This is a genomic window from Bradyrhizobium sp. AZCC 1578, from assembly GCF_036924675.1.
Classification (GTDB): Bacteria; Pseudomonadota; Alphaproteobacteria; order Rhizobiales; family Xanthobacteraceae; genus Bradyrhizobium.
The window spans coordinates 2,152,025-2,267,367 of the sequence record NZ_JAZHRZ010000001.1; the positions used below are offsets into that span (position 1 = coordinate 2,152,025).

Sequence of the window (115,343 nt, forward strand, 5' to 3'; positions counted from 1 at the left end):
TAACCGGCTTGCGGCAACGCCCCTTGAGGGCGAACACGTCGATGTTGTCAGCCGGGATATCGATCCTTTCGGCCTTCGGGCCGAAGAATTTGGGCATGTCGAGGCCGGAGGTAAAGTCGCTGCCCTCGGCGCAGACCACGCCGGCCCAATAATCGTCATTGCGGTCCAGCAAGGTCATCGCATCGGAGATCTGCACCATCATCTGAGGAGTGAACGAATTTTTCTTCGCTGGGTTATCGATGATGATTTTCAGCACCCGCCCGTGAACCTCAGTGCGGATCCGACCCAGCGCGGGCTTCTGCTCGCTCATTTGCTTCCTCCACGCAGTGCTCGACACCTGAGGGGATAATGGCTCACCGCGGTGCGCTCGACCTGGTCACATGACAATTTGTGCTCGACGCCGGCTACAGCATTCTTGTGCCTGCCTTATTCAGGAATGAATTTCACGATGGAGATGCCGACGCTTGATCCGGACCCGCTCTTGATAAAGAACAGCTCTAGCAACTGAGACAGGTTAGGCATTGACTGCACAGCTATCGAGGCACCAGGCTGTGACCCACTCCGCGAGATAGGAAACACTAAGCCATTCCGCGACAAGGCCAGGCTCGTCGGAGTTCCCGATCTCGACGACGACCTCCGACTTTGTCATGAACTCGTTTGTGCCGGGGGCGGTCACTTGCATCAGCTTGAACCTCGCCCGTCCCTGGCTTTCCGAATGCACTGGCGTCGCGAAACGAATTTGCCACTTGATCTCGGGCAAGCCGGCGAAGGCCATCGCGTGGAAACATATGGAAATTCACCCGAAGGCTGCTTATCCTCGCGCGAGATTCTCCTGAATGAAGGCCATCATCCAGAATTCAGGTCTGGCGGCCGACATCCAGATCGTCAATTGCAATTTCCCGGAGCGACACAGGTGGGACACTCACAGGCGGAGAAGGCAAGAAGCCGGGAGCGGATCCTGGATGCGGCGGCCCTGCAGCTCAGGGAACTAGGATTGGCGGGCATCAGTATTAGCGAACTCATGAAGTCCGCGAGACTAACCCATGGTGGCTTCTACGGACATTTCGAGTCGCGTGATGATCTGATCGCCCAAGCGCTCGATCGGGCTCTCGCCGACGGCGACGCATCGGCAATCAACGCCGCGAGCGCCAAAGGGCCGCGTACGCTCAAGTCTTTCCTAAACGCCTACCTTAGCAAGACACATCGCGATGATCCGGCATCCGGATGCGCCGTTGCTGCTCTCGCCGGCGACGTCGCCCGCGCCGATTCGCGGACACGGGACATCATGACGGCGTATCTCGAAAAATCCTTCGACAGCATCGCTACGCTTATTGGGGACGAGGACGCGACCGAGTTCGCTACTTCGGTGATGTGCACGATCGTAGGCGCGATGACTCTTTCCCGCGTGATGAGGGAAGAGGAAGCATCGAAAAAGATTCTGCTGGCGGCGCGACGGTCGATCCTCGACTACGCCGAAATACGCCGTTCTTCCCGCCCGTAACCGGTGCTGGCCCATTTATCGGGTCCTTGCACAGGAGCGGATTGCGCTCAACGCAGCCGGAGTTCCGTGGCGTGGAGAATCGTGCACGCTCCTGATAAGGACAGCTTAATGCGGTCACGCAATGCGCTGCAAAGGCCTTCGAGGCCGTTGCTGCCCCAGAAACCATGCACGAGACGCTGCAAACTCTGTTTCGAGAAGCCGGCGGACCTGCCCTGTCAACTTGCGCAGATCGCTCTCGCGCCGGCGCAACAGCCAGAGATCCATTAACGATGATTCCTGAGGGAGAACACGCACCAATCCCTCTGCGAGAGCGAACGGCACCGCCAGGAATGCCAGCCCCAGTCCCGCCGTAGCGGCAGAAAGATGGTTTGCTATCGACACTTTCAATGAGGCACGGCAATCTCCCGCAGCCTTGAACTGCGTGAGAAGAAGCATTTGTCCGGAACGCTCGCCCTGAAGGCCGGCAAAGTCAGCCGAACTTCCGATAATTTCATGCTTGTCGAGGTCCGCAATGGATCGCGGCGCCGGATGCTCGGCCAGATATGCTTCGGATGCGAACAAGCCGAACGCTACCGTCGCTACCCGCCGACCTACTAGCTCGTTGTCGCCCGGATGCCCCATCCGGATGACAAAATCGAGGTCGCTTGCGGCAAGATTTTGCTTGAGAACAGTGGAGAATATCTCGAGGCTGATCTTGTCGTTGAGTGCGCGCAGCTTGTTCACGCGAGGCAACAACCAGTGCTTGGTCAGGCCTTCGGTAGCAGAGATCTTGATGGAAAAGGACCTGTCGCCGGCACGCGATGACAGATCGCGTTGAAACAACTCGAACGACCGTACGATAGCAGCCGCCGACAGACGGAGTTGTTCGCCTTCCTGTGTCAGCTTGACACCGGAGGACACTCGAAAGAAGAGCGGAGCTCCGATATGGCGTTCCAGCTCCTTCAACCGGCGACTGAGCGTCGGCTGGCTCATACCCAATTCGCGAGCGGCGCGATTGACACTGCCGAACCTCGCGACGGAAGAGAATAATCGGAAGAGATCCCAGTTTGCCTCCGCTACGCGTCCCCTCCGCGACGACTGCTGGTTCTGACGGCTTCCATGTTCGGTAGCCGCCTCGAGGTTCAGGCAAGCGTTGTCTGCGGAAGATTCCGTCAAAACCTCAGCCGTCATCGCCATTCCCTGGAACGCAGCGCACATCTGCTCCATGCCATATGGGCAATGTTGGTTACCGTAGTTGCCGGACCACGGCGCCATTCTGCATGACACGTGTCATCCAAAATAAGAATGCTGTTCATCATGCAAAACGTCAAGACCAATTTCATGAGTTCGGTGGGCTACATCGAGGATTTCGCTGAGCGAAGCGGCTGAACGGGCGCTCACTATCGCGTAGCCTGGCGGCGGGCGCTCTTAACGCCGTTACCGTGATCAGCGACAACGCTGGTGTCGACGGAGAAGCGCGCCTTCGAGAAATTCTTTCATCGCGAGGCGCAGCCGTCCGGCCGAGCACAACGGGAAAGGGTATCGGCCAACAAGATCGGCCCAGTCGCGGACCGAGCTACATGTCACATCATGCTGCCCGGCATGAAGCAGCGGACCCGCGGGTGACCGTCGATATAATACTTCCATACCATGGTCCGCCCGATCTTGTTCGGCTGAGTGACAACGGCGCCGTCAGGCACCATCACCCACTCATGGTCGATGCGCACACGATAGTGCCCGTGATGTGATTCCCAATCGACGTCGGCAACAACGGATCCATCCGCGTCCGAGCAGCATGGCCCGAATTCGCTGTGGAGGCTCTCGAATCATCCTTTCAGCGGTGAATTGGCGTAGCGTCCATCATCACGTGCCGGCGCAGATGTAGCCAGCATGATCAGGCCCAGCGACCACGCAGCGCGCTTCATGGCAAGAATTTCTTGTCTCCCGCCGTATACACATCGGCGTGGCGCAGCACAAAGTCGTAAACGCTGAGCGGCGGCGTGCCAGTGATCTTCTCCACATCCGACGTCAAGCGGTCATATCGATTCTGCTGTTTAAGAAGAGCCATTGTTGCGAGATGGGCAAGCGCATGCGGAGACAACCTGCCGCTATCCTCCAGCTGCTTGCGCCAAGGTTCCCAAGGCACGTTCACGTAAGTGATTGGACGTCCGAGAGCCTTGGAGAACTCTTCGGCAACCCCGTTCATATCCTGGGAACGCGGGCCAGTCAGTTCGTATATCTTGCCGATGTGCCGGGCCGGGTCTTCGATGATTGCGGCGATCACCCGCGCAACATCTTCACTCGCGATCGGCGAGGTCTTTCCATTCCCGAAAGGCAGTCGAATTTGTTGATGCTCGCGGATTGAATTCGCCGATAGCCTGAGGAAGAAGGTATCCAGGAATGAAGTCGGACGGACATGCACGACAGGCACTCCAGACCAACTCAGCGCCTGCTCCGCGAGCCAGTGCAGCTTCTGCTGTGGGCTGTCTGTGGTCGAATTGATTCCCATTTGCGAGACTGTCATTTGTGAGATGTTCACGAATGCACTCACGTTGTGATGTTTCGCGACGGCGGCGGCATTGACTGTCGCCTCGAGATACTGAGCCGACACAGTCATACCGAAGTAAATTCGCTCGCAACCCTCAATGGCGCGATGCATCGCATGCAGATCGAGAAGATCCCCGACGACAACCTCAACACCGCGTTCGGCTAGTTTGGCCGACCGAACATCCTCATTGCGCACTAGCGCCCTCACCTTGGATCCTCGTCCGATCAGTAGCTCGCACACGGCGTGACCAACTGTTCCTGCGGCACCAGTGATTAAGATCGGAGATTCCATCTTTTCCTCCTCGGACGCCCCGCGAGCTGTGCTTGGGCACGCTGGGACGAACCCAGCGCCACTGATCGAATATTGGGGCAGGCCACCTGCGGTCCGCCTACATTCGAGAAATCAAGACGGAAAACATCGACCGAAGGCCTGCAGGAGCCTCGGTGAACCGCGGAAGCGAAGCTTTCTGCGCAGCAGCAGCCAGGGCAACTTCACCTCTTTGCGCAGGAAGCTCAGCCAAGCGTCACTATCGGCTGTCATGGCGAAATCCGCCGCACCCTGACGACCGTTGGTGACCTTTATCGTCTTGTTCCTGATTTCAACGGTCACTTCCGCGGGTTCGCGGCCCACGAACGTGAAATGAAACGTCGCATTAAGGCCGGCAGAACGTCCTCGCTGAAAGACTAATGTAAGCGATCTCAGAAAGGCAAGAATCGAACGTATGTTCGAGAGTCCGTTGCGGACGCGCTTGATCGGCTTGTGCGGGAAGCGGCGGGGCACGTAGGCTTCGGCGTCCGATCCGGCGACGACATAGACTGTCTCAACCTTTTCGCTTAGGGGTTTGGCTACCTCCTCCATGTATTGCTTTCGGTCGGCGAGATAGGGACCGATCACATCTTCGCCTGCAGGACACACCGCCATACAGTAAGCGGCTTTGTAGTTCGCACCAAAGGAAAGGCTTTGCCACATTGAAGCCGTTTCTGCCGGCGTGAACCTGTCTCGATAGGCACGCGAATCCCGACTGTCGGCGATCCCATTCACCCAATCGGTGAAACCGCCTGCGAATTCGCGATAGTTGTGCGTGTAGCAGGCCGCGAAATCAAAATGCCCGTCCGGTGCGATCGCACCGGTGGGACAGGCGGAAACGCACAGCTTGCATTCCAGACAAGGGCTGTAGTCGAGTGGTCGCGAATAAGCACTGATCTCAGCGTCCAGCAAAACGGTCCCGAGAAGAACAAAGTTGCCGAACCTAGGATGGATGACGTTGCGATGAATGCCCATCCTACCAAGGCCGGCCGCTTCGGCAATCGGCTTGTGCGATACCAGCCATTGCTTGCCCGCGCCGAAGCGGTCCATTTCCATGGGAAAACCAACGGCAGCCGCATTGATCGCTCGAACGCCGATGGCCTCCAACCTACTGACGATCTCTCGAACGACGTCGTCGGTCTTGTGAACAACGTGGTGAAACTCGATGTTTGCGATGGACCGCATTGGAGTTCGGATGTTCTCGCGATTCATCCGGCACACAATGCTGATGATCGACTTCGTGCGGGGAAACACGCCGATGATATCTGCGCGGTGCGCGGCGATATCTTCGCGATCGACTTCGACGAAGCCTACGTCGTCCGCCCCAGCCTCCAAACACAATGACCGGAGCCGATCGGCGTCCAATGTGTGCGGCCGCGACGCTTTTGTCTCAGCTCGATGCGCTACAACGGTTGGATGACTCGCTAAATCGACCACACACCAGCTCCCTCATCAGCAGGTCCAAATCGGCTCCGATCTCGCTCAAATCAAAATGTCTGAACAAAACTTAGTCACTTGCAAAAAACTAGTCAAGTCTGGTAATAGACGAGGAACGACTCATAGGGAATGACCGCGCGTTGTCCGCGGGACCTCAACTCTGCCAATAGTGTTGGGAGCTCCTGAAGAGCAGACGGGCGCCATCGTCGTTTTCTCAATCGCTGGAGCATTCGCAATGCAATTGACCGTCAATGGCAAGCGGCACGACTTGGACATCGAACCGGAAATTCCGCTTCTTTGGGTGCTTCGGGATGAACTCGGCATTACGGGACCGAAGTATGGCTGCGGCGCCGGGCTTTGCGGTGCGTGCACCGTGCATGTCGACGGTGCGGCGGTTCGTTCCTGCTCGATCAGTGCTGGCGAGGTTCGCGGCAGCGTCACGACGATCGAGGGTCTCGGAACGCCGGCAAACCCACACGTGGTTCAGCAGGCTTGGATCGAGCACCAAGTTGCGCAGTGCGGCTATTGTCAGTCCGGCCAAATGATGACTGCAGCAGCCTTCCTGTCGAGAACCCCCGATCCGTCTGAGACCGATATTGCCGACGCTATGAGCGGAAATCTTTGCCGATGCGGAACTTATCCTCGCATCCACAGCGCCGTCAAAACTGCAGCCCAGATGATGAAAGGGAAATAGCGTGGCTCGGCTTGGAAAAATTGCACGACGCACGTTTCTGATCGGATCTGCTGCGATCGCCGGTGGCGTAGCGTTCGGCTATTACAACTTGCGCAAGGAACCTCTCAATCCGTTGCTCAAAGGCCTCCCGCCGGGCGAAGCCGCGATCACGCCCTACGTCCGCGTCGATGCGAAGGGCGTCACGCTTATTACTCCGCGGGCCGATAAAGGCCAAGGCTCCTATTCCATCCAAGCTCATCTCATTGCTGAAGAGCTCGATGTGGATCCGCATAAGGTTCGCATCGATCCTGGTCCGCCCAGTCCGGCATACTTCAACAGCCGGATCATGGACGATAGCCTGCCCTTTGCTACAATCGATGATGGCTTCTTGGCCCGGAGCGCGCGTGGTGGCGGCGAAGTGTTAAGCCGTCTGCTAGGTATGCAGATCACCGGTGGTTCCTCCACTGTACCCGATGGATATCATAAACTTCGCGTGGCGGGGGCGGTTGCGCGCGAGACTCTGAAGGAGGCGGCCGCCAGGAGATCGGGAGTGTCCAGATCGCAACTGAAAACCAAGGACGGCCAGGTCATCTTCCCCGATGGCAAGTCCGTTACCTACGCGGAACTAGCCGTCGAGGCAGCGCAGCTTGAGCCCATTACTGATGTCACGCTCCGATCGGAACAGGAGTGGCGTTACATCGGCAAGAGCATGCGCAGGATCGATATCGTTGCGAAGTCTACCGGTACACAGCAGTATGGGATTGATGTTCGTTTGGACCGGATGCTGTACGCAACCGTGCGTGCCAATCCCAGCATGGGAGGCACGATCAAACGATATGATGCTTCTGGCGCGGAAAAGATGAGGGGCGTGAAAAAGATCGTCCCGGTCAAAGACGGTGTAGGCGTCATCGCCGATAACACGTGGAGAGCCTTTCAGGCCGCGGCCGCGATCAAGATCGAATGGAACGATCCTCCCTATCCGGCCAACTCTGCTGGAATGTGGAAGGTATTGGAGAATTCGTTCTCCAAAGACCTGCAGGACAGCCGACTTCGCAACGACGGAGACGTCGAGAAGGCATTGGCCGGCGCATCCAAGTCGATTGAGGCGGAGTATCGAACGCCATATCTGGCTCACGCGCCCCTCGAGCCCATGAATGCGGTTGTGCTCTATACGAAGGAACGGCTCGACATCTGGACGGGAACGCAGATCCCGCTATTTCTCCAGATGCATGCTGCGAAGCTGGCCCAACTGCCGGAAGACAAGGTTCATGTGCACGCTCAGCCGATCGGCGGAAGCTTCGGCGCGCGACTCGACGACACCTATGCGTTGCAGGCCATCGAGCTTGCGATTGCGATGGAAGGCGTTCCGGTCAAAATGACTTGGAGCCGAGAAGAGAACATGGCGCACGACTATCCGCGCCCGATCCAGCTCTCGCGCGCAAGGGGAACGGTTCGCGATGGCAAGGTTGAGAGCATGAGTATCGATATCGCGGGCCAATCGATGGGAGCCTCCTGGTTTAACCGTCTGCAGGCGCCCGTTCCTCCCGGTCCCGACACTACGAGTGTCAATGGTGTTTGGGATCAACCTTTCGCAATACCGAACTACCGGGTGACAGGTTACCGCGCGAAAGAAATGGTGCCCGTCAGCCCCTGGCGATCGGTTGGAGCCTCGGCGAATGGGTTTCATCACGCTTCCTTCCTGGACGAATTGATCCATGCCGCCGGCGCTGATCCGATGTCGGAACTTATTCGTCTATGCAATCATAAGACCTCGAAGGCGGTCCTGGAGACCTTGCGAGATATTTCTGAATGGAAAGGGCCGCGAATAGACAGCAGGCGCGCTCGTGGGGTCGCCCTGACCTTATCATTTGGCGTACCGATGGCCCAAGTCGTTGAAGTGAGCGATACGGCTCAAGGCATCAGAATCGACAGGGTATACGCCGTTTGCGAGGTGGGGCGGGTTCTCGACCCGATCAATTTCGAGGCGCAAATCCAGGGAGGCATTATCTGGGGCTTGGGCCACGCGATGAATTGTGAGCTGACCTACGACAACTTCGCGCCGGTCCAGACCAATTATCACGAGTTCGAGGGAATGAGATTCCATCAGGCACCGGAAATCATCGTCAAGGGATTGCAGCTTGGCAGTGAGGTGCGGGGAATTGGCGAACCCCCCGTTCCGCCTGCGGCACCGGCGCTCGCGAACGCCATCTTTGCTCTCACAGGAAAGCGTGTGCGCGAACTGCCCTTAAGCAAGAGCGTCAACTTCGCGTGACAACATAGCCCGCGTGCGGCGTCCTCCTGGCCAGCTCCGGCTGCACAACATCTGATGTTGGCAACGCTTCATGGCCTGATACAGCTTCACGAGACACCGAAGGTAGTCGGCTTAATCCGGAACCACAGGCCTCAATGCGGCAGACCGTTAGTCAGACTTGCCGAGAGCCTTCAGGATGAAGCGGATCTGGTTGCGCAGGTCTGCTTCGGTATCTTCGCCGTGTCGAACGCAGTGCTCGATCAGAGTCGGATGGAAGAATGGCGTGAAGGCGGATTTGACAGCTCGCGCGGCTTCCGCGGCATCTTCGACCTCGAACTCGCCCGCTTCGATGCCCTCGCATATGATCGCCTCGAAGATCGCCACCATCCGTTCGACGTGCGCCTTGATGATCGTCCAGTTCTCTTGCATGGCGACGACAATCAGGTCGTGCATGTGCTTTTCCTCGACCAGCGTCATCTTGTTGTGGCGGTGAACGGCGGTCAGGAGCCGGTCGAGTTTTTCCATGGCCGGCACGTTCGTGCGTGCGATCGCAGAGGCGATGTCAGCAACCTCGTTCAAGACACGCCCGCAGATCGACTCGTTGATCGCATCCCTGGAGGGAAAGAAACGGTAGACATTCGCCGGACTCATGCCGAGTTCAGAGGCGATGTCGGCCATCGACGTCTTGTGGTAACCGATGCGGCGAAACTGCTCCTCCGCCACCTCCAGGATGCGCGCGCGCGCCTCATCGGGATCAGCTCCCGTTCGGACTGGACGATTCATGGATACAACAAAGCCCTACTCGGCAGCCATTGCTGTTTGCAATTCCGATTCCTCCGTCGAATCCCCATGGATCGCATCTGCGGTCGGCTTGATCCGAAACCACGCGGCATAAAGCGCAGGAAGGAACAGCAGGATCAGCACCGTGCCGACCGCGGTGCCGCCGATCAGCGTATAGGCCATCGATCCCCAGAAGACGGAATGCGTGAGAGGGATGAAGGCGAGCACGGCGGCAAGTGCGGTCAGGATCACCGGCCTCGTGCGTTGCACCGTGGCCTCGATGACGGCGTGATAGTCGTCAAGGCCGGCAGCACGGTTCTCCTTGATTTGTTCGGTCAGGATCAGCGTGTTGCGCATCAGGATGCCGGCCAGTCCTATCAGGCCCAGAATGGCATTGAATCCGAAGGGCTGGTTGAAGGCGAGCAACACGGGCACGACGCCGACGAGGCCAAGCGGTGCCGTCAGCATGACCATGGCCATCGTCGAGAAGGATCGCACCTGCAGCATGATGACGATCAGCATGGCGGCGATCATGGCGGGAAAGACCGTCGCCAACGCGTCATTGGCCTTGGTTGCCTCCTCGATCGATCCGCCCAATTCGATGCGATAGCCGGCCGGAAGCGATGCGATCAGCGGCTGAAGAGCCGTCTTGATCTCCTTGGAGACCTCTGGAGGCTGGGTCGCTTCATTGATATCAGAGCGAATCGTGACCACGGGTGTGCGATCGCGGCGCTTCATGATCGGCTCTTCCAGACGGATTTCCGAATGGCCGATCTGGTCGAGCGGAATCGGGCGGCCGTCCCGGCTCATCAGGGAGAAATCCGCCAGACGCGCCGGATCCAGTCGCTCGCCGCCGGCGCTGCGTGCCACGATGGGGACATTGCGGATGTCCTCGCGGACCTGCGTAACGGGGATGCCAGTGAGGAGGAACTGGAGTTGCCGGCCGACCTCCGCTGGCGAGAGGCCGATGAGGTTCAGTCGATCCTGATCCGGGATGAAACGGAGCACGGGCGTGCGATTGCCCCAATCGCGGTTGGCTTGCCGCACATCGGGAACGCCACGCATGATATCGAGAGCTTTTTCAGAGATAGCGTACAGTTGCGCCGGATCAGGCCCCATGACCCGAAACTCGACCGGGAACGGCGTGTAGGGTCCGAACACAAGCTGCGTGACGCGCACATTGGCCTCAGGTGCAAGCCCCTCTGACACCGCCTGTCGGAGCCGGTGCTTCAAAGCCTCGCGCGCCTCCGCGTCCGGTGTAAGCACGACGATCTTGGCGAAGGCCGGATCAGGCAGCTCCGGCGCCATCGCGAAGAAGAATCGGGGAGCGCCCTGACCGACATAGCTCGTGACGATCTTGGCCTCCGACTGGTGGTTCAGCCAGTGTTCGAGCTTCTCGACCGTAGCGGTCGTGGTCTCAATGCTGGTGCCTTCCGGCAGACGAACCTCCACCAGCACTTCGGGGCGGTCGGATGTCGGGAAGAACTGCTGCTTGACGGCGCCCATGCCGACGACGGACAGCGCGAAAGCGATCGCGACGATGCCGCTGGTTACGAACTTGTGACGCACGGCGAAGGTGATGAGCCCTCGCAGGCGCCGATAGTTCGGTGTGCCGTAAATCGCTTGGTGACCGCCTTCGACCGGCTTGATCGTGGGCAGCATCTTGACGCCAAGATAGGGCGTGAAGACCACCGCGACGACCCAAGAGACGATGAGGGCGAACCCCACGACCCAGAAGATGTTGCCGGCGTATTCGCCGGCCGTCGAGCGCGCGAAGCCCACCGGCAGGAACCCGGCGACCGTCACGAGTGTGCCCGACAACATCGGCGCCGCCGTGTGGCTCCACGCGTAGGCCGCCGCCTTGATGCGGTCCATGCCCTCTTCCATTTTCACCACCATCACCTCGATGGCGATGATGGCGTCGTCCACGAGAAGACCAAGCGCCAGGATGAGGGCGCCGAGCGTGATGCGGTCGAAGAACCGGCCGGTTTCCAGCATGATGAGGAACACGACGGCGAGCGTCAGAGGGACGGCAGCCGCCACGACGATGCCGACGCGCCAGCCGAGGCTGAGCAGGCTCACCAGCAGCACCACGCCGAGCGCCATCGCAAACTTCATCATGAACTCATCGACCGCCGAGGTGATGTTGACGGCCTGGTCGCTGACCTTGGCCAGGGTCATCCCGAGTGGCAGCGTCCGGGCGATAGCGGCGGACCTCTCCTCCAGCGCCTTGCCGAGCGCGAGTCCATCCCAGCCCTCTTGCATAACCGCCGCGAGCATGATCGTGGGCTCACCCTGGTGTCGAATGAGGTAGGTGGGAGGATCCTCGTAGCCGCGGCGCACTTCGGCGATATCGGAGAGCTTCAGCGTCCGCCCCGCCGCGACGATCGGCGTGTCGGCGATCGCCTGGACGCTGTCATAAGCGCCGTCGACCCGGATGAAGACCTGCGGCCCCTTGGTGTCGATCGAGCCTGCCGGTGTGACGGTGTTCTGCCGCTGCAAGGCGGCAACGATATCCTGTGCCGACACGCCAAGCGTTGCCAGTTTGGCATAGGAAAACTCGATGAAGATCTGTTCGGGACGTTCACCGAGGATGTTGATCTTCTTGACGCCGGGCACGTGCAGGAGGTCCTGGCGAATGGTCTCGGCTTGCCTGGCGAGTTCCCGCATCGGCATGCCCTTCGCCTTGAGCGCATAGAGGGCGAAGCTCACGTCCGAATATTCGTCGTTGACGAACGGGCCGAGCACGCCAGACGGCAGCTTGCGTGCTTCATCTCCCAGCTTCTTGCGGGCCTGATAGAACTCCTCCTGCACGCTGGATGGCGGTGTGCTGTCCTTCAGCGTAACCGTCATGTACGCATAACCTGGCCGTGTGGTCGTCTCCACCCGGTCATACCAGGTCAGCTCCTGAATCCGCTTCTCCAAGGGTTCGGCGACCTGGTCCTGCATCTCGCGCGCCGTCGCGCCTGGCCATACCGTCGTGACCGTCAGGGTCTTGATGGTGAAGGAGGGGTCCTCCGCCCGCCCGAGCATGACGAAGGCGTAGGCGCCTGCGGCCGCCAGCAGGACGATGAAGAACAGGGTGACGGCCCGTTCACGAACGGCGATCGCGGAAAGATTGAAATTCATCACTTGGCCACTCCTAATCCTAGACGTTCGTCCTGGCGCTCGCGCCGTCCTGCAACAGGTGGGCGTCGAGTGAACCGCGCTTACCTAAAAAGCGCGGGCCCTCTGACTGCTCTTCTGCTCACTTACAATTGGTTCGGCGACAGCTTCTTGGAGGCCCGCTGCCGCTTGGGCGGCAAGGCCACGGGCCGCTTCCTGTGAATCTTGAAATTCCTCGAGTGCATAGACTCTACCCCACCGCAGGGTGAACACGTGGAGACCGCGGTTGACGTACGACGCATCGCCGTTGAGCAGCGTTGCGGTGCCGTCCCACTCGACAAACACGGTGGTATGCCACGGCCAGCCTTTCACCCAGATGTTGTTGACCGTGATATGGAGAGTGGGCTGGACGCGGCCGAGGCGCTCAAACCAGCGGCGTAGGGCTTCTTTGTCGTGGCGCTCACCAGCAAGCGCGTGGGCGCCGGAAACGCGGTGATGGACATGCGGCGCGACCGCTTTCACCGCGTCATCCCAGCGATGGTTGTTGACGTGGTCGAAGGTCTTTCGGATTTCTTTTTTGACAATGTAGCTGTAAAGCATTTGCCCATCCTCCGACGGTGATCGCGAAAAGATTGAAGCGTTAGTTTCCGTTGTTTTCAGATGCAGTCCTGACGCGAGCGCCCTCCTGGAGAAGGTGAGCGCCGAGGGAAACAATCGGGTCACCAGAGCTCAATCCAGAGATCACGGCGGTTTCGCTGCTCACTCGAACAAGCTTGACTGGACGAAAGCGTACGGTTGAGGTGGCGCTATCCAGGACCCACACACCGGTCTTCCGGCCGTCATCGAGCACGGCTCCCAGCGGCACCTGAACATCCGGCTGACTCTCCTGGCTTGCCAGCCGAATAGTTACCGTCGCGCCAAGCGGTGCTGCCGCCGCCTCACCGTCGAGCACATAACGGGCCTCATAGGTACGGGTTTGAGCATCGGCGGAGTCCGACAACTGCCGCAGATGCGCCGCATAGCGTCGCCCATCGGCGCCATAGATGCTGGCCTCAGCCTCGGAGCCAATCGCTGGCCGGATCGTTTCGGGAAGTGCCACCACAGCTTCGCGGGGACCGGCCTTGGCGATCCGAACGACTGTCTGGCCGGCAGAGACGACCTGCCCGGGCTCGCCAAGCGTTTCGACCACCGTTCCGTCCGCATCCGCTACCAGAACCGAATAGGTCGCCTCGTTCTCGGCGACCCGCGCATCGGCTTCGGCGGTGGCGAGTTGCGCCTCGGCCGTGTCCAGTGCGGCCTTCGCTTGCTCGTAGCGCTGTCGGGAAGCCCATCCGTTGCTCACCAGTTTGGCGTATCGCTGTTCATCCGCTTCGGTCTGAACGACAGATGCACGCGCTGCGGCAACGGCGTTGCGCTTTGCCGTGACCGCAAGGCGAAGGTCGGTTTCGTCGATCCGCATCAGCGGCTCACCGGCTTTGACCTGCTGACCGGTATTCACCAGCCGTTCGACAATCTTGCCGGCGACGCGAAACCCGAGGTTGCTCTGCACCCTCGCCCCGATGATGCCCGTGAAACCGCGTTCGGATCCGTTCACACGCGCGGCCGTGACCAGCCTGACGATCGGGGGTTCCTGCCGGGGGTCGCTCACGGCGGCGGCTTCCTGGGTGCGAAGTGTGACGAACGCAGTCGCAGCTAACGCCGCGATCAGGACGCCCCCTAACACAATGATAGGTCTTCGCTTTTTCATATCCGCCTCCTCATCTAAATTAGATTTCATTCGAACTCTATAAGCTATTTAGATGTCGATCGCAATCTAAATTTGAGCTCTGACGGGAATGTGATCCCCAAAAACCGGCCTCTTGACCCTCAGCGACGCCGAATCCAGCCACGCCATTGATAGATTGCGTTCGAACTCTATCTGAGATATAGATTTCGAGTGAAATCCAAATGGAGGTCCACCATGCGTGTGAGTCGCATTCAAGCCGCGGAGAACCGCCAAACCGTGATTGATGTGGCAAGTCGCCTCTTCAGGGAGCGCGGCTTTGATGGCATCGGCCTAAAAGATCTGATGAAGGCGGCCGGGCTAACACAAGGCGCCTTCTACAAGCAGTTCGCGTCAAAAGGGGATTTGGCGGTAGAGGCGTCCAGGCGCGCATTGGAGGGCGCTTCCCGCCGATGGTCGGATGCGGCAACGAAAAATCCTGACGATCCGCTCGGCGCGGTGATCGCGTTCTACCTCAGTGGCGACCATCGCGAAGAAAAGATGGACGGCTGCCCGATCGTGGCACTCGGCGCGGATGCCGCCAGACAGGGATCCGACGTGAAGGCGACATTCGAAGCGGGAATAAAGGCACATCTCGAAGTGCTCGGCCGCTTCATTGCCGAGGCTGGCGGCGAGGCGTCCAGCGGCAAGGCCATGGCCATTCTCGCGACGATGGTCGGCGCGGTGACGCTATCGCGTGTCGTCAACGATCCGGATTTGGCTCGGGCGATTCTGGATGCAGCAGTCAAACAGGTCCGGGAAGCCGCCGCCGCTTGAAAGATCGCATCCCTCAAAGCACGGGAGAAATCGAAATGCTTAGCGTGACAAAAGGCAAACCAAGTTTGCTCGAAATATCGGATACGCTTAGCCTGCGTTTCCAAAAGATCGGCAGCGGGCCTCCATTACTCCTCATACATACGATCCGGACACAGCTCGAATATTTCCGCAGTCTGGCGCCCCTCCTCGCGACATCGCACACGGTGTACACCATTGACCTCCCAGGCCACGGACACTCTCCAATAGATCCAGGCGCGAGCTTCGACGAACCCTACTTCAGGCAGGCCGTCATTCGTTTCATCGAGGAGCTAAACCTCTCGGCCGTTACGATGGTTGGCGAGTCGATCGGCGGGACATTGGCCCTTACAGTGGCGGCGTCGCTTCCGCAGCGGGTGAAGCGGGTCTATGCGATCAACCCCTACGACTACGAGACCCGCTACGGGGACGGCATTCGACGCGGCAACTGGTTCGCGAACTTTATCATCGGAAGTTTGCAGATCCCGGTGCTCGGCGCGATGAATGCATCGCTCGAAAACAAGATGGTCCTCGGCAAGATCATGGGCGGCGGATATCACGACCCGCGCAAACTGCCGGCCGATTTGCTGGCCGAGTTCGATGAAGTAGCCCACCGCCCGGGATACAAGCGGATCGCACGCAAGGTGCTGGCCGGCTGGCGATCCTGGAGCAAGGCGCGCGATTACTATCGGCAGATCTCGGCGCCTGTGACGCTCATTTATGGCGATAGCGATTGGTCTCGGCCAAATGAACGCGAACGCACACGGTCCCTGATTCCTGCCTCGCAGATGGTGACGCTCAAAAATACCGGCCACTTCTCCGCTGTCGAGAATCCGTCGGAGCTGGCTCGCGTGATATTGGCAACAGAATGACCGCAATGATCACACACAGGAGTGTGCAACTATGTTCAAGCGCCTCTGGGAAAGCTTGAATTACTAGGCGGAGGCTCTGAGCATGGATGATCCGCGCGGCGACTACATGTACGGGCTGGCGGATCGTGTCGGAAAGCTTGAGCGCGAAGTTGAAGGTCTTCGGATCCAGTCCCGAATAACGCCGATTGGGACGCCGGATGACCGTGTCCATCAGTTGCAAAGTCATCTTCCACAGTAAACGCCGCTATTCCGCGAAGACGACTGTCACGAGTTGTTTATTTCTTCGTTACCGCCTGCAGAGCTTCAAAGTTCGTGCGGAGATCCTAGATTGAGATAGAATGATGCTTATCATATCATGACGGGGTTCGCTAACTGCGGATTCGTGCTCTTAGGTTATCTGGAGCAAATATGGGCGAAGTTATTCGATTTGTGCCAAAGTCTGAACGCGAGCGAGACCGTCTCATTCGAGAGGCGCGCGCGATTTATGACAGCATCTTCCCGCCAGCCGATCCGGTCAGCGAGAAGCGGAACAACGCACCGGTGAGTCATACGGTCAGCGGCTCCGATACCTATCGTAGCGACGGGTTTCTCCTGTCTTGATCAAGATCATCGCCGTACTTTGCAGTCTCTCCTCTCCGGCAAATTGCCACGAGCAGATTGTCACCCCCTCGGATTCCCGTTACTATAAATAATATAGTCACTTGCTTTTCGAGTACGGGAGGAACAAAAATGCGTAGGACTGGTGTACACAACTTTCCGGCAATTGACCGTGTCATCTACGGCAAAGCTGCGTCTGACGCTCTGAACGAAGAGGCAGAGCGACTGAACGCAAAGCGCGTCTTCCTTCTCGCCAGTCGAACCCTGAACACCAAGACCGATGAGATCGAGAAGATTCGGCGTACGCTCGGCGACAAACATGCGGCGACCTTTGACGGAATTGCACAGCACACGACGCGCAAGCAAGCTGCCGAGGTTGCCCTTCAAGCTAAAGACGCAAGAGCTGATCTGATCGTGGCTGTCGGTGGGGGTTCTGCGATCGATCTGGCAAAAATAGTCATCATGGCGATGGAACATGACATCCGCGATGAAGCGGGTTTCGATCCATTCCCCATGGGCCCGGGCGTAAACGTCTCTCCGTTCCGTTCGCCCGCAGTCCGCCAGATTGCAGTCCCATCGACGCTGAATGGCGGCGAATACAATGCAGCGGCGCTTGTGACCGATGAGCGTCACAAGTTGAAGCAGATATTCTTCCACCCCCAAATGTCGCCAGTGGCGATTATTCTCGACCCTGCCCTCACCCTTCATACGCCTTCGAGCCTTTGGATGGGATCGGGAACGCGCTCGATGGATCACGGTATCGAAGCGTTGTGCTCGCCCGCCGGCACCCCGTTAGCCGACGAGGTCGTCTTGGCGGGCATCCGCATCCTGCGTGAGGGAATGCTCCGGACCTTGCAGCAACCTGATGATCTGGAGGCGCGGCGACTATCCCAACATGGCTCATGGCTTGCGTCTTTCGGCCTCCAGGCACGCGTCCCGATGGGAGCAAGTCACGGCATTGGCCATGTGCTTGGAGGGACTTTCGACGTTCCTCACTACTATTGCACACCTGTTATCATGCCGAGCCTGCTTCGATACAATAAGCCATTCACCGAGGATGCGCAGAAGCGTTTAGCGGCGGCTCTTGGCGGGCCGGGCATGGAGGCGGCAGACGCCTTTGCTGAATTCACCAAGAGCCTTGGATTACCTGGCCGCCTTGCTGATGTCGGCATTGGCGAAGACAAGTTTGGCAAGATCAGCAAGATTGCAATCAATCATCGCTTCGTACAGGCCAATCCGCGGCCCTTCAAAAGCGAAGCAGACATCGTCGATTTTCTGCGAACGGCCGCCTAGCTGAAGCCGCTTGGCGATTCATATGACTGTGATGCGCGTGATCGGCAGAGGAAGCGGGAGCTAGGCTTGATGCAAGCCAGCTTTGCCGGAGAACGTTTGCATTTGTCTTCAAGCTACTCTTATCGTGACAAAGGATTGAAGATGACCGCTCTCCCTGATTTGTTTCCCGGATTTGCGTCGGTGCATGTTGAAACAAAATCCGGGCGTATCTTTGCGCGTGTTGCCGGTAAGGGGCCGCCGCTTCTCTTGTTGCACGGATATCCTCAAACCCACGTGATGTGGCATCATTTGGCGCCAGCACTCGCCGAACGCTTCTCGCTCGTCATCGCTGACCTTCCGGGATATGGCGCGTCAGACGTTCCCAAGACCGATGCAAGCAATACTCCTTACACGAAACGCGCAATGGCCCAAACGATGGTCGAACTGATGGAAAAGCTCGGCTACTCCCGCTTTTCCTTAGCCGGCCACGATCGGGGAGGACGCGTCGCCTATCGTTTGGCGCTCGATCATCAGGAACGACTCTCGCAACTCGTCGTCCTTGATATACTGCCTACTTACAATTATTGGACGAATCTAAGCCGCCTTTCGGCGCTACGCATCTATCATTGGACGTTTCTCGCTCAGCCTTATCCATTGCCGGAAACACTAATCTCGGCCGACCCAGACGGGTTTTTCAGTCCAGTGTTCGCGCAGAGTTTCGATCCTCGGGCCGTGAACCACTACCTAAGCGCGTTACATGATCCTGAGCGCGTGCATGGCCTATGCGAGGACTACCGCGCTGGTGCTTATGCGGACTTCGAGCACGACAAGAGTGACCTCGATGCGGGAAAAAAGATTGCAGCGCCGGTTCATGTGATCTGGGGGAGCCGGGGTATCGCCGCCGCGGGCGCCAAACCGCTGGATACTTGGAAGAACTGGGCCACGCAAGTTACGGGAGAAGAAGTCGAGGCGGGTCACTTCATGTGCGAGGAGGCTCCGGAGGCTACACAGAGAGCCATCCTGAGGTTCCTAACACCTCCTGCCGGCTAGATTTCAACCCACCGCCATCAGTGACGACGGCTCAAGGTCGGCGATGCGGGCAAAGCCATCGACGGCCATCAGCAAATCAGCTTCAGCGAGAATGCATCGCAACACGTGAACGATACCCTCAACGCCGTCTAGCGCGAGTCCATACGCATACGGCCGGCCGATGCCGACAGCCGTAGCGCCGAGTGCCAAGGCCTTGATAACGTCGGTCCCTGAACGTATCCCGGAGTCAAACAGTACGGGTGTTCTGCCGGAGGCTTTGACGATGCCAGGCAGCAGGTCCACCGCGGCAATGCCGCCGTTTGCCTGACGGCCACCATGATTTGAACAGTAGATGCCATCGACGCCTGCATCGATCGCGCGCCGCGCATCGTCAGGATGGCAAATGCCTTTGAGAACGAGCGGAAGCTTGGTCAGCGAGCGCAACCAGGGAAGATCGTCCCAGGTCAAAGGATTTCCGAAAATCTTCGCCCATTGCATGATCGCCGCTCGAAAATCTTCCTCGGGTGGCTTTTGCAGCCTGCTGCGAAACACCGGATCCGAGAAATAGTTGTAGAGAACATGCCCATGCAGCTGAGGAAAATTGGCCAGGTTAAGATCCCGTGGCCGCCATCCGGTAACCCATGTATCCAGAGTCACCACGATGGCCTTAAATCCCGCTGCCTCGGCCCGGCGGATCAGGCTCTCGGCTACTTCCCGATCGTTGGGAGTGTAGAGCTGGAAGAAGCCCGGCGTTTCGCCAAATTCGGCAGCCACCTGCTCGAGCGGATCGCTGCTGAAGGTCGACGCCATCATCGGGACGCCGATCTTTTGCGCAGCCTTTGCCGTCGCGATGTCGCCATGGAAATCCTGCGCGCATAATCCGATGACGCCGATAGGGCTCATGAAGAGCGGGGTGGGAAGCCGCATTCCGAAAAGGTCGATCGACAGATCCCGCTTGGCGGCGCCGACAAGCATGCGCGGGATCAAACCCCACCGCTCAAATGCAGACACGTTGATATTCTGCGTATGCTCGTTGCCGCAGCCGCCGGCCACGTAAGACACAAGACTCGGCGACATCGCAGCGTGCGCCCGCGCTTCCAATTCGCGGAAATCTACCGGAAGTTTCGGCAGTCGTCCGCTGAGGCCGCCAACATAGATTTCTGTCTGGTAGTCGCCGTAGTGGCCCAATGTGTCCTCCCGCAGTCCTATCCATCGTGATTGCTGGGCGGCGCGAGCACAGCCTATCGCCGTCCGGTCTTTGGCGCAGCGCCTGACGTTTTCGGCTCATTCACGCGCAGGCGGCCAGTGAAGAGGCCAACGCGCTCAACCGCCGGCCTCTAAGCGGCTGAAAGCCGGGTTTGATCCCCCTCGGGTCCGAGACCACCGCGAGAACGCACGAGCTTGATCCCGGCCTTCCAGCTCCGTTCCTACTTGCCGGCTTCTCTGGCGCGACGCGCCTCAAAAGACTTCACATGCGCATAGGCCGCGCTGAGAAGGACAGGAATTTGTCCTGCTTTCGCCCGACCCAATAGGTCGCCCAGAACATGATCGCCTTCTGTCTGCGATCCTTTCTCGATATCGCGCAGCATGGACGCCATCAGCGGCGAGCCTGGCATTGTGAAGATGGATCGCGTGCGTTCCAAAAAGGCCGGACGTGGCTCAAATCCTGCCCCGGCCGCGATCCCGCTGCACTCGTCGAGAAAATTCATCACAAGGCCGGATGCGCCAGCGGCGACGATATCCCCGATCGAGGCGCGCATCAAACAGGTCGAGCCCGCGGCGGTGGCGATGAATACCCATTTCTCCCACATGTCCTGCAGGATATTGTGGCTGGCCTCGGCAATAAAATTGGCACCTGACAATGCAGCGATGATCTCATCGCGGCGCTTCGAGCGCGCCTCGTTTTGCTCGCCAAACCCCAGCGTATGCAAATCGACGAGATGGAGAATCTCACCATTTGCAGACATCGTGGCCGAGATGGCGCATTGACCGCCAAACACCCTCTCCTCCCCGAAGCGGGCGTTCAGTACTTCGATATGACGCAGGCCATTCAAAAAGGGAATGATGACCGTATTGTCTCCCACCGCGGGGGCGAACGATTGAATGGCACCGTCGAGATCATAGGCCTTGCAGCTCAACAATATCAGATCATAGTGGCCTTTCAGCCGTTCGGATGTCACGGTCGGCGGTGATGGCAGATTGAGATTGCCGGCTGGGCTCCTGATGACAAGCCCATTCGTCCTGAGCGCTTCTGCACGGGCCGGCCGCACCAGGAACGTGACATCACGTCCTGCAGCCAGCAGCCGAGCGCCAAAATATCCGCCCAACGCTCCGGCGCCGATTACCAGTATCCGCAAGATTCATCTCCTTCTAGCCTCTCAATTGCGAGACGTCGGCTGCAGCCAACAAGCCGCCGCCGATCAAGCTTAGTCCCTGTAGCGCGATCCTTTTGCATCAAGTGCGCGACGATAAGCTTTGAACGAATCCTGCCCAAAGGAGGTTTTTTCGTCGAAGCCCTTTGCAACCTCGCTCTGCATCTGACGCGTCGTCCGACGCAGAACCTCTTCCGACAAGGGCCGCCAGCTCTTGCCGAACGTTGCAGCTGCGAGTTGCACTTCGCACGCGCGTTGCAGGATCGTCATGCGGAACAGTGCCTCCGCGGCAGTCCTCCCGCATGTCAGAAGACCATGATGTCTCAGGATCAGGTAGTTCTTGTTGCCGAGCGATTTTACGAGGCGCTCGCGCTCACCAAGGTCCGTCGAAATGCCCTCGAAGTCGTGATACGCGATTTGCTCATAAAGCATCGCGCCGTAGAAGCTGTGATGCGACAGCCCCTCGTCCGTGCAAGCAACAGCCACACCGGCCGTCGTGTGCGTGTGGGCGATGAAATGGGCGTCATCGCGCGCGGCATGAACCGAAGAATGGATCGTGAAGCCCGGCGCGTTGACGCGACCCGGAACGTCCACAACCTTGTTACCATCGAGGTCGATCTTGATGAGATTGGAGGCTGTGACTTCGTTGTACGCCAACCCAAACGAATTGATCAAAAAGTGCCGATGAGGACCCGGTACCCGCGCCGTGATATGATTGTAGATGTGCTCGCACCAGCCTAGATCAAAGAAGACATGGTACAGCGCGGCGAGATCCTCCCGGACCAGCCGTTCCTCGGCCGCCAGAACGTCGTGGCTGACATTTCCAGGTGAGGGTTGGATGTTCATGCGCTCCCCTCCGAAACACTTCATCGTTGGTCCGTATGTCAATTGAGCAGATCCGGCTGCTCCTTAACGATCTTCGAATAGAGGGTCTGGAATTGAAACCAGCCTGTCCTGGGTGCGCCGAGAATATTGAATGCCTGCTGCGCTGACTCTTCAGGGATAATCTTGAGAGATTGCCCCGTTCGCGCAGCAGCCGCCTCAGCGAGCAACTGCACTTGGCACGACCGCTCCATCGTGATGAACCACCACACTGCTTCATCAACGGTCTGGCCGACCGTCAGAAGTCCATGGTTCTGCAGAATTGCCGCCTTGTGAGGCCCCAACGCCCGGGCGATCTGCTGACCCTCGTCCAACTCGACTGCGACTCCGCCATAATCCTCGTACAGAGCGTGGTCGTTGTAAAAGGCGCAGGCGTCTTGCGTGATCGCCCCCAACTTTCGACCCAGTGTCGAGAAGGCCCGGCCGTACGTGGAGTGCGAATGCGCCGCGCCGACAGAATCGGGCCGGGCAGCATGAACGCTCGCATGAATCGCGAAAGCAGCCGCATTGACCGGATGATTGCCTTCGACAACCTCGCCTTTGTGGTTGACCCGAATAAGATCAGACGCCTTGATCAAGCCAAAGCTCATACCGAAGCCATTCACCCAGAATGTGTCGGTGAATTCCGGATCGCGTGCCGTGATGTGACCTGCCACGCCTTCATCGAACCCGAACTTGGCGAACAACCGGAAACCGGCTGCGAGGCGTTCTTTGCGATGCTGCCGCTCTTCGGCCAATGTTGAAAAGGCCGGCGGTTGAGGTAACCCGTGCGTCATCTTGGCCGCATGCGCCAGCTGATCGTGTTTGGAGGGGGCATTCATCGCATTCTCCCATTTTCTGTTGTATGTTTCGCGATGCGAAATTGGAGGCATACCACCTTCGCTGGCTTTTCCCGGATGCCAGCCTTACAGTTGGCGCCATTGATCCGTCCGAGCAGAAGGCTGACGGATGGACATCCAAAGCACAATTGAATTCGATTGCGGATTGTTGAAGCAGGCTCAAGCCAGAATATGTCCAGCCCGGCTCTTCCACCTCTCGCGAGTCTGCGCGCCTTCGAAGCGATCGCGAGGTTCGGCAGCGTCAAGCTTGCCTCCGAGAGCCTCAACCTGACGCCGTCAGCTATCAGTCATCAGCTTCGGGCGCTAGAGGCGCACTTCGGGGTGCAACTGGTTGAGCGCAACGGACGCAGCATCGCTCTGACCGAAAGCGGTGCGGTCTACGCCGCCGCCGTCTTGAATGCGTTCAACGAATTGTTTCGCGCGAGCGACATTCTGGGGGTCCGAAAGCGCGATCGTGTTGTACGCGTCAGCGTGACTCCAACGTTTGCAATGCTCGCTGCGTTGCCCCACTTGGAACGATTCCGCAAGGCGTCTTCCAACCTCGATCTCAGACTGGAAGCACGCAACACGACGGTCGACTTCGCAAAGGACGATATCGATGCCGCGGTACAGCTGGGAACGCCGCCCGTGCCGGGCCTGATATTCCATCGGCTTCTTCGCTCCCGCGTTGCTCCATGCGCCGCGCCGAACTTTCTTGAGAGATTTGGGCCCATCAGCACGGTCAAGGACCTCTCTAGGTTGCCCCTGATCGAGTACAGCACTGTGCCGAATAGCTGGCGGTCGTGGCTTCAGGTGAACGACCCTGATCTCTCGTCGGTCGAACCGGAGCTGCTCGGCGACAGCCTGCTTACAGGACTTCAAATGGCCCGGTCCGGCATGGGAGTTATTCTTGCGCCGTTTCCGTTGGTTTCGCCGATGATTACCAGCGGGGCTCTCAAGGCGCTTACCCACTGGCCGTCCTTCAAGCTTGACTCGCGAGACTTCTATTTTACCTATCGAAAAGTGCATGAAACATCGAGCAGGATCAAGGCTGTGCACCGGTGGCTGAAGGTCATAGCGAGGGACCTCGAGGCGGAGTCTGCAATGTTGGGAATTTGAGGCTCGGGGGGTGCCTCTACTTGGCTGCTTCAGATAATGTTTATTGGAGTCCCGGGTGTGTTGAGGAAAGATGATAGCTCAGGAGCGAAGTGGGCTCTCACGCCGGTATCTTCGGCTTGCCACTATTCGAAGCAAACTTCGCGCCGGATGGTTCGCCCCCGCTGAAGAATCTCGTCGGATCCGGCTGGACCGCGACAAGACGGTCCGCAAGATAGCTCTTGTGGCCAATCTGGGGGAGATCGACAAAAACCAATAACGTCACTTCATGTCAAAGCCCTCAAGGGGCTCGCGGATGTTGCGTCACTGGTAGTCGTAAAATCCCTGACCGCTCTTCACGCCAAGGCGGCCTTCGGCGATCATCTTCTTCAGCAAAATCCGCGGCCCTTCAGGCAGGCCGATCCGGTGCTGGGCATAGTTCTCTTCGATGCTCAGCACCACGTCCAGGCCCACCGCATCCATGAGGCGGAAGGGGCCGTGCCGTGAACCGGTGGCCTGGCTGTAGATGGCATCCACCACCTCCGCCGACGCGACACCTTCGGCTACCACGGCCAGTGTCTCGCGTTTGATGGCGGCCCAGACGCGGTTGAAGATGAAGCCCATGCTCTCGCGCTGCACCACGTAGGGCGTCAGGCCATAGCCGGGCAGCACGTCGACCAGCAGCTGGATCACAGCCGGGTCGGTCTGGCCGCACGACATCAACTCAATCGGCGTGATGCCCGGCGGCATTAGGAAGTGCGTGTTCAAGAGGCGCGCCGGGTTCTTCACGCTGTCGGCAAAAGCGCTCGAGGAATAGGATGAGGAGTTGCTGGCCAGGATGGCGTCGGGCTCAGAGCGCGCATCGACCTGCTTGAAGATGTTCTTCTTCAGTTCAAGATCTTCGGGGACTGACTCCACGACGAGCCACGCATTCTTGAGCGCGACTGTCATGTCGTCAACCCCCACGATGGTGCCGGCTTTGCTGCCCGGCAGCGTGGCCAGTACGGCAGGCAACTGCTCTTTTGCAAAGGCGACGCCCGCATCGCGCGTCGCGGCGCTGCGGGCATACAGGCGCACTTCGGCGCCGCGCGTCGCCAACATCAGAGCGATGCGGCGGCCCAGCGTGCCCGCCAAGGACGGCGATGGCGCGTGTGGCGATGTTATCGGGGAGCTTGAACGTCATAGCGATGCCTCGCGATTTTGGACGGGCGTTCCACGCGTAGCGAGACGTGCAAGACTCGATCTCGGGCTGCCTGTCGTGCGGACGCTTATCATAGCCATATCACGGTAGCGGCGATGGTGGCGATGACTCAGCGCGGCCACTCCGTCTCGACGATCAGGATCCCCGGAAGACAACTTTGCCTCGAAAATTCTTGGCTCCATATTCCACCACAGACTGAACCCCGGCTTTGAAATCTTCGCTGTCGAACAGGGGAGGCCCGATGTCCAGGAGCAGCTCGTCGGCTCCTCTAGTGCCGTAGTCCAGAAACCCTCGCAGCAAACGCTCATTCACCGCATACGCTTTTGTTGGACCGTCCGCAAACTTTTGCGCCCACGCCAACGCTTCGGTGTATAGCGATGCGCGCGGCACGACGCGATTGACGATATTCCACCGCTCGAAGACGGCAGCATCGTAGCGTTCGCCTGTCAGGCAAATCTCTCGGGCCCGCGCCGGTCCGCATCGCTCGGCGAGCAGGTAAATCCCACCCAAATAGGTTGCGGCTCCGATATCGCGCTCTACCTGAGCAAATTTGGCTTCTTCAGATGCGATTATTACATCGCAACGCAACGCCAGTTCGAGCGATGCCGCGAAGCAAAACCCTTGAACCGCGCACACGATCGGGATATCCAATTGCTCCAGTCGCAGCACAATCGGAATGGCCCTCGTCAGCATTTTTCGGCCACCCCTACTATTCACTCCCGAAAAGGTGGTCTTGACGTTCACTCCTGGCCCGAAGTGGTCCCCAGTCGCGTGTAGAAGTACTGCTCGAACGCCCGAGCTGTCCACTTCATCGATAGCCTTGCCGAGCTCCAGCAACAGGTCGTCATCGACGAGATTGATCGGAGGATTGTCCAGCGTTATGAGACCAACGTTGCGCAGTTTCTCGAATCTAACGGATGTCACGGTGAGAGCTCCCTCGCCCTAGCCAGGATGATTGGTCATTCAACGGTTGCTGGACGAAGCCGATGCGCTGGGCAGCAGGTGGTTCCTGTAACGCTCACGAAGCTCGGACTTCCTGATCTTTCCCGTCGCCGTGTGGGGGATTGAATCCATGACGACGTCATCGGGCATCCACCATTTCGCGATCTTGCCTTCAAGAAATGAAAGGATATCCGCCTTGGTCGCTTCCATGTTCGGATTGAGCTGAACGATGAGAAGCGGCCTTTCGCCCCATTTCGGGTGTGAAACCGCGATCGCCGCGGCCTCCTGTACGGAAGGATGAGCGATAGCGACATTTTCGACCTCGATGGATGAGATCCATTCGCCGCCCGACTTGATAACGTCCTTAGATCGATCCGTTATACGCATGTAGGCGTGCTCGTCGATCGTCGCGACGTCGCCGGTGTCGAAATAGCCATCCTTGTCCAGGATCTCGTCATTCAGCCCGTAGTAGGCCTTGGCAACGCTTGGACCACGCACCTTTAGCCTGCCATACGCCTTTCCGTCGTGGGGAAGCTTCTCGCCGGAGTCATCGGTGATCTTCATTTCAACGAGGAAAGGTGAAAAACCTTGGCTGGAAAGCTGGGCAATTTTCTCCGCGCCGGTCAAATCTGCGAACGGCGGCTTCAGGCTTCCAATCGAACCGACAGGTCCCATCTCTGTCATACCCCACCCCTGCCGTGCACAGATGCCCATCCGCTCAAAGGCTTCAATCATCGCAGGCGGTGGCGCCGCGCCACCGATGGTCAAGTCCCGAAGCGCTGGCAAACGCAAGTTGTTTGATTCCATATACTGTTGAAGCATGAGCCAGACGGTCGGCACACCGGCCGTAAACGTTACTTTTTCGTCCCAGAGCAACTCGTATACGGACGCGCCATCGAGCCTCGCGCCAGGGAAAACAATCTTGCTCCCTACCATCGGGGCGTGAAACGCGAGCCCCCAGCTGTTGGCATGAAAGAGCGGCACAACCGGTAGGACCGTGTCGTTGCAGCTAAGGCCCAGAACGTCTGCCTGCGCGGTCATCAGCGAATGGAGTACATTTGACCGATGCGAGTACAGGACACCCTTTGGACTCCCCGTCGTGCCTGACGTGTAGCATAGCCCGGCGGCGGTGTTTTCGTCGAAGAGTTTCCAGGCGAAGTCGCCGTCTACGCTATCGATCCAGTCTTCGTACGCGATCGCGCCGCGCAAGGAAGTGTCCGGCATGTGATCGCGATCCGTTAGTATGACGAAGCGCTCGATGAATTCGAGATGCGATGCGAGCTTCTCAAGAAATGGTACGAAGGTGATATCAGTGAAGAGAACTCTGTCACGTGCATGATTGATGATCCATGCGATTTGCTCTGGAAACAAGCGAGGGTTTATGGTGTGGCAGACGGCGCCGATACCCATGATTCCGTACCAGATTTCCAGGTGTCGCCAAGTGTTCCAGGCCAAGGTCGCGACCCGATCGCCAAGCACAATGCCGTCTCGATCCAATCGCTGGGCGACTTTCAGCGCGCGTCTTCGGATCTGGCCGTAGTTGGTTCGATGGATCGGCCCTTCGACAGACCGAGTCACCACCTCACGGTCTGGATGACAAGTCGCGGCATGATCAATGATCCGCTGACACAGCAACGGCCACTCTTGCATTAAGCCCAACACGGGATCCTCCGAAAGTTGCTGACGCGTCCATTTTTATCTTCCCGGACATAGTCGGCATGATTGGATGCAATCGCACCACAAGGCTGTCGTGCCGCAAAACAAAATATTGAAGAACGGCTATTCAGCGATGGATTCGCACAGCGACAGATCGCCATGCGCCCGATCTAATATCGATCATCGGACATGCCGCCTGGCTGCAGTTGCTGCGAGCGTACCCGCCCAGAAACCGACAGCATGCATTGACGGCAGAAGCCTGCTTCCGGCATGCGCCAAGAGCCCGCAAAAGACATGGAGGCTCATTTGCTTGCTTAAAGGAGATGGCGGACCCAGCTATCGCCAACTCGGTACCGCACTTATTCATGGTTGAATTGGCAAATCCGGCATCGCCGTCTTTTAGTCCTGTGTTGGGTGATTATCATCATCCAAGTAATGATAGTGAGGATTGCATAGCCATGCCGGACAGCCCCGCGTCGCCTGCCCTGGACCACATCCGCCAGCGAACGGCGCGCGTGCTTGAGGCGGGAAACGGTCCAATCGGTGGCCATATCCGCAAGCGGACGGTCCGTGCCAACGGGCTCGATTTCCCGATCCTTGAAGCGGGGAGCGGCCCTCTCGTGCTATGCTTGCACGGCTTTCCTGATCATGCGCAGAGCTGGGTTCACTTCCTGGATCGTCTCGCGCAGGAAGGATATTGGGCCGTCGCACCGGCGCTGCGAGGATATTGGGCCGGTGGCGCCGCGCCCGACGGATCCTACCGCGCCTTGGCGACCGGGCAGGACGTACTAGCGCTCATCGAAGCGCTGGGGGCCGAGCAGGCTGATCTCATCGGCCATGACTTCGGAGCACGTGCAGTCTACGCCGCGGCAAGCCTCGATGCGGCCCGCGTCCGCAAGCTTATCGGGTTGGCAGTCCCCTATGGAAAGGGTCTGACGACAGCATTCGTCGCCGATGGTGATCAACAGCGGCGAAGCTGGTATATGTTCTTCTTCCAGACCCGTCTGGCGGAGACGGCTGTTCAGCTCAACGACTTTGCATTCCTCGACCGGCTCTGGCGAGAATGGTCGCCGGGGTACGTGCTGCCGCCTGCGGACCGTTCCGCGCTCAACGAGACGTTTGGCCAACCCGGAGTCTTGACTCAGACCCTGGCCTATTACCGGCAGTTGTTCACGCCGCCGACTGACCCGGCAGCCCTGGCCCTTGAAGCGCGCGCGAGCGGTCCAATTGCTGTCCCGTCGCTCTATCTGCATGGGGAGGATGACGGCTGCATGTCCGCGCAGCTTAGCGAAAGCATGGAGGCGGCGTTCACGAAGGGATTCGAGCGCGTCGTGATGCCTGGCGTCGGTCATTTCCTGCATCTTGAACAACCCGATGCAGTGTTGAGCCACGTCTTGCGCTTCCTGAAATGCTGAGCGGTCTCTGAGAGCGAACGATCGCCCGCCCGTGCCTCGATGGCGCGAGCCGCCTTCGCTTCAACGAACACCCACCCAGTCGCCCAGCCGAAAAGGACACTTCGATGTCGAAACGGAATCCCATTTTGATCACTGGAGCCGGCGGCGAAGTCGGCTCCGTAAGCAAGACGATGATCAACACGCTGCTGGAGCAGCGATATCCGGTGCGTGCCTTCGTGAGGCGAGACGACGAGCGGGCGAAGGCGCTTCGGCAGATCGGAGCCGAAGTATTCGTCGGAGATCTACTCAACGTCGCCGATGTCGCCGCCGCCTTGAAGGGTTGCCGCCGGATCTACTTCAGCATGAGCTTGAACCCGTACTATACCGATGCAAGCATCCTGATGGCCGCCGCTGCGCGCGCGCAAGGGGACATTGAGGTCTTCGTGAACATTTCGGAATTCGAGCAGTCCTTCATGACTTTCGATAAAATGACCGGCGCGCGCGAGGCGCGACTCGGCTGGCTCGGAGGATTTGTCGCCGAATGGTCACCGCAACAGAGAGCCCATTGGGCATCGGAGCAGGCGCTAAAGTGGTCCGGCCTGCCGGTCGTCAATATACGGGCGACCATGTTCGTCGAGAATCCGATCCTTTCCTGGTTTCCGCTAAGACAGTTGCTTGGTGCGGGCGAACTCCACCTGCCTTTTGGCACGCAGAAGATCGCGCCAATCGCCGCTTATGATGTTGCGGAGGTCTGCACGAAGGTCCTGATCGCCCCCTCGGCGCATATATCGAGGTCGTATGAGCTCACCGGACCGGAGTTGAAGGACATGCATGGGTTTGCCGAGGATTACGGCGCTGCGCTCGGACGACGTATCTCGTATGTGCCCCAAGACCTGGATGCCTGGATCGAGACGTACATCAATAGTGCCATCGCGTCGCGCAGTCCGCATATTGCAGACCACTTGGGAACCATCACCCGCCTGGTCGCAGGCGGACGTTATGATGTTGTCAACGATGAGCTTAAAAGTTTACTTGGGCGTGCCCCCAAGGTCGTCCGATGGGCCCTCGAACAATCTCCGCGTATTCGCAAAGCGCTGGAGGCCGCATGATCATGCGACAGTTCAGGAAACGGCTTTGGCACCGGATTTTGCCCGCTGAACCGGCCGGCGGGCGATAGCGTCGGCTGCTTGTTGCAGGTGCCGGAAAGCCTCGTCGTGCCGGAGGCCGCGATTCAACCTGCCGCCGAGGTGCCGGATGCCCCATCGGCCCAGAGCCAGAACGATGACGCCGAGCTCACGGCCAGGGTCGGTAAGGGTATAGGCGGCTCGCGGGGGATGGTCGCTGTAGAATTCGCGACGTACAAGGCCGTGTGCCTCAAGTGTTTTTAGACGATCAGAAAGGACATTAGGCGCCATGCCAGGCAGACGCTCTTGAAGGTCCTGAAATCGCATGGTGCCTGGGAGAAGGTCACGGATAATCAGCAACGTCCAGCGCGCGCCCACAATGTCGAGCGTTCGCGCTACAGGACAAGACGCATCAAGACTGTTCTTTGCCATTCCAGGCCCACCCTACCTTGCCGCAACACCCGGCCCACTGCCTTGCGGATATATAGTCAATATAATTTGGATTGGAACTCCCCTCGCCCGGATCTTGGAATACCAAATTTCTGATGGCCGGACTGCACCGGGGTTCATTCTGATTTGGTACTTTGGCCGAGAACACCGGCGGGAAGGACAGCAGTCCCGCGGTCATCTGATTGGGTTGACGTTTGAGGCTATCGTGAGGGTGCCGACAGGGGCATCCCAACAGGAAATTGCTCCCTCCCCGCTATCGATTGCTCGTGTGATCGCAGCCGGTGTTCGCTTCGGCTTGTGTGCTTGCATATGCCGGTTAGGGTCTCAGCAGGCCTGTCTGCCTGGCGGCCGCGCGCTGGCTTGCCTGGGCTGGTGCCCAGACACTTGATGATGATGTTATCGCCGGACAGATCGTTGCCGCAGTCCGGATCGGCTTTGTGATTTTACAAATCAAACAGTTGCTGTGGCTTTTAGAGTTTCATTCCTCAGTTCTCGGCGCAGAATTTTTCCGACGTTGCTCTTCGGCAGCTCAGACCTAAACTCAACGTGCTTCGGCACCTTGTATGGAGTCAATTGTGTCTTGGCGAAAGCAATAATGTCCTGAGCTCCCAGATTCGGGTCGAGGCGAACTACGAATACCTTGACCGCTTCGATGGATTTCGGATCGGGGACGCCGATCGCGGCGCATTCCAGGACTCCCGGATGGCTGGCGATCACCTCTTCGACTTCGTTTGGATAGACGTTGAAGCCGGAGACAATGATCATGTCCTTCTTACGATCCACGATCTTGGTAAAGCCGTCCGGCAACATCACGCCTATATCACCTGTCCGGAAGAAACCGTCGCTTGTCATCACCCGGGCGGTTTCGTCAGGCCTGTTCCAGTAACCGGCCATCACCTGCGGCCCCTTGCCGCAAATCTCGCCGGCTTCGCCGAATGGCACTTCCCTGCCATCATCATCACGGATAGAAATATAAGTTGATGGGACAGGCAGTCCGATGGTCCCGGAGAACTCTGCAAGATTTGGCGGTGTCACCGTTAAAGTCGGAGCTGTCTCAGAGAGGCCGTAGCCTTCGGAAAGGACACATCCGGTCGCCGCGAGCCATTTGTCTGCAACGGTCTTTTGGGTCGCCATCCCGCCACCGATTGCAGTCTTCAATTCCGAAAAATCCACCTTCTTGAAGTCGGGATGGTGCAGAAGACCATTGAACAACGTGTTGACGGCCGGGAAACTATGGACCTTGTGCTTTCGAAGCTCCTTGATGAATCCTGGAATATCGCGCGGATTTACAATCAGAAGGTTGGTGCCGCCTACTCGCACGGAAAACAGGAAACAGGCCGTGAGCGCGAAGATGTGATAGAGTGGTAGCGCGCAGACTGTCAGGAAGGGTTCGACCAGTGGCGGCTTGCGCAACGCGGGATTGGTCCACGCAACAATTTGAAGCACGTTGGCCACCATATTACGGTGGAGCAACGTTGCACCTTTCGAGACACCCGTGGTGCCGCCGGTATACTGTAGAAACGCAACATCGTCCGGACCAATATTCGGCTTGTCCAGCTTCATCTTGCGGCCGGCTGACAACGCATCCTTGAATGAGATTGCGCCTGGCAGCGAATACGCAGGGACCATTTTCTTGACCTTGCGCACAATAAAATTGACGAAAACGCCCTTGAGACCAAGTAGATCTCCCATCGTGCCGACGATTATGTGCTTGATGCTGGTCCGCGGCAGCACCTTTTCCAGGGTCGTCGCAAAATTTTCTAAAATAACAATGGCCTCTGCGCCAGAATCGTTGAGCTGATGCTCGAGTTCCCGCGGAGTATAAAGAGGATTGACGTTCACAACCGTGTAACCTGCACGCAAGGCAGCAGCTACCGCGACAGGGTTTTGCAGAACGTTTGGCATCATGATCGCAACCCGGGCGCCCTTCGCGAGACCCCTGCTTTGCAGGTAAGCGCCGATACCGGCTGACATCTTGTCAAGCTGGTCGTAGGTGATCGCCTTGTCCATGCAGATCGCAGCTTTGCGATCCGCAAACGTCGTAAAGCTTTCTTCGAATAGTTCGATCAACGAAGAATACTGGTTGACATCGATATCGGCGGGAACTCCCTCCGGATACTGCTGTAGCCAAAAGCGCTTCACGATATTTCCCCCTGCAGAAAAGCCGCTCTTGCGGTCTCGTTCGATTGTTCCCTGCCAGGACGGCCCAATGCAGCCTGGACGGAGAGAACTCATGGCGAGCAGCACAACCAGGCTCGCAGATTGAGCGCCCCACACTTAGTGATGAAGCGTCAGCCCTGACCTCTCGGACCGCTCCCGCCCCGCCGCGGCTTGTTTGAAGTCACCGCGCTTTTCCGGCACCGCTCTGTTGCGTTCGCGAGCAATTCACGGCCAAGGCTGCTCGACGCCGGCATCGCTCTGGCCAGAACCAACGCCCCGAGCATACGACAAACCACATCGACCGCCTCATCACGCGCGTATGGCGTCTTGGGCAACAGATTTTCAACCGACAAGATCATTCGCTCAACGCCATCGGCGAAAACGCTTTTGATGGTATCGGGCTGTCGTGCGACCTCGCCTGCCAGTGCAGCCGCCGGACATGTCGAGCCGGGCGCGTTGCGGGCCTCCTCCGAAAGATACGACGTAACGAATTCGTCCAGGGTCGGCATTCGTTCCCGCACGTCATCCATCTGTCGGAATGCGTGATCGAGTGCCTCGCCCGCTAACGCGCCTTTCGATTCAAAGTGATTATAGAAGCCGCCATGCGTGAAGCCCGCGGCCCTCATCAGGTCGTTTACTGAAATGCCATCGAAACCAGCCTCGCGAAAAAGCCGCGAGGCCTTCGCGACAACCCTTTGCCGATTCTTCTGGGCCTGGTTCTCTGTAATCCGCACGATCAATTCTCCGAACCACCAATCAGCAACAATGATATACATCATCATTAAGGGTTGACAACAGCGTTAATAATGATGATTATCATCATTGATGACACGCAGAGAGACGCCGAATTAAGAGGAAAAATGCCGTTTTGGAAGATATATCATCCTGTTGGCGCCTTCACCGCTGATGACAAGCGCGCCTTGTCACAGCGGATTACCGAGCTTTATCGCGGGCTGCCGAAATTCTACGTCATCGTCGTTTTTCAAGAGGTCGCGCCCGAGTCCTTTTACATGGGCGGCGAGGAGGCGCACAATTTCGTTCGCATCTGGGTAGACCATATCGCGCGGTCATTCCCGCCTGACGCCAAGAAGCTAAAAGCCAAATGGATGGGCTGGGCGGAAAAGGCAATCGCGCCTTACATCAAGGATCGCGGCAGGGATTGGGAAATCCATATCGACGAGACGCCTTTTGATCTCTGGCAGATTCAAGGCATGCCCGCGCCACCGCCAAACTCCGAGCATGAGAAGCGCTGGCTCGAAGAAAACAAGCCTGTGCCGTATCCCATTCAAGAACCGGTCTAGATCCATGCCGATTGTTGGAGGCTTAGATTGAGATGAGCAACCCTCAACGTTTTGCAGTCGTCACCGGTGCGTCGTCCGGGATCGGCGCCGTTTATGCCGAACGAATGGCGGAACGCGGCTACGACTTGATTCTCGTCGCCCGTCGTCGAGACCGACTAGAGGACATTGCCAAGAGAATCAAAGTCAAGACCAACCGAGCGGTCGAGATTGTCACTGCCGACCTCGCTGACGCGAAGGACCTGTTGCGCATTGAGGCGCTGTTAACAAACCGTGAGGAAATCGACGTCCTGATCAACAATGCCGGCCTCGGCGCGCTTGGGTCGGCCTCGAAAGTAGCTGCGGACGCGCTGGAGAACCTGATCAAGATCAATGTCCTGGCGTTGACGCGACTGACTCAGGCCGTCCTACCGGGATTCCTGCGCCGCAATTCCGGAACGATCATCAACATCGCCTCCATGATCGCGGTCATGCCGACGCCTTCCGGCGCAGGTTATTCCGGCTCCAAGGCGTATGTTTTGAATTTCACGCGCTCGCTCCAGATGGAGCTTGCCAAGACTGGCATCATTGTTCAGGCGGTGCTTCCCGGCCCGGTTCGCACCGAGTTCTTTGAAGCATCCGGTCTCACTGCGGCTCCCTTCCCCAACGAACTATTCATGTCCCCGGAGCAATTGGTCGACACCGCCCTGCAGGCATTGGACCAAGGTGAGCTTATCTGCTTTCCCTCGTTGGAGAATGCATCGCTCTGGACGGGCTTTGAAGACGCTCGCATCGCATTGAGCCGTGCGCTCATGCAATCGGGTAGGCCCGCGGCGAGGTATTCAGGAGGCGCGCGGTAGCGAACGCGGTTATCGCAACCACCCAGAGTCGCGACCGGGCGGAACGACGCGATGTTCGTGGGTAACGCAAGAAGGTAACCTCATATGCGTCGGATCGTCGTTACGGGTTTGGGATTGGTATCACCGCTGGGTTGTGGCAGCGAGTTGGCATGGTCCCGCCTGCTCGCGGCCCGTTCAGGGCTCGCCGCCCTTCCCGAATGGGCGGCTGCCCTCCCCGCACGGGTCGCTGGAATCGTGCCGACCAAGGCCGACGATCCGGATGGAGGCTTCGATCCAGATCTGGTTGTTCCTGCCAAGGATCAGCGGAGGATGGACCGCTTCATCCTGTTCGCACTGGCCGCCACGGCCGAGGCCATTGCGCAAGCGGCATGGGCGCCTTCCGACGCACACGCGTTGGAGCGCACCGCGACGGTGATCGCATCGGGTATCGGAGGCTTTCCGGCGATCGTCGAGGCGGTTCGCACCACCGATCAGCGCGGCGTGAGGCGCCTCTCGCCCTTCACCGTGCCGTCCTTTCTCGCCAATCTCGCGGCCGGTCATATCTCCATCCGCTACGGCTTCAAGGGTCCCATCGCAACGCCGGTCACCGCTTGCGCCGCGAGCGTGCAGGCGATTGGTGACGCCGCACGCCTCATCCGAACCGGAGAAGCGGACGTTGCGATCTGCGGTGGCTCGGAAGCCTGCATCGATCTCGTGAGCCTCGGCGGCTTCGCCGCCGCCCGGGCCCTTTCGACCGGCTTTAACGAAACGCCAGCGCGAGCGTCCCGCCCCTTCGACCGCGACCGCGATGGCTTCGTCATGGGCGAAGGCGCCGGTATCCTTGTCATTGAAGAGTTGGAACACGCGCTCCGCCGGGGCGCCCAACCGATCGCCGAAATCGCCGGCTATGGCACAACTGCCGACGCCTACCACATCACGTCGGGACCCGAGGACGGCGACGGCGCGCGCCGCGCTATGGAAGGCGCCTTGCGGCAGGCCGGCCTCAAGCCCGGTGATATCCAGCATCTCAACGCCCATTCCACTTCGACGCCGGTTGGCGACGTTTCCGAACTGGAAGCGATCAAATCCGTGTTCGGCCGCGACGGAAAAATTGCCGTGAGCGCCACCAAATCGGCGACCGGTCATCTGCTCGGCGCAGCCGGGGGAGCGGAAGCGATCTTCACGATCCTCGCGTTACGCGACCAGGTCGCGCCGCCTACTCTTAATCTCGAGAATGGCGACGCGGCCGCTGATGGCGTCGACCTCGTGTCCCGTGAGGCCAGGCGCATGACGATGGAGCACGCGATTTCGAATGGATTCGGCTTCGGGGGCGTCAACGCCAGTGTCATCTTTCGACGTTGGCAATGATCAAGCCTGCCCAGATCGGCAAGTCATCGCCGACTTACCCTTAGCTTGGGACTGAACCAGAATCTTCCTAAAGGAATTCTTCGATCCGAAGCCCGGTTGATTGCATGCCGGCGGCACGTCACCCGGATTATTCATTGGACTCTCCGCATCAGCAGTCATGGTACCCAATTGGTACGATCTAGGCCGAAGAGCGAAGCGTCGAGACTGCAGCGTTTCACTGGTTTGTTACGTGGTTGGGATTTGTCGAGGACTGCGCCACATCCAAGCTTACGGGTAGCACTGCGGAGCTTGCGCGACCGTCCGTTCAGATAATCGGTTCAGGTACCGTAAATTGCAAGAAACTCGCGCGCCGCCTGCTCGGAGAAGAGCTTCACTTCGTCTTCGGCCGGAGGCTTGAGCACTCCCAAAAGAAGCCCCACCTGAAGATCGGACCACAAAAGCCCCACATAGGTCCGGACCATCCGCTTCGTCTCCGCGCGTTTCAGGAGACCGCGACTAACGGCGTGGTCGATCACTTTCGCAAGCGCTTCGCGGCTCGCACGGCGGCCATTTCTGTCGATAATGCGCGCGACCTCCGGGAGATCATCGCTTCTCGCGATCGCGAATCTGAACGCAGCGATAGCGTCGGCGCGAGTGACGTCCTTGAGAAGCCGAAATCCCAATTCCCGGAGTACGTCGAAGAGTTCTCGCGCTGTGCTGGGCGCGGGCAGTTCCGAGAGGCTGCCGCTGATCGCGCTTGCGCGTTCGGCGATGCAGGCGAGGAGGATCTCGTCCTTGCTCGAAAACAATGTGTAGAGCTCGCGTTTCGACACGTGGGCCTTGGTCGCGATTTCAAGGGTGCTCGCGCCTAAAAAGCCGTTTTCATTGAGCGACTGGAAAGCAGCCGACAGGATTCGATCGCGAATAGAACTCTGTGAGCCGCGAGTATTGTCCATGTCCCACATGTGATAAGGTACTGAAAGGTACCGCCCAGTCGGGCTAATTGCAACTACCTATAGTTCTGATTTAGAATTAATGATTGCTTCGCTTCTGACCTGAGGCGGTATAACACGACCGTTACCACTACTTTGTCAGCTCCCAACCCGCGAGTAAGCGACATGTCTCAGTCCAAGGGCGACGCCCAACCTTCCGTCCAGGACGTTGCACTCATTATCGGTGGCGGTCCGGGCATCAGCTCAAGTTGCGCGAGGCTGTTCGCGAAGAACGGTATGCGTGTTGCTGTGGCAGCCAGGAATCCCGGAAAAGCGGTTCTTGAGACACTTGAGGAAATGCATGGGGTGCGTCGATACGCCTGTGATGCCAGCGAACCGGCGGCCGTGGAGCGGTTGTTCAAGAATATCGTGCAGGACATTGGGACGCCGAGACTTGTCGTGCACAACATCGATGGACGGGTCCCCGGCATTTTCCGCAAGAGCGTTATCGAAGCGGACCCAGTCATGGCGCTAGAAACACTTCGAAACGCGGCGTTCAGCGCATTTCTGGTGGGTCAACAGGCAGCTCGACTCATGCTCGGAAACAAACTCGACGCCAACGGGGCGAAGGGAACGATCATCTTCACGAACGCCAGCGCAGCGCTCAAAGGCTTTCCATCAAGCAGCGCCTTTGCGATGGCATGCCATGCCAAGTCGGGACTCGCGCAGAGCATGGCAAGAGAACTGATGCCGCAGGGTATCCACGTCGCGAATGTACCGATCGACGCCGCGATCGGCTGGACTCAGGAGGACGGGACCCGCGCACACCGGCTGGCGGGGATGACTGTCGACGACAACATGGCCGACCCCGACCATATCGCCGAAACATATTTGCAACTGCATCGCCAGCATCGGTCGACGTGGGCGTTCGAAGTCGTGCTTCGGCCATGGGTCGAAAAGTGGTGACTAGCATGCGCCGGCGCGCCTGTATCGTTTCCCGGAATTGTCGGCCCGGTTTTTCGACTGGTTGTCCGATTTGTTCGCCGTAATACCCTATTCTACGATGAGCGCGTAATAGGCCTGCCCGAGTAGCCTCCGCGGTATATGGTGGGATGAAAGCCACGGAGATAAGCCAATATGGTCGATGTGATGCGCGAAGCCGCTCAGTTCGATTCTGGGCCGAGCTTCAGAACTCCATTTCCAAACGCGCCCCAAAAAATCTGGCGGGAAATAGAGCTGCTTGCATAACGAACTCAGCAGCTTAAGTGCTGGCTGGGGCGGGAGGGATCGAACCTCCGAATGGCGGAATCAAAATCAGGTTGATTAATTCAACGATTTCAAGGCGCATTCGGAAAAATACGGCCAAAACACGCTCTAGCAATTCAATGGCTTGTCGGCCATTTCCAAATGAAAACAGTTTCCATGCAGGATCAGTCCCGGCACGATTAAATAGAGCCGCTGATTAAGAGACACGCTGCTAGCGTTGATTTCTCAAGAAAATTTTTCCACCTAAGCCAAAATCCGATCATTACAGATCAATGGCTTATAGCGAAAAGTCCAACCGTCTGCAGACCTGCCGTCCGCGTGCAATTGATCACTGGGATTTAGCTCAAAGTTACGATTTGCCTCCTGCGTCCCGAACGCAGTGAACATCTTCTAAGTTGTTGATTTTTCTTGCTATGGCAGGTGCTTCCGTCCCGTTTTGTTCACGGTCGTTTCACCCAATTCTTTGCGATTTCGTTGCGGCGTTCTTACGGAGGACGATGGTCGCGAAGGGACCGGTTTGTCTCAGAAGCGCGTACCCTTTGGACGCACGACGTACTGGTGACGGTCACAGGTCCTTTTGGACGAGTTCGCGAAGCTCGTCGGGATCGTGTCCCATTGCGAGATCTAACCGTCGGCGGGTCATCGCGTCACCAGCAAGAGCCGGGCAGGTCAGTTGACGATAGCCGGAAGGCTGAGATCATCGCTCAACGGCGCGATGGGTTCCAACGTCATGTAGCTTCCCGAGGCCGCGGCTGCCGCGAGCACAGCTGCCGCATCGGCGAAGACGCCATCCCGAAATTCGAGCACGTCGCTGCCGACCATGAAATCGATAACGGTGTCCTGGCCGAGGTTGGCGCGGAAAACGAAGGTATCGTTGCCCGCTCCTCCTGCCATAGTATCGTTGCCTGCACCGCCAAAGATCGTATCGTCGCCGGACGTTCCCGAAATGCTATCGTTGCCTGACGTACCGCGTAACCATGCGGCGGATCCAATCTGAGCGCGGCGCCAGGTGGAGCCGTCGGCGAACGTAACCTGTTCGAAGCCGGCGCCGCCGGAGAATTTGATTATTGACCTGGACCCGCTCGCCGGTCGCGAGGATCGTGACGTAGAGGTTGTTATCCCAACGCATGAACTCGACGTCCGATGCATTGAGCCCAACCAGTTTGATGTTATCCGTTCCAGCATCCGCCCGCTTTCTGAAATCACATCGTTGCCGGAGCCGACGCCATAGATGTAGGTGTCGCTGCCGTTTCCCCCCTGCAAGGTGTCGTTGCCGCCATGACCGTTCACGAGGTCGGCGTCCGACGTTCCGGTCAGCATTTCCGCACCGTTTGTACCCAACACCGGATTCAATTGCGGCGGCTTTTATCGCGGCCTTGTCCAAGACGGTGCCGTCGGCAAAGGCGACGACTTCGATGCCGCTATCGCCGTCAAACTGATTCTCAACTTTCAACGTTTCGCCACTGGATGCGATCTTGATGTAGAGATCGTTGCCCGAGCGGCTAAACTCGACATCGGCGATGTTGAGGTTGACGAGCTTCACGACGTCGCCGCTGCCATCGGACGCCACACTACCTTCCGCAATGGTATCGTTTCCTGATCCCACCCCGAAAAGATACGTATCGGCGCCGCCATGTCCGATCAGGCGATCGCTGCCGGCACGTCCATCGATCGTGTCGTTGCCCGAGCTGCCATCTATTGTCTCTCCGGCGCTGGTGCCGATGAACCAAGCCGCCGCGAGTATCTGGGCTCGGTCCCAGTTCGTGTTATCGGCGAATCTGATCTGTTCGACGCCATAGCTGGTCGAATCGAAATGATCCTGGACTTTTAGAACCTCGCCGGTGGCGTTGATCGTGATATACAAGTGGTTGTCGAGACGGCTGAGCGCCACATCGGAGGGATTGAGACCGAGGAGACGGATCGCATCTACGTCTGATTCACCGCTGTCCTCGACAATCGTGTCGCTCCCGGAACCGGCGCCCCAGCGATAGGTATCCGAGCCACCACTACCACGCAGAATGTCGTCGCCCGCGCGGCCATCGATCACGTCGATGTCGCTCGTACCGTAGATCGTATCGGAGCCGCCCGTCCCGGAGTGCGTCAGATCGGCACCGTCATTGGCGATCGCGTTTGCTAGCAGCATCTGATCGGTCCAGATCGTTCCATCGTCGAACTGAACGGCAGATATCTTCCCGTCCGAGGTGAACTGCCCTCCGATGATGAGACCGCCATAGATGCCGTCGGTGCCGATCAGCAAAATGGCGTTAGTGGCGTTACGGACGACTGTCACCTCTGACGGTGCAACGCCTTAAAGGATCAGCTTATTTGCACCGCTCCCTTGATCATCGATGAGATCGTTGCCATCGCCGCGGGCAAAAAGATAGGTATGGTTTCCGGCGCCATCCTCGAGGTAGTCATCGCCGGCCCCGCCGGAAAGCGCATCGTCGCCAGCCCCGCCATAGATCGTGTCGTTACCCGCGCCTCCAGACAGCGTATTCGCTGCATAGTCGCCATGGAGGGTGTCGTTGCCGCTGGTCGGCACGGCGGCAAGCGCCAGCAACGTCGCGCGAGTCCAGACCGTGCCGTCGACAAACACGACCTGGTCCACACCTCCGGTTTTTGCGAGCAGCTGATTTTTCAGGATGCCGCGTCGGTACTTCCGGCAATGGAGAGCACCAGGTCGCTGCCGCCATTGGCTGCGGTCACGATGACATCACTGATGGCAATGCCGGAACCGAGCTGCAACGTGTTCACTTCGCCGCTGCTGCCGGTGTCGTTGTCGAGAATCGTGTCGCGGCCATCGCCGCGATTGAACAGATAGGTGTCGTTGCCGGCGCCTCCGATCGTCGTATCGTTGCCGGTACCACCCGACAGGATGTCATCGCCGGCACCGCCGTTGAGCGTATCGTCGCCGGCGCTACCGGACAGCGTATTCGCGGCGTAGTCGCCATGGAACGTGTCGCTGCCACTGGTCGGCGCGGTGGCCAGCGCGAGCAGCGCGGCGCGGTTCCACACGGTGCCGTCGGCGAACACTATCTGATCGACGCCGCCGGAGGCCGACAGCAACTGGCTGCGTAGCGTGATCTTGTCGGTGCTGCCGGTGAAGCTGATGACGAGATCGCTGCCATTGGCCTCAGCCACCGTCACCCCGCCTGGCACGATGCCGGCCCCGAGTTGCAGCGTGTTGAGTTCGCCGCTGGAGGCACCATTGTCGATGATGGTGTCCTGGCCATCGCCGGCATTGAACAGATAGGTATCGTTGCCGGTGCCACCCGACAGCGTGTCATTGCCGGCGCCGCCGTTCAGCGTATTGGCAGCATAATCGCCATAGAAGGTGTCATTGCCGCTGGTCGGCGCGGTCGCCAGCGTCAGCAGCGTGGCACGATTCCACACCGTACCGTCGGCGAATACCACCTGGTCGACACCGCCGGCCGCCGACAGCAACTGACTGCGCAGCGTGATCTTGTCGGTGTGGTGCCGGTGATGCTCAGCACCAGATCGCCGGAGCCCGACTGCTTCACGCTGACCTGGGCAGGCGCGATCGCCGATCCGAACTGCAAAGTGTTGATCTCGCCGCTACCGGCACCGTAGTCCAAGATGGTGTCCTGGCCGTCGCCGAGATTGAACACATAGGTGTCGCTGCCAAGCCCGCCTTGCAGCGTGTAGTTGCCGAGGCCACCGGTCAGTGTGTCTTCGCCGGCCTGGCCGTAGATCGAGTCGTTAGCCGACGTGCCGGTCAGCGTGTCGTTGCCTGATGTGCCGAAGATAGTAGCCATTGTGTTTCCCCAATAGTTCAGTCGAACGATAGATCAACTCGTCCCAACCGCGACGCACTGTGCGGGGTCGAAGCCTTGATTAGGGTTATCGAAAGGCGCGCGGGAGATGGAACCGTAACTCGCAACTCGATGAAAACTTCGTCAGCCTACGCCGGAAGATCACCGAAAGCTTCACGGATGACCTCCGTAACTTCATGATCTGACGGCATCCACTCGCTTGATATCTTTTCTACAAAAGCTCGCTCAGCGGTCGGCCAACGGTGTCTACTCAGTATTTGTGCGTTATCATTCAACACAATCCTTAAGAACTCGGGCCGAAATGCGTAAACGGCGCCAGAGCCAATACAACAGCTGTTTGAGTCAAACACTGCAATCTCGTTTCCGCGTGCTTTGGCAAAACTTACGTATTCATCTACCGTCATGTTGAGTACATTTTGGATAGTCTTTATGGGAAGGTAGCTAACCGATTTTCGTTCGTTCAGTTCTACATGTGTCCGAAGCATTTCTTTGATTAGGTTCTCAGCTTCACTCGTCACCGTGACTACTCCAATGGTTTGATTGGTCCGCGAATTATCTGACCGTTCTCAAGCAGAATCGGCGGTCCGCCGTTTCGCAATCGACCGTTACATGATGGACATAGTGGACCAAATAGACCGCCATGGGGAGCACCACAGTTGACATTCTGACACCAGAAAGTGGGCGATTTTCCTGCCGCAGCGACTTGATATGCTCCGCAGGTTAAGTTCGTTTTCCTAGAAAGGTTATTCTCAGATGAAGACGTCGCTAATCCTTGGTTATCCACCTTGAACGTCGGCGCCGACCTCGCATACGCATACAAGCTAGGCCCGTCGACGAACTCGGGCAGCTCGGATCCAATCTGGCCATTGTAGTCGCCCGCCGAGTTGAAGTGCAATCCAAGCCGCGATCCACCCGAGATGCCGCCGGAGGCGATCAGGAAGGTGCCGTCGAGATCGACCCGCTGTGTCGCCAGCACGTTCCGGATCGGGTCTCCTTGCGTGTAACGTCCGATCGTCGGATCGTAGTGCCGGTGCCAATTGTAGTGCAGTCCCGACTCCAGCAGGAAATACTGTCCCGGAAATCGCAGATTGTTCGATGCGGGTCCAAGGATCACGTCGACCGCGCCGAACGGCATGAAGAACGCATTCCAGACCACGGACTTTGCGCTGTCCGTCATCCGGATCGGGCGGTCGAGATGATCGGCGTGGACGTACCAGAGGTTCGGCGCGGCGGTGTCGAGATCGGCCGCCACCGCGAGCGGCATGTCGTCGAGCCAGACATATTCGCGGGTGACGACGCCGGCAGCGGTGGCCTCGGCGATCAGATGCCCGGCGAGATCGTAGATGTAGTGCATCGTGACCGGCGGAGAAGCGGTCTGCATCGTGCGGATCGCCATCCGCTCGAGCCCATCATAGCTGTAGTCGGCCGTCACCGTCGAACCGATGCTTAATTGGTCGAGCCGGCCGCGATTGTTGTAGCGGTAGGTGTAGGCCGTGCCGGACCGGTTGTCGGTGACGAGATTGCCGGCCGCGTCGTGGCTGAACGTGCGCACGCTGGTTCCGTTGCTAGTGACCTCGACCGGACGGTTCGACGCGGTCTCGTGGTTAGTCACCTGCTCCGTCACCGTGCCGCTGTTGTTGAGGAACTCCAGGGTCCGGTTGCCGACGGCATCATAGGCATAGCCGAGCACGCCCCAGGGCCCGCTGGCATTCTCGAGCCGGCCGCTTGGTGTGTAGAGATAGCTTTCACTGCGGTACGCATCGATATTGTCGACGATGTCGGTGATGTTGACGCCATCGCTGCGGCCATGTGCGCGATTCACCACATCGGTTCCCGATGACGTGTCGGTAACCAGCATCTGGGCGATCAAATAGTCCTGCGTGTAGGTCCTGATCTGAGTCAAGCCGTTGCCATAGCGCAACGACTGCAGCGGTCCCGACGGCATCCAGGTGACGCCGTCGGCCAAGGTCACGGTCCCGGCATTGGTCTGCGACGTCACGCCGGAGATGCGGCCGATCGCGTCTCTGGAATAGTTGACGATGCGACCCGAGGGATAGGTGATCCCTGTGATGTTGCCGTCGAGATCGTAGCCATAGCCGACGGTGTAGACCGCAGCACCCGTCGTCTTCTTTTCCTGGACCATCTGCCCGAGGCTATTGTAGATCCGTTCGACCGTTCCCGTGGCATCCTGGATCCGGGTGACCCGGCCCTTGCCCTTGTTGCCCCCGCCGGTGCCGTCCCACGTGTAGATGACATTTTCCGCAGGCGCCGCCGGGTATTGCTTAGTGAGCAGCCGCCCGGCATTGTCATAGCTCAGGTTGGTGACGACGCCGCGGGCGTCGGTGATCTGCACCGGATTGCCGAGGGTGTTGTAGCTATAGACCGTGATTCCGGAATCGGGGCTGGCGCGCTGGATCACATCGCCGAACCCGTTCCGGACATAGCCGGTGCTGAGGCTCCGCGGATCGGTGTAGTTCGTGATCTCGTCCCTGCCGTTGCGGGTCAGTGTGACCGTATTCGAATCCTCGTCCGTCGTGCTGATCAGCCGGTTCACGGAATCGAAAGTCCAGCCGAAGACGTTCGAGCGCGGGTCGGTCACCGAGACGCGGTTGCTGGTCTTGTCGTAGGCATGGGTCCAGGTCTGGCTGGAAGCACCGACGAATTTGAGCAGCCGTCCGAGCTCGTCGAACACGGCGGTTTGCGATAGCTGCAGCATCCCGCCGGAGTCCTTGATTCGGCGGGCCGTGGCGTTACCCAAATTGTCGCGATCATACTCAGCATAGGCGCCGCTGTTATCCTCGACCTTGGTGATGCGACGGGCGTCGTCGTAGGTGTACTGCAGATAGGCGCCATTGGGACGCGTGATCTTGGTGATGTCGCCAACCACGTTGTAGTCGATTGTCGTCACCGCCGACAGACCCGAGGGATCGACCGTCGTTGTTTTGAGCCGCCTTTCGGAATCATACGTCAGATTGGTCGTAACACCATTCGCATCAACAATCGTGGTGGGTAGACCGCGGCCGTCGACCGCAGAAATGGTCGTGGTCTGCCCGACCTCATTGGTCACAGATGCCAAATACCCTGACGTGTCATACGTGTACGTCACCGTGTCGCCGATGCCGCTGAGCGGCCCGTCGACCGTCAAGAGTGAGCCATAGGTATCGTAGGTGTAGGCCCAGGTCCTCGTCTGGCCATTGGTGGAGTAGGGAACGGTTTGGGACGTCGTGTCGGTCTGCGTCACTTGCGTGAGCTGACCAGAGGTCCACGTGTAATCGGTGGTGAGCTTCGGCTCAACGACTTGAGTTGGCACATTCAGCGTTGAGTGCCAGGTGATCGCGGTCGTGCGTGCACTCGCAGTCCCATAGCCGCCGATGATTTGCGTTGGGAGGCCTCGGCTATTACGAGTGTAATTGGTTACCCGTCCTTCGGCATCTGTCGACGACGCAATGAATTTCGTCGTGGTGGCGAGGGTATAGGTTCGGTCTGTGCTTGCCGGGCAGTTCGCGCTGGCCGCTCCGTCGATCCGCGCCAAACTGACATTGCCGCCGAACCAATTAAATTTATATGTGGTCTGCTTACCAAGGGCGTTCGTCACCGTTCGGGTCAGGGCCGAGCTAGCTATTGTCCCATAGGCAACAGCGACCTTATCGGCATCGTTTGGACCCTTACTGGTAATGGCGCGGCCCCGATTGTCGTACTCGACCGTCCAGCGCCGCGTATCGGATGAATCCTTGACGCCGGTGACGTGGTAGGGGAAATCTGCGTTCTCATGGAGATAGGTGGTCGAGTCCAGCAAGGTGTTGGACCCATCACGATGCTCGACCGAAACCAGGCGATCGTTGATATTGATGATGCTGTTGAGTGAATCGGCAACATATTGAAGCGTTGTTCCATCCGGCAACGTCGCGGATTTGATCCCGATCGGCTCGGGCGCACGGGATCCGCCTAAAGCCGCTGTATCCTGCATGTACCAGGTGAACGTTATGGATTTGCCATAACTGTCGGTAATCGAAATCAGTTCGTGATTGGTGCCGTAGGCAAGGCTCCATTGCAGCCCGTTGCGGAACGTGACGGCTGTCGGCAAAGCAATTACGTACTTGCCCGAGGCAGGATACAAGTACGTTTGGAACGTCCAGACGCGATCCTTGGAATCCCTTACGCGCCATTGCGTGGACGCCGCCAGCACATTGGCCCAGGTCGAGGGGTAGGCGCCGACAAATTCGAGTGTATAGTCCGTTTGGGTGGGGAGGCTATAACCGTGTTGTGAAGCGGTAAACGTACCGGAAGTGCTACCTGTAAATCTCAGTGAACTTCCTTCCGCGGTTTCGAGTTCGACATACGGGCTGCTGCTATCAAAGTGCAATTCGTGCTGAAAACTAAAGCGCCAACCCTGGCCGATCCCCCACGGCGCTCTTGCCGAAGCTGCGAAATTGTTGCCATAGCTCATGCTGTTGTAGACTCGTTCAAGCGACAGCGATCCGTCCGCCGTAGCAAAATCGACGACGCGAAAAAGCTTCGAGCCAGTCATCAGATCGATGGGACGAATTGTGCAGGGAACCTCGTTGCCGCCGTTGTTGGCGGCGGCCATCCCGCAGGATGACGGGCAGTCGGGGCTGCGATTCTCAGCGTTTTCGTCTTGCTTGACACACACTCCCGGGGGTATCGGCCTGTAGCCGTATTCGCATTGGAAATCTACGCCTGCGGGCAGGGGACCTCCCGGAGTTTTCCATGAACAGCCTTTTTGGTTCCAATACTTTCCATCATAATAACCATAAAAAGGCTGACTGGGATTATAGTAATCGTGTTGCACCTTGCATGCCGACATAGGGTCACCCGTGCACACGGTAACGCCAGCCCCTGCGGTTGTGCACCAACCTCTATAGCCAAGTCCAGCTGCGCTTGCTGGTGATGACGTTGCGGCGAGCAGCACGACGGCAAACAAGAATGTAATGGCCTGAATTGTATTTCGCGCCAACATACCGAACCTCACAAAGATTGGACTTTCTTGAAACATTTTCACAAAACTTGTCCGTCCCCAGGACCGACCGATACGAGACCATCTTGCTTCGACGCACGTCATATTCAGCCGCCCCTGATAAGATTCCGCGCATACGTCAGGCCTGGCCGGCCAGCATCGCTGATCAGATTGAGACTCCGCACAATTTCGATGATCAAGCTCGCCCACCCCAGAGTGCAGCTTGCGCGGCGGTGAAACCGCAACGCGCGCTGACGCTACGGTTGCAAACATCACCTCATCGCGAGCCGAACTGGTCAGGGAGCGTCATCGCTCCAGAATGACTGAAGGTTGGGTAGGCTTAAAAAAACGCCGCCAAAACCAACACTGCGGCGGACAGATGCAACCGCCAACCATCGTCGGCAACCATACCCATCGACATTCCCAGCCCCCAATATTAACGTGTGTAAGCAAATCAACACAACGTTAGGAGATATCAACTTCTGCGCGTCGTCAATCGCACCGACACCTTTTTCCAAAAGACATTTCTCAACCATATGCGAAAGAAGATCAGCAACATCGGGCGAAAATTCACCCGAGAGACATGCGAAGTTCACAAACAGCAGTGTGCATAATGCGCATCCCATGACTCTTGCGACCACTTCAGTGAGGTTCAGTCAGGAGGATAAAGACTCAATTCGATTAATCGTCCCGTCTGCTCAAGCTTCACGCCTGTACTCTTGACTGACTTGACCTTCCAGCCTTGAAACGTCTCGCCCTCGCCCGCCCACGCTCCGCCCGGTCCGGCTTTGCTGAACAGATACGCCTTGCTGAGCCCGTTCTTGATCATCACGCCGCCAACAGCGAGACCGGGATCGGCGGCTACCGGCGGCGGCGTCACCGCCACCCTGGGCGGTGCTGGCGGCGGGAGGACGAAGGGTTCGCGTGATTTGAACAATACCGGATGCGCCAGGATTTCCCCGTAGCTTTCGACAGCTCTCCGGTTAGTCGCATTTGCGACCGAGCCCGTCAGATTAACGTTCCAATCAATTTTGTCGGCCACGGCCGAACCATCAGACGCAAGCTGCGTCGCCACGTTGGCCAGCAGGCCGGCATTGACGCACAAGAGGATCAACAGGCCGGCCGCACGGACTGGAGCAATGCGCCATCTCATGGCTGCCCACCCGCCTGCACCGCGCCAAAAATATCCAGTTGTGCCTGGACGGCGGGTTCTTCTGAAGCGCCCTGCCTCGGTGGCGGGGGGCTCCTCAGGGTAGCACCGGCAATGAAGAGATAAGGCTTCGAACTCTCGATCGCATGGACCGTCCTCACGATGGATTGCAGCGAACCGGAGATCTCGATGCGCGACCCGCTATATCTGATCTGGTCAACAGTCTTGACGGGTAGCGCCTGCACCGCGCGCAACTTCGCACCACCCGCCTCGGCCATCGCCTTCAATTTGGTCTGCAGATCGGCGCTGATGACGTTTTCGTTCGAGCCAACAAGAAACTCTCCCCCCTGCATTTGGGCGTTCGTGTCGGATGCGATCGACTGGACATTGGCCGCCTGCGCTGCGATGGCGGCCAGCCTCATGAGCACTTTCCTTTGCTCTTCGATGCGGTTTTCGCGATCCGCGAACAGCGTACATACCGGCAGGACGACGAAGCCGACGATCGCAACGCATAGCGTCAAATTGCCGAGCACAAAGAGCGCCCGGCGGCGGAATTGAGCGTCGCCGAATATCCTCTTCATCGCGCGGCTTCCTTGAGCATCGCGGGCCTTCGCACCTTCGCCTGCAGGGCGAACCGCTCGCGCCCTTCCGCCGCATCGAAGGCAACCGGCGACGTTAGCGCCGCATCGAAGAACAGGCGCGAGCCATCGACGATCCCGACAAGGCTTGGCGCCGCACCCGAAAATCCGACCATGGTTACTTGCTGCTCGCGCATGCCAGAAGTTTCAGCAAGGCGAAACTCGGTCAGCCACGAATGAGGCGGCAGTATCCGTGTCGTTTCCTCCCATAAATCGATCAATCCCGGTGCCTCGCTCCTTTGCACCCGCAGCCGGACCAACGCGTTTCGCTTCTCGTGCAATTGATCGACAAGCGCGCGCACGTGCTGAGCCTTTTTGCCGATCGCCGCAATCTCTTCACCGAGACGGTCCAGCGTGGCTTGCTGATTCAGATACTTCAGGCCCCCCGACAGCAGCGCGAGACCAACTGCACTGCAACATAAGACAGGCACCAGCTTGTGCCTCCACGAACTTCGCGCTTCACCCGTGCGCCGCAAGGAAATCGCGACTGGGGATCGGCCGTCGGTGTAGTCGAACGCGACGAATGCAAGATCTTCGACATCGACACGGATCTGCGACAGGGCTAGATGCACAAAATGACGTCGAACTATCCATTGATGCACCTCAATCCTTTCGCCACTCGCAATCTTGCGCGCCTCGTAGTCGCAATAAATATCGTCAACCTTGAACGGCGTCTTCCGCCTGAGATCCTGGACAACGACATCATCAATAGCATTAGCCGCCTCGGCCGGCAGGAACACCCGCCTCTCAAAGAGGTTTTCCGCCGGCAGCCGAAGTCCTAGATCGACGTCTGCTCGCTTCAGGCCCCGGGGCAGCAGGAAGCGGTCGATCTCCGGCAGGAGATCGCTCCCGGAGGCAGATCGCCCGGAAGCGATTGGCGCGAATGCGTCGCCCAGTAGTTCAAGCGCAATTCCTCCGGGACCGCCGGAGATCATCAGCCGCGGCCGCCCGCGCCCGGTGAAGAATTCGGCGTATCGCTCGGGAATCAGGTCCAAGAACTCGCTTACCCACCATCGCCCGAAGCGATTCAGAAGCTTCGATAGCAACGCAACATCCGGCCGACTCAACGAAAGCTGCATCCGCGCCCCCCGAGTCCATTTCGCTTGCCTACCAAGCAGCCTCCACTGCTATCCCATTCGAGTCGCACGCAACACCTCGTCAATCGTGGTCTCTCCACGCCATACCCGGATCGCCCCCGTCTCATACATGCTGAGCATGCCGCTTGCCCGTGCGGTCTTGCTGATTTGATCGTCAGACGCATTCGAGAGAATGAGACCATGCACGCCAGCATCGATCGGTAACACCTCGGCAATCGTTGAACGGCCGGAAAACCCGACGCCCGCACATTCGCTACAGCCACTCGCCATCAGAATGGTCGGCTTGCCGCATCTTTCGATTCCGGGCACCGTACGCGCCAGTTCCCTTGTCCAATGGTCGGCCTGATCATGCTCACGGGCGCAGTGCCGGCAAAGCTTTCGGACCAGCCGCTGCGCCAACACGCCCTTGACTGTCGATGCCAGCAGGTAGTTCTCGACGCCTATGTCGATTAAGCGCGTAATCGCCGCGGCAGCACTATTGGTATGGAGCGTCGATAGAACCAGATGACCCGTCAAAGAGGACTGGATGGCAATGCGCGCTGTCTCCAGGTCGCGGATTTCGCCGATCATGATGACATCCGGGTCCTGGCGAAGGATCGCGCGCAGCGCATGCGGGAAATCCAGTCCAATTTCCGATTGGACCTGCACCTGGTTGATACCGGTCAATTGATACTCGATTGGATCTTCCACCGTGAAGATATTCCGCTCTGCGCTGTTGAGCGAACTAAGAGCCGTGTAAAGCGTGGTCGTCTTGCCGCTGCCCGTCGGCCCGGTCACCAGAATAATTCCGTTGGGTTCCTGCAACAGGCCTTGGAGTGCGGAAATCTGATCGGTCGAGAAGCCCAACTCGACGAAGTCGAGTGCCACCCGGGTACGATCGAGGATACGCAGGACCACGCTTTCACCGAAAATTGTGGGGATGGTCGACACGCGGAAATCGATGTCAATGCCTCGGATAGCTATTTTGATGCGACCATCCTGCGGCAAGCGTCGTTCGGCGATATCGAGCTTCGCCATGATCTTGAAACGCGATGTAACGGCCGCGCGTAGCGAGGGCTCCAGCACCTGCGCCGTCCGGAGCATTCCGTCGATGCGGTAACGTACGACGACCTGGTCAACGTTGGGCTTAATGTGAATGTCCGAGGCCCGCGCCTCCACCGCACCGGCAATAATCTGATTGACGAGCCCGATAACCGGCGCCTCGCTCGCGATATCGCGCAAGCGCTGGACGTCAAGTTCGCTCGCTTCCCCACCTCCGTGTGAGCGGCTATCGAGATGACCGGCACGAACTGCATACAGGGCGTCAAGCGCCTTCTCGAAATCGGCTGGCGCAAAGATCCTGACATTGACAGTCAAACTGGTCAGATAAGCAAGCGCACGCAACGGCTCGACATTGAGAGGATCCGTTACGCCGACGGTTAGTCCGCCCTCTTCGAGCGCCAATGGCAGAACTCGGTTGCGGCGCACGAAATCCGCCTCGATCACATCGGGGAGAATCCGCTCGAGCGGGAGGTCGCCGGGGCGCGCCATTTCAAGGGACAGGAATTTTGAGAGCGCGGAGGCGAGATTGGTTTCCGAGACCAGCCCAAGCTTGGTCAGGACGCGATCCAGTCGCTCGCCAGTCTTATGCGCTGCGCTCGTAGCACGTTCAAGAACGAGATGGTCGATGATACCTTCTGCGAGGAGAAAGGCAGCGAATCCTTTCTCGAACTGAATATCGTCTGGATTCGCGGCTACTGATAGCGCCACAGGCCGCGCCTGCGTCTCCCTTCTTGCATTTCGATCCCCGAGCATCGCCAATCCTTTTGCGTCAAGAGCTTGTGAGCGCAGCAGCCAGCCAACACACCACGGTACCAAGTCCCAGAAACGGGCCAAATGACACGCGTGCCGTCCTATCCAGCTTCCTTTCCCTTGCCGATCGGATCATGACGAAAATCAGCGCCGTACAGGATGCAATCAGCAACATCGAGGCGATCCCCTCCCATCCGATCCAGAGGCCTGCGGCAGCAACAAACTTCTGGTCGCCCAATCCGAGCCCATCCACGCCTCGAACGTAGGAAAACAGAGCGGCTATCATCGATAGGACGGCGAATCCGAGCACTGCCCCCAGGAGAGCGTCAGTGAGCTCGGGATGGCCGACAAAGATCGCCTGACCGATTCCGCCAGCGGCCAGCATCGCATTGAGACTGTTCGGCAGTCTCATCTGCCGGCAGTCGATCACGGCCATTGTCAAGACGGTCGTAAGCAGCACGCAGCCAAAGGCCACCCTCGAAACGACCAGCGGATCCGACAGGGCAATGCTCATTTGGCCTTCCAGCTCAGCAACCAATAAGGTTGATTTGGATTTTCCGTAAGCCGGACGATGGCCTCATGCACGAACGTTCTGTTTGACCTCTCAAACTCCGTCCGGATTGTGAAGGCGCGCCCCCGTAGCGACGTGGTGACATCGCCGGTTGAGCGCTCCATCGTCGCTTGCCGGCTTGCGCGGGCAGCCAATGCAGATTCAACGCCATCGGGCGTCATGTTCGGGAGCGCGCGCAACGCTTCACGTGGCGCCACCTGCGGATCGAGGAACTGGCGGCCCGAATAAACCGTCAGAGCGGGCTCTATCCGCCTGAACAGCGCGGGCGTCATATCCATCACGAGCATGAGTTCATCGACACTCTGAAAGGGTCCGTTGCGAGGACGGTATCCACTTCCGAGCGCTCGGTAATCCTGCTCCTTCGCACCATTCAGATGTTTGAGAGAATTCGCCGTTCTCCAATCCACGACCTTATCGGCAAGAGCGCTGGCAGGGCTAGGTTCGAGGCCGGCCGACCGCAACAAGTTCGTCAACAGCGAAACTTCTGCCTGATTGAGATCGATCTTACCCAACTCGTCCTGAATCGAGATCCTGATTGTTGTTCCGTCGAACTCGACCTCCTGTGTACTGCCATCGGTCCGCCAGCGGCGGTCGGCACGCACCTCGAGCATCCCGGCGACTGCGCGACTGACACCCGCCTCCGCTATCAAGTTGATGTTCGCCGCCTCCATGCCATTGCGTGCAAGGCTGTAAGCCATATTGCCATTCCATAGCAGCGAGAGGGCAATTGCTGCCAACAGGCCCAATCCCCAGAGCACAGAGACGACAGGCATGCCTTCCTCTCCTACCGTTCCGTTCGGCCTACCTGCCACGGCACCGCATGGTGATTGGATCGTAGATGCAGTTCACGTCTGCAAGAATGCGCGGCGCGACCAGGAGATCTGGCCATAGTCGCGCGTCGCCAGAACGGAATCCCACGCGAAGGCGGACAAGCCTGGGCACATCGCTCTGCTTCGTCCAGCTCTCATGCCATTGAAGCTTTCGTTCCGTCGCGGTCTCTCCGAAGTAGGACAATTCCACCCAATCAATGCCGGAAAGCAGCAATGTCCTTCTTGTCATGGACTGGTCGTCGCGGCTGGCAAGTTCGGGAGTTGAAACCATGACCAGATCGGCATGCTCTTGTGTTCGCTCCACGAGAATATTGAAGCGGAAATGGCCACCCGCACTTAACGCGATCGGAGCATTTCCCAGAAAGCTGATCCTCTCCTTCGTGCCCTCAAAATCAATCTGCGGCTGAACTCCGCTGTTTGCGATCGTCATCGGATAGAGATTGCCGATCGTACGCCGCAGCAGGTCCTGCGAAATCATGCTGCGCTCGACCTGCTCGGTGTTGGCGCTCGTGCTTCGCCAAGCGCGCAAGCCAAATCGCACATTATCGAACAGCAGCCCCGTGAGCAGACTGAACAAGGCCAGCGCAACGAGAAGTTCGACCAGCGTGAAGCCCGTCTCGCCATCATTTCCATGCCCGGTCGGCGCGGAACCTTGACTCATCGGCGCGCGTCCTTTGGTCCAAGACGCAATGTCGTCAAGGCATAGAATCGTCTCTCCGCCCCCTGCTCCCACTCGATCTCCGCCGAAATCCTGTAAAGTCCGACAGGTCTTTCTTCGCTCTCCCTTGCGCTATCATACGGCTGCACTTTCAAGTGCCACCGATATCCATTGGGATACTGGCCGTCGCGCGCTTCTGGCCTGATCGGCAGTACTGTACCGACCTCCTCCATCAAGAACTGCGCCAAGGAACTGGCTTCCGCCATCCTCTCCGCGGACGCTGTCTGGCGCAGGCTGTTCGAAATCAATCCCAGTAGCAGGCCCAGCCCGGCCGAAAGGATGGCCAGTGCGACGATAACTTCGACCAAGGTGAAGCCAGCTTCGCCCGCGGTGCCGTCCATCAAATTGCGCAGAACGCGCGGCCGCTGTGGCGGTAGCGGCTGATAACGACGCAACGAGCCGCGGGACCCTTTTGCCCGCGAAGATCGGCACATCTTCACCACTCGTTGTCCGATGGTCGTCATCTATTGCTGTCTACTGCTAGCGCTTGCCGTTACAACCGAGCTGTCACCCTCGCGCCCTTCCGGTCCCAGCGAAATGATTTCATAGGCGCCCTGCTGGCCCGGAAACTTGTAGACGTACGGCCGCCCCCAAGGGTCCTTAGGCACTGCATTGCCGTTCAGGTATGGCCCGTTCCACGACGCTGCGCCGTCTGGCCGTTGCGTCAAGGCGCCAAGTCCTTCTGCCGCGGTCGGGTACCGACCATTGTCCAGGTAGTAGAGATCGAGAGCTGCGGAGAACCCCTGAATCTGGATACGTGCCGTCTTCACTTTCGAATCTGAAAGGTAGTTCAGAACCCTGGGGCCTACGAGACCCATGAGCAGGCCGATAATGGCGACCACCACCAGGATCTCGACCAGCGTAAATCCAGCCTCGGAGCGGCGTTGCCGGTCACGATGGTTTCCTCGCTTCCGCTCCTGAAGCCGCATCGCCAAACTGGCAAGGCCTGCATGTACCAATTGTGTCAGTCGCATCGCATCGTCCCTCATTTTGCGTTCAGCAAGACGGCCCCTTCCGAACCGTCCCCGTGAGCCAATCGACGCAGAGCTTGGTCTGCTTGCCGCGCAACGACAGTGTCACGTCACCCCCGGTCGAAGAGCCGTCCGGGAAGAATTGAAAGCCGCCATTCGAAGCCGCAGACTGCATTGCCGAAGCGAAGGTCAATTTGGCTTCTATGTTCGGAGCAAAGGGTCGCTCCGAGATCACATTCGATCCGAATGTCCGCCGATCGACATCGATGAAAAGCGCCATTTGCGTATTGCGCGTAATGGCCGCGGAGCGTGTGACACGGAGCGCCGCCGCCAACTCGCTCGACGCCATATCCAGACGCAAGCCCTCTGAACCGCCGGAGAGCAAGGGCACCGCAAACGTCGTCGTGAGCGCAATGATTGCCACCACGACCAGCATTTCCACCAGTGTGAAGCCCTCACAGCGACTCCTGCCTTCACTGACGCTCATCGGCCCACCACGTCGTTGATGCTGAGAACCGCATTCATGACAGGCATGATCAGGGCGCCAACCATCAGCGCAATGCCGACTGTAAGCGCGGGCGTGAGCGCCGACATGAAGCGATCGATGCTGCTCTGCGTCTGCCGCTCCAGCATGATTGCAACCCGCATCAGCGTCCGGTCCAGTTTGCCGGATTCCTCCCCTACGGAAATCATCTGCAAGGCAATTGCCGGCAATATGGCTTCGGCGCGCAGCGCCCGGTGCAGAGCTGTGCCTTGATGAACGGCTTCAATCGCCCGATCCATTCCGGCGGCGATATGACGATTGCCGATAACACTGCATGCCGACTTGGCCGCCTGGATCAGCGGAACACCGGCTTTGAGCATCGTGCCCAGGGTACGCGTCAAACGTGCGGCTTCCTGCTGCAACAGAAACGACCCGACCACCGGCAGGCGCAGCTTGAGACCGTCCAGCCGTTGCCGCACGTCCGGCTTGCGCGCCGCAGCCGAGACGGCGACAAGAAGCAGGGAAAATACAACTGCCAAGCTGGCGGCGATCTCGATCCATCGTTCGTGCAACGCCATCATGACCTGAATGCTCGTCGGCATCGGCTTGCCACTTTGGCTGAAGATCGGCGCAATCGAAGGGATGAGCCCGCCGACAATGATCGCGAGCGTCCCCAGACTGAGGGCGACGAGCATGCAGGGATAAACGAGTGCCGATTGGATACGGGCGCGAAGTTCCGCCCTCCTCTCGAGCAGTTCGGCCAATTCGACAAACACGTCCGCCAGCGTCCCCCCCGTTTCGCCGGCTCGCACGACCGCAATATAGTCCGCGGGAAACACGGCAGAGTGCTTCTGCATGGCATCCGACAGCGGCATACCATTCAGGATCTCGGACAGCAGGCTCTCGACCAACTCGCGAAGCCGCGAGGACGAGGCCTGCTGCTGCAGTATGCGCAAAGCATCGTCGAGCGGGATTTCCGCGGCATTGAGCATCGCGAACTCCCGCGTAAAGGCAAGGAGATCCCCGCGCCGAGAGCCTCCGCCACCGAGCGTGATTTCACGATTCCACCATTTGGTGCCGGACTGATCCGCCGTATGCATCTGGAACGGAGACAGCCCTTGGGACCACAGCGCTTCGTTAGCTGCATCTAGCGATGTCGCATCGACAGTGCCTTCGGCAAAGTGACCATCATGACCATATGCCTGGTAGCGAAACGTCGGCATCACTCAAGTATCCTGCGTCCTGTCTGCTCAACAGTGCGCGATCGCGCCCGGCGATGGGGTCCTTCGACTGCGATATAGCGCCGAAACTCGTCCGTGATGAATCTCGCCTCATCCAGATTGCGGATGACGTGCGGTCTGATGAGGATTACGAGTTCGGTCTTGCCGATCTCATGATCCTTGTAGCGGGCCGCGTTGCCGAATACCGGAATGTCACCGAGGATCGGGATCTGGGTGCGGCCGACGGATTTGCTTTCCTGGATCATTCCGCCCAGCACCAGGGCCTCGCCGTTGTTGACCACCACGCTTGTCTTAATCTTGCGCTGGCGGATCGTCGGCGAATCGATTTTGGAAGAGGTCGTCAGCGCCACGCTGGAAACCTCCTGTTCGACGTCGAGCAGGACGCGGCCACTTTCGTTGATGCGCGGCGTGATCGACAGGATCACGCCGGTGTCCTTATAGCTCACCGAATTGACGATCGGCGCGCCAGGCGTAAGCACCCCGGTCGCCGACTGCGTCGTGATCGGAACCTGATCTCCGATCTGCAAGATGGCCGGCTTGTTGTCCATGACCGTGAGCGACGGCGACGACACGATGTTGACGTCGGTAATCTTGTTCAGCATGTCCAGTGTCACGGCGACATTCGCCGCCGTCAACGCATATGAAAATCCCGGGAACACCGAGCTGACTGCGCCGTTCAAGGCATCGCTGAAGGTGTATTCATCATTCTTCTTCTGCATGTACCAGCGAACGCCGAATTTGAGATCGTCGTTCAGCGTCACTTCAGCAATCGTCGCCTCGATCAGCACCTGGTTGGGCATCAGATCGAGCTGGCTGATCACCTGCTGCACACGTACGTAATCAGCCTTAGTCGCTTCGATCAAAATTGCGTTCTTGGCTTCATCTGCGACGATCTTGACCCTTGGCCCATCGCTCGTGGCGTCGTTGCCGAGCTGAACTGTCGAACCGGAGCTTGGGCCGGAACTTGCCGGAGCACTCGCGACCGCAGGCTGCGCGCGGCCCGCGCTGCCAAATCCGCCGGACGACATACCGATCGATGCCGTCATGCCGGTGGAGCCGGAGCCTATTCCTCCCGATTGTTGCGGCGCGGACTGAAGCTTCGCCTCCTGATAGGCCGGCGAAACGTTGCGGCGCGCCGCCGAACCTACGGTCTCGCTTGCAAACATCGATTGCAGGACGTCCACCAGCTCCTGCGCCCGGCGATTTTGCACCGAATAGGTAAAGAGCTGCTTTTCGCTGCCCTGCGCCTGCGCATCGAGGCGGCGGATCCAGGTCTCGGCACGGCGGAGATATTGCGGTTGCGGCGAAATCACCAAAATGGCTCCGAGCCGCTTGTTCGGCAGAAACTGCACCATGCCGGCCATCGGGCCTTCCCGATCCGAGGAAAACACTGTCTTCAGCTCGCTCGTAATAGCCTCCGGCTGCGAGCTCTTGACCGGCACGATCGCAAACGACATGCCCTTCATGACGTCGATGTCGAACAACGCGATCGACTCCCTCATGTTGGCGATTTCCTCGCGATTTCCGGATAGCGTGATCAGGTTGCGGGTATCGTCGGCCCGGACAATGCCGCCGCGCGGCACGATCGCCTCCAGCAAACGCCGGATTTCGGAGGCAGCGACATATTTGAGCTGCACGACCTGCAGACCGGTCCCGATTAGTTCGCCGTCCTCACCCTCCTCCGTCCTGATCCTGGCGCCAACATTGGCCTGATCGGCGGCGGCGATCCGATAGGTGCCTTTTGAGTTGACGATTACCGCGTTGTTGGAACGCAGCGCCGCCTGGAAGAGATCGATCACGGCCGATCGCGCCACCGGCCTTGGCGTCTGGATCGTGATTTTGCCTTCGATGCCGGGATCGACGGTGTATTTGACCGAGAGAATGTCGCCGAGGATGGTCTTGGCGGCTTGCGATGCCGGCACATTAACAAGGTTTATCGTGACGTCATCGGCGACGTCTTCTGACGCTCGCGCAATCGCGCCCGTCGGCGGCTCGCCAATGAACCGGCCGTTACCTTCGATGATAGTCGAATTGCCGCCGCGCGTATTGGCCAGCAGCGGCGAGCCGCCCATCCGACTGGTCGGCGGCGATGGTTGTGCGTAGGCATGTTCAGCCGCAGGCCGCGGCACCGAACTCCATTCCGACGTAGCGGGCTGACCGTCCATCGTTTGGCAGGCAGACAGGTTCAGTGCAAAACAGACCGCCACAACTCGACGACTGGAAGTCCAGGTACCCAACGCGACCGCTCCTACGGCCACGCAGCGGCGCGCCGATTTTTGCTCTACCTACACTTGTACACATTCAGAGCGGGTGGTTAGTGACAGACGCAATCTTTTCACAGGTAATGCACATGAATCTTCTAGGAGCCGACAAACCGTCGATGAACTCCTGGTGCCATCAACCGAGAACTTCGGGAATGATATGCGGCGCTAAGGGCCTCACGCTCGCCGATCTTCGCCCCATCGCATGATTGAGTGCACTGTTACATCCGCCGGCTCGGTATAATCAGCGCTGACGATCAGGCCGCGCTCCGCAACGCCATCATTGAGACGCTGTGACAAAGGCCATAGCCGCAACCCGGGCTGGATGCACAGGTGTGAGCAATCAAAACGAACTATTCCGGAGGAAAACGACGCAATCCGAATCAGAACGTGATGCACTCTCCGAGAAGAGGCTCTGCAATCTTTCTTACCATTGCATCGAAGTACAGAGCCTCGCAGTAATTGCAGGAAGCCAAGACTTGCTTCTGATTCTAAGCTTGCTGAGAAGTCCCGAAGGATGCGGCGATTACATCGAACAGCGCGATGTTAGCCCGAACTCCCAAGACAAAATCGCTGGCATCCCCTCCTCCCCCGTATAATCGACTTCCGTAGACAAGCTGATCAAATGGCTCATTCCCTCCCAACTCAAACGCAAATTTGGGATCGTCCGCGTGGAATATCCGAAACATCAATGGCATTTGAGTACAATAAGGACTCCCCCCGAGATCAGTGCTGACCTCGAAGACGAGGCCGCAGCTCAGATTTTTATGCCAGAGGTTACGACGGCGCTTGAATGCATGCGCTGAGCAAAACTTATCAATGAAGGGAAGGACGTCCCGCTTCTTTCCTGTCCAACCTCCCGTCTGAATTTCTAAACGCTCGCTCTCCTGCTTCTTCTGCATCCCTACGAAGACTGCTTCGCTATTTCTAAACTCTGCATCAAACCAGGTTTTCTTGAGATGCTCAAACAAGCATCTGATGAGCGGGGGAGCTTGAAAAGGAGGCTCAAGAAAATCCCTGGCCGCGAAGAGCTCATCCAAAAATGCAGAACGGTATTTTGGTTCAATGCCAAAATACCGCATCTCGGAACGCACCTTTCCTGCACACCGCATTGTCTCCAACGCGACTTCGTCCCAATATCGATTGAGCAAGTCCGCCTGGTGTTCACCGCAGAACTCAATCATTCGATTCTGCCATGCCCTGTGGACCAAGAAGCCGCGCGCCTCAAAGGCAAGCTGTATCGAAACACGGCCTGACCAGTTTGCCACCACGTTCAGAAGAGGGTGATCTTCACTCATAACATCTCACCGCAAAAGTTTCCAAGACCGCGGCCCTGGCACAAAAATACCATTTGCACCCGGCTGGCTACTGAAATTGTAGCTGTAGCTTCCGCTATTGGTAAATTCGCTCCAAAGAATAGCCCCCACCCCCCGCGTTCTGATAGATGTAGCTGCCCATGGTTCCAACGAGTGGTCCGCTTGGCATGGGTAAGCCTAACCCGCCCGCTTGATACTGTACCGGGCCTGTGCTTGTCGAAGCGTACCATGCAGCCTCAAGCGGCCCCGTGATTTGACCGTAAATACTATTAGGCTTGATCTCCCAAATTTCTCCCGAAATATTGTTTCCAATATCCACACGCCCTTCAAATGTGTTCATCCGGCCATCAGATGAACTCTCTACAAAGTAGCCAGGTAGCTTCTGGTCACGGAGCCAATCTTGAAAAGTGCGGTGCGCATCACTGCCCATCTGCATGTTTTCTAGCCACCACTTAGACGCACTGGCAGCCGCATTGAACATATACCCGAAGGCGGCAGTGACGGCGCCATTTTCGAACTTGCCGCCGCCTGCCACTGACGCGAGACCACCGACAACGCCGGTAGCCGCGGTGCCCCCAATGAGATCGCCTACACCGCGCCTCGGATCGAACACTTGATTAACCAGCGGGGTTGCGGCCGCGCCGGCAGCACCCGACAACGCACCGCTTTGGCACGAGCCACCGGAGGCTACCGAGGACAGGCAGCCAACAGCCGCGTGACCGCCAATATTGAATGCGTGCGCTGAGGTTCCGAATTCTGGAGACGTGTGGTTGTAGAGGTCGAAGGCTTTGCCCTGGGCCACGTTGGTCGCGCCACCCACGACAGCGAACGCAAACGCTGTTGCGGCAGCTATCGCCCCGGCTCTAAGCATTTGTCCGAGATTGCCGCCGGAGAGGCCTGTGATGATGGCGGCGCCAGCGGCCGCCGCGATGAACGGTCCGACGAACGGTGACAGCACCGCCGTGATCGCGATCTGAACTATGGAGCGCAGAATCGGGATCGAGTTGAACAATGAACTGAAGAAATTACCGACACTGCGGAAGAAGCTCGACAGCCAGGAGAAGCCGGAGGGATCGGTGAAGGCGAGCGGGTCGTTGCCGACATAGGAGTATCGGTTCCAGGCCTGTGCGTTCATCGGATCTGGCACGGTCGGATCGGGACTGATCATCCGTCCGACCAGTGCGTCGTAGACGCGGCCGTTCATGTGGACGAGGCCGACGGAATCGAGTTCCTCGTGGCCAGTGAAGCCGCGGCTGGTCTGGCTGGTGATGCTGCCAGTCGGATCATCGGCGCCGTTGGGATGGCGGCGCTTGCCCCAGGCGTCATAGCTCAGCCGTTCGACCACGACCCCGCTCTCATTGGTGATCACCGAGATCGAGCCGAGATGGTCGGTGTGGAAGTAGCGCAAGGAGACGGTTGCGGCGGTGATGTCCTTGACCCGCATGCCCACCCGCACATTGCCGACCGAGAGATACTCGTTCCAGCGCGGCGAAGCCGAGCCGACGCCGAACAGTTCGGCCGTGACACCGAATGCATGGATGTAAAGCGTGGTGCCGTCGGGGGCGACCTGCTTGATCCGCTGGTGATTGACGTCGTGCTGGAAGCTGACGGTGCGGGTGCCCTGCGTGATGGTCGCGGGCATGTTGTACGAAGTCCAGGTGATGGTGCGGCCGAGCCCCGCGGTCTGGTTGCCGTTCGGGTCGTAGGTAAAAGTCGTGCTGATCGTGGAACCGCTGATGCTCATCACGGCATGCGGCAGCGGCGAGCCGGGCGGCGCATAGCTGTAGGTGCCGACGTCCGACTTCGACATCATGTTGCCGATGCTGTCGTAGGCATAGGCTTTTGGCGGCGCGACGCTGCCGCTGACGGTTGCCGTCAGCAGCCGGTTCAGCGGGTCGTAGGTAAAGCTCTCGGAGAGGTTCTGGGTGTCGTGGGTGCGCGACAGCGGGTTGCCGAGCAAGTCGTAGGTGTAAGCCGAGCTCTGCACGCTGTTACCGGTGCCGGCTGCGATCGATTGCAGACGCCCGGTTGTGGCCGAGAAGGTGCGCGTGGTGACGATGCCATTACCACTGGTCTGCTGGGTCAGATGCTGCTCGGCATCAAGCCCGTTGGCAGTCCAGAAGGTCTGGGCACTGCCGTCGGAGAGCTGGTTGGCGTAGCCGAGGCTATTGTAGCCGTAGCTGGCGACAAAGCCGGAGGGATAGGTGACCTGGCTCAGCCGTCCATTGGCGTCATAGCCGGCCCCCATCGTGTAGGTCGTGCCGTCGATCGTGGTCGCGACCTGGCTTGGGCGGCCGAGCGCGTCGTAGGTCATCGTGCGCTGGTAGCCCGCGGTGGGACCGGCGGTGATGCTGGCGGAAGCGAGCTTGCCGATGCCGTTGGCTGCGGTGTCGTAGACCCAGACCGAGGTCATGTCCGGCTCGACCCGCTGCAGCGGCCGGCCGAGCTTGTCGTAGCTGATGGTAGTGGTCTGGCTCTTGGCGTCGGTCTGGCTCACCGTCTCGCCGAGGACGTTATAGGTATAGGTCCAGGCGCCGAGATTGGGATCGCTGCTGGCGATCTTGCGCCCGCGCGTATCATATGTAGCGGTGACGATGTTGGTCTGGGCGTCGGTGGTCTGGATCAGCTTGCCGAACGCGTCATAGGCATAGAGCATCGTCTGGCCGAGCGCGTCCGTCACCGAAACAACGTCACCCTGGCTGTTCTTGGTCACCGTGCGGGTCTGGCTGAGCGCGTTGGTCTCGGTGGTCGTCAAGCCGTGATAGGCGTTCTGCGTCGTGCTGTTGTCCGGCATCGTCGCCAGCGTCACCCGGCCGAGCGTGTCGTAGGCATAGGTCGTCCATTGCGGCGTGCCGCCGTTGACAAAATACGGCCGGCTGACCTTGAGCACCCGGCCCTGGCTGTCATACTGCTTGGCGCCGCGGACGATGCTGCCGTCGAAGCCTTGGGTGTCGCGCGCGACTTCACGCTCGAGGCTGTCGAAATAGACGATAATGGTGGGGGCGTTCTGCGTCGTCCCGTCGGCAGCAAACGATTTCGCCTGGTTCAGCCGCACCGCACCTGCCGGGCAACTCGCGGTGCCGCCATTGAAGCCGCTGCAGAACGCATAGGTGAACTGGCTTCGTGTGCCGTCGGCCCGCACCTCCAGGATCTTGCGGCCAAAGCCGTCATAGCTCCAGGTCGTGGTCAGCTCGTTCGGCCCGGTGTGGCTGGTCGGCAGGCCGAAGCGCGGATCGTACTGCCAGGTCTCGCTCTGTCCCAGTGCGTTGGTCGCCGACGTCGCGAAACGGCCTTGCGCGTCGTACGTTGTGCTCGCCGCGCGCGTTTCGATGTCGATGCCGCTGACGGTTGCCGAGGTCTTGTTGCCATAGGCATCGTAGACGTAATCGGTCTGCAGCCGCAGCGAAGGCGTGCCGGGCTCGATCACCTCCTGGGTTAGCAGGCCGGAAGCTGGATCATAGGCAAAGCCCGAGCTGCGCGTCCCACTCGACTGGGCAAGCGCCACACCGGACCACGTGGCAGCAAGCGCCATCACGCCAGCATATTGAGCCAACTTCTTCATCGCATCCCCCGCCACGCGAACCACCTCGCGCCCCAGAATTGTCATCGCAGGTGCGCTGGCCGCTTCAGCAGCGCACGATCTCACTCAGTTGAGCGGCCCACGCCGATCGCCCACCGCACTCCATGTGATGAAGGAACTGCCGAGAACCGCGGATCCGGCCGCACCGCCCGAGCCTCCAGCCGTGCCACAGGCCGCGTTGTAGCCTATGCCACCCGTACCACCTGCGAGTCCGGGCCCGCCACCTGCAGCGCCCAATCCCGCGTAGATTTGCCCGCTGCCACCAGCAGCCCCACCGCTCCGGCCGCATTCAAGCCGCTACTTCCTCCTGGGGCTCCCGGATAATTAGCCGAGGCGCCAGCGCCACCGCTGGTCGCTATTAAGCCGGCACCGGCTCCGCCGCCGCCACCGCCGAGCGTAAATCTGGAAGGATAACCCGCGCCGCCGCCGCCGCCGCCGCCGCCCCAGATGCTGCCGTTGTTAGTAAGAGTCGTAGTCACACGGATTTGCATCGCCGGTCCGCCGGCGCCCCCCGCTGATCCGGGGCCGCATTGAGCCGAGCCAGCGCCACCCTCGCCACCACGCCCCGCAATCGTTCCGTTGTTGGTGAACTGCAACGTGCTGCCGGGAGGGAATGTCCCAGTATCAAACGCCGGTGTGCCCGTCGAACCAGAACCAATCACTACGCCACTGGCGATCGACACAAACCAAGTCCCGGGCTGGCCCGAGTTCGACCATCCGTTAGCCACTAGATGATTCCAGAGGTTGATATTGCTCGTGCTGAAAGAGAACGTGACGGTCGTGGGTGAACAGGTTTGGCCGGTAAGAGTGCCGCTCAACGCGCCACTGGCACCACAGGTACGCGTCTGGGCCACCGCGCTGCACAGCTGTCCCGGCGGCACGCTCGCTGCCGAGTAGGCCGTGACGCTCTGCCCCTGACCAATCGTTCCGCCCCAAGGCACCGGGCAAACCGCCGAGCAGGTCTGGTTCGTATAACTGCCGCTTAGCGTCCCGTTCGTACAGGTACGGGTTTGCGCGATCGCGCTGCACGCCTGCCCAACCGGACCGGTCGTCGCCGAATACGCGGTCACGCTCTGGCCGTTGCTGATGGTGCCGCCCCACGGCAAGTTGCAGTATTGGCCAAGCTGTTGCGGCGCCTGGGCCGTAACCGTCGAGCCCGTCAGCCGGCCGAGGAACCAGTTGGTCGTGTCGTTCGTGTAGCTGTTGTTGGTCGTCTTGCTGTAGCCGTCCGATGTCGCCACCGTGACCTGCGTCGCATTGTTGTAGGCATCGTATTGATAGGAAGTGGTCGCGGTCGGCACCGCTGTTCCGTCGAGATCATTCTTGGTGGTCTGGCTCTGAGTCAGGAATACCTGGTAGCGCGTCCCGCCCAACGAGGTCGAACCATATGTGTTGGTCGTCGTGCTAAGCGTGGCACTGGCGAGCGTTTGGGATTCGTTCGCCACTGAAAACAGGAAGGGATAGTCCTGCCGATATGTCGTCGTCTGAACGATATTTGTTTGCAGGTCCGTCGTCTTCATCTGACGAAAGCCAAGAAATCCGCGGCCGTTCAAATCGGTCTTGGCGCCGACATAGGCGTAAGCCGTGGCGAGCGTGCCGCCGATCCCGTTCGAGACATCGATGCGTGCGACCGCCTGCAGCGGCATCTGCACATCGACGATCGGATCGGCCGCCGTGTTGTCCTTGGTATAGACTGCGCTGTCGGTCAAAGACTTGTAGGTAAAAGTGACCGTGGCCCCAACACCGTTGGTGACCGTCCTGATGACATCGGGAGGTACGCCGTCACTCAGCCAAAACACCCGTGTGCCGGTTGAGCCCACTGTGCCGCCACGGCCATCCCACAGCACGTCAGCCTTGCCATCGCCATTGAAGTCGCCGACTATCGATGCATAGCCGACAAGGGTGCCGTCCTGCCCGCCATAGTTGGAGACAACGTTGAAAGTCCCGTCTCCCTTGCTGATCCAGGCGACGCACGCACCAGCAGAAAAGCCGCTTCTGTTATTCACTTGAACCCACAGCACATCGGTCAACCCGTCACCGTTCAGATCGCTGAACTGCGGCACGTACTCCACAAGCGTTCCATTCAGGCCGCCCGCGTTGGTGTTCGTGATGAACGTGCCATCGCCCTTGCTGATCCAGAGGATGCGTGCGCCTGCCGAGCGCCCGTTCCACAGGACGTCTGTCTTGCCATCGCCATTGAAGTCGGCGAAGTACGGGATGTAATTAGTTAAACTGTTGTCGGCGCCCGCGACCTGGGTGAAGGTGCCATTGCCATTGCCGAGCCAAAGCGCGCTTAGGCCCGAGGCTTGCGCCGCCCACAGCACGTCGGCGCGACCATCCCCGTTGAAGTCTATCCCGCCAGGCCGTGCGAACAGATCACCCATGCCCAAGCCGCGGCCGAACGGAGGCGCCGTGGCTGAAGTTGTGGTGACGCTACTGCCATCGGAGTTCGTTACCCATACACTGACCGGCGCGCCTGGGTCATAGTACCAGATCGAATCCGTCCGGCCGTCGCCATTGAGGTCCAGAAGACAGTAGATAACGAGTAATTTGGTCCAAGAGTCGGCGGTCCGTTGGGGTTAACCGCGAACGCACCTCCGCCAACGCTCTTCCAGATCACGACCGGAAAATTGTTTCTCGCCCCGGGAGACCACCACCAAATGTCGGCGCGCCCGTCACGATCAAAATCTCCCACGATTGGTGAGTATACCCCAAGCTGGCCGTCCTGCCCTGCCACGTTATTAGTGACAGCGAAATTCCCCGTTCCAGTATTCGTCCACAGAACGCCGTTTAGCTGTCGCATGGACGTCCGGCAAGCCGTCGCCGTTGAAGTCACCGACCACGGGAAGACCCCCTGCTAGCGCACCGTTCTGTCCAGCGACATTGGTTATCACCGTCGCCGTCAGTGCCCCATTCTGCCAGGTGAAGCTCGTGGCCGGCAGGCAATTGTTTGAGCCGTCGCATAGCGTGAGGCTGGAGAGCTGACTGCGCCCGGTCGCGCTGCCTTGCTGGTAAGCAAGCCGGTAGTCGCCGACGAGATTGGGGCCGGAATAGGTCTGAACGTTGGTAAGCCGCACCGTCGTCTTGATCAGTGAGCCAGCATGATAGATCGGGATGATGTCCGTGCGGTTCGTGTCATAAACGAAGCGAACCGAATTGTAGGCAGCCAGAGAGGTTCTATCGTTCGCCGTATAGTCAATCCGCGACGGATAGGCCTGCCCGTTGACGGTATCGTTCACATAGGTGACGGTGAAGTAGTTGCCCTTGGTGTCGCTAACCTTGTTGACGCCCCAAGAGCGCGCAGTCGTCTTGCCCTGCGCGAGAATGCGGGAATCGGTTGTGTTGCCGAACTGGAGTATCTGCCCCGACTTGCTACGCACCTCGAACCATGCCGGCCCGGTGCCCGCGGTGCCGTGCGAGATGACCTTCGAAAAACTCTCGATCTCGGTGCGATACTCGGTACCGTCAGCGCCATAGCCGCCACTGACGGCTATCAGACGCTGACCATCGAGACAGAACCGGTCATTGGCATCGTAGTTCACGGCGCCGGCAACACCGTCTTGAGCGACAGTGCGCGGGCAGCGCCCAATCGCCGGCAACCCGCTGAGCGACCAGCCAACGCCAGCGACGCCGGCGCCAAGCCATCCGCTGGAGGCGCCACTTTGGCTGTTATAGTCGAGCGACAGTGACGGATTCATACCCGCCGTTCCGGGCGGCACCGAGATCGGGACAGAGTAGGTTGCAGCGCCCGACGCGCTTACACCCGATTTTCCTGGCAACGCTGAAGTTTGCGCGAAGGACTGTTGTGGTGAGATCGCAATTGCGAAGACTGCAGTCGCAGTCAACAGTCTCTTGCTTGCTACGGCCTTCGCATGAAAAGCCACGCAAACCCGCTCAAACCAAGCACGAACCGACGATCCCGCCCCAACCATAGTCCCCTCCAGCCCGGATCGAGCACGCAGCTATCCGGTCCTCGGTCAATGCGATTGACCGGACACGAGTCTTTGCGATTTCGATGAGGGCCTTGAATCCCGTTCCAAGGCACAGAGCACAAGCAGCGCGCTATTCCGGATTTTCCGACCACTACCTCAGATCACACTCGCGCCCCTCAACTACCTTGGAACTTTCGAGCACGGCAACATACAAACATCCGCGCTGAAAAACCTTTCCACAACCTTGTGTTGATTGCAAATATTGATCACCAATCTTGAGCAACGTCATCTATTCGTCGTACGCGGAGTTAGCGGCGCGCTGAAGAACTTCGATCCAAAGTCGTTTTGTTTAAAGAGCGCGGCACCAGCCGTGAGGCCGATGGTTCGGGTTAGGTTAGTTTGCTAGCCTGAAAGGCGGCCGGCCCTAACCTGCAATGAGTTTCGGAATGCAGATCATGTTGCAGGCGATCAGATTGAGGGGAAGTCGGCGACAATGCATAGACGCCGCGACATTTTTCGCATCGTCCCGCACTGACTGGCCCTCAAGAGACATTCGATCGTCGGGCGTAATCGCGCCGTGCCGAAGCCTTGATGGCGCCTGCAGAGAGCTGCATCTCCGGCGGACTTAGGGTGGAGCCGACTATCTATTACGACAACTCGTGCCTGCACGCGTAGCGTCCCTGTGCTCTGACCCTGGAAGTTCTCGCCACCAGTGCCGGAGAAGGGCAACGCCAAAGAAAGACCACAACCGGTCATTGAAGTTACCTGATTCCATATAATGGATGCCTCGCCCGCGTAGAGCATCCGATGGTCGAGAATGGCCCACGAACAAGACCACAGATATTTGTCTCTTCGCAATCAGTCCTCGACTGTCGCTCTCCAGCACCTACGCTACGCCGTACTGTCTGCGGAATATGGAAGCTTCCGGCGCGCCGCCGACGCTTTGTTCATGCAGCAGTCGACGCTGAGCCGCTGCATTCGTCAACTCGAAGAATCTATTGGGGCTGACACTGTTCGAGCGATCGAGCGGAGGCGTATGCGCAACGTCGACCGGCCAGAGTTTTCTTCGCACGGCGCGGTCAATTTTGGAACACATGGATGCGCTGGTTACATCATCACAATGCAACGGGCGCGGCGAAGCTAGCCGGCTGTCAGTGGGATTCTATACGTCGCTGTCGGCCGGCAATTTACGGGCGACCTTTGTTGATTTCAATGTGGAGGGAACGTATCCGGGGTGGCTTTGCCCGAGGAACATCATCTCGCCGCCAAGAAAGCGGTCTACTGTACTGACTTGCGGAGCGAAACAGTTCTTCTCAACCAGTACGATCCTGGACGAGAACTGGAAGATCTTTTGTTGTCCAAGCTCGTCTCGGCCACAGATAGACGTAAAATTGAACGCCGTGATGTCAGTAGAGGCATTATCAAGTCCCTTATCACCTAGGCTTCGGTCAAAGTCTGGTGGCGGAGTCGGACATTGGCCTTAATTTGCGGGCCTCACCTATCACGAAATGCGCGATGGCCTGGGACCGAGCCAGGTCCATTATTCAGCGTACTGGCGTAAGGACAATGACAACCCGGGGGCCTGTGAACTTCGTCAAACTGTTGAGCGAGCGCTATCCCTTGCCCTGCGCAGGCTGACCCTTGCGTCGCGCAAAGGTTCGATCCGTTGCCATGAAGCGCGCCAGCATCGGCGCGACCAATTTTGCTGGATCCGAGACCGATTGCCGGTTTCACCGGCGAGCTCGTCGGAATAGGCGACCAAATCACGATGGACATTTGCCGGCAGCTCCATGGTAAGCTTGACGGGCTTGTCATCAGCAATGGCGCCGAGCTTCAGCTTGACCATTTTCTTTCACCCTCTGTATGGTTCAAGCACCAGGTCGCGATTGACGATTACCCGTACCGGAAAACCGGGCCGGATTGTCAGAGTCGGCTGAATGTTGAGATTGCGCCGAACGATTTGTTGACCGGTTTGGTTCAGGGAATCCCCTGCCCCACGGCGAAGCGCCTGAATCATGGCGCTGGTAGCGTCACCCGCATCCGCTCCGGTTCCGAGCTCGGCTCCTACCCCAAGCAACGTTGAAAGCAGCGCCGCTTTGAACAGCTTATCCCATTGATGGTCGACTTCGTCCTGAAGCCCGGCATTTCCCGCGGTATCCGCGCCCGGCTGTCGCCCTAGGACGATCGAGCGGCCGTTCGGCATGATCAGGCGTGTCCAGACCAGGAGGACGCGTGACTGTCCAAAGGCGACTTGGCTGTCGTAGATTCCGATCAATCGCGCACCCTGGGGCACCAGCAGCGAGCGGCCCGTCCGTGTATCATATACGCTTTCGGTCACCTGCGCGGTGATCTGCCCCGGCAGATCGGAACGGATACCCGTGATGAGGGCTGCCGGAATGGTGCCGCCCGCTTCCGTATACGCCTCGATCCCGACAAAACGCGCGCGGCGGTCGGTGGCGGGAACGTGGGTTTCCGTGAGAAGCTTGCGGATGGTGCTGGCGTCGCGGCTATAGGACAGCCGATCAAAGACGGCCTCTTGGCGAGCGTGGTCGGTGGTGATGGCAAAGGCCATCAACTGCTCAAGCGTCAAGTCACCCTCGCGGTAGACCTGCATCAGCTTAGGCGAAACTGCGCCGAGCCGCAGGCGCTGGCGCACCACATGGGGCGTAACGCCGAAACGGGCTGCGATTTCTTCTGCACCGAACCCGCGTTCATCGGCAAGTTTCTTGAAGGCCTCGAACTGGTCGGCAGGATGCATGTTTTCGCGGGTGACATTTTCGTCCAGACTGATCTCGTGCGGATCGTTAACGGTATCCACGATGCAGCGGATCGGCTCGGTCTTCTTGATTTCCTTCCGCTTGACCCGCAGAAGCTGGGCAAGCCGCCTGCCCTCGCCGATGGTCACGAAGTAAAATCCCGTGGGCGTCCCCTCCCCGTCCAATTCCGGTTCAACGACAAGATCTTGCAGAATGCCTTTGGCGGCGATGCTCGCCGCGTAGGCTTCAATCGCCGCCTCGCTATGCGGCGTCTTGCGCGCGTTCTTCGGCGACTTCTTCAGCTTGTTGAGCGGAATGAAAATCCCGGTTGCGTTCTCGGGGCTGGTTTCAACGTGCTTGGCCGACATGATCGATCTCCTTTGCTGTCATGGGTGCAAGGCGCACTCCGCGCCTGCGCCCCTGCCCGTCGGCGAGACCGGGGGTAGCAAGTGCCAGGGCGACCCGGGCGGAGGGGGATCGCCCGCCCTAACAGGTCGCTCGAAGAGCGGGTCTGCACAAGCGCGTGCCAAGATTTCGGCGTGGGGGAGATCCGAAAAGCGCGGAAGACCGGGGAGACCGCCCGGGTCGGCGCCGGCGCTTGCCGGCGCTTCACCCTGGCGCGCGCGAGGGGCTGCGCCCCTTAGTCTCTCAGTGAAGGATTCGTGCAGTGCTAGCGAATTCGCCTGAGTCCGACGAAACTAAAGAGGCAGCCGCAGGAGCGTCAGCATAGCGCCGACGCGGGAACGCGGCGGGACGCGGGACCGACTGCAGTCGCGAGACCGGTTAAAAAGGCACCCGCAGAGGGGCAGTGATAGCGACGCCGGCATGAAATGACGGCGGGCCCCGAAGGCGAGTGCCTCCGGCGAGCGACTCGATATCGCGCGAGGGATCGACGCCGAATGGCCGAGACGCCGCGCGGCTCGGTTCACGAGAGCCCGGTGCGGCACTTGCCGCCCGCGCAAAGACAACCGATCGGCAATGCCGCTTCTTGCAAATTCGGAAAATCCGAAATTTAAATTGACTGGTCAGGCAAATCAGTGTTCTATGAGGCACCTGGGATGTTTCCAGGGAGAATGTAATGTCCGACCAGTGTTCCGAGCTCGTCGAGATTTCGAAGCTCAATGGCGATTTCAGGAGAAACTACGGCAAGATATTGGGCGCAATTCTCTACCTGCGCTCGATCAGTGCCGCACGCGGACGTTCCTGGTTTTGGGCCGGCTTGATTTCTTTCGCTTGTTCGGTCGCGTTGGCTTGGCTGGCGCGGCATGGCTGGACGAAGTGAATCTCGCTTTGATGTTCCGAATAAGTTCGTTCTCAGTGTCTACGCGAACGGCCTTGTGGCGGGCCAAAGCCCCATCCGAAAGCGTCAGATAAGGCTTCGCAGTGTCTGCTGCAGGCAACAGCACATAGTCTTGAACCACCTTGTTAGCCTCCTTCAGCCGCAAGAAAACACACAGCTTTGTTCGTTCCTTTCTCGGGTGGGCTCTCCACAGAGCAACATGATTTGGGGTCCTCTGCGCCATTCGCCGGACCACCTGAAACGAGATGATCTTGCTGTTTCCGTGCCGTGCAAGCCCTGCACCATCGTCGGTGAGATTCAGCAGAATCCCAAGATCGGTCCTCAGCGCCTCCGCAACCTGCCCTGCCAGCTTTGACAAAAGCTCAGACCAATGATCTCGCACGTCGAACCATTCGCAGTCACGGGATCCTTGATAACCGATGAGCGCGTAGGCTTTCCGTAGCGAGCCAAAATGCTTGATGTAGCATGCGACAGAAGGGAGTCCGGGCGCGTTCTTAATGATGCGGGTCGTGAGTTTTCCTTTGCGACCGAGCGTCAGGCGGAGTCTGCGCAGCATCTGGTCTTCCGGAATCGAGATGTACCGCTCAGCCATGATCTTCTGAGCGCGTGCAAAGAGGTCCTGGTCGATCGCCGGCGCCACCACTCCTGGGCTCCGAATCCACAGATGATGAGGATTGTTTACCTGCGCCTGGCCGAGACGGCGGGACGTTCGGTTGTAGACGAGATTGCCGATATAGTTCTCGTTTCTAAGAATAGAATGGACCATGATGTAGGGCCAGGGACGCCCATGGTGATTGGCAATGTTGGCTCGATTGAGCTGTCGTGCGATTTCGACGTCGGTCTTTCGCTCCACGACGGACTGCTGGAATATCCATCTGACGGCCGCGATCTCTTCGTCAGAACCGAGCCGAAGCCGCACACGGTCCGTTTTCAGGGCCTTGTACTCGCCCTTCGCCAGCCGACCTTTCGAGCGTTGCTGCTCATCGATCATCTCCCTGCCGAGTCCGAACGTGAGCGAACCTCCAACGCGATAGCCGAGGCTCGCTATTCGGCAGTGGCCGGCGTGCACCTTGACGCCAAGCTCCCGCTGAACTCAGCCGCCATTACGCGTTTGATGTTCTTTAGGATGCTCGACAGAAGGCTTCCGTCGTTTTCGAATTGTTCAGCGCAATAGGCGACCTTGACGCCGCTTCGCTTGCAGACAAACTCATAATGCGCACTTTCATCGACATCCTGGAAGCGTCCCCATCGGCTGACGTCGTAGACTAGAACGTGCTCAAAGTCCGTGTTTCCTGATTGAACATCCTTGATGAGTTCGGCGAGGGCCGGCCGCCGGTTGATCCTCACGCCGCTGCGCCCTTCGTCGACATAAGTTCGAACGATGGTAAGATTTCGTTGCTGCGCGTATGCCGCGATGGCGGCCGCCTGGTTCTGGGTCGAATAGCGCTGAAGATCGGTGGACATTCGAACATATTGCGCCGCGCGAAGCGCCTTCTGGGCTTTTGCCAGTTGGGTACTGCGGCGAATGACGAGCGCATTGACCATGGATCAACGCTCCGGGAGGAAAACGTAATGAGGAACGACCGGTTCCTCTAGGAGGCCAGGGACAGCTTTGCTCCGCCCGAAAGCGCTGGATGCGCTAATCGCTTTGTTGGAGAGCAATAGGCGGCGGCGCTCACCGTGCTTCACCAGAGTATCAATCGTATCGAGCAAGTGACGGGTGTCATGGTTATCCACGCACCGGTTGCTTCCAGGTAGTGGCTGCTTACCCTCGCGCCCGTCGCAACGCAGCTTCCAGTCGCGTCCTCTCCTTCTCCCAACGCGCCTCTTCGGCTCGCGACTCGTCCTCGAGAGCCTCTAGCTCGGCTCGAATGCCTGCTGATTTCTCTTCGTGCTTCCGACGGGCTGCATCCAACGTGCCTTGTGCCTTGTCGATGGCATGCTGCCGTCGCTCGCGCTCCTTCTCCCGGGCGGCTTCTTCCTTCGCGCGTTCTCGCTCGCGGCGATTGTGCTCCTTCTCGAAAGCAAGTGCGGCCTTCCGATCGGCCGCCTGGTCGTTGCCTGCCTTCGGGGGCTTCTGTGCGCTGCGGCCCTGCGACTTGCGAGTCTTCGAGCCGCGGTCGCCGGCGAGATCGGTAGGCAGTTCGGCGTGCTCCTTGAAGGGCCCGCCCGACCCGACGGCGCGTTTCAGGACGACGCCCGGCGCCGCCATGGTTGCTGCGATAACGTCGGGATCCTCACTTTGCTTCGCCACACCCTGATGAAAAAGATTGCTGTCCGCACCCCAGGCTTCCAAAGCCGCCTTCATCGAAGGCGCTGCTATCGCTAAATCGAAAAAGCCTAATGATGTCTCGTAGGTCTTCAGCTTTTTCGCCATGCATGTACTCCGCAGCGGCCGCTTAGATCACGATATGATCGAAATCCATGGCAATCCGGCTGTTTGGAAACGTCTTCTTCGCCTCCGCCAGAAGCTCCTCATCGGTATAACGGCCGGAAATGTGAGTCAGGACGAGCTGCTTGACGTCGCACATAGCGGCAAGCGCGGCCGCTTCACCCGCGGTGAGATGTCCGTAGTCGCGCGCAATCGCCGCGTCGCGGTCCAGAAACGTGGCCTCGATCACCAGCACGTCCGCGCCGCGAACCGGTTCGGCCAGTCCCTCGGTGGTTTCGGCATCGCCCACGATGACGAGCTTCCTGCGCCGCTCTGGCGGACCGAGGACGCCTTCGGGATCAATTGTCCTACCATCCGCGAGTGTCGCCGGTCTTCCCTCCGCCAGCTCCTTGCGCACCGCACCATCGGGCACACCGAGGGCGGCGAGGCGGTCCGGCCGAAGATGACGGCGAGCCCGACTTTCAAACGAGAAGCCGAAACTGTCGGTATCGCGGTGGCGGACCGGGAAGCAGGCAATTGTGAACTCGCCTCCGTCAATGACCTGACCTGCCGTCATCGGAACAAACTCGAGTGGAATGGGTGCCCTTCCCTCGCCCCAAAGGCCGGCGAGCATCCCGACGACGACTTCGAGTGTGGCCGGGCTTGCGTGTATCGTCATGGCGTCAGTGCTCTGTCGCAACCGCAGGGTCGAAAAGAGACCGGGAATGCCAAGCACGTGGTCGAAATGGCCGTGGGTCAACAAGAGCCGATCGAGCCTTCGAAAGCCCGCGCCGCTGCGCAGCAGCTGACGCTGCGTCCCCTCTCCGCAATCCACCAGAATGCGGTGACTTCCGGCCTCGACGAGGAGACCGGGATGATTCCGTTCAGCCGACGGAACGCTTGCCGATGTCCCTAGGAATGTGAGCGCGAACATCGTAGGCCGGCTTCCCTCTCTGACCGGTATTGATAGTCGAGAACGCTCACATCCCTGGTTTTCTCCGGTGACACGGGATCCAATCAGGCGGACTTGCGCTGCGGCCTGGCTGCCGGCTTCTTCGCCGCCGCTTCCTTCGGCTTTTTGCCAGCGATCGGCATCAGCATTTCCTTCTGTCCGGCTGCCGCCTTGCGCGGCTTTTTCACCGGCTTCTTCGCGGCCTTCGTTTCGGCCGCAGCCCCGCCGACGCTTCGTCGCAATGCCTCCATCAGATCGACCACGTTCTCACCACGTGGTCGCTCCTTCGGCGTGATCGGCTTGCCGGCACGCTTCTGGTTGATGAGGTCGATCAGGGCCGTTTCGTACTGATCCTCAAATTTCTCCGGCTCGAAGCGTCCGGACTTTTGGTTCACGATATGCTTGGCGAGATCCAACATGTCCTTCGTAATTTTAACGTTCTGGATATCGTCGAAATACTCCTGTTCGGAGCGCACTTCGTAGGGGTACCGCAGGAGCGTCCCGACCAACCCTTTGTCCAGCGGCTCAAGCGCGATGATATGCTCGCGATTGGTCAACACCACACGGCCGATCGCGACCTTGTTCATTTCGCGGATGGTCTCTCGGATGACCGCGAAGGCGTCGTGACCGACCTTTCCATCCGGACGCAGGTAGTAGGGACGGATCAGGTAACGTGGATCGATCTCGGACTTGTCGACGAACTCGTCAATCTCGATGGTACGCGTGGACTCCAGCGCGATCTCTTCGAGCTCTTCCTTGGTCACCTCGATGAACTGGTCTTTCTCGAGCATGTAGCCCTTGACGATGTCCTCGTTCGGCACCTCGTCACCGGTGTCCGCGTCGACCTTGAGGTATTTGATGCGGTGGCCGGTCTGCCGATTGAGTTGGTTGAACGAGATTTTCTCGGACTCGGAGGTGGCTGGATACAGCGCGACCGGGCACGTGACGAGGGACAGACGAAGAAAGCCTTTCCAGTTGGCGCGGGGGCCATGTACGCAGTACTCCGTTTTCGAGCGGCTCGGATTCAAGACGATCGAAAGGGGCTGGTTTCGACACTCCCCGCCCTGTTTTGCGACTCTCAATTTGGATACGCCCCATCGCAACCAGAAAAAATCATTCCCATCCGCCGTTGGTCGGACTCGACATTTGTTCCTGATATGTTCTAGTTATGCCATGAGCGATCGACCCGCGAGTTGGCGGATGCCTACCCCGAAACAAATGGAAAAGCTTGCCGCCTCGATCGGCAGAAAGACGGTGGTGACGCCCTCTCTCGATCCGCAGGACGAGATGCCGGACGAACATTGGCATGCCGTCCTGAACGATGCCCAAGTCGAGACCAGATCTTCGGAACGATCGAGCGCAGGGCAGCGCCTCTCCGAAATCGCGCAGCATGTCCTGCGAGTGTCCTGTCGCAGGTGCGAGCGCATTGTCGAGATCCAGAAGGCCGACGCCATCCGTCTGTACGGGCAGCAAGCCAGCTGGAGGGAGGTCGGTCAGCGACTGCTAAATAACACCTGCCAGAACCGGACTGGCCGCCATGAGGAAGACGGCTGCTGGTCGGCCTTCGAACCCATCTGATCATAGCTCGGCGTCGTTCCGGATGGCCCCTAAACATCGCCCGACGCCTCTGTCTGGCGGAGACCGTAAGGCCTTGAAGAGGGAGCTCGGCGAGGCGCGGGCGATGACAGGCATTTTGGCCGCGCAGTCGGACGAGCTGCGCGCCAAGGGGGACGCACTGATCCGCCAGGCCGATCGGCTCCTGGCTGAAAGCTGGAACGAGCGGATGTGGGCGGACGGAGAACCGATCGATCCGTCTCCGACCGTCGACCAAGCGATAAACGGCGGCTGTCCTTGGCTTCAGATCGAGTGCTCGCGCTGCAAGGCGCCGAGCCAGATCGATCTCGCTGCCCTGCCCCATCCACGGACAACCTTCGTTCATGATCTCGCCGGCAGGCTGCGCTGCCAGAAATGCGCTAAGGCGGGCCGGCACCCCTCGGCGACGCTGCTGCAACTAAGTCAGCGGCCGCGCAACGTGCCTCCGGAGGACTGACCGTGTGCAATCTCTATTCGATGACCAAGAACGTTGACGCGATCCGTCGCCTGTTCAGCGCACTCAACAGTCGCGTTGGCAACCTGCCTTCAATGCCCGGCATCTTTCCGGACTACCCAGCGCCGATCGTTCGTAACGCGCCCCACGGTCGTGAGATCGTCATGGCTCGATGGGGCATGCCGTCCTCCCAGGAGGCGATCCTAGACGCCACCAAGAAGCGAGCCCAGAAGCTCGAGGCTAAGGGCAAGCCAGTCGATTTCAAGGAATTGCTTCGGATGGAGCCCGACGGTGGCACCACCAACATCCGAAATGTGGGCAGCGCACATTGGAAGCAGTGGCTCGGGACCGAGCACCGTTGCCTGGTCCCCTTCACGTCGTTTAGCGAATACGACACGATCGATGGCAAGAAGGTCCCGGTATGGTTCGCTCCGGACGATAGCCGGCCACTGCTGGCATTCGCCGGCCTCTGGACGAACTGGACCAGCGTCCGGAAGGCGAAGGAAGGTGAAGTCACGATCGACATCTATGCCTTCCTGACCTGCAAGCCGAACGCCGAGGTCGAACGCGTCCATCCGAAGGCGATGCCGGTGGTCCTGACGACAACCGAAGAGTACGATGTCTGGCTGCGCGCCCCCTGGGACGAGGCCAAGGCGCTCCAACGGCCGTTGCCAGATGGGGCGCTGAAGATCGTTGCGACCGGCGAAAAGGAAGATCCTGTGCTGGCCGCCTGACATTTGCACAGACGGACAGAACACGTGGAAAAGCAATAGGCCATGCAATTCGGAATCCCTGACCTGTGTTAGCAGCCCGGAACAGACGGCGAGGCGTGACGATTCGCCCCGTAGGAGCGATTTCGAATGCTGATGACGAAGGAGAAGCAACCGGCGATCCGGACGCTCCGTGGCTGGGCGATTTCGGTGCTCAGCGAGGCCGGCGCCATTCGCGAATGCGAGGAGCATGGGTGGATGCAGGACCGCGCCGATCCGCATGCCCGCGACCGCGCATTCCAGATCGCTCGGACGGATCCGCCAGCCGGGGTTTCATCGCAAGTGGCTGCCATCGCGATCGCCGAGGTACTGGACTCGATCGGCGATACCTGCCCTGAATGCCCTTCGGCGGACTATTGGGGCTGACTTGGCCACGACTTGCCTTGGGGTCCCCTGTACAATCCGCCCATGGTCCCTCCCGATCCGGAACACAGCGTTTCGACCGCGCCTCAGCGCAAGATCATCCATATCGACATGGATGCCTTCTACGCGTCGGTCGAACAGCGCGATAATCCGGACTTGCGCGGCAAGCCGGTGGCAGTGGGCGGTTCGGCCGAGCGCGGCGTCGTCGCCGCCGCCAGCTATGAAGCCCGCCAGTACGGCGTTCGCTCGGCCATGCCGTCGGTCACCGCGAAGCGGCAATGTCCGGAACTGGTCTTCGTCAAGCCACGCTTCGAAATCTACAAGGCGATCAGCCGACAGATTCGCGAGATCTTCGCCGAGCACACGCCGATTATCGAGCCGCTTTCGCTCGACGAGGCCTACCTCGATGTCACCGAAAACCTGCAAGGCATCCTGCTTGCCAGAGACATCGCGCTGCGGATCCGAGAGAAGATCAAGGCTGAAACAGGCCTGAGTGCCTCAGCGGGCATCTCCTATAACAGGTTCCTGGCCAAGCTCGCCTCCGATCACCGCAAACCCAATGGGCAGTACGTCATCTCGCCGGAGATGGGACCGACTTTCGTCGAGACGCTGCCAGTCGGGAAGTTTCATGGCATCGGACCGGCAACCGCCGCCAAATTCAACGCCTTCGGGATCTGGACCGGCCTCGACATTCGCAACCAGTCCCTCGCGTTTCTGCAGGAGAACTTCGGCAAGTCCGGCACCTATTACTACTGGATTTCACGCGGCATCGACGAGCGCCCCGTGCGGGCCAATCGTATCCGCAAATCGGTCGGCGCCGAGAACACCTTCTCCACCGATCTCACGGAATTCGACGCCATGCTTGCCGAGCTCCAGCCGCTGATAGAGAAGGTCTGGGGACATTGCGAGTCAGCAGGCACTCGGGGGAGAACGGTGACACTTAAAGTGAAGTTCTCCGACTTCGAGATCATCACGCGCAGCCGGTCCGTGTCTGCGGTTGTCGCGAACCGCGACGATCTCGCGCGTCTGGCGATCGGCCTGCTGGAAGACTCCATGCCCGTTCCAAAAGCGGTGCGCCTCCTGGGAGTGTCGCTGTCTTCCCTGCAAGGCGAGAACGACGCGGAGCCGCAACTGGATTTCGGGATTTGAACTGAATAGGGCACGCGGTATGCATCCAGCCAGTCTACCGCGATGGGCATCAGTCAACCGACGTGATTAGTCTCAAGATACAGCCACTCCTTTTAATCTTGGTTCCAAACCGTTGGAACTGCATGCCAGAGTCGCCGGGGGGTGTCGGCCCTTTCATCAGTGCCCACGTGCGCAAGCATGGTCGTTCCGACGGCGGACACGTCTGTGTCCAAAGCTATCGATAGGAAGTCGCGGCTGGAAGCCGTGGCGAAACGAGGCGGAAAAGCCAGGCAGAATCAGCGCGCGAGGAGCGCGGAATATAGAAAGGGAAAGTAGAAAGGGAGAGTAGTGGTCTATGGATAGGCCGTTGTAGGGCCTGTGTGTCTCACAACTTGATCTGAGAGGCGCGGCGGAGCGCGTCCTCGTCCACATAATGATTGAGCCGCTGGGATTGGCTCGCATCGATATAGGCTGCCATTTCCACAATATGTTTCATCCACTCCCCGGGAGCGAAAGCAAAGACATTGTAAAAATGCCAGCGGTCAACTTGCTTGGAAATGTCGGACGAAATGTCGAGCCCGAGCACCGTCTGATACGAGGCGACAATTTCGAGGGTTGCGTAGGTGTTCATGTCATCGGTGTTCCAAGAAGAAATACCTTTCTCGATGAAAATGACCGAATACGGGACCCGCTGGTAGCGGAAATCGATGGTGGTTCGGTTGTAATCTTTCTCCACCTTGTCCCGCGTGCCGGTTACATCGGTTGCCGGGAAGCCGACCCATTTTTGGAAGTCATCGCGCTTTGACCAGGCATCCCAATGCCGGACGTGGTCCAGAAGGGTGCAGGCCGAATATCCGATACGGCTATCAGCAATGAGCTTATTGGCGCGGGCCACCGTTTGCTTGGCCGCTTCGACGTTGGGGTCTGGTGCTTTGCGGGCGCCCTCATAAAAATGGGTCTGGTAAGCCGATAGCATTTCAGACATGAACTCGTCCGGTGAGCGCTGAGGCTCTTCCGAAGGCATTGGTGGCGGAGGCGGCGCCGCCGATTTTTTACGACCCCATACCATGCGAAATGTCCAAAAAATGGGAGCATAACCGGTTGGTGGCCGGAGGCAATTAGTCTGTTAGGACACCATCTTTGGAGCGAGGCCGATTGGGTCAAGGTAGCCGTTGATGAACTTGGCTGCTTCTGAGAACTGCTTCTCTTTGAACTCGTGGAATTGGGTCATTGGAATACGGGTTAGCTGATAATCTTGTGCCCGTGGTGAGACGGGGCCATAGCCTGTGGTGAGGCTTTGAGAGCAATGGGTGCCTGAATTAATCGGGCGGCCGTCGTCATTTTTTGCAAGGTCAGCGGAAATTCCGTCCACCTCCTAGCGTTCATCACGCCTGTTTTTGTCGTCAGACCGAAATGACCAAAGCAATGGTCTGGTTCTGACGTTCTCGTGCCCTGCGGGTCGACGTACGCCATCACTGTGATGATTTTGATATCGCAGTTGCACCATGTTCGCCTGGCACTGCGCCGGCCGCTAGCCGGGATTGAGATCGAGCTGGAAGTAGCGCCGCGAACATTATGCGGTTATCCCGCGCGGGCTATTTTCTGACCATTGATAGTGCAACGCCGCAATACTTCGCCCCTTCGCTACGCCAAACCGACCTCGAAGCACAACAAAAAAGCCCGCCGGTAAGGGCGAGCTACTGCGTCGAATACTCTGTGCGGCGCGGCAGTTTGGCAACTGACGTTCCGCTCCGCACGCAATATTGGACTGTGTGTCAGTTGCCATATCCATAATCTAGCACGCGCCTGAATTGGGGATGAAGCTGGGTGTGGATAGCGCCCCGCCCCAATCGTGGGTAGAGTGCTTTCTTTTGGGGAAGAAGCCGAAAATGATTATCGCCGAAGTCTACATCCATCTGCGGTCTGAAGCTAACATCCGGGAGGAACAAGAGCGTTTTGGCGCGGCCCTGAATGAATACGCGCTCGATGCAGCGCGCCGGTTTCTCGAAGACTGCACTATCGAGGTAATCGTCGACGAAGGCTCGACGAAGGCAAAGGTGCTGGTCCGGAGGACCTTGAACACTCTCATCCTTATCTATGGTCTGACAGCCGACTTTGACAGCTTTTGTAAGCAAGTTGGAACCGCGTGGTCCAATACGACGTGGTTTATGCAGACTGTCGCGCAGCGGGTGCAGTACGGCGAGGTGCCGGGGACGACGTACGACCGACGAATTGAGAAGCGACATAAAACGACCGGCAAGCTTAAGCAGGTTGCTGAAATGGTGCTTGAGCTCAATGATGTGAAGCACCTGCTGACGGCGGAGCAGTTTCGGGAGAAAACAGACGCGTTAATCTCCAAGCTCGGCGAGATTCAGAGAGAAGTCTCAGAAGACGAAATGCGGCACCTATTGAAGGCGCTATCCCTCGAAACTTTTCACGGCGCTCCCACGAAGGAACCGATCGACCTATTCCGCTCTCCGCATTTGCTGCAGCGGCCGCGTACTGAAGAGGAAGAGTACAACGACATGATTGCTGAACTCGCTCAGGACGACGACCACATTGGCGAGACGCGTATTGCGCCAATTCCTGGACGCATCTATGAGAGGTATACGCACGTCCCAAAAGAAGAACCGGAGACCAAAGCGTCTATCGAGATCAAGCCGCGGCCATCACTTTATCCGCCGACGAGGCAGATAGATTTAGACTAGAGCCAGTCGCGGTAATTGCGAAAGTAATTGAGGATCAAATACAGCCAGTGCGATCCATAGGCGCTGAGTGCTGTGAACAAGCCGAGCTTCACGAGTGCCGTGACACTGTCAACGTCATGTGCCTTGTTTTGATATTTACTCAGTGCACTTGACCGCATCCCGCGCACGCGCAGGTGCAATAGCTCGCTGGCGCTGAGCAACCGGGACATTCACGTATCATTCCGACGTCCCTGCTCGCTTAGGCAACCACAGCCTGCCACATCGGCAGTAGGGCTGTGCCTGTCGCTCAACTTCTATCGGTTCGCGGTCGGTCATAGAAAATGTTGAATGTCCAAAGGTATATCGCTTAGATTGTACCACGGGGCGGGACTACAATGGCAGACGACGAAGACAAGCCAGAAGAAAAGTTCGAGACGATCTTCCGCGTCTTCTCGGATTCAATCCAAACTGATTGGGCGAAGATAGCCGCCAATATTCCAACGGTGATCGTCAAGGTCCCGCATCACGCTGCTCTTAAGATCCCAAAGCTCAATATAGAACAAGACCCTGCCCAATGGGCTGCGATCCAAAAGTCGTTGAGCCAGATCATCGCGATCACTGACCACGACATTCTCACGACTTTCAATTACAACAGGATCCTGAACTCGCTCCTTGATATGCGGCGGAAGGTCGATCTCAGCGTATCGAGCGTCATTGTCCCGGAGAAGAAAGTCGCTGAGGGTGTTCTCATAAAAGCAACCTCCCTTGTTTGGACAACGGTCCTGGAGGAGCTTGAGAAGAAGGACTGGAAAAATGTCCACGAAATCCCGCCGCGCGTCTGGGAAGAAATAATCGCCGGCGCGTTCGTGAAGTCGGGATTTGATGAGGTGATTCTTACTCCTCGATCCGGTGATCACGGCCGCGATATCATAGCTATCCGAAAGGGCGTCGGCAGCATCAGGATTCTCGACTCAGTCAAGGCGTACAAGCCCGGCCACCTGGTCACGAAAGAGGAAGTACACGCGTTGATGGGTGTAGTCGCGGTGGACCCGAACGCCTCAAAGGGCATACTGACGACGACTTCCGACTTCGCGCCCAAGCTCCTTGACGACCCACGGTTAGCGCGGACTGTCCCGCATCGAATCGAGCTCATGAACGGAACGAAGCTCCGGCAATGGCTCAACGATATTGCGAAGAAAAAGTAGCTCACACAGAGGCTTACGCGGCTCAGAAGAATGGCTTTGAGCGCGGGAAAAGAATCGGGTCAAATCCTCCAGTCAGCTTCGATTCGTTTTCGACGCAGTTTATTCACACTCATCATTTGTTTTTACTGGTGAAGGAGCTGGCATGAGGAAAACTGACCTCTTAGATTCTACGTCGCGGCGATACTGAGATTCGCGCCGAAGGCTGGTATGCGGTCACATGCGTTTCGATCATCGGCGGCTTCATGTCCATGATTTGGCCGCTGCGCAACACGGGTAACCTCATTACGCAGTGCTTCTCGGGCGGTCTGCTCACCCATGACGATGATGAGTAGCTACTGCTCGTCCCACTGAGGCGTCCGCATGAACTCTAAGGCGGCTTCGGTCCTGTTCTTGAACGTCCAGGCCGTCGTTTCAGTTCGTCGAAGCGATCTGCGCCAAGTCGCAGGATCATGTACTGCTCGTACTCATACTTCTTACGTCTCTCCCATTCAGTGTGATGAGCGCGACACAGAGCATTGCAGTTGTCGGGGTCAAATCTCGTGCCCGAATGGCCCCGTTCAAAGAAGTGAGAGCAGTCAAGCGGCTCCGTACGAGCGTCGTGGAAGGCTTGGGGTCGCTGAGAAACAAGATCGGTGACGCCCACGGTCAGGGCGGCAAGCCCGTGCGGCCGTCCGCGCGTCATGCCGCGCAGCTTGCCGTGAACCTCGCCGGCGCGATGGCGACGTTCCTCGACACCTGGATCGTCCGGAACACGTAAGAGCACAACGATGGCGAAGAAAAACGAAGGGACAACTCGAGCCCCGCTTCGCCCGCAGTATTCGACCGTTTGAGTCGTCCCCTAGGGATAATCTACCATACCGACTGAAGCGGAAATGAAGAGGTGGGGATAATGAATGACGACAACAGGCGCTTTGTTGAAGATTACGCGAATCCCCACTCTTGGCTGCTGATGGCGGACAACCTGCATGAGCAGGCGACGGCGCTCTACAAGGGTCGGCGTAGCTCCGGCATCATGACGAAGACAAACGCCAACAACATCTCTGCAACAGACCATGGGCGTGGATAAATCGGTCTTTCTGTTGGGCGGGTTCGCCATCGAAAATGCGATCAAAGCTTTCCTTGTGTACGAGAACCCGAACTGGATCTCAGGCGGACAGCTCTACAAGAGCCTGAAGTCGCACAAGCTGACGGCGCTCCAAAAGCTGTCGAAGGAAATTCCGCACCCCAAGGCGCACACTCGCATACTGGAGGAGTTCGAGTCTGGACTGGATTCGTGGTTTCGATACCCATGCGCGCTGACGGTCCAAGCGACGATTAATGAGAGGCATCTCTACCCAGACCTGTGGCAGGGGTACCAGAAGGTGATGAGCTCATACGGCAAAAAGCTCGGCACTTTGCTGAATAACGGCTGGCACGGTCCGCACAAGTTCTACGGCCGCTGGACGCTGCAAGGCGAGTTTCTCGGATATAAACGGCCGTTCTTAAAAAACGAGCCGCACTATCGAGCGCGTCACGAAGACAGCGATACACAAAGGTCGGATCGACGCCAACTCCTAGAAGGGGGATGTCGTCGTCGTCCATATCGCGGCGGCTGACCGATACGATTTTCGTCTCCAGTTCGTTGCGGGCGCTGAGGAGTTGCTACGTTAGAATGTCCCGACTTCAGACCAGATGCCCAACTTCATTGGGGAGTGGTGAGATTTTGGCGCGCCCGAACAGATTCGAACTCCTAACCCCCAGATTCGTAGTTTAACGGTGAGGCAGCGAAGCCGGCGCAGCAAAAAAGATCGAACCGCCACGCGAGCCGTGATCTGACGTGAGTTGCGGCGCTCGCCGTCGACCTGCGATCACAATTGAGTCATCGCTCTCCGCCCGCCCTCGCCGATTTTGCGCTGCGACTTTCGTCCTGCCGCTTCCACGGCGCTTCCACGAGCGAAATTTCCAGCCAAATTGGGAGCAGGGAGCAGCAAAAAGCCCTCGAAAACGATGCGTTCTCAAGGGTTTAAGACTTGGTTGCGGGGATAGGATTTGAACCTATGACCTTCAGGTTATGAGTCCGAACATTTGTTTTGTCGGTAGAGCCCTCGCCCAAATGAGCCATCGCCCTTCGCAGATAGCGTGATTGGGCTGGCGTTTTCGGCTAATTGATATATGATATTGATATCATATATCAGGAGTCCTAACCATGCGAACGCTGGTTGATCTCGGCGATGGCCAAATCCAAGCGCTGGACGAACTGTCGAAGCAGGACAAGCGGTCGCGCGCGGCTCTCATTCGTCAGGCGATCGACGACTATCTCGCGAAGCGGCACAGCAAGCAAGAAGATGATGCCTTTGGCCTCTGGGGCAAACGCAAGGTGGACGGCTTGGCCTATCAAGAGAAAGTGCGTCGCGAATGGTGAAGGCACTGTTCGACACCAATATTCTGGTCGACTACCTCAATGCTGTTCCCGAAGCCCGCACAGAACTTCAGCGCTATACGAAAAAAGCAATCAGTATCATTACATGGATGGAGGTCATGGTTGGCGCCGATCATGATCTGGAAGCCGCGACGCGCAGCTTCCTGAGCGGCTTCAATGTCGTTGCAGTCGATGAACTGGTCGCTGAACGCGCCGTCAATCTTCGTCGAAGCCATCGGATCAAGTTACCAGATGCGGTGATCTGGGCGACAGCACAGGTGCATGGCATGTTGCTCGTCACGCGCAACATCAAGGATTTCCCGGACGGCGATCCCGGTGTCCGCGCACCTTACAAGCTATGAAGATAGCGATCGAGATATCCAATGTTGAGAGTGTCTGCGAAACACGCAAGTAATTCTACTTCGCCACGCTTTGCTGACTCAGGTTTCTCTGCGCGCGGGTTTGCAAGAATACGCTGGCGTGCGACGCGGGTTACTCAATCTGCACCGAGAGCGTCGTTTTCTTTGGTCGCGAGGACGGGCAACATCGCTGGGATGCGCAACTGGCTGCGCAACGTCGACGAAATCCAGCGAGTCTGCGACCATGGGCGCACCAACAAACCGTCGAAGCGAAATTGCTCCCAACGATCCAATTCGACTGTCCACCGCAGCTTCGCTGGCATTTCCCGATGGGTCGATGACGAGTTCTGGGCTTCGCAAGGAAGCTTTGCGCGGTCGCCTCATCATCGAGCGCATCGCCGGTAAGGATTTTACGACGCTGGCACATATCGAGCGCATGAGGGAGCTATGCCGCGTATCAGCAAAGGCCCGAGACTCTACAAACGCAAGGCCAAGAGAAGAAACGGACGTCTCATCGCCAACGCCGTCTGGACCATCCGCGATGGAGACCGCGAGGTTGCCACAGGAGTCTTTGCGAGCGAGGTTGAGCGAAAGCCGCCGAAGGCCGCCGAAGACGCCCTCGTAAGGTATATCACTTCGAAGTACCGTCCCCCGCGTCGCGTTCGCGACATTGAAGACATCGATGTCGCCGATGTGCTTGCAATCTATCACGCCCATCGCGAGGCGATTTACATAGAACGAGGCTCCCCGCAGTCCGAAGTAACCGAGTTCGCCGACCGGATCGGTCGTCTGAACGATTTCTTCGGCGGCAAGATGCTGGCTGAGGTGAATGCGCAGACTTGCGGGCAGTATGTGAAAGCCCGCGGTCGGCCCGGAGGGGCCCGTCGCGATCTGGAAGATCTGCGTGCAGCCATCAATCACCATGCGCGGGAAGGTCTGCACCGCGGGTTGGTTCGCGTCGCGCTTCCTGCAAAAGGACCAGGTCGTGATCGATGGCTGAGTCGCAGCGAAGCGGCAGCATTGTTATGGGCGTGCTGGCGGTACCGCGAAGTCCAGACACGGCATCGCGGACCTCTCAAGAATCAAAAGATTGAAACCGGCAAGCGCCCGCTTCGCCATATCGCGCGCTTTATTCTGATCGGCCTCTATACCGGCACCCGGGCTGGCGCTATCGCGTCAGCGTCGCCCTACCGTGAAACGGGCCGATCGTATGTCGATCTTGAGAACGGCATCTTTTATCGACTCGCCCAGGGACGGCGTCCGACCAAAAAGCGGCAACCGCCAGCGCCAATTCCTGACCGATTGCTCGCCCACATGCGCCGCTGGGCCAGGACGGGCGCCATCGACTCGCACTTTGTCGAGTTCAACGGCGCGGCGGTCAAATCCGTCAAGTCGGGGTTCCGAAGCGCCGTTGGACTCGCCAAGCTATCCACGGAAGCTGGCAAGGTCACTCCGCATACCTTGAGGCACACGGCCGCGACCTGGCTGATGCAGCGTGGCGCAGATCCATGGAAATCGGCTGGTTTTCTTGGGATGTCGGTCGAGGTGTTGCTCGATACCTACGGCCACCACCACCCCGAATTCTTGCGCGAGGCAGCCGCTGCCATCACGACGAAACCAAGCAAGAACATCGTATCTGGGGTTGATCGCGGGGTTGACTTGGCCGCCTATCGTGAAAGAAGACGAAAAGCGTAAGAAAATCATGGTCGGAGTGGCAGGATTCGAACCTGCGACCCCTGCGTCCCGAACGCAGTGCTCTACCGGGCTGAGCCACACTCCGACTTGGAACGCGGCTTATAGCCTTGGGTTTCGGCGACCGCAAGCAGCCGAATTAAGGAAATTAATCACAGTGAATGTTGGCCTGAAAACCCAGATTCTGCCTGCCGGCGAGGCCGCCGTGGCGGCTGCCGCGCGCGCACTTTCAAAAGGCGGGCTGGTGGCGTTCCCGACCGAGACGGTCTACGGCCTCGGCGCCGATGCCACCAATCCGGCCGCGATCGCCCGCCTCTACCAGGCCAAGGGCCGGCCCGCCTTCAACCCGCTGATCGCCCATGTCGGCGATCTCGCCGCCGCGCGGCAGATCGCCCGGTTTGATGCGGCTGCGACGGCGCTGGCCGAAGCGTTCTGGCCCGGCCCGCTGACGCTGGTGCTGCCGAAGACGGAAGGTTGCGCAGTCGCCGATCTCGCCACGGCCGGCCTCGATACGGTCGCGGTCCGCATTCCGGCCCATCCGGTGGCTCGCGACATCCTGCGTGAGTTCGGCGGCCCGGTGGTTGCACCGTCCGCGAACATTTCGGGCCATGTCTCGCCGACGACCGCAGCCCATGTGCAGAGCGACCTAGCGGGGCGGATCGACCTGATCGTCGATGCCGGCGCGGTCGAGGTTGGCGTCGAATCGACCATCGTCGGCTGCCTTGACGCGCCGATGCTGCTGCGCCCCGGCGGCCTGCCCCGCGCCGAGATCGAGCGCGTGCTGGGCCGCGCGCTGGTGCAGCCGCCGGCGGACACCGAGAGCGAAAGCGGCCAGCCGCTGGCGCCGGGCATGCTGGCCTCGCACTACGCGCCGCGCGCGCGCGTGCGGCTCAATGCCGTTGCGCTCGAGCCGGGCGAAGCATTGCTCGCGTTTGGCCTCGGAGCAATTTCGGGAATTGACGCCGCCTCTCACGTGATGAATCTGTCGGAGCGCGGCGATCTCGACGAGGCCGCCGCCAATTTGTTCGGCCATCTTCGCGCGCTCGACAGCAAAGGCGCGCGCACCATCGCGGTGATGCCAATCCCCGACGAAGGATTGGGCGAAGCCATCAACGACCGGCTGCGCCGCGCAGCGGTGGGGCGGGAATGAAAGAGAAGAAAATGAATATCGTTCAGGGTTCCGTGCCACCGCTTCCCGCCGAGCTGATCGCAAAGTTTCGCGCCATCGTCGGCGACAAATATGCGGTGACCGATGCCGCCGATATTGCGCCCTACGTCACCGAGGAACGCGACCTGTTCCACGGCCGCTCGCCGCTGGTGCTGCGACCGGGCTCGACGGCAGAAGTGTCCGCGATCTGCAAGCTTGCCAGCGAACACAAAATCGCGCTGGTGCCGCAGGGTGGCAACACCGGGCTGGTCGGCGGGCAGACCCCGCACAATGGCGAGGTCGTCGTCTCGCTCCGGCGGCTGGACAAAATTCGCGAGATCGATCCTGCCTCCAACACCATGACGTGCGAGGCCGGCGTGGTGCTGCAGATCGCGCAAGCTCGCGCGGCCGAAGTCGATCGCCTGTTCCCGCTCTCGCTCGGTGCGGAAGGAAGCTGCACCATCGGCGGCAATCTCTCCACCAATGCCGGCGGCACGGCGGCGCTCGCGTACGGCGTGGCGCGCGAGATGGCGCTCGGGCTGGAAGTCGTCCTCGCCGACGGCCGGATCCTGAACGGATTGTCCAAACTGAAAAAGGACAATACCGGCTACGATTTGCGCAACCTCTTCATCGGCGCCGAGGGCACGCTCGGCATCATCACCGCGGCGACGCTAAAGCTGTTTCCGAAGCCGCACGCGGTGGAGACCGCCTATATCGGCCTCCAATCGCCGGCGCAGGCATTGAAGCTGTTATCGATCGCGCAGAATGAGGCCGCCGGCAGCCTGACCAGCTTCGAATTGCTGGCCGACATCGCCGTCGATTTCAGCCTGCGTCACGGCATCGACATCCGCGATCCGCTCTCGACCAAGCATCCCTGGTACGTGCTGATGGAATTGTCGTCCTCGCGCGACGACGCGCGTGACGCGCTGGAAGCGATCCTCGCCAAAGGCATGGAGGAAGGCATCGTCGATGATGCCGTGATCGCGGCGAATCTCTCGCAGCGCGCCGCGTTCTGGAAACTGCGCGATGAAATGTCGGCGGCGCAGAAGCCGGAAGGTGGCTCGATCAAGCACGACATCTCGGTGCCGGTCGCGGCGGTGCCCGCCTTCATCGAGGAGGCCAATGCGGCGGTGGTGAAGCTCATTCCGGGCTCACGGCCGGTGCCGTTCGGCCATCTCGGCGACGGCAACATCCACTACAATGTCAGCCAGCCGATCGGCGGCGACACCGCCGACTTCATGTCGCGCTGGCATGAAGTCAACGAGGTGGTGTTCGAAATCGTGTTGCGGATGGGCGGATCGATTTCCGCCGAGCACGGCATCGGCGTGCTCAAGCGCGACGAACTGCCCGACGTCAAGGACAAGGTCGCGATCGAACTGATGCGCGGCATCAAGGCGATGCTCGACCCGCTCGGCATCATGAACCCGGGCAAGGTGTTGTGACCGTATCAGCGACAAAGCCCGTGCCTGCGCTCGCCATCGCCGACATCGTGGATGCCGATGTCGCGGCCGTGATCGCGCTGTGGCAGGCCTGCGGCCTGACGCGGCCCTGGAACGACCCCGCCAGCGATATCGCGCTCGCTCGCCGCGGACCGCACTCCACGGTGCTGATCGGCCGCGACGGTGACGCGATCGTGGCGACCGCGATGGTCGGCCATGACGGCCATCGCGGCTGGGTGTATTACGTTGCCGCCGATCCCAAGCTCCGCGCGCAAGGCTATGGCCGCGCCATCATGAATGCAGCCGAGGACTGGCTGCGCGCAGCCGGCATTCCGAAACTGCAATTGATGGTTCGGCGCGAAAACTTGGACGTCGCCGCATTCTACGAGTCGATCGGCTACGAAGAGGCCCAGACCGTCGTGTTCGCCAAATGGCTCGATGGCCGCGCGCCGCCGCGGTGAGCTGAAGGATTGCCATGAGCCTCGCAGATCGTGTCCGCGTCAAGAACGTCCGCGTGCTCTCCGACCGGCACTATCGGTTGGAGGAAGTCGAGTTCGACTATCGACGCGGCAACGGCGAATGGCAGACGATGAAGCGGGAGGTTTTCGACCGCGGTCACGCCGCCGCGCTGTTGGCGTACAATGTCGCAAGCCGCACCGTCGTGCTGACGCGGCAGTTCCGCCTGCCGCCCTATCGGGCCGGTCACGACGATTTAATGATCGAAGCCGCCGCCGGCATGCTCGACGACGAGACTCCCGAAAATCGGATTCGTGCGGAGGCAGAAGAGGAAATCGGCTATCGATTGCACGATGTGCGCAAGGTGTTCGAGGCCTTCATGAGCCCGGGCTCCGTCACCGAGAAGCTGCACTTCTTCGTCGCCGAATACGAAGCTGCGATGCGGGTCGGCGACGGCGGTGGATTGGCCGACGAAGGCGAGGACATCGAGGTGCTGGAATTGCCGATCGACCAGGCACTCGCGATGATATCGGACGGCCGCATCGTCGACGCCAAGACCATCATGCTGTTGCAATACGCAGCGCTGAGTATTTTTCGGTAGATCACTCTGTCGATTCGTCGTCCCTGCAAACGCAGGGACCCATAACCCCAAATGTTAGTTGTGGGTACGCGAACGTGGCTCCCAGTGTTGTTCAACATCAAGATCAGTGGTTATGGGTCCCTGCGTTCGCAGGGACGACGACGATTGGCTTCAAAACAACGAGCCCTGCCCGTCATCCTCCGGCACCGCTGCGACCTTGCGCGGCGCGGCGCGCTTCGCAGGCTTCGGCTCCTCTGCTGCGCGCTGCTCGTCGGTGATCGGCAGCAACAATTGCGCGTCGTCATTGACGACGCGGTTGACGCGCGTGGAAATCTCGTGCCAGGCGAATTCGCCCTCAATAGGCCCGCGCAGCAGCGGCATGACATCTTCTGCATCGTGGATGCGGCCATCGAGCCAGCGCTCGAATTCGTCGGGCGCGATTGTCACGCGCACGCGGTGATGCAGCGTGGCGAGATCGCGGCTCGCGGGCGCTGTGACGATGGCGACGCCGTCAGTCTCCTCGCCGTTCGGCCCCATCCAGGTCTCCGCCAGCGCAGCAAAGCCAACGGGACGGCCGTCGCGGCGATGGATGAAGAATGGCCGCTTGCGGCCGCCGGCGTCCTGCCATTCGTAGTAGCCGTCCGCCGGGATCAGACAGCGCCGCCGCTTGATGGCGTTTTTGAACGCGGGCTTGTCGAGCACCGTCTCCGAGCGCGCGTTGATCAGGAGCGTAAATTTACGAGGATCTTTCACCCAAGCCGGCACCAGGCCCCAGCGCATCAGCCGGAAATGGCGCCCGCCGTTTTCCAGAATCACCACCGGAATCGGTTGAGTCGGCGCGATATTATACCGCGGCGGGAAATTGGGCTGCTCGATATAGCCGAAGATTTGCCGAAGCGCCTCCGGCGGCGAGGTGATGACGAAGCGTCCGCACATTATCTGACCAACATAAGCTTCCGTTTAATGGGTGTTAACCCCAGATGTTAACAGTGCGATGGATGACCTCCATGGCTGCCACAGAAGTGCGATCCGATCCGCCGATGCCGCCACCGACGGGCCGGATAGACGAGGCCCGCGCGGAGCAGCTGCGCGCCGCCAATATCAATCCTCGCACCGGGCTCGCCACCGACTATTTGAATCATTTCAACGAAGCCGTCATGCTGCTCGAAATGGTTCCGGACATGCCGGAATGCGCCGAGGATTTTCTCACCTGGACGCCGCTGTCCTACGCCGAGCATTTCTGGGCCTCCAACTTCAAGGCCCGCGACCTCGCGATCGAGGCCTATGAATGCGCCGACCCCAAGGTCCGTGCCGATTTCGACAAGCTCACGGCGACCATGACCTCGATTCTGACCGCGGTGGGCAAGGCGATGCGCGAGGCCCAGCAGGATAAAACCCGCGCCACGCTGGCCGAGCAGGCCACCGCCTGGGTCAAGCCGCTGGTGGCCCTGGCCGGCGGCGTCATCAACGGCAATGCCGAGGCCGACTTCGACGCGGTGATGTCGAACTAGCCGCCTCGTCCCCGGCCCACCACATTAGACCTGCGTGGCCCGATCGGGCATGATCGCTTGCGCAGCGAGTTCCTTGGCTACCGGATCACCCCTTGACCTCCCCCATTCAGTCGGACCGCCCCCAGCTCGCCGTCAGCGGCGCGATCTTCCGCGACGGCAAAGTCCTCTTGGTCCGCCGCGCCCGCTCGCCGGGCAAGGGCTTTTACTCGCTCCCCGGCGGCCGGGTCGAATTCGGCGAATCCCTGCATACCGCGCTCCACCGCGAAGTGGACGAGGAGACGGGCTTGCGAATCGAGATTCTGGGCCTGGCCGGCTGGCGCGAGGTGCTGCCTCGGGCCAGCGGCGGCGGGCATTACGTGATCATGTCGTTCGCGGCGCGCTGGACGGCCAGGGAGCCGGTCCTGAACGACGAGCACGACGATTTCAAATGGCTGGCGCCAGACAGGCTCGGCGATCTCAAGGTGACCGGCGGCCTCCTGGAGGTCATCGAGGCCGCCCGGAAGCTGGTCTAGGCCGTCCTACCGGCGCCTCATGCCTTGCCTCGGGCGTATTGAGGGGGCATATCGGCCCTCAAATGTTCAAGCACGCCCTCGCCGCCCTCATTCTCGTTTCGGCATGCCATTTGGCTCCCGCACGCGCCCAGGACGCGGCTGCGCCGTTCGACGGCGACCTGCAGCGGCTGGCCGAGATTCTCGGCACCCTGCATTACCTCCGGGGCATTTGCGGTGCCAATGAAGGGGCGAAATGGCGCAACGAAATGCAGGCGCTGATCGATGCCGAAACCCCTTCCGGGGACCGCCGCGCTCGCATGATCGCGGGCTTCAACCGCGGCTATAACGGCTTTCAGCAGACCTACCGGACCTGCACGCCGGCAGCCTCGGTCGCGATCCGCAGATATATCGAGGAAGGCTCCAAAATCTCGCGCGACCTCACCGCGCGCTATGCGAACTGAGGGTTGCTGTTTGACGCATTTTCTCACCGCGAACCGGTGCCCACCCCGGATCAAGTCCGGGGCAGGCTTTCGCTCGAAAGCGCTATGATGGACACGATCTATTTCGATCTCGACGGAACGCTGACGGACCCCAAGCCCGGCATCACCCGCTCGATCCAGTATGCGCTGCAAAGGCTCGATCATCCCACCATCCCGACCGAGGACGAACTGACCTGGTGCATCGGCCCGCCGCTGCGCTCAAGCTTTGTGAAGTTGCTCGGCGATCACTCCGCGGACCGCGCGGTGACGCTCTACCGCGAGCGATTTTCCGACATCGGCCTCTACGAAAACGGCGTGTACGACGGCATCGACGAGGTGCTGACGGCACTTCGCGCGTCCGGTCACCGGCTGTTCGTCGCTACCAGCAAGGCGCACGTGTTCGCCGAGCGCATCATCGACCATTTCGGCTTGCGCAAGCACTTCGAACGCGTGTTCGGCGCGGAGCTCGACGGCACCCGCGCCGACAAGTCGCATCTGCTCGAATATGCGCTGAAGGAAGTCGCCGTCGATCCGTCCAAAACCCTGATGATCGGCGACCGCAGCCACGACATGGTCGGCGCAAAAAACAACGGCATGAAGGGCATCGGCGTGTTGTACGGCTACGGCAGCCGGGCCGAGCTGATCGAGGCCGGCGCCCACCATGTCTGCGCCACGCCCGGAGCGATCCTCGGTTGCATTCCTTGACGATGGGAACCTCATGGAACCGCCGCCTGAAATTCGAGCAGCGCCGTTAACCTTTCCTAAAGATGTGGCTAGGCGGCCCCGCACCGCGTGCTACAGCTTGTCGCGTTAGGATGCGAACCGCCCTGGTTCGCGCGCAGATTTTCGTTGAGCTTCATGAGCCGCCCAGTCTCCTTCTCGACCGCCCACGACCCGCTTCCGGATCTCGAACAGAAGCAGACTGCCCTTAGCTACCTGAGCGAGGCCTGGGCCGAAGCGCGGCACGATGGCGTCGACGGCGATTGCCTGGCGCAGGCGAGCCTGTTCACGGCGCTCGCCGAACTGGTCTCGACCTATGGCGAGGACGCGGTGGCGAAATTCGCCGAAGGTCTTTCGGCCCGCGTGCGCAACGGCGAATTTTCGCTGACGCTGGCGAAGCAGTAGCGGCTGCATCGTCATTGCGAGGAGCGCAGCGACGAAGCAATCCATCCATCCGTCATGCCGCGCGATGGATTGCTTCGCTGCGCTCGCAATGACGGGAGAGATTCTGCCCTACGCCTTCAACGTCTCCAGGAACCGCACCGGTTCGCCGGTGGACGGCGTCGTTACCTCGCCCTGCCACATCACGCGCCTGCCGCGCACGAACGTGCCGACCGGCCAGCCGGTGACGCGGACGCCGTCATAGGGCGTCCAGCCGGCGCGCGAGGCCACCCATTTGTTGGTGATGGTCTCAGAGCGCTTGAGATCGACGATGGTGAAGTCGGCATCGTAGCCCGCCGCAATGCGGCCTTTGCAGGCGATGTTGTACAGCCGCGCGGGACCTGCGCTCGTGAGATCGACGAAACGCTGTAGCGACAGCCGGCCCGCGTTGACGTGATCGAGCATCAAGGGCACCAGCGTCTGCACGCCGGTCATGCCGGAGGGCGAAGCCGGATAGGTCTTCGCCTTTTCCTCCAGCGTATGCGGCGCGTGGTCCGAGCCGAGCACGTCGATGATACCCTGCTCGATACCATACCAGATTCCCTCGCGGTGATCGGCCGAGCGCACCGGCGGGTTCATCTGTGCAAGCGTGCCGAGCCGCTCGTAGCATTCCGGTGCGGCCATGGTGAGATGATGCGGCGTCGCCTCGCAGGACGCGACATCCTTGTGGTCGCGCAGATAGTCGATCTCCTGCTTGGTCGAGATGTGCAGCACGTGGATGCGCTTGCCGGTCTCGCGCGCAAGATTGACCAGCCGCTGGGTTGCCATCAGCGCTGCAGTCTCGTCACGCCATACCGGATGCGAGCGCGGGTCGCCCTCGATGCGGAGCGACTTGCGGTCGTTGAGGCGATATTCGTCCTCGGCGTGAAAGGCGGCGCGGCGGCGGATTACCTGGAAGATGCGCCGCAGGCTTTCGTCGTCCTCGACCAACAGCGCGCCGGTGGAAGAGCCGATGAACACCTTTACGCCGGCACAACCGGGCGCGCGTTCCAGCTCCGGCAGATGGTTCACGTTCTCGCGGGTGCCGCCGATGAAGAAGGCAAAGTCGCAATGCATGCGGTGACGGCCGGCGTTGATCTTGGCGGTGAACGCCTCCTCGGTGACCGTGAGCGGATTGGTGTTCGGCATCTCGAACACCGCGGTGACGCCGCCCATCACGGCGCTGCGCGAGCCGGTCTCGAGGTCTTCCTTGTGCGTCAGCCCCGGCTCGCGGAAATGCACCTGCGTGTCGATCACGCCGGGCAGGACGTGCAGGCCCTTGCAGTCAATGGTCTCGCCGGCGGAGGCCTGTCCGAGCCCCCCGATCGCAGCGATCCGGCCATTGGAGATGCCGATGTCGCAGATGCCCTCACCGTCCTGATTGACCACGGTGCCGGATTTTAGAATGGTATCAAATCGCTGATTCATCGCTGCTTCATGGTCCTCTGGCGCTCGCTTTAAGGCCTTGTTGACAGCACCTTAGCGCCTTACGTTCTCATGTGATATCCGGCTCCTGCGTTTTCCCGGGAACTTGAAAGCTCACTGCAAGCCGCACTGCAAAAGAGGCCGTTTTACTAATGAAAGCAGCGTTTCTTCCGGACCGGGGCGTGGTCAAGGTCAGCGGCGAGGATGCCCGCAACTTCCTCAACGGCCTCGTCACCACAGACGTCACGCCGCTGCAGCCCGGTCTCGGCCGGTTCGGCGCGCTGCTGACGCCGCAGGGAAAAATCACGGCGGACTTCCTCATTACCGAAGCCCCTGCAGGTCACGGCGGCGCCTTCCTGATCGATGCGCCCCGCGTGCTGGCGCAGAACCTCGCTGACAAACTCGGCTTCTACAAGCTGCGCGCCAAAGTCGCCGTGGAGAACATCTCCGACAGCATGGGCGTGCTGGCCGCCTGGGACGGCGAGCCTTCGACGAAGCCTGATCTGGCCTTTGCCGATCCGCGGCATGAAGCTCTCGGCTGGCGCATTCTTGTCCCTGAAGATCTCAAGCAAAAGGTGGCCGAGCTGATCGGCGCCGACCTGGTGGACAGCGAGGACTACGAGGCGCATCGCATCGCCTTGGGCGTGCCGCGCGGCGGGCTCGACTTCACGTACAGCGACGCATTCCCGCACGAGACGAATATGGACCGCCTGCACGGCGTCGATTTCGACAAGGGCTGCTATGTCGGCCAGGAAGTGGTGTCGCGCATGCAGCATCGCGGCACCGCGCGCACGCGGATCGTGCGCGTCACGCTCGAAGACTTTTCGCCGGAAACCGGCGTCGCCGTTCTCGGTGGCGACAAGCAGGTCGGCACCATGGGATCGACCGCCGGCGGCCACGGCCTCGCACTGGTCCGGATCGACCGCGTTGCGGATGCGCTCGATGCAGGACTTTCGCTGACCGCCGGCGGCCTTGCGATCCGGCTGACCGATCCGAACGACGTCCGCGTCCCACCGAAGCAGACCGTCGCATGAGCAAATCTGCGCGCCTGCACGCCGACGGCAAGACGCGGTGCCCGTGGCCCGGCGAAGACCCGTTCTACATGGCCTATCACGACACAGAATGGGGTGTGCCTGAGTATGACGACCGGGCGCTGTACGAAAAGCTGATCCTCGACGGTTTTCAGGCCGGCCTGTCGTGGATCACGATTTTGCGCAAGCGCGAAAACTTCCGCAAAGCGTTCGACGATTTCCAGCCGGAAAAGATCGCGCGCTACAACGCCAAGAAAATCCACGCGCTGATGAACGACGCCGGCATCGTTCGCAACCGCGCCAAGATCGAAGGCGCCGTCAACAGCGCCAAGGCCTATTTGAAGATCATGGAAGAAGGCGCGGGCTTCTCCAAATTCATGTGGGACTTCGTCGACGGCAAGCCCATCGTCAACCAGTTCAAGACCACGGCCAGCGTACCGGCCTCGACACCGGTCTCGGTCAAGATCTCAAAGGAACTCGGCGCACGCGGCTTCAAATTCGTCGGCCCAACCATCGTCTACGCCTTCATGCAGGCTACCGGCATGGTCAACGACCATCTTGTCACGTGCTTCTGCCACGAGGCCTGCAGCGGCAAACTGCGCAAGCCCCGGCTCAAGGCCAAATGACGGCGCGAAGATCGTCCGGCGTCGCCACGCGCGCCTGGCAGCGGATGCTGTCGGGGCGACGGCTCGATCTGCTCGATCCCTCCCCGCTCGATATCGAAATCGCCGACATCGCCCATGGCCTGGCGCGCGTGGCGCGCTGGAACGGGCAGACCAGCGGCGCGCACATCTTCTCGGTGGCGCAGCACACGCTATTGGTCGAAGCCGTGATGCGTGAGCAGATGCCGCGCGTCGACGCCCGCTTCCGCCTCGCGGCGATGCTGCACGACGCACCGGAATATGTCATCGGCGACATGATCTCGCCGTTCAAGGCAGTGCTCGGCGGCGATTACAAGGCGGTTGAGAAGCGCCTGCTGGCCGCGATCCATGTTCGCTTCGGCCTGCCGCCAAGTCTCGCCGATGAAATCACGAGCGCCATCAAAGCGGCCGACCGCGGTGCGGCCTATCTCGAAGCCACCCATCTGGCGGGATTTTCGGTAAGTGAAGCGAAGCGCCTGTTCGGCAGGGATCCCGGCCTCCCCGAGGCCACCGTGCGGGACTACCTGACGCCGTGGACTGCGGCCCGGGCCGAGAAGCAATTTTTGGCGCGATTCGAGCTATTGCTTGGTTGAATGGGGGCCGTTGTAGGGTGGGCGCCCACCATTATTGCCCCGGAACCAAGATGGTGGGCACGGCGCAAGGGCGCCTTTGCCCACCCTACGACACCGGTTATATTGCTGACCAAAGACTACCCAGGGAACGCCATGCTTCACGTCTGCTCGCTTGCCGCACTTCCCGACACCGTCAGGACGACCGGCGCCAGCCACATTCTCACCGTGATGGCCAATGTCGATCAGGTGCAGCGCCCGGCCTCGGTGCTTGAGGCCAACCATCTGAAAATCTCGATGGACGACATCATCGAGGAGATGGACGGCTTTGTCGCGCCGGCGGATCATCATATCGAAAGAGTGCTGAATTTCGTTCGAAGCTGGGACCGCAGCGCGCCGATGGTGGTGCATTGCTATGCCGGCATCAGCCGCTCGACGGCGAGCGCGTTTGCCGCCGCCTGCGCCCTCAATCCGCAGCGCGCCGAGATCGAGATCGCCCGGCAAATTCGCGCCCGCTCCCCGATCGCGTCGCCGAACCGGTTGATCGTCAGCCTCGCCGACAAGGCGTTGGGCCGGGAGGGGCGAATGCTGCGCGCGCTGGACGAAATGGGTCCGGGCAGCATGATGGTCGAAGGCCGGCCATTCCGACTAGATCTGGAATGACGTGCCGCATCCAGGACACGGATGCGCCAAATGACGCCCGGATCGGCGTGAACTTTTAGCGGACAAAAGCACACACAGGATTGCAACCTGGCTGCCGACATGGCCGGTTAACGCTCTGACGCGCCCGCCTGGAGGCCCGATGTTCGACGACCCCTTCGTTTTCTTTTCGCTTGCGATCGCGATCGTCGCCCTGATCTTGGCGCGGAAGGCCATGAATCAGGTGGCGGAGTTACGCGAGCGCCTGGAGGCGATGCGGGCTACGCCGGCGGCCGCTGCTGCAGCCGTGCCTCCGCCCCTCACGCCATTTGAAGCCTTCGAGCAAAGCCTGCCGCCAGCTCCGAGCGGGGCCACACCGACGCCTCCGCCGATCGTTCCCGAGGCGGAATCCATCGCGTCCGCTGCCAGCCCTGAGGCGGCTGGGCAAGCCACTGGCGGAGCACCGCCGCCGCCTCCATTGCCGCCGGCCGATCGCGGTTTCGAGGAAACCGTCGGCACGCGCTGGGTGGTGTGGATCGGCGGCCTGACGCTGGCGCTCGGCGGATTCTTCATGGTGCGCTATTCGATCGAAGCCGGTTTGCTCGGCCCTGGCGTGCGCACCATCCTCGGCGGCCTGTTCGCTCTGGCCTTGCTGCTTGCGGGCGAATGGACGCGGCGCAAGGAAAGCATTTCCACGATCGACGCGCTACCGATCGCCAATATCCCGGCCATCCTGACCGCCGCCGGAACGGCGGTGGCATTTGCTACGGTTTATGCAGCCTATGCGCTGTACGGCTTCCTGGGGCCGGCGACCGCGTTCATCCTGCTCGGTCTGGTAGCGCTGGGCACGCTGGCCGCGGCGCTGCTGCATGGCCCGGCGCTGGCCGGCCTCGGCGTGGTCGGCGCCTTTGTGACGCCGGTCCTGGTCTCGTCCGACAAACCGGACTTCTGGGCGCTCTACATCTATCTCGCAATCGTCACTGCGGCAGCCTTCGGTCTGGCGCGCGTCAGGCTGTGGCGCTGGCTCGCGGTCACCACGATCGCGTTTGCCCTGCTATGGACATTCCCCTGCCTGCAATGCGGCCCGTCGATGGTCGGCCCGCATGCGTTCCACGTGCTCGCCGGATTCATTCTCGCCGCGCTACTCGTGGTGTGTGGCTTCATGTTCGGCCCGCCCGCGGACGAAGGCCAGGTTGAGCCGATCTCGTCCGGCTCGCTTGCGGCCTATCTGCTCGGCGCGACCTTGATCGTGCTGAATAGTTTTCATGCCGACGCCGCGATGATCGTATTCGGGCTGCTGGTGGCCGGCAGCATCGCGGTTGCCTGGCGCAGCGATGCCGCCGCGGGTGCCGTCGGCGCCGCTGCTGCGTTGGTCTTCGTCGTGTTCGCCGAATGGGCCATTCGGGCCAATCCCGACATGCTGGTGCTGCCCGGCGGGCCGCTGCAAGGCATCGGGCCGGCCGCCACGGACGGATCAGTGTCGCTGCATCTGATCTCGGCCGCGATCTTCGCGGCGGGCTTTGGCGTGGCGGGATTTTTCGCGCAGGGCCGCTTCGCGGGGCCGGTGATACCGGTGATCTGGTCGGCCGCGGCGGTGTTCACGCCGCTGGCGCTGTTGGTCGCACTCTACGCCCGCATTGCGCATCTCGACCGCTCGATTCCGTTTGCGATTCTCGCGGTAATGCTCGCCGCGGCCTATGCCGCTGCGACCGAGATACTCAGCAGGCGCGAGGATCGTCCGGGACTACAAGCCTCGATCGCGCTGTTTGCGACCGGCACCCTCGCAGCGCTGGCGCTGGCGCTGACCTTTGCGCTGGAAAAAGGCTGGCTGACGATCGCCCTGGCGCTGATGTCGGCAGGCACCGCCTGGATATCCACGCAGCGGCCGATTCCGTTCCTGCGTGCCCTCGCTGCCATCCTCGCCGGCATCGTCGTGCTGCGCATCGGCTACGAGCCGCGCATCGTCGGCCAGGCCGTCGGTACCACCCCGATCTTCAACTGGCTGTTGTGGGGCTATGGCATTCCGGCGGCATCATTCTGGGCCGGCAGCATCTTCCTGCGCCGCGGCGGCGATGACGCACCACTGCGCACGGTGGAATCGGCGGCGATCCTGTTCACGGTGCTGCTGGCGTTCATGGAAATCCGCCATGCCGTGAACAATGGCGACGTCTACCATGCGAGCGCCGACCTCACCGAAGTCGCGCTGCAGGTCTGCGTTACGCTCGCGATGGCGATCGGGCTGGAGCGGCTGCGCATCCGCACCGGCAGCATCATTCACAATGCCGGCGCGATCCTGCTGACGGCGTTTGCCGGCCTCGCGACGGTGTTCGGGCTGTTGCTGCTGGAGAACCCGATGCTGCGATGGATCGATGTCGGCGGCATTGTCATCAACCTTTTGCTGCTCGGCTATGCCCTGCCCGCGGTGCTCGCGCTGCTATTGTCCTATGCCGTCGCGGGTCGGCGGCCGGTCGCCTATGGCAACACGATCGCGGCGGCAGCGCTCGTTCTCGCGCTTGCCTATGTGACGTTCGAGATCAGGCGAATCTATCACGGTCCGGCGATTGCGGCCGGCCCGACCAGCGGCGCCGAGCAATATACCTATTCGATCGCATATCTCGCCTTCGGCGTCGTCTTGCTCGGCATCGGTATTCTCTCCAACTCGCAGCGCGCGCGGCTGGCGTCCGCGGTGGTCATCGGACTGACGATCCTGAAAGCATTCCTGATCGACATGTCGGCACTGACCGGCGTCTATCGCGCGCTGTCCTTCATGTGCCTCGGCCTGGTGCTGGTGGCGATCGGGTGGCTGTACCAGCGGATCCTGTTCCGCAGGCAAGCGGCAGCGCCGGCCGCGCCGACGGGAAGCTAGAGGATGATCCTCTAACCGACGGATTCGGCGACGAGGCGAATCCTGAACACGGGCTTTTTGGCTTCGTCCAAAAGCTCCATCTGCCATTCGGCGTTCTGCTTCAGGCTGCGCGAAAGGCTGCCGAGAAGGTTACCGCAGACCTCGGTCATCTCGGCCCAGGCGGCCTCGCGGCTTTCGAATTCGGATCCCTGATCGGACGCGCCTGCGTAGCGACCGTGGCTAATCCGAAAAAAATACAGCGGCATGATTGATCTCATGTGTTGGGCCGCCTCCCGGCCTTCTCTGTCGGCCACTTGGAACGAGATTCGCTACCAGGACATGAATGCGCCAGCCCGTATGACTACGGGTTCCCGTTGGCTGACAATGTGGGATTTGGCGGCGGCCGCAGGCGAAGTTTACGATCAATCAGTCGAGCGGCGCAGCTCCGGGGCGCTCTCGGCCTTTGCGGGTTCGGGCTTCGCCTGCTCCACCTTCGGCTCGGATTTCACCGGCTCGAGTTTGGCGCTCTCGACCGCAGGCGTCTCGACCCGCGTCGTTACTTCGGCCCGTGCATCGACCGGCACACGCGACGGCTCCTCCCGACGATGCAGCGAGCGCGGTCGCGCCACGGAGCGCGCCATCAGCATCTGCGAGGCGCCCTGATGGCGGAAATCGCAATAGGCAAAGCCCATGCCCGAGACCGAGCCGCGGAACGAGCGATCATCACGCTTGTCGAGATTGAAGCACGGCTCGAACGGCAGTCCCTTGATCGAAGCGCAGACGGCCTGGCCGCGAATCTGCAGCGTGTTGCCGGGCAGGCGCACATGACGGATCGGGCCCGAGCCGCTGAATTGGACGGAGCCGGCTGCGCCGAGATCGTCAAGGATGCGTCCAGCGCCGCGAGTGCCGTCAAAGCAGGTAAAGGCGAAAACCTTACCGCTCACGAACCTGCGGGCCTCGTCGGCATTCATCATCCCGGCCAGCGCGGGAACGATCATCGCACTGGCCGTGACGGCCCCCAGAACCAAACGCGCAAGCATGCAGCTACTCCAACTTAACAAGAGCGCGGGCGCCCGCCTTTACCCGCTGCTTACCATACCAACCACCATGGCAACATTGGAGCAGGTTGGTTGGTAAAGTCTGAACACCGTTAGGGGATTTTTACCACGATTCGACCGCGGACCTTCCCTGCGAGGATTTCGGCGCCCGCGCCGATCACCTGGTCCAAACCGATTTCGTGAGTAATATCAGCTAGTTTTCCCTTATCCAGATCGCTGGCAAGGCGATTCCAGGCAAGCTTGCGCTGCTCGATCGGGCACATCACCGAGTCGATGCCGAGAAGGCACACTCCACGCAAAATAAACGGTGCGACCGAGGACGGCAAATCCATACCGGCGGCAAGGCCGCAGGCGGCAATGGCTCCGCCATATTTGGTCATCGACAGCAGGTTGGCGAGCGTGGTCGATCCGACGCTGTCGACGCCACCCGCCCAGCGCTCTTTTGCCAGCGGCTTGGCGGGACCTGCGAGCTCGGCCCGATCGATCACTTCGGCGGCGCCGAGGCCCTTCAGGTAGTCGGCCTCCGACATCCGCCCCGTGGACGCGATGACGTGATAGCCGAGTTTCGAGAGCACGGCTGACGCGACCGAGCCGACGCCGCCGGCGGCGCCGGTCACCACGATGGGACCGCTCTTCGGCGTCAATCCGTGTTTCTCCAGCGCCAGCACCGACAGCATCGCGGTGTAGCCGGCAGTGCCGATCGCCATCGCCTCACGCGTGGAGATGCCATCGGGCAGCCGCACCAGCCAGTCGCCCTTGACGCGCGCCTTTTCGGCATAGGCGCCAAGATGAGTCTCGCCCATGCCCCAGCCGTTGCAGACGACCTTGTCGCCGGTCTTCCACGCCGGATGCGAAGATTGTTCGACGGTGCCTGCGAAGTCGATGCCGGCGATCATCGGGAAACGCCGCACGACGGGAGCCTTGCCGGTGACGGCTAGACCATCCTTGTAGTTCAGCGTCGACCACTCGACGGCGACGGTGACGTCGCCTTCCATCAGCTCGGCTTCGTCGAACTGCGTCAGCGCGGCGGTGGTGCCTTTATCGGCCTTGTCGATCCTGATGGCCTTGAACGTACCCATGGCAAACTCCCCGGACTTTTCTGTGTCGGGAGTGTTTACCGCATCAGGCGGGTTGTGCAACCGGGCGCGCGACCGGCTGCTCGACGATCGGCAGGTTGATCAGCGCCGACAGCACACCGAACAGGATCGAGAGCCACCAGATCGGGGTGTAGGAGCCGAACTGCTCGAACACGATGCCGCCGAGCCAGACGCCGAGGAAACCGCCGACCTGATGGCTGACGAAGGCAAAGCCGTACAGCGTTGCGAACCACTTTGTGCCGAACATCAGCGCCACCAGCGCCGAGGTCGGCGGCACCGTCGAGAGCCAGGTCAGGCCGCTGATGGCACCGAACGCGATTGCCGAGAAGGTGGTGATCGGAAACGAGATGAAGGCGATGATCGAGAGCGCCCGCGTGAAATAGATCAGCGACAGGATATAGCGCTTCGGAAAATAGTTCTGTATCCAACCGACGCTGAGCGAGCCGATGATGTTGAACAGGCCGATCGCCGCAATCACCCAGCCGCCGGTGGATGCAGGAATGCCGCGATCGACGAGATAGGCCGGCAGATGTACGGTGATGAAGGCGAGCTGGAAGCCGCAAGTGAAGAAGCCGAGCACCAGCAGCACGTAGGAGCGATGACCGAACGCTTCCGCCAGCGCGGTCTTGAAGGATTGCTGCTCGGCGGGCGGCGCATCGGCCGCTGTTGCGGCCGGTGGCGTTGCCAGCGCCAGCGACAGCGGCACGATAAGGAGCATCAATGCCGCAAATACAATGAGCGCTGCTTGCCAGCCGAACTGATCGATCACGGCCACGCCGAAGGGAGCGAACAGGAACTGACCGAACGAACCAGCAGCCGTGCCGGCGCCGAGCGCGAAACCGCGCCGTTCCGGCGGCAACAGCTTGCTGAACGCTGACAGCACCAGGTTGAACGACGAGCCTGACAAGCCGAAGCCGATCAAGACACCGGCACTAAGATTGAGCGACAGCGGCGTCGACGAATAGCGCATCAACAGAAGACCGGCGGCATAAAGAAGCGCGCCGATGACAATGACGCGCAGGATGCCGAAGCGATCGGCGATGGCGCCTGCGATCGGCTGCCCTAGCCCCCACAGCAGGTTCTGCAATGCCAGCGCGAGGCCGAACACGTCGCGGCCCCAGGCAAATTCAGCGCTCATCGGTTGAACGAAAAAGCCGAGGCTGGAGCGCGGCCCGAAACTCAACAGCGCAATGATGCAGCCGCAGATCATGATCACCAGCGGCGTGCGCCAGGTGCCGAGGCCGGAGGATGGACGAAGGTCGGTCGTTACAGCCATTTGCTTCCCCTGGACCAATCGGCGCCCGGGACGGCCCGAGCGAAACGTTACGGTGAGTTAATGCAGGTGCATGAAAACCCCAAGAGGGAGGGAGAGAAAAATTTTCCGCTGCAGGGCAGCTCTGCAAAATTGTCGAGGGCAATGAGTGCAATTTATTGAGCGGGGCACCTGGCAGAGATGCCGTCCCTGCGAACGCAGGGACCCATAACCACCAGCCTACATTGTTGAAGCGCAGCCGTCGCTCCGAGTGCCCATTCCGCCCGCCGCGGCGTATGGGCCCCTGCGTTTGCAGGGGCGACAAGTTGAGGGGTCTCGCCTCTATTCCGTCATCCTGCGTTCGCAGGGACGACATTTGTTACCGCTTCGCGCTCGCCTGCTCGGCCGAGCTTTGCGCGGCTTCCGCGAGCTTGGCGGAGATCGCCGCGGTCTCGGCAGGCGTGCCCCAGCTCGGCGCGTCGCTGCCATTGCCCCAGGCGCGTGGCCGGTAGAAGGTGTGCACGCCGAACTTGTGCATCTTCTTCATTTCATTGACCCAGGACGGCCGCACCCAATAGGCGTGGTAGTGCGTCGACTTGTCGACTTCCGGCAGCCAGAGCTGGCCATCGAGCATCGCCTTCGCGATCTTCTTCGCCCGCTCCCACATGTCGGGCTCGCGAATGACATCCTTGTTGTTATCGCAGGCGAAGGTGAACTGGCACGCCAGATGGCGATGCTTGTTCTGGTAGACCACGCCGCACACGGTTTCGGGATATTTGCCGGAGAAGGCGCGGTTCAAAACCACCTGCGCCACCGCGATCTGGCCTCGCACCGCTTCGCCGCGGGCCTCGAAGTAGATCGCTTCAGCCAGGCACTTTTCCGACTTGGCGCGCGACTTCTCGTCAAACAGGCCGAGACGTTCGGCCGGCGTCTTGGCGCGCTGGTTGTCGGCGTTGACCTCGCCCTTCGGCGCGACGCTTTCGCCCATCTCGCCGGCTCGCACCGGACCATCGGCATCGACCGGCAGCGAGGCCATCACCTTCATGTCGGAATCCGGATGCGCTGGTGGCATGACAATGACAGGCTCTTCGCCGGGCTGCCAGCGTTCGATGCTTTCGGGCGAGCCGAGCGAGGAGCCAAAGAACAGGCTCGAGGTCTTGAAGGAGAAACCATCGCGCGGTGGCGTAGCCGCTTGCGGCGCGACCTTGAGATCGTCCTGCGGCTTGCTCTCGAGCGACAGCGACATATCCAGTGGCGGCGCGTTCAGCGCGGCCTGCAGCTCGGGATCGAGCGGTGCACGCTCGACGGGCGGCGGCGTCTCGGCAGTCTTGGCGCCCTTGACCGATGCATTTGATGTCGCCGGATCCTCGATCGCCGGCGCTCGATCGGCAGGGCCAGTGGTCTCCACTGCCGGCGACGGCGGCGCGATGATAAGGCGGTCGCCCTTCAATGTGCGGTCGACCTTGGGGAAATCGGCGGCGTGATAGCGCGGCGATGGAGCGACCAGCGGATTGCGCGTCACCGAACCCGTGATGTCGATGCCCTGAGTGTCGAGGCTTGCGAGACGGTAAGTTGCGGTCTGCGGCGACGAGGTTCCGATCGGGCGGCCGAAGGAGAACGTCGCGACCTGGATGCCGGCGGAGGAGAACACGCGCTTCTGCCAGCGCTCGGCGACGCCCGGCTGGCGCGCCAGCAGCGAGGCGATATCCTGATATCCGATCTCGGTCGGCATCAAAGCGAAGACGCAGAGACCGAGACCGAAGGACGCGAACCGCGCGCCCTTCGGCTGGTTACGCAACACAAACATCGATACGCTCACGCAACGCTTACACGGGTCGAACGTCAGTACATCCGTGCAATTCGACCTTTTTCGTTGGTATCGAATTTAGGTTGCCGGGGAGTTAATCGGCGTGGCGTGCGTGCTACACGCAAGACATCGCGCAATTTTTCCGGATCGCATGAGAAGTGTTGGTAAATGGCCGCTCGATGAAAGTGGTAAACATCCCGTCAACGAAGATGATGAAGAGATTCTTGCGCGGCTCACTCACCTCGCAATGGCGCGAGTTCCAATTCACTGTGTCGCGCTGAAGCGTTTGAGTTCGTCATTGCTGTCGATGAATTGCGACGACCCTCACCTAGGCAGCAAAACGCAAATGCCCGGGACAAAGCCCGGGCATCACGTCGTGTTCGTCATCGTATCGAAGAAGCCCTACGCCTGGCTCTCAATCTTCTTGCCGAGCGCGGCCTGCGCGGCGGCGAGGCGCGCGATCGGCACGCGGTAGGGCGAGCACGAAACGTAGTCGAGCCCGATCTCGTGGCAGAACGCCACCGAGGCGGGATCACCGCCATGCTCACCGCAAATGCCGACCTTCAAATTGGGCCGTGTCTTGCGACCACGGCTGACGCCGATCTTCACCAGCTCGCCCACGCCATCGCGATCGACCGAGATGAACGGATCGATCTCGAGAATTCCCTTGCTGACATAGGTGCCGAGGAAACTCGCGGCGTCGTCGCGGCTGATGCCGTAGGTAGTCTGGGTCAGGTCGTTGGTGCCGAACGAGAAGAACTCCGCGGTCTGGGCGACATCGCCGGCCAGCAGGCACGCACGCGGCAGCTCGATCATCGTACCAACTTGATAAGCGAGCTTCTTGCCGGTCTCCTTCATCACCGCCTGCGCGGTGGCGTCGATCCGCGCCTTGACCAGGTCGAACTCGGCCTTGGTCGCGATCAGCGGCACCATCACCTCGAGGCCGACGGCCTCGCCAGTGCGCTTCTCGGCTTCTACCGCCGCTTCGAAGATCGCGCGCGCCTGCATTTCGGCGATCTCAGGATAGGCGATCGCAAGACGGCAGCCGCGGAAGCCCAGCATCGGGTTGAACTCAGCGAGATCACGGGCGCGATCGGCGAGCTTGCGCGGATCGGTGTTCATCGCGCGCGCGACTTCTTCGATCTCGGCCTGGGTGTGCGGCAGGAATTCATGCAGCGGCGGATCGAGCAGGCGGATCGTGACGGGCAGGCCCTTCATGATCTCGAACAACTCGACAAAATCGGCGCGCTGCATCGGCAACAGTTTTGACAGCGCCGCGCGGCGCGACTGTTCGTCCTCGGAAAGGATCATCTCGCGCACGGTGCGGATGCGGGTTTCCTCGAAGAACATGTGCTCGGTGCGGCACAGCCCGATGCCCTCGCCGCCGAATTTTATCGCGGTGCGCGCATCTTCCGGCGTGTCGGCGTTGACGCGAACTCCGAGCTTGCGAACCTGATCGGCCCAGCCCATCAGCGTGCCGAACTCGCCCGACAGTTTCGGCTCGATCATCGGCATCTTGCCGGCCAGCACCTGGCCGAGCGAGCCGTCGATGGTGATGACGTCGCCGGTCTTGAAGGTGCGCGAGCCGACGCTCATGGTGCCGCGGCCATAGTCGACGCGAATGGCACCGCAGCCGGAAACGCAGGGCTTGCCCATGCCGCGCGCCACCACCGCGGCGTGCGAAGTCATGCCGCCGCGGGTGGTCAAAATACCTTCGGCGGCGTGCATGCCGTGAATGTCTTCCGGACTGGTTTCGACGCGCACCAGAATGACGTTGCGGCCGTCGGCCTGAAGTTTCGCGGCTTCATCGGACGAGAACACGATCTCGCCGGATGCGGCGCCGGGCGAGGCCGGCAGGCCGGTCGCGATCACGTCGCGCTTGGCCTGGGGATCGATGGTCGGATGCAGCAATTGATCCAGCGAAGCCGGATCGATCCGCATCACCGCGTCCTTCTTCGAGATCAGGCCTTCATTGGCGAGCTCGACCGCGATGCGCAGCGCTGCCTTCGCGGTGCGCTTGCCGCCGCGGGTCTGCAGCATCCACAACTTGCCCTGCTCGACCGTGAACTCCATGTCCTGCATGTCGCGATAGTGCTTTTCGAGCAGCGTGTAGAACCGCGTCAGTTCCTTGAAGGCCTCCGGCATCGCGCTTTCCATCGACGGCTTGTCGGAACCGGATTCCTGGCGCGCTTCCTCGGTGATGTCCTGCGGCGTGCGGATGCCCGCCACCACGTCCTCACCCTGCGCGTTGATCAGGAATTCGCCGTACAGCTTGCTCTCGCCGGTCGAAGGATTGCGCGTGAACGCGACGCCGGTCGCGGACGTTTCGCCCATGTTGCCGAACACCATGGCCTGCACGTTGACCGCGGTGCCCCACGATTCCGGGATGTCGTGCAGGCGGCGGTAGGTCACCGCACGCGCATTCATCCAGGATGAGAACACCGCGCCGATCGCGCCCCACAATTGCTCGTGCGGATCCTGCGGGAAATCCCTGCCGGTCTCGCGCGCCACCGCTTCCTTGTACTTGCCGACCAGCTCGACCCAGTCATCGCCGGTCAGATCAGTGTCGAGCGTGTAGCCCTGGCTGTCCTTGAAGGTGTCGAGAATGTCCTCGAAGTGATGATGCTCGAAGCCGAGCACCACGTCCGAATACATCGTGATGAAGCGGCGATAGCTGTCATAGGCAAAGCGGCGATCGCCGGAGAGTTCGGCGAGCGCTTCGACCGTTTTGTCGTTGAGGCCGAGATTGAGCACGGTGTCCATCATGCCCGGCATCGACGCGCGGCCGCCGGAACGAACCGACACCAGCAGCGGATTTTTCGAGTCGCCGAATGCCTTGCCGGTCAGCTTGCCGACATACTCAAGCGCCTTCTCGACCTGCGCCTTCAGCGCGGGCGGATAGGTTTTGTCATGCGCGTAGAAATAGGTGCAGACCGAGGTAGGAATGGTGAAGCCCGGAGGCACCGGCAGGCCCAAATTGGCCATCTCGGCAAGGTTGGCGCCCTTGCCGCCGAGCAAGTCGCGCAGGCCCGCTTTGCCCTCTGCCTTGCCGTCCCCGAAGGTATAGACCCACTTGCCGGATTTTACCGCCTCGGCGGCAGGCTTGCGGACGGCAGCCTTCTTGGCCGCGGCCTTGGCGACCGGCTTGGCCGGGGCCTTCTTCAGCGCCTTGCGGGCCGAGGCCTGCGGCGCGGCCTTCGGCCGGGCGGATGGCTTTGATTTCGCTACAGATTTCACTGCAGCCTTCTTGGACTTCGCGACGGCTTTGGCCATGGATTCCAACTATCCGAAAAAGGGAAGAAGATTGCGCGCCTTACACCATTTTGAGGGGTTCCGCGCAAGCCGCGAAACCCCGCTTTTCAGTGCTAGAACTTGAACATCTTGAGCACGCCAAGACCCACCAGGCCGACGAAGATCAAGTAGATCGCGACGATGTAGTTGAGCAGCCGCGGCATGATCAGGATGAATATCCCGGCGAGCAGAGCAACGATCGCGGGAACATGCGTGGCGGTGATGGTCATTGAAATCTCCAGATGATCGGGGGCGGGAAATCGAATCGAGGGCGGCAACTTAACCGCTGGCGCGGTTCGGGAATAGCAAGACGCTTAACCGCTTCAATGGGTTCCAGCCTCCGCAACAATTCCCCAGAAATGTCGCGGATGAGGCCGCGCTTTTACCGGAACAATGCTGCACGCGATGAATTGGCCCGCATTGTGTGTGCTGGCGAAAGCCGGCACCTCTTCTCGCGAAGGAGTTGACCATGCGGAACAGACTATTTGCCATTGCGGCGATCGCGGGCGCGATGGCCGTCCCGATCGCGGCTCAGGCGCAATCCACGATCGGCACAGGTGGCGGCAGCGCGGTCGTCATCGGTGAACATGTAGAAGGCATCGCGCCCGACGTGCGTCCGGCCTTCCGCGAATACATCGTGCGTGAGCGCGTGCCGAATTACACTATTTCCGAGCGTGTGACGGTTGGCGCCGTGCTGCCGGAAACCGGCGTGACCTACTACGACGTGCCGCAATCGTTCGGGGTGACGCCCTATCGCTACACCGTGGTGAACGGCCAGACGATATTGGTCGAACCGCGTTCGCGCCGCATCGTTCAGGTGGTCGATTGACCTTCAGTAGCCTGAACGATTGGTCCGGGCGCCGCGCAAGCGGATGTGCGCGAGATACGACCGGACAAGAAGCCCCGCCCGGCGTCCCCTCCGGGCGGGGTCTTTCTGTGCGCTCGTTCACTGTCGTGTCCCGGACGCGGTGCAGCGCGGAGCGATGCACCGCAGAGCCGGGACCTATGTATGATTGAGGCGAGATGGGCCCCGGCTTGGCAGCGCACCACTTCGTGCTGCGCTGCCAAGCCGGGGCACGGGCAGCGGTCAGCTATTCCCTGATTTCCAATCCAGGCTTCTTCACCACCAGCCGGTGAATCTTCTTTCCCGATGAGGCGCTGACGATCTCTTCGTCGAGCAATACGGTCGCGGTCGTCAGCTCCGCCTGCACGACCGCCGGATCGAACGCGGCGTAAAGCCGTCCCTGCGCGTCGCGCTGATCGGCGCCCTCGGTGACGCGCCAGCTCAGATAGAGAATGCCGCTGGGCTTGACGATATCGAGCAGGCGGCGGACCGATGCCGCAATCTCCTTGCGGTCGAGATGCATGATCACGGTTTCGCACAGCACGTTATCGAACGTGCCGATACCGCGCAGATCGGGCAATTCGGCATGCGCGAACTTGCACGACGGATAGCGCCGGCGCGCTTCGTTGAGCAGGCCCTCCGAGGCGTCGAAGCCCATCGCCGAAAAGCCGTGGGTGTGAAGCCAGGCGACCTCGCGGCCGCAGCCGCAGCCGATATCAGCCGAATTGCCACCGCGCACGAAAAAGCGTTCGACGACTTCCTGCAGGTCGACGGGCGCCGGCTGACCGAGCCAGTCCTTCGCGCACGCCGCCGCATCCTGGTCATAAGCGGCGAGCGTCTGAGGATCCATGGTCTAGCCTTCGATCTTGGAAAAATCCGCAACCGCGCGGGTCGCCGCGCGGATTTCGTTCAGGAGTTTTAGTCGATTCTCGCGAACATCAGGTTCATCGGCATTGACCTTGACCTTGTCGAAGAACGCATCGACCGCGGGCCTCAGCTTCGCCATTGCGCTCATCGCCGCGGCGAAATCTTCCTTCTGCACTGCGGCTCCGGCCTCGCTCTTGACCTGGTCGATCGCCTTGGCGAGCGCCTTTTCTTCGGCAAGCGCGTAGAGCCCGGCATCTGGCGCACCGTCGAACGTGCGCTTGTCCTTTTTCTCCTCGATCGCGAGGATGTTACTCGCGCGCTTGGTCCCTGCAAGCAGGTTCTTGCCGTCGTCGGTGTCGAGGAACTTGCCGAGCGCCTCGACGCGACGGACGACCAGCAGCAGGTCATCCTGGCCTTCCAACGCAAAGACGGCGTCGACAAGATCATGACGCGCTCCTTGTTCGCGGAGTTGGACTTTCAGGCGATCCGCAAAGAAGGAAAGCAGATCCGTTGCATTCTTGCGAGTAAACCGAATCAAATTGATATCTTCGACTGACCCCGGAGGCTGCCGGGACGGCCAAACGCTGAGATCTTTGTAATCTGAATGAGCAAGATTGAAGTCCGCTAAGGCAACAATCCGCCCGATCAAACTGTTGGCATTACCTAGTGCCTCGCTCGCGGAAGAGACCTTCCAGCCAAACGTGTTGTTGTCCTCCCAGCAAACTTCAACATTCCGTCGCAGCGCCTCAGAATTTGCCAATGAGCCAAAGTTAAACTCACCACCGGGCTGCTTTTCGTCTTCGATCGCTCCGATCACGACTCCAATATACGACGAAAGCAATCCGTCGTGATCAAGATACGCAGTCTCGAATGGAAATTCCTTCAATAACATCGCTATTTGATAATCGACGTCGCGGCCCGAGCTTTCTGTAATGCGCCGCCAAATAAGATACCCGGCACCGAATGCCAACCGCTGCCGAAACAGCCGTGCTAGAAACTCAACTTGATCTATGCGGATTTGATTACTCAGAACGATCCTGATGACGCCCAGCGCCGCCCGCCGCAACGCATAGGGGTCCTTGCTTCCCGTCGGTTTCTCGTCGATCGCCCAGAACCCGACCAGCGTGTCGATCTTGTCGGCCAGCGCCACCGCCACACTCACCGGATCGCTCGGCACGCGATCAGTCGGCCCCTGTGGCTTGTAATGCTCCTCGCTCGCGGCGGCGACGGAGTCGTCTTCACCTTGCGCCTGCGCGTAGTACTTGCCCATCAAGCCCTGCAGCTCGGGGAATTCGCCGACGACCTCGGTCAGCAGATCCGCCTTTGCCAGATGTGCGGCGCGCTTGGCCTTCGCGACGTCGGCGCCGACCAGCGGCGCGATCTCGGCCGCCAGCCGTTCGATCCGTTTGATCCGCTCCGCCTGCGTGCCAAGCTTCTCGTGAAACACGATCTGCTCGAATTTTGGCAGCCGGCTCTCCAGCTTCGTCTTCAGGTCGGTCTCGTAGAAGAATTTTGCATCGCTCAACCGCGCGCGGATCACGCGCTCGTTGCCGGCGACGATCACCTTGCCGCCGTCGGTCGCTTCAATGTTGGCAGTCAGAATAAATTTGTTGGCGAGCTTCCCGGTCTTGGGGTCGCGCACCACAAAGCATTTCTGGTTGTTGCGGATGGTGGCGCGGATCACTTCGCCCGGGATCGGCAGGAATTCCTCATCGAAGGAGCCCATCAGCGCGACCGGCCATTCGACGAGGCCGGCGACCTCGTCCAAGAGCCCCTGGTCCTCGACCAGCTCAAAGCCTTGCGCGAACGCCAATTGCTTGGCGTCGGCGAGGATGATGTCCTTGCGCGCCTGCGGATCGAGTACGACCTTCGCGGCCTTCAGCTTGGCTTCGTAATCCGCGAAGCGCCGCACCGGAATCGCCGACGGCGCCATGAAGCGGTGGCCGAACGTGGTCTGCCCGGCCTCGATGCCGTCGACGGAAAACTTTACCACATCGGGTTCTTCGGTCTCCGGACCGAAGGTCGCGATGATCGAGTGCAGCGGCCGCACCCAGGAGAGCGAACCCGATTTGGTCGAACGAGCGCCCCAGCGCATCGACTTCGGCCACGGGAAGGTTCGGATGATGACCGGCAGAATCTCGGCGAGCACATCGATGGTGGCGCGGCCCGGCTTTTCGATCAGGGCGATGTAGAAGTCGCCCTTCTTCGGGTCGGTCTGGATCTTGGCGTCTTCGATCCTGGCCAGACCGGTCGCCTTCAAGAATCCCTGGATCGCGGCATCGGGGCCGCCGACGCGCGGGCCGCGGCGCTCTTCCTTGAGGTCGGACTGCCGCGCCGGAACGCCGTGCACGGTCAGCGCCAGCCGCCGCGGCGTCGCGAACGCTTTCGCGCCTTCATAGACCAGGCCCTCCGCGACGAGCTTGTCGGTCACCATGCGGCGCAGATCGTCCGCCGCCTTCGCCTGCATGCGCGCGGGGATTTCCTCGGAAAACAATTCCAGCAGAAGATCAGGCATCAGACCGCCCTGCCCGCTTCGGTGTGAACCCAGGCCTCGCCGCAGGCCTTTGCCAATTCGCGCACGCGCATGATGTAGCTCTGCCGCTCCGTCACCGAGATCACGCCGCGCGCATCGAGCAGGTTGAAGACATGGCTCGCCTTGATGCACTGGTCATAGGCCGGCAGCGCCATCAGATGTTCT

At 59.9% G+C, this 115,343-nt stretch carries 109 protein-coding genes, 1 tRNA gene and 4 pseudogenes (2 of these 114 running past the window's edge); 45 read left to right on the forward strand and 69 right to left on the reverse strand.

Annotated features, from left to right (window positions below):
• Together V1290_RS10465 and V1290_RS10470 are read right to left on the reverse strand one after the other, a co-directional pair.
• Positions 1–310, reverse strand: the start of a protein-coding gene (locus tag V1290_RS10465; RefSeq protein WP_334364334.1) for a crotonase/enoyl-CoA hydratase family protein. 482 nt of this gene lie to the left of the window's left edge; 310 of the gene's 792 nt are visible here — the first part of the coding sequence; its start codon is at positions 308–310; its stop codon lies beyond the left edge, outside the window.
• A 204-nt stretch (positions 311–514) separates the two neighbouring features.
• The gene (locus V1290_RS10470; protein WP_334364335.1) at positions 515–682 is read right to left on the reverse strand and encodes a hypothetical protein; all 168 of its coding nucleotides are present in this window, start codon (positions 680–682) and stop codon (positions 515–517) included.
• Positions 683–715: 33 nt separating this feature from the next.
• Between V1290_RS10470 and V1290_RS10475 the strand changes: the two genes are divergently transcribed.
• Positions 716–1,501 carry a TetR/AcrR family transcriptional regulator gene (locus tag V1290_RS10475; RefSeq protein WP_334364336.1) on the forward strand — a complete coding sequence of 262 codons (786 nt, stop codon included), beginning with the start codon at positions 716–718 and terminating at the stop codon, positions 1,499–1,501.
• 114 nt (positions 1,502–1,615) lie between these two features.
• Here the strand turns inward: V1290_RS10475 and V1290_RS10480 are convergent, their stop codons facing one another.
• The 4 genes and pseudogenes from V1290_RS10480 to V1290_RS10495 all read right to left on the reverse strand — a co-directional run bounded on the left by V1290_RS10480 (position 1,616) and on the right by V1290_RS10495 (position 5,771).
• Positions 1,616–2,755 (reverse strand): LysR family transcriptional regulator, encoded by a 1,140-nt coding sequence (locus V1290_RS10480; RefSeq protein WP_334364337.1) that lies wholly within the window; start codon positions 2,753–2,755, stop codon positions 1,616–1,618.
• 308 nt (positions 2,756–3,063) lie between these two features.
• Positions 3,064–3,405 (reverse strand): annotated as a pseudogene (locus tag V1290_RS10485) (hypothetical protein).
• A complete protein-coding gene (locus V1290_RS10490; RefSeq protein WP_334364338.1) occupies positions 3,402–4,319 on the reverse strand; it encodes an NmrA family NAD(P)-binding protein in 918 nt (305 codons plus the stop codon). The pseudogene V1290_RS10485 and the gene V1290_RS10490 overlap by 4 nt, the downstream one beginning before the upstream one ends.
• Before the next feature lie 111 nt (positions 4,320–4,430).
• Positions 4,431–5,771 (reverse strand): SCP2 sterol-binding domain-containing protein, encoded by a 1,341-nt coding sequence (locus V1290_RS10495; protein WP_334364339.1) that lies wholly within the window; start codon positions 5,769–5,771, stop codon positions 4,431–4,433.
• A 235-nt stretch (positions 5,772–6,006) separates the two neighbouring features.
• Between V1290_RS10495 and V1290_RS10500 the strand changes: the two genes are divergently transcribed.
• Together V1290_RS10500 and V1290_RS10505 are read left to right on the forward strand one after the other, a co-directional pair.
• Positions 6,007–6,465: a (2Fe-2S)-binding protein gene (locus tag V1290_RS10500; protein ID WP_334364340.1), complete on the forward strand. Its 459-nt coding sequence runs from the start codon at positions 6,007–6,009 to the stop codon at positions 6,463–6,465.
• A 1-nt stretch (position 6,466) separates the two neighbouring features.
• Entirely contained in the window at positions 6,467–8,716 is a 2,250-nt protein-coding gene (locus tag V1290_RS10505) for a xanthine dehydrogenase family protein molybdopterin-binding subunit (RefSeq protein WP_334364341.1), read from the forward strand.
• 147 nt (positions 8,717–8,863) lie between these two features.
• Here the strand turns inward: V1290_RS10505 and V1290_RS10510 are convergent, their stop codons facing one another.
• The 4 genes from V1290_RS10510 to V1290_RS10525 all read right to left on the reverse strand — a co-directional run bounded on the left by V1290_RS10510 (position 8,864) and on the right by V1290_RS10525 (position 14,327).
• Positions 8,864–9,478 carry a TetR/AcrR family transcriptional regulator gene (locus tag V1290_RS10510; RefSeq protein ID WP_334364342.1) on the reverse strand — a complete coding sequence of 205 codons (615 nt, stop codon included), beginning with the start codon at positions 9,476–9,478 and terminating at the stop codon, positions 8,864–8,866.
• Positions 9,479–9,493: 15 nt separating this feature from the next.
• Entirely contained in the window at positions 9,494–12,604 is a 3,111-nt protein-coding gene (locus V1290_RS10515) for an efflux RND transporter permease subunit (RefSeq protein WP_334368984.1), read from the reverse strand.
• 84 nt (positions 12,605–12,688) lie between these two features.
• Positions 12,689–13,180, reverse strand: coding sequence for a nuclear transport factor 2 family protein (locus V1290_RS10520; protein ID WP_334364343.1), 492 nt, complete (start codon positions 13,178–13,180; stop codon positions 12,689–12,691).
• Between the two features lie 40 nt (positions 13,181–13,220).
• Positions 13,221–14,327 carry an efflux RND transporter periplasmic adaptor subunit gene (locus tag V1290_RS10525; protein WP_334364344.1) on the reverse strand — a complete coding sequence of 369 codons (1,107 nt, stop codon included), beginning with the start codon at positions 14,325–14,327 and terminating at the stop codon, positions 13,221–13,223.
• A gap of 213 nt (positions 14,328–14,540) precedes the next feature.
• Here V1290_RS10525 and V1290_RS10530 point away from each other — a divergent pair, with 213 nt between their 5' ends.
• From V1290_RS10530 to V1290_RS10555, 6 genes are all read left to right on the forward strand, one after another.
• The gene (locus tag V1290_RS10530) at positions 14,541–15,119 is read left to right on the forward strand and encodes a TetR family transcriptional regulator (RefSeq protein WP_334368985.1); all 579 of its coding nucleotides are present in this window, start codon (positions 14,541–14,543) and stop codon (positions 15,117–15,119) included.
• Entirely contained in the window at positions 15,116–16,006 is an 891-nt protein-coding gene (locus tag V1290_RS10535) for an alpha/beta fold hydrolase (protein WP_334364345.1), read from the forward strand. The genes V1290_RS10530 and V1290_RS10535 overlap by 4 nt, the downstream gene beginning before the upstream one ends.
• 82 nt (positions 16,007–16,088) lie before the next feature.
• Positions 16,089–16,244, forward strand: coding sequence for a hypothetical protein (locus tag V1290_RS10540; RefSeq protein WP_334364346.1), 156 nt, complete (start codon positions 16,089–16,091; stop codon positions 16,242–16,244).
• Positions 16,245–16,414: 170 nt separating this feature from the next.
• A complete protein-coding gene (locus V1290_RS10545) occupies positions 16,415–16,606 on the forward strand; it encodes a hypothetical protein (RefSeq protein ID WP_334364347.1) in 192 nt (63 codons plus the stop codon).
• Positions 16,607–16,735: 129 nt separating this feature from the next.
• A complete protein-coding gene (locus tag V1290_RS10550; protein ID WP_334364348.1) occupies positions 16,736–17,896 on the forward strand; it encodes an iron-containing alcohol dehydrogenase in 1,161 nt (386 codons plus the stop codon).
• 141 nt (positions 17,897–18,037) lie between these two features.
• A complete protein-coding gene (locus tag V1290_RS10555) occupies positions 18,038–18,925 on the forward strand; it encodes an alpha/beta fold hydrolase (RefSeq protein WP_334368986.1) in 888 nt (295 codons plus the stop codon).
• A 3-nt stretch (positions 18,926–18,928) separates the two neighbouring features.
• Here V1290_RS10555 and V1290_RS10560 read toward each other — a convergent pair whose 3' ends face one another.
• The 4 genes from V1290_RS10560 to V1290_RS10575 form a co-directional block, all read right to left on the reverse strand.
• On the reverse strand, positions 18,929–20,092 hold the full coding sequence (locus V1290_RS10560; RefSeq protein WP_334364349.1) for a lactate 2-monooxygenase: 1,164 nt from the start codon (positions 20,090–20,092) through the stop codon (positions 18,929–18,931).
• Between the two features lie 239 nt (positions 20,093–20,331).
• The gene (gene panE, locus V1290_RS10565; RefSeq protein ID WP_334364350.1) at positions 20,332–21,261 is read right to left on the reverse strand and encodes a 2-dehydropantoate 2-reductase; all 930 of its coding nucleotides are present in this window, start codon (positions 21,259–21,261) and stop codon (positions 20,332–20,334) included.
• Between the two features lie 69 nt (positions 21,262–21,330).
• The gene (locus V1290_RS10570) at positions 21,331–22,122 is read right to left on the reverse strand and encodes a class II aldolase/adducin family protein (RefSeq protein ID WP_334364351.1); all 792 of its coding nucleotides are present in this window, start codon (positions 22,120–22,122) and stop codon (positions 21,331–21,333) included.
• Positions 22,123–22,160: 38 nt separating this feature from the next.
• A complete protein-coding gene (locus tag V1290_RS10575; protein ID WP_334364352.1) occupies positions 22,161–22,979 on the reverse strand; it encodes a class II aldolase/adducin family protein in 819 nt (272 codons plus the stop codon).
• 156 nt (positions 22,980–23,135) lie between these two features.
• Between V1290_RS10575 and V1290_RS10580 the strand changes: the two genes are divergently transcribed.
• A complete protein-coding gene (locus V1290_RS10580; RefSeq protein ID WP_334364353.1) occupies positions 23,136–24,095 on the forward strand; it encodes a LysR substrate-binding domain-containing protein in 960 nt (319 codons plus the stop codon).
• A 300-nt stretch (positions 24,096–24,395) separates the two neighbouring features.
• Here V1290_RS10580 and V1290_RS10585 read toward each other — a convergent pair whose 3' ends face one another.
• The 3 genes from V1290_RS10585 to V1290_RS10595 all read right to left on the reverse strand — a co-directional run bounded on the left by V1290_RS10585 (position 24,396) and on the right by V1290_RS10595 (position 27,876).
• Positions 24,396–25,205, reverse strand: coding sequence for a 3-hydroxyacyl-CoA dehydrogenase family protein (locus V1290_RS10585; RefSeq protein ID WP_334364354.1), 810 nt, complete (start codon positions 25,203–25,205; stop codon positions 24,396–24,398).
• 202 nt (positions 25,206–25,407) lie between these two features.
• Entirely contained in the window at positions 25,408–26,196 is a 789-nt protein-coding gene (locus tag V1290_RS10590; RefSeq protein WP_334364355.1) for an enoyl-CoA hydratase/isomerase family protein, read from the reverse strand.
• 39 nt (positions 26,197–26,235) lie between these two features.
• Complete coding sequence (locus V1290_RS10595; protein ID WP_334364356.1) at positions 26,236–27,876, reverse strand: long-chain-fatty-acid--CoA ligase; 1,641 nt, start codon at positions 27,874–27,876, stop codon at positions 26,236–26,238.
• Positions 27,877–28,328: 452 nt separating this feature from the next.
• Here V1290_RS10595 and V1290_RS10600 point away from each other — a divergent pair, with 452 nt between their 5' ends.
• Positions 28,329–29,285 carry an alpha/beta fold hydrolase gene (locus V1290_RS10600; protein WP_334364357.1) on the forward strand — a complete coding sequence of 319 codons (957 nt, stop codon included), beginning with the start codon at positions 28,329–28,331 and terminating at the stop codon, positions 29,283–29,285.
• Between the two features lie 104 nt (positions 29,286–29,389).
• Positions 29,390–30,373 carry an NAD(P)H-binding protein gene (locus V1290_RS10605; protein ID WP_334364358.1) on the forward strand — a complete coding sequence of 328 codons (984 nt, stop codon included), beginning with the start codon at positions 29,390–29,392 and terminating at the stop codon, positions 30,371–30,373.
• 12 nt (positions 30,374–30,385) lie between these two features.
• Here V1290_RS10605 and V1290_RS10610 read toward each other — a convergent pair whose 3' ends face one another.
• The 3 genes from V1290_RS10610 to V1290_RS10620 all read right to left on the reverse strand — a co-directional run bounded on the left by V1290_RS10610 (position 30,386) and on the right by V1290_RS10620 (position 33,780).
• Positions 30,386–30,820, reverse strand: a complete 435-nt coding sequence (locus V1290_RS10610) for a winged helix-turn-helix transcriptional regulator (RefSeq protein WP_334364359.1) — start codon at positions 30,818–30,820, stop codon at positions 30,386–30,388.
• Between the two features lie 468 nt (positions 30,821–31,288).
• On the reverse strand, positions 31,289–32,980 hold the full coding sequence (locus tag V1290_RS10615) for a long-chain-fatty-acid--CoA ligase (RefSeq protein ID WP_334368987.1): 1,692 nt from the start codon (positions 32,978–32,980) through the stop codon (positions 31,289–31,291).
• Positions 32,981–33,129: 149 nt separating this feature from the next.
• Positions 33,130–33,780 carry a TetR/AcrR family transcriptional regulator gene (locus V1290_RS10620; protein ID WP_334364360.1) on the reverse strand — a complete coding sequence of 217 codons (651 nt, stop codon included), beginning with the start codon at positions 33,778–33,780 and terminating at the stop codon, positions 33,130–33,132.
• 24 nt (positions 33,781–33,804) lie between these two features.
• Here V1290_RS10620 and V1290_RS10625 point away from each other — a divergent pair, with 24 nt between their 5' ends.
• From V1290_RS10625 to fabF, 3 genes are all read left to right on the forward strand, one after another.
• Positions 33,805–34,299 carry a tautomerase family protein gene (locus V1290_RS10625; protein WP_334364361.1) on the forward strand — a complete coding sequence of 165 codons (495 nt, stop codon included), beginning with the start codon at positions 33,805–33,807 and terminating at the stop codon, positions 34,297–34,299.
• Between the two features lie 32 nt (positions 34,300–34,331).
• On the forward strand, positions 34,332–35,135 hold the full coding sequence (locus V1290_RS10630; RefSeq protein ID WP_334364362.1) for an SDR family NAD(P)-dependent oxidoreductase: 804 nt from the start codon (positions 34,332–34,334) through the stop codon (positions 35,133–35,135).
• An 84-nt stretch (positions 35,136–35,219) separates the two neighbouring features.
• Positions 35,220–36,482 (forward strand): beta-ketoacyl-ACP synthase II, encoded by a 1,263-nt coding sequence (fabF, locus tag V1290_RS10635; RefSeq protein WP_334364363.1) that lies wholly within the window; start codon positions 35,220–35,222, stop codon positions 36,480–36,482.
• 317 nt (positions 36,483–36,799) lie between these two features.
• Here fabF and V1290_RS10640 read toward each other — a convergent pair whose 3' ends face one another.
• Positions 36,800–37,417, reverse strand: coding sequence for a TetR/AcrR family transcriptional regulator (locus V1290_RS10640; protein ID WP_334364364.1), 618 nt, complete (start codon positions 37,415–37,417; stop codon positions 36,800–36,802).
• A 162-nt stretch (positions 37,418–37,579) separates the two neighbouring features.
• Here V1290_RS10640 and V1290_RS10645 point away from each other — a divergent pair, with 162 nt between their 5' ends.
• Positions 37,580–38,359 carry an SDR family oxidoreductase gene (locus V1290_RS10645; protein WP_334364365.1) on the forward strand — a complete coding sequence of 260 codons (780 nt, stop codon included), beginning with the start codon at positions 37,580–37,582 and terminating at the stop codon, positions 38,357–38,359.
• A gap of 969 nt (positions 38,360–39,328) precedes the next feature.
• Here V1290_RS10645 and V1290_RS10650 read toward each other — a convergent pair.
• The 25 genes and pseudogenes from V1290_RS10650 to V1290_RS10760 form a co-directional block, all read right to left on the reverse strand.
• A complete protein-coding gene (locus V1290_RS10650; protein WP_334364366.1) occupies positions 39,329–39,553 on the reverse strand; it encodes a hypothetical protein in 225 nt (74 codons plus the stop codon).
• Positions 39,554–39,574: 21 nt separating this feature from the next.
• Positions 39,575–39,979 (reverse strand): annotated as a pseudogene (locus tag V1290_RS36480) (hypothetical protein); the annotation flags it as partial.
• 64 nt (positions 39,980–40,043) lie between these two features.
• Positions 40,044–40,802 (reverse strand): annotated as a pseudogene (locus V1290_RS36485) (calcium-binding protein); the annotation flags it as partial.
• A 165-nt stretch (positions 40,803–40,967) separates the two neighbouring features.
• Positions 40,968–41,255, reverse strand: coding sequence for a hypothetical protein (locus tag V1290_RS10660; RefSeq protein ID WP_334364368.1), 288 nt, complete (start codon positions 41,253–41,255; stop codon positions 40,968–40,970).
• Between the two features lie 41 nt (positions 41,256–41,296).
• On the reverse strand, positions 41,297–42,103 hold the full coding sequence (locus V1290_RS10665) for a calcium-binding protein (RefSeq protein ID WP_442894978.1): 807 nt from the start codon (positions 42,101–42,103) through the stop codon (positions 41,297–41,299).
• Entirely contained in the window at positions 42,028–42,435 is a 408-nt protein-coding gene (locus tag V1290_RS10670; RefSeq protein ID WP_334364370.1) for a hypothetical protein, read from the reverse strand. Before V1290_RS10670 ends, V1290_RS10665 begins: the two co-directional genes overlap by 76 nt.
• Before the next feature lie 146 nt (positions 42,436–42,581).
• Positions 42,582–42,971, reverse strand: coding sequence for a hypothetical protein (locus V1290_RS10675; RefSeq protein ID WP_334364371.1), 390 nt, complete (start codon positions 42,969–42,971; stop codon positions 42,582–42,584).
• Between the two features lie 5 nt (positions 42,972–42,976).
• Positions 42,977–47,041, reverse strand: a complete 4,065-nt coding sequence (locus V1290_RS10680; protein WP_334364372.1) for an RHS repeat-associated core domain-containing protein — start codon at positions 47,039–47,041, stop codon at positions 42,977–42,979.
• A 1,039-nt stretch (positions 47,042–48,080) separates the two neighbouring features.
• Complete coding sequence (locus V1290_RS10685) at positions 48,081–48,581, reverse strand: hypothetical protein (protein WP_334364373.1); 501 nt, start codon at positions 48,579–48,581, stop codon at positions 48,081–48,083.
• Positions 48,578–49,111 (reverse strand): type II secretion system protein GspM, encoded by a 534-nt coding sequence (gene gspM, locus V1290_RS10690; protein WP_334364374.1) that lies wholly within the window; start codon positions 49,109–49,111, stop codon positions 48,578–48,580. The genes V1290_RS10685 and gspM overlap by 4 nt, the downstream gene beginning before the upstream one ends.
• A gap of 44 nt (positions 49,112–49,155) precedes the next feature.
• Positions 49,156–49,956, reverse strand: a complete 801-nt coding sequence (locus V1290_RS10695) for a PilN domain-containing protein (protein ID WP_334364375.1) — start codon at positions 49,954–49,956, stop codon at positions 49,156–49,158.
• Between the two features lie 387 nt (positions 49,957–50,343).
• A complete protein-coding gene (locus V1290_RS10700; RefSeq protein WP_442894979.1) occupies positions 50,344–52,107 on the reverse strand; it encodes a GspE/PulE family protein in 1,764 nt (587 codons plus the stop codon).
• 16 nt (positions 52,108–52,123) lie between these two features.
• Positions 52,124–52,618, reverse strand: a complete 495-nt coding sequence (locus V1290_RS10705; protein WP_334364377.1) for a prepilin peptidase — start codon at positions 52,616–52,618, stop codon at positions 52,124–52,126.
• The gene (locus V1290_RS10710) at positions 52,615–53,448 is read right to left on the reverse strand and encodes a general secretion pathway protein GspK (protein ID WP_334364378.1); all 834 of its coding nucleotides are present in this window, start codon (positions 53,446–53,448) and stop codon (positions 52,615–52,617) included. Before V1290_RS10710 ends, V1290_RS10705 begins: the two co-directional genes overlap by 4 nt.
• A 28-nt stretch (positions 53,449–53,476) precedes the next feature.
• On the reverse strand, positions 53,477–54,238 hold the full coding sequence (locus tag V1290_RS10715; RefSeq protein WP_334364379.1) for a prepilin-type N-terminal cleavage/methylation domain-containing protein: 762 nt from the start codon (positions 54,236–54,238) through the stop codon (positions 53,477–53,479).
• Positions 54,163–54,687: a type IV pilus modification PilV family protein gene (locus V1290_RS10720; RefSeq protein WP_334364380.1), complete on the reverse strand. Its 525-nt coding sequence runs from the start codon at positions 54,685–54,687 to the stop codon at positions 54,163–54,165. Before V1290_RS10720 ends, V1290_RS10715 begins: the two co-directional genes overlap by 76 nt.
• Positions 54,688–55,152, reverse strand: a complete 465-nt coding sequence (gene gspG, locus V1290_RS10725; RefSeq protein WP_334368988.1) for a type II secretion system major pseudopilin GspG — start codon at positions 55,150–55,152, stop codon at positions 54,688–54,690. It lies immediately after the preceding gene.
• Between the two features lie 67 nt (positions 55,153–55,219).
• Positions 55,220–55,681: a GspH/FimT family pseudopilin gene (locus V1290_RS10730; RefSeq protein WP_334364381.1), complete on the reverse strand. Its 462-nt coding sequence runs from the start codon at positions 55,679–55,681 to the stop codon at positions 55,220–55,222.
• Entirely contained in the window at positions 55,678–56,901 is a 1,224-nt protein-coding gene (locus V1290_RS10735) for a type II secretion system F family protein (RefSeq protein WP_334364382.1), read from the reverse strand. The genes V1290_RS10730 and V1290_RS10735 overlap by 4 nt, the downstream gene beginning before the upstream one ends.
• Complete coding sequence (gene gspD, locus V1290_RS10740) at positions 56,901–59,084, reverse strand: type II secretion system secretin GspD (protein WP_442894980.1); 2,184 nt, start codon at positions 59,082–59,084, stop codon at positions 56,901–56,903. Before gspD ends, V1290_RS10735 begins: the two co-directional genes overlap by 1 nt.
• 587 nt (positions 59,085–59,671) lie before the next feature.
• Entirely contained in the window at positions 59,672–60,478 is an 807-nt protein-coding gene (locus V1290_RS10745) for a hypothetical protein (protein ID WP_334364384.1), read from the reverse strand.
• 94 nt (positions 60,479–60,572) lie between these two features.
• Positions 60,573–64,058 (reverse strand): RHS repeat domain-containing protein, encoded by a 3,486-nt coding sequence (locus V1290_RS10750; RefSeq protein WP_334364385.1) that lies wholly within the window; start codon positions 64,056–64,058, stop codon positions 60,573–60,575.
• A gap of 203 nt (positions 64,059–64,261) precedes the next feature.
• Positions 64,262–66,460 carry an FG-GAP-like repeat-containing protein gene (locus tag V1290_RS10755; protein WP_334364386.1) on the reverse strand — a complete coding sequence of 733 codons (2,199 nt, stop codon included), beginning with the start codon at positions 66,458–66,460 and terminating at the stop codon, positions 64,262–64,264.
• A 68-nt stretch (positions 66,461–66,528) separates the two neighbouring features.
• A complete protein-coding gene (locus V1290_RS36490; protein WP_442894981.1) occupies positions 66,529–66,879 on the reverse strand; it encodes an FG-GAP repeat domain-containing protein in 351 nt (116 codons plus the stop codon).
• The gene (locus tag V1290_RS10760; protein ID WP_334364387.1) at positions 66,818–68,008 is read right to left on the reverse strand and encodes a SpvB/TcaC N-terminal domain-containing protein; all 1,191 of its coding nucleotides are present in this window, start codon (positions 68,006–68,008) and stop codon (positions 66,818–66,820) included. Before V1290_RS10760 ends, V1290_RS36490 begins: the two co-directional genes overlap by 62 nt.
• An 817-nt stretch (positions 68,009–68,825) precedes the next feature.
• Between V1290_RS10760 and V1290_RS10765 the strand changes: the two genes are divergently transcribed.
• Positions 68,826–69,152 carry a helix-turn-helix domain-containing protein gene (locus V1290_RS10765; protein ID WP_334364388.1) on the forward strand — a complete coding sequence of 109 codons (327 nt, stop codon included), beginning with the start codon at positions 68,826–68,828 and terminating at the stop codon, positions 69,150–69,152.
• 469 nt (positions 69,153–69,621) lie between these two features.
• On the opposite strand, the pseudogene V1290_RS10770 reads toward V1290_RS10765, so the two are convergent.
• The 7 genes and pseudogenes from V1290_RS10770 to ku all read right to left on the reverse strand — a co-directional run bounded on the left by V1290_RS10770 (position 69,622) and on the right by ku (position 76,415).
• A pseudogene (locus tag V1290_RS10770) lies at positions 69,622–69,854 on the reverse strand (DUF2274 domain-containing protein).
• Positions 69,855–69,860: 6 nt separating this feature from the next.
• The gene (locus V1290_RS10775; RefSeq protein ID WP_334364389.1) at positions 69,861–71,132 is read right to left on the reverse strand and encodes a TrbI/VirB10 family protein; all 1,272 of its coding nucleotides are present in this window, start codon (positions 71,130–71,132) and stop codon (positions 69,861–69,863) included.
• Between the two features lie 813 nt (positions 71,133–71,945).
• Complete coding sequence (locus tag V1290_RS10780) at positions 71,946–73,055, reverse strand: recombinase family protein (protein ID WP_334364390.1); 1,110 nt, start codon at positions 73,053–73,055, stop codon at positions 71,946–71,948.
• Positions 73,056–73,108: 53 nt separating this feature from the next.
• Positions 73,109–73,609, reverse strand: coding sequence for a recombinase family protein (locus V1290_RS10785; protein WP_334364391.1), 501 nt, complete (start codon positions 73,607–73,609; stop codon positions 73,109–73,111).
• 220 nt (positions 73,610–73,829) lie between these two features.
• The gene (locus tag V1290_RS10790; protein WP_334364392.1) at positions 73,830–74,441 is read right to left on the reverse strand and encodes a cell envelope biogenesis protein TolA; all 612 of its coding nucleotides are present in this window, start codon (positions 74,439–74,441) and stop codon (positions 73,830–73,832) included.
• Between the two features lie 22 nt (positions 74,442–74,463).
• The gene (locus V1290_RS10795; RefSeq protein WP_334364393.1) at positions 74,464–75,369 is read right to left on the reverse strand and encodes a ribonuclease Z; all 906 of its coding nucleotides are present in this window, start codon (positions 75,367–75,369) and stop codon (positions 74,464–74,466) included.
• Between the two features lie 83 nt (positions 75,370–75,452).
• On the reverse strand, positions 75,453–76,415 hold the full coding sequence (gene ku / locus V1290_RS10800; protein ID WP_334364394.1) for a non-homologous end joining protein Ku: 963 nt from the start codon (positions 76,413–76,415) through the stop codon (positions 75,453–75,455).
• Between the two features lie 190 nt (positions 76,416–76,605).
• Between ku and V1290_RS10805 the strand changes: the two genes are divergently transcribed.
• From V1290_RS10805 to dinB, 5 genes are all read left to right on the forward strand, one after another.
• Positions 76,606–76,965: a hypothetical protein gene (locus tag V1290_RS10805; RefSeq protein WP_334364395.1), complete on the forward strand. Its 360-nt coding sequence runs from the start codon at positions 76,606–76,608 to the stop codon at positions 76,963–76,965.
• Between the two features lie 22 nt (positions 76,966–76,987).
• Positions 76,988–77,437 (forward strand): hypothetical protein, encoded by a 450-nt coding sequence (locus tag V1290_RS10810; RefSeq protein WP_334364396.1) that lies wholly within the window; start codon positions 76,988–76,990, stop codon positions 77,435–77,437.
• A 2-nt stretch (positions 77,438–77,439) separates the two neighbouring features.
• Positions 77,440–78,168: an SOS response-associated peptidase gene (locus tag V1290_RS10815; RefSeq protein WP_334364397.1), complete on the forward strand. Its 729-nt coding sequence runs from the start codon at positions 77,440–77,442 to the stop codon at positions 78,166–78,168.
• Positions 78,169–78,294: 126 nt separating this feature from the next.
• Positions 78,295–78,570 carry a hypothetical protein gene (locus V1290_RS10820; protein ID WP_334364398.1) on the forward strand — a complete coding sequence of 92 codons (276 nt, stop codon included), beginning with the start codon at positions 78,295–78,297 and terminating at the stop codon, positions 78,568–78,570.
• Between the two features lie 42 nt (positions 78,571–78,612).
• On the forward strand, positions 78,613–79,716 hold the full coding sequence (dinB, locus tag V1290_RS10825; RefSeq protein WP_334364399.1) for a DNA polymerase IV: 1,104 nt from the start codon (positions 78,613–78,615) through the stop codon (positions 79,714–79,716).
• A 364-nt stretch (positions 79,717–80,080) separates the two neighbouring features.
• On the opposite strand, the gene V1290_RS10830 is transcribed toward dinB, so the two are convergent.
• Together V1290_RS10830 and V1290_RS10835 are read right to left on the reverse strand one after the other, a co-directional pair.
• Positions 80,081–80,680, reverse strand: a complete 600-nt coding sequence (locus V1290_RS10830) for a hypothetical protein (protein WP_334364400.1) — start codon at positions 80,678–80,680, stop codon at positions 80,081–80,083.
• A 141-nt stretch (positions 80,681–80,821) separates the two neighbouring features.
• Positions 80,822–81,067 carry a hypothetical protein gene (locus V1290_RS10835; protein WP_334364401.1) on the reverse strand — a complete coding sequence of 82 codons (246 nt, stop codon included), beginning with the start codon at positions 81,065–81,067 and terminating at the stop codon, positions 80,822–80,824.
• 517 nt (positions 81,068–81,584) lie between these two features.
• Between V1290_RS10835 and V1290_RS10840 the strand changes: the two genes are divergently transcribed.
• On the forward strand, positions 81,585–82,403 hold the full coding sequence (locus tag V1290_RS10840; RefSeq protein ID WP_334364402.1) for a hypothetical protein: 819 nt from the start codon (positions 81,585–81,587) through the stop codon (positions 82,401–82,403).
• On the opposite strand, the gene V1290_RS10845 is transcribed toward V1290_RS10840, so the two are convergent.
• The gene (locus tag V1290_RS10845) at positions 82,400–82,612 is read right to left on the reverse strand and encodes a hypothetical protein (protein WP_334364403.1); all 213 of its coding nucleotides are present in this window, start codon (positions 82,610–82,612) and stop codon (positions 82,400–82,402) included. The two genes, V1290_RS10840 and V1290_RS10845, sit on opposite strands and share 4 nt — an antisense overlap.
• 165 nt (positions 82,613–82,777) lie before the next feature.
• Between V1290_RS10845 and V1290_RS10850 the strand changes: the two genes are divergently transcribed.
• The 7 genes from V1290_RS10850 (at position 82,778) to V1290_RS10880 (ending at position 88,039) form a co-directional block, all read left to right on the forward strand.
• Positions 82,778–83,587 carry a restriction endonuclease gene (locus tag V1290_RS10850; protein ID WP_334364404.1) on the forward strand — a complete coding sequence of 270 codons (810 nt, stop codon included), beginning with the start codon at positions 82,778–82,780 and terminating at the stop codon, positions 83,585–83,587.
• 547 nt (positions 83,588–84,134) lie between these two features.
• The gene (locus tag V1290_RS10855; protein WP_334364405.1) at positions 84,135–84,344 is read left to right on the forward strand and encodes an abortive infection family protein; all 210 of its coding nucleotides are present in this window, start codon (positions 84,135–84,137) and stop codon (positions 84,342–84,344) included.
• Positions 84,345–84,476: 132 nt separating this feature from the next.
• A complete protein-coding gene (locus V1290_RS10860) occupies positions 84,477–84,653 on the forward strand; it encodes a hypothetical protein (protein ID WP_334364406.1) in 177 nt (58 codons plus the stop codon).
• Positions 84,640–85,182, forward strand: a complete 543-nt coding sequence (locus V1290_RS10865; RefSeq protein WP_334364407.1) for a hypothetical protein — start codon at positions 84,640–84,642, stop codon at positions 85,180–85,182. The genes V1290_RS10860 and V1290_RS10865 overlap by 14 nt, the downstream gene beginning before the upstream one ends.
• A 590-nt stretch (positions 85,183–85,772) precedes the next feature.
• Entirely contained in the window at positions 85,773–85,988 is a 216-nt protein-coding gene (locus V1290_RS10870) for a CopG family transcriptional regulator (protein WP_334364408.1), read from the forward strand.
• A complete protein-coding gene (locus V1290_RS10875) occupies positions 85,982–86,347 on the forward strand; it encodes a type II toxin-antitoxin system VapC family toxin (protein WP_334364409.1) in 366 nt (121 codons plus the stop codon). Before V1290_RS10870 ends, V1290_RS10875 begins: the two co-directional genes overlap by 7 nt.
• A gap of 444 nt (positions 86,348–86,791) precedes the next feature.
• Positions 86,792–88,039 (forward strand): tyrosine-type recombinase/integrase, encoded by a 1,248-nt coding sequence (locus V1290_RS10880; protein WP_334364410.1) that lies wholly within the window; start codon positions 86,792–86,794, stop codon positions 88,037–88,039.
• A gap of 8 nt (positions 88,040–88,047) precedes the next feature.
• Here the strand turns inward: V1290_RS10880 and V1290_RS10885 are convergent.
• Positions 88,048–88,124 (reverse strand) — tRNA-Pro (locus tag V1290_RS10885).
• Between the two features lie 69 nt (positions 88,125–88,193).
• Here V1290_RS10885 and V1290_RS10890 point away from each other — a divergent pair.
• The 4 genes from V1290_RS10890 to V1290_RS10905 are packed head-to-tail and all read left to right on the forward strand — an operon-like array spanning position 88,194 to position 91,679.
• Entirely contained in the window at positions 88,194–89,186 is a 993-nt protein-coding gene (locus V1290_RS10890) for an L-threonylcarbamoyladenylate synthase (RefSeq protein ID WP_334364411.1), read from the forward strand.
• A gap of 11 nt (positions 89,187–89,197) precedes the next feature.
• A complete protein-coding gene (locus tag V1290_RS10895) occupies positions 89,198–90,625 on the forward strand; it encodes an FAD-binding oxidoreductase (RefSeq protein ID WP_334364412.1) in 1,428 nt (475 codons plus the stop codon).
• A gap of 20 nt (positions 90,626–90,645) precedes the next feature.
• The gene (locus tag V1290_RS10900) at positions 90,646–91,083 is read left to right on the forward strand and encodes a GNAT family acetyltransferase (protein WP_334368989.1); all 438 of its coding nucleotides are present in this window, start codon (positions 90,646–90,648) and stop codon (positions 91,081–91,083) included.
• A 14-nt stretch (positions 91,084–91,097) separates the two neighbouring features.
• Positions 91,098–91,679 (forward strand): NUDIX domain-containing protein, encoded by a 582-nt coding sequence (locus tag V1290_RS10905; protein WP_334364413.1) that lies wholly within the window; start codon positions 91,098–91,100, stop codon positions 91,677–91,679.
• A 150-nt stretch (positions 91,680–91,829) separates the two neighbouring features.
• Here V1290_RS10905 and V1290_RS10910 read toward each other — a convergent pair whose 3' ends face one another.
• The gene (locus V1290_RS10910; RefSeq protein ID WP_334364414.1) at positions 91,830–92,594 is read right to left on the reverse strand and encodes an SOS response-associated peptidase; all 765 of its coding nucleotides are present in this window, start codon (positions 92,592–92,594) and stop codon (positions 91,830–91,832) included.
• A 62-nt stretch (positions 92,595–92,656) separates the two neighbouring features.
• Between V1290_RS10910 and V1290_RS10915 the strand changes: the two genes are divergently transcribed.
• From V1290_RS10915 to V1290_RS10935, 5 genes are all read left to right on the forward strand, one after another.
• On the forward strand, positions 92,657–93,169 hold the full coding sequence (locus V1290_RS10915; protein ID WP_442893665.1) for a hypothetical protein: 513 nt from the start codon (positions 92,657–92,659) through the stop codon (positions 93,167–93,169).
• A 92-nt stretch (positions 93,170–93,261) separates the two neighbouring features.
• On the forward strand, positions 93,262–93,681 hold the full coding sequence (locus V1290_RS10920) for an NUDIX hydrolase (protein WP_334364415.1): 420 nt from the start codon (positions 93,262–93,264) through the stop codon (positions 93,679–93,681).
• Positions 93,682–93,743: 62 nt separating this feature from the next.
• Positions 93,744–94,121 (forward strand): TIGR02301 family protein, encoded by a 378-nt coding sequence (locus V1290_RS10925; RefSeq protein WP_028346913.1) that lies wholly within the window; start codon positions 93,744–93,746, stop codon positions 94,119–94,121.
• Positions 94,122–94,208: 87 nt separating this feature from the next.
• A complete protein-coding gene (locus V1290_RS10930) occupies positions 94,209–94,844 on the forward strand; it encodes an HAD family hydrolase (protein ID WP_334368992.1) in 636 nt (211 codons plus the stop codon).
• Positions 94,845–94,997: 153 nt separating this feature from the next.
• The gene (locus V1290_RS10935; RefSeq protein WP_334364416.1) at positions 94,998–95,264 is read left to right on the forward strand and encodes a hypothetical protein; all 267 of its coding nucleotides are present in this window, start codon (positions 94,998–95,000) and stop codon (positions 95,262–95,264) included.
• Between the two features lie 108 nt (positions 95,265–95,372).
• On the opposite strand, the gene V1290_RS10940 is transcribed toward V1290_RS10935, so the two are convergent.
• Positions 95,373–96,707 (reverse strand): dihydroorotase, encoded by a 1,335-nt coding sequence (locus tag V1290_RS10940; RefSeq protein WP_334364417.1) that lies wholly within the window; start codon positions 96,705–96,707, stop codon positions 95,373–95,375.
• Positions 96,708–96,856: 149 nt separating this feature from the next.
• Between V1290_RS10940 and ygfZ the strand changes: the two genes are divergently transcribed.
• The 5 genes from ygfZ to V1290_RS10965 all read left to right on the forward strand — a co-directional run bounded on the left by ygfZ (position 96,857) and on the right by V1290_RS10965 (position 102,450).
• A complete protein-coding gene (gene ygfZ / locus V1290_RS10945; RefSeq protein WP_334364418.1) occupies positions 96,857–97,738 on the forward strand; it encodes a CAF17-like 4Fe-4S cluster assembly/insertion protein YgfZ in 882 nt (293 codons plus the stop codon).
• Positions 97,735–98,361: a DNA-3-methyladenine glycosylase I gene (locus V1290_RS10950; protein WP_213290264.1), complete on the forward strand. Its 627-nt coding sequence runs from the start codon at positions 97,735–97,737 to the stop codon at positions 98,359–98,361. The genes ygfZ and V1290_RS10950 overlap by 4 nt, the downstream gene beginning before the upstream one ends.
• Entirely contained in the window at positions 98,358–98,969 is a 612-nt protein-coding gene (locus V1290_RS10955; protein ID WP_334364419.1) for an HD family hydrolase, read from the forward strand. Before V1290_RS10950 ends, V1290_RS10955 begins: the two co-directional genes overlap by 4 nt.
• A gap of 132 nt (positions 98,970–99,101) precedes the next feature.
• The gene (locus tag V1290_RS10960) at positions 99,102–99,608 is read left to right on the forward strand and encodes a tyrosine phosphatase family protein (protein ID WP_334364420.1); all 507 of its coding nucleotides are present in this window, start codon (positions 99,102–99,104) and stop codon (positions 99,606–99,608) included.
• Between the two features lie 139 nt (positions 99,609–99,747).
• Positions 99,748–102,450, forward strand: coding sequence for a DUF2339 domain-containing protein (locus tag V1290_RS10965; protein ID WP_334364421.1), 2,703 nt, complete (start codon positions 99,748–99,750; stop codon positions 102,448–102,450).
• Between the two features lie 11 nt (positions 102,451–102,461).
• Here the strand turns inward: V1290_RS10965 and V1290_RS10970 are convergent, their stop codons facing one another.
• The 7 genes from V1290_RS10970 to V1290_RS11000 all read right to left on the reverse strand — a co-directional run bounded on the left by V1290_RS10970 (position 102,462) and on the right by V1290_RS11000 (position 111,164).
• Positions 102,462–102,695: a DUF6894 family protein gene (locus V1290_RS10970; protein ID WP_334364422.1), complete on the reverse strand. Its 234-nt coding sequence runs from the start codon at positions 102,693–102,695 to the stop codon at positions 102,462–102,464.
• 156 nt (positions 102,696–102,851) lie between these two features.
• A complete protein-coding gene (locus tag V1290_RS10975) occupies positions 102,852–103,469 on the reverse strand; it encodes a hypothetical protein (RefSeq protein ID WP_334364423.1) in 618 nt (205 codons plus the stop codon).
• A 110-nt stretch (positions 103,470–103,579) separates the two neighbouring features.
• Positions 103,580–104,566, reverse strand: a complete 987-nt coding sequence (acuI, locus tag V1290_RS10980; RefSeq protein WP_334364424.1) for an acrylyl-CoA reductase (NADPH) — start codon at positions 104,564–104,566, stop codon at positions 103,580–103,582.
• Between the two features lie 43 nt (positions 104,567–104,609).
• Entirely contained in the window at positions 104,610–105,860 is a 1,251-nt protein-coding gene (locus tag V1290_RS10985) for an MFS transporter (protein ID WP_334364425.1), read from the reverse strand.
• Between the two features lie 355 nt (positions 105,861–106,215).
• Positions 106,216–107,643 carry a cell wall hydrolase gene (locus V1290_RS10990; RefSeq protein WP_334364426.1) on the reverse strand — a complete coding sequence of 476 codons (1,428 nt, stop codon included), beginning with the start codon at positions 107,641–107,643 and terminating at the stop codon, positions 106,216–106,218.
• Positions 107,644–108,045: 402 nt separating this feature from the next.
• Positions 108,046–110,916, reverse strand: coding sequence for a pyruvate, phosphate dikinase (ppdK, locus tag V1290_RS10995; RefSeq protein WP_334364427.1), 2,871 nt, complete (start codon positions 110,914–110,916; stop codon positions 108,046–108,048).
• A 92-nt stretch (positions 110,917–111,008) separates the two neighbouring features.
• Entirely contained in the window at positions 111,009–111,164 is a 156-nt protein-coding gene (locus tag V1290_RS11000) for a DUF3096 domain-containing protein (protein ID WP_082637306.1), read from the reverse strand.
• Between the two features lie 239 nt (positions 111,165–111,403).
• Here V1290_RS11000 and V1290_RS11005 point away from each other — a divergent pair, with 239 nt between their 5' ends.
• Positions 111,404–111,763 (forward strand): DUF1236 domain-containing protein, encoded by a 360-nt coding sequence (locus tag V1290_RS11005; RefSeq protein WP_334364428.1) that lies wholly within the window; start codon positions 111,404–111,406, stop codon positions 111,761–111,763.
• A 262-nt stretch (positions 111,764–112,025) separates the two neighbouring features.
• On the opposite strand, the gene V1290_RS11010 is transcribed toward V1290_RS11005, so the two are convergent.
• The 3 genes in view from V1290_RS11010 to V1290_RS11020 are tightly spaced (at most 3 nt apart) and all read right to left on the reverse strand, a layout consistent with a single transcriptional unit that may run on beyond the window.
• Positions 112,026–112,628, reverse strand: a complete 603-nt coding sequence (locus V1290_RS11010; protein ID WP_334364429.1) for a class I SAM-dependent methyltransferase — start codon at positions 112,626–112,628, stop codon at positions 112,026–112,028.
• A 3-nt stretch (positions 112,629–112,631) separates the two neighbouring features.
• The gene (gene glyS / locus V1290_RS11015) at positions 112,632–115,160 is read right to left on the reverse strand and encodes a glycine--tRNA ligase subunit beta (protein WP_334364430.1); all 2,529 of its coding nucleotides are present in this window, start codon (positions 115,158–115,160) and stop codon (positions 112,632–112,634) included.
• Positions 115,160–115,343 carry the end of a glycine--tRNA ligase subunit alpha gene (locus tag V1290_RS11020; protein ID WP_334364431.1) on the reverse strand. Its footprint extends 752 nt past the window's final position, so the window shows 184 of its 936 coding nt (coding positions 753–936); its start codon lies beyond the right edge, outside the window; it ends in the stop codon at positions 115,160–115,162. Before V1290_RS11020 ends, glyS begins: the two co-directional genes overlap by 1 nt.

Bases quoted from the DNA above. Each gene is read 5' to 3' on its own strand.
- V1290_RS10705 (WP_334364377.1), bottom strand. From the start codon at position 52,618: ATGAGCATTGCCCTGTCGGATCCGCTGGTCGTTTCGAGGGTGGCCTTT.
- V1290_RS10515 (WP_334368984.1), bottom strand. From the start codon at position 12,604: ATGAATTTCAATCTTTCCGCGATCGCCGTTCGTGAACGGGCCGTCACC.
- V1290_RS10620 (WP_334364360.1), bottom strand. From the start codon at position 33,780: ATGATGATGTATATCATTGTTGCTGATTGGTGGTTCGGAGAATTGATC.
- V1290_RS10950 (WP_213290264.1), top strand. From the start codon at position 97,735: ATGAGCAAATCTGCGCGCCTGCACGCCGACGGCAAGACGCGGTGCCCG.
- V1290_RS10760 (WP_334364387.1), bottom strand. From the start codon at position 68,008: ATGGTTGGGGCGGGATCGTCGGTTCGTGCTTGGTTTGAGCGGGTTTGC.
- dinB (WP_334364399.1), top strand. From the start codon at position 78,613: ATGGTCCCTCCCGATCCGGAACACAGCGTTTCGACCGCGCCTCAGCGC.
- V1290_RS10625 (WP_334364361.1), top strand. From the start codon at position 33,805: ATGATGATTATCATCATTGATGACACGCAGAGAGACGCCGAATTAAGA.
- V1290_RS10840 (WP_334364402.1), top strand. From the start codon at position 81,585: ATGATTATCGCCGAAGTCTACATCCATCTGCGGTCTGAAGCTAACATC.
- V1290_RS10935 (WP_334364416.1), top strand. From the start codon at position 94,998: ATGAGCCGCCCAGTCTCCTTCTCGACCGCCCACGACCCGCTTCCGGAT.
- V1290_RS10970 (WP_334364422.1), bottom strand. From the start codon at position 102,695: ATGCCGCTGTATTTTTTTCGGATTAGCCACGGTCGCTACGCAGGCGCG.
- V1290_RS10960 (WP_334364420.1), top strand. From the start codon at position 99,102: ATGCTTCACGTCTGCTCGCTTGCCGCACTTCCCGACACCGTCAGGACG.
- V1290_RS10965 (WP_334364421.1), top strand. From the start codon at position 99,748: ATGTTCGACGACCCCTTCGTTTTCTTTTCGCTTGCGATCGCGATCGTC.
- V1290_RS10780 (WP_334364390.1), bottom strand. From the start codon at position 73,055: ATGATCGATGAGCAGCAACGCTCGAAAGGTCGGCTGGCGAAGGGCGAG.
- acuI (WP_334364424.1), bottom strand. From the start codon at position 104,566: ATGGGTACGTTCAAGGCCATCAGGATCGACAAGGCCGATAAAGGCACC.
- ygfZ (WP_334364418.1), top strand. From the start codon at position 96,857: ATGAAAGCAGCGTTTCTTCCGGACCGGGGCGTGGTCAAGGTCAGCGGC.
- V1290_RS11005 (WP_334364428.1), top strand. From the start codon at position 111,404: ATGCGGAACAGACTATTTGCCATTGCGGCGATCGCGGGCGCGATGGCC.
- gspG (WP_334368988.1), bottom strand. From the start codon at position 55,152: ATGCGGCTTCAGGAGCGGAAGCGAGGAAACCATCGTGACCGGCAACGC.
- V1290_RS10555 (WP_334368986.1), top strand. From the start codon at position 18,038: ATGACCGCTCTCCCTGATTTGTTTCCCGGATTTGCGTCGGTGCATGTT.
- V1290_RS10820 (WP_334364398.1), top strand. From the start codon at position 78,295: ATGCTGATGACGAAGGAGAAGCAACCGGCGATCCGGACGCTCCGTGGC.
- V1290_RS10480 (WP_334364337.1), bottom strand. From the start codon at position 2,755: ATGGCGCCGTGGTCCGGCAACTACGGTAACCAACATTGCCCATATGGC.
- V1290_RS10520 (WP_334364343.1), bottom strand. From the start codon at position 13,180: ATGCTTTACAGCTACATTGTCAAAAAAGAAATCCGAAAGACCTTCGAC.
- V1290_RS10805 (WP_334364395.1), top strand. From the start codon at position 76,606: ATGGAAAAGCTTGCCGCCTCGATCGGCAGAAAGACGGTGGTGACGCCC.
- V1290_RS10775 (WP_334364389.1), bottom strand. From the start codon at position 71,132: ATGTCGGCCAAGCACGTTGAAACCAGCCCCGAGAACGCAACCGGGATT.
- V1290_RS10475 (WP_334364336.1), top strand. From the start codon at position 716: ATGCACTGGCGTCGCGAAACGAATTTGCCACTTGATCTCGGGCAAGCC.
- V1290_RS10975 (WP_334364423.1), bottom strand. From the start codon at position 103,469: ATGCTTGCGCGTTTGGTTCTGGGGGCCGTCACGGCCAGTGCGATGATC.
- V1290_RS10865 (WP_334364407.1), top strand. From the start codon at position 84,640: ATGGGCGTGGATAAATCGGTCTTTCTGTTGGGCGGGTTCGCCATCGAA.
- fabF (WP_334364363.1), top strand. From the start codon at position 35,220: ATGCGTCGGATCGTCGTTACGGGTTTGGGATTGGTATCACCGCTGGGT.
- V1290_RS10490 (WP_334364338.1), bottom strand. From the start codon at position 4,319: ATGGAATCTCCGATCTTAATCACTGGTGCCGCAGGAACAGTTGGTCAC.
- V1290_RS10755 (WP_334364386.1), bottom strand. From the start codon at position 66,460: ATGGGTGATCTGTTCGCACGGCCTGGCGGGATAGACTTCAACGGGGAT.
- V1290_RS10610 (WP_334364359.1), bottom strand. From the start codon at position 30,820: ATGGCAAAGAACAGTCTTGATGCGTCTTGTCCTGTAGCGCGAACGCTC.
- V1290_RS10700 (WP_442894979.1), bottom strand. From the start codon at position 52,107: ATGCTCGGGGATCGAAATGCAAGAAGGGAGACGCAGGCGCGGCCTGTG.
- V1290_RS10895 (WP_334364412.1), top strand. From the start codon at position 89,198: ATGAATATCGTTCAGGGTTCCGTGCCACCGCTTCCCGCCGAGCTGATC.
- V1290_RS10645 (WP_334364365.1), top strand. From the start codon at position 37,580: ATGTCTCAGTCCAAGGGCGACGCCCAACCTTCCGTCCAGGACGTTGCA.
- V1290_RS10550 (WP_334364348.1), top strand. From the start codon at position 16,736: ATGCGTAGGACTGGTGTACACAACTTTCCGGCAATTGACCGTGTCATC.
- V1290_RS10680 (WP_334364372.1), bottom strand. From the start codon at position 47,041: ATGGCCGCCGCCAACAACGGCGGCAACGAGGTTCCCTGCACAATTCGT.
- V1290_RS10510 (WP_334364342.1), bottom strand. From the start codon at position 9,478: ATGAATCGTCCAGTCCGAACGGGAGCTGATCCCGATGAGGCGCGCGCG.
- V1290_RS10845 (WP_334364403.1), bottom strand. From the start codon at position 82,612: ATGTCCCGGTTGCTCAGCGCCAGCGAGCTATTGCACCTGCGCGTGCGC.
- V1290_RS10525 (WP_334364344.1), bottom strand. From the start codon at position 14,327: ATGAAAAAGCGAAGACCTATCATTGTGTTAGGGGGCGTCCTGATCGCG.
- V1290_RS10860 (WP_334364406.1), top strand. From the start codon at position 84,477: ATGAATGACGACAACAGGCGCTTTGTTGAAGATTACGCGAATCCCCAC.
- V1290_RS10940 (WP_334364417.1), bottom strand. From the start codon at position 96,707: ATGAATCAGCGATTTGATACCATTCTAAAATCCGGCACCGTGGTCAAT.
- V1290_RS10530 (WP_334368985.1), top strand. From the start codon at position 14,541: ATGCGTGTGAGTCGCATTCAAGCCGCGGAGAACCGCCAAACCGTGATT.
- V1290_RS10745 (WP_334364384.1), bottom strand. From the start codon at position 60,478: ATGAGTGAAGATCACCCTCTTCTGAACGTGGTGGCAAACTGGTCAGGC.
- V1290_RS11010 (WP_334364429.1), bottom strand. From the start codon at position 112,628: ATGGATCCTCAGACGCTCGCCGCTTATGACCAGGATGCGGCGGCGTGC.
- gspD (WP_442894980.1), bottom strand. From the start codon at position 59,084: ATGGACGGTCAGCCCGCTACGTCGGAATGGAGTTCGGTGCCGCGGCCT.
- V1290_RS10870 (WP_334364408.1), top strand. From the start codon at position 85,773: ATGCGAACGCTGGTTGATCTCGGCGATGGCCAAATCCAAGCGCTGGAC.
- V1290_RS10605 (WP_334364358.1), top strand. From the start codon at position 29,390: ATGTCGAAACGGAATCCCATTTTGATCACTGGAGCCGGCGGCGAAGTC.
- V1290_RS10540 (WP_334364346.1), top strand. From the start codon at position 16,089: ATGGATGATCCGCGCGGCGACTACATGTACGGGCTGGCGGATCGTGTC.
- V1290_RS36490 (WP_442894981.1), bottom strand. From the start codon at position 66,879: ATGCGACAGCTAAACGGCGTTCTGTGGACGAATACTGGAACGGGGAAT.
- V1290_RS10855 (WP_334364405.1), top strand. From the start codon at position 84,135: ATGGCCCCGTTCAAAGAAGTGAGAGCAGTCAAGCGGCTCCGTACGAGC.
- V1290_RS10955 (WP_334364419.1), top strand. From the start codon at position 98,358: ATGACGGCGCGAAGATCGTCCGGCGTCGCCACGCGCGCCTGGCAGCGG.
- V1290_RS10650 (WP_334364366.1), bottom strand. From the start codon at position 39,553: ATGGCAGGAGGAGCGGGCAACGATACCTTCGTTTTCCGCGCCAACCTC.
- V1290_RS10720 (WP_334364380.1), bottom strand. From the start codon at position 54,687: ATGACGACCATCGGACAACGAGTGGTGAAGATGTGCCGATCTTCGCGG.
- V1290_RS10730 (WP_334364381.1), bottom strand. From the start codon at position 55,681: ATGAGCGTCAGTGAAGGCAGGAGTCGCTGTGAGGGCTTCACACTGGTG.
- V1290_RS10765 (WP_334364388.1), top strand. From the start codon at position 68,826: ATGGCCCACGAACAAGACCACAGATATTTGTCTCTTCGCAATCAGTCC.
- V1290_RS10795 (WP_334364393.1), bottom strand. From the start codon at position 75,369: ATGTTCGCGCTCACATTCCTAGGGACATCGGCAAGCGTTCCGTCGGCT.
- V1290_RS10600 (WP_334364357.1), top strand. From the start codon at position 28,329: ATGCCGGACAGCCCCGCGTCGCCTGCCCTGGACCACATCCGCCAGCGA.
- V1290_RS10570 (WP_334364351.1), bottom strand. From the start codon at position 22,122: ATGAACATCCAACCCTCACCTGGAAATGTCAGCCACGACGTTCTGGCG.
- V1290_RS10850 (WP_334364404.1), top strand. From the start codon at position 82,778: ATGGCAGACGACGAAGACAAGCCAGAAGAAAAGTTCGAGACGATCTTC.
- V1290_RS10630 (WP_334364362.1), top strand. From the start codon at position 34,332: ATGAGCAACCCTCAACGTTTTGCAGTCGTCACCGGTGCGTCGTCCGGG.
- V1290_RS10810 (WP_334364396.1), top strand. From the start codon at position 76,988: ATGGCCCCTAAACATCGCCCGACGCCTCTGTCTGGCGGAGACCGTAAG.
- V1290_RS10790 (WP_334364392.1), bottom strand. From the start codon at position 74,441: ATGGCGAAAAAGCTGAAGACCTACGAGACATCATTAGGCTTTTTCGAT.
- V1290_RS10880 (WP_334364410.1), top strand. From the start codon at position 86,792: ATGCCGCGTATCAGCAAAGGCCCGAGACTCTACAAACGCAAGGCCAAG.
- V1290_RS10735 (WP_334364382.1), bottom strand. From the start codon at position 56,901: ATGCCGACGTTTCGCTACCAGGCATATGGTCATGATGGTCACTTTGCC.
- V1290_RS10750 (WP_334364385.1), bottom strand. From the start codon at position 64,058: ATGAAGAAGTTGGCTCAATATGCTGGCGTGATGGCGCTTGCTGCCACG.
- V1290_RS10500 (WP_334364340.1), top strand. From the start codon at position 6,007: ATGCAATTGACCGTCAATGGCAAGCGGCACGACTTGGACATCGAACCG.
- V1290_RS10915 (WP_442893665.1), top strand. From the start codon at position 92,657: ATGACCTCCATGGCTGCCACAGAAGTGCGATCCGATCCGCCGATGCCG.
- ppdK (WP_334364427.1), bottom strand. From the start codon at position 110,916: ATGGCCAAAGCCGTCGCGAAGTCCAAGAAGGCTGCAGTGAAATCTGTA.
- V1290_RS10930 (WP_334368992.1), top strand. From the start codon at position 94,209: ATGGACACGATCTATTTCGATCTCGACGGAACGCTGACGGACCCCAAG.
- V1290_RS11000 (WP_082637306.1), bottom strand. From the start codon at position 111,164: ATGACCATCACCGCCACGCATGTTCCCGCGATCGTTGCTCTGCTCGCC.
- glyS (WP_334364430.1), bottom strand. From the start codon at position 115,160: ATGCCTGATCTTCTGCTGGAATTGTTTTCCGAGGAAATCCCCGCGCGC.
- V1290_RS10910 (WP_334364414.1), bottom strand. From the start codon at position 92,594: ATGTGCGGACGCTTCGTCATCACCTCGCCGCCGGAGGCGCTTCGGCAA.
- V1290_RS10710 (WP_334364378.1), bottom strand. From the start codon at position 53,448: ATGCCTGTCGTCTCTGTGCTCTGGGGATTGGGCCTGTTGGCAGCAATT.
- V1290_RS10470 (WP_334364335.1), bottom strand. From the start codon at position 682: ATGCAAGTGACCGCCCCCGGCACAAACGAGTTCATGACAAAGTCGGAG.
- V1290_RS10670 (WP_334364370.1), bottom strand. From the start codon at position 42,435: ATGGCTACTATCTTCGGCACATCAGGCAACGACACGCTGACCGGCACG.
- V1290_RS10990 (WP_334364426.1), bottom strand. From the start codon at position 107,643: ATGTTTGTGTTGCGTAACCAGCCGAAGGGCGCGCGGTTCGCGTCCTTC.
- V1290_RS10640 (WP_334364364.1), bottom strand. From the start codon at position 37,417: ATGGACAATACTCGCGGCTCACAGAGTTCTATTCGCGATCGAATCCTG.
- V1290_RS10985 (WP_334364425.1), bottom strand. From the start codon at position 105,860: ATGGCTGTAACGACCGACCTTCGTCCATCCTCCGGCCTCGGCACCTGG.
- V1290_RS10545 (WP_334364347.1), top strand. From the start codon at position 16,415: ATGGGCGAAGTTATTCGATTTGTGCCAAAGTCTGAACGCGAGCGAGAC.
- V1290_RS10785 (WP_334364391.1), bottom strand. From the start codon at position 73,609: ATGGTCAATGCGCTCGTCATTCGCCGCAGTACCCAACTGGCAAAAGCC.
- V1290_RS10685 (WP_334364373.1), bottom strand. From the start codon at position 48,581: ATGAGATGGCGCATTGCTCCAGTCCGTGCGGCCGGCCTGTTGATCCTC.
- V1290_RS10905 (WP_334364413.1), top strand. From the start codon at position 91,098: ATGAGCCTCGCAGATCGTGTCCGCGTCAAGAACGTCCGCGTGCTCTCC.
- V1290_RS10875 (WP_334364409.1), top strand. From the start codon at position 85,982: ATGGTGAAGGCACTGTTCGACACCAATATTCTGGTCGACTACCTCAAT.
- V1290_RS10575 (WP_334364352.1), bottom strand. From the start codon at position 22,979: ATGAATGCCCCCTCCAAACACGATCAGCTGGCGCATGCGGCCAAGATG.
- V1290_RS10925 (WP_028346913.1), top strand. From the start codon at position 93,744: ATGTTCAAGCACGCCCTCGCCGCCCTCATTCTCGTTTCGGCATGCCAT.
- V1290_RS10830 (WP_334364400.1), bottom strand. From the start codon at position 80,680: ATGTCTGAAATGCTATCGGCTTACCAGACCCATTTTTATGAGGGCGCC.